The sequence below is a fragment of the Pseudoxanthomonas sp. CF385 genome, from assembly GCF_900104255.1.
Classification (GTDB): domain Bacteria; phylum Pseudomonadota; class Gammaproteobacteria; order Xanthomonadales; family Xanthomonadaceae; genus Pseudoxanthomonas_A.
The window spans coordinates 1218408-1328105 of sequence record NZ_FNKZ01000001.1; the positions used below are offsets into that span (position 1 = coordinate 1218408).

At 67.4% G+C, this 109698-nt stretch carries 122 protein-coding genes, 5 tRNA genes and 2 pseudogenes (2 of these 129 running past the window's edge); 85 read left to right on the top strand and 44 right to left on the bottom strand.

Going from position 1 to position 109698, the window contains the following annotated elements; genetic code table 11:
• The 3 genes in view from lgt to BLT45_RS05365 are tightly spaced (at most 6 nt apart) and all read left to right on the top strand, a layout consistent with a single transcriptional unit that may run on beyond the window.
• Window positions 1-812, top strand: partial view of a prolipoprotein diacylglyceryl transferase gene (gene lgt / locus BLT45_RS05355; protein WP_093296111.1) — the 3' portion only. 73 nt of this gene lie to the left of the window's left edge; only the last 812 of its 885 coding nucleotides appear in the window; its start codon lies beyond the left edge, outside the window; the stop codon is at window positions 810-812.
• Window positions 809-1603 (top strand): thymidylate synthase, encoded by a 795-nt coding sequence (locus BLT45_RS05360; protein WP_093296114.1) that lies wholly within the window; start codon window positions 809-811, stop codon window positions 1601-1603. The genes lgt and BLT45_RS05360 overlap by 4 nt, the downstream gene beginning before the upstream one ends.
• Window positions 1604-1609: 6 nt before the next feature.
• Window positions 1610-2107, top strand: a complete 498-nt coding sequence (locus BLT45_RS05365; protein ID WP_175455732.1) for a dihydrofolate reductase — start codon at window positions 1610-1612, stop codon at window positions 2105-2107.
• Here BLT45_RS05365 and BLT45_RS05370 read toward each other — a convergent pair.
• The 10 genes and pseudogenes from BLT45_RS05370 to BLT45_RS05415 all read right to left on the bottom strand — a co-directional run bounded on the left by BLT45_RS05370 (window position 2104) and on the right by BLT45_RS05415 (window position 11908).
• Window positions 2104-2760, bottom strand: a complete 657-nt coding sequence (locus tag BLT45_RS05370; RefSeq protein WP_093296117.1) for a DUF1287 domain-containing protein — start codon at window positions 2758-2760, stop codon at window positions 2104-2106. The genes BLT45_RS05365 and BLT45_RS05370 overlap by 4 nt on opposite strands.
• Before the next feature lie 2 nt (window positions 2761-2762).
• Window positions 2763-3617, bottom strand: a complete 855-nt coding sequence (locus BLT45_RS05375; protein ID WP_093296120.1) for a symmetrical bis(5'-nucleosyl)-tetraphosphatase — start codon at window positions 3615-3617, stop codon at window positions 2763-2765.
• Between the two features lie 12 nt (window positions 3618-3629).
• Entirely contained in the window at window positions 3630-4010 is a 381-nt protein-coding gene (gene apaG, locus BLT45_RS05380; protein WP_093296122.1) for a Co2+/Mg2+ efflux protein ApaG, read from the bottom strand.
• 56 nt (window positions 4011-4066) lie between these two features.
• Window positions 4067-4855 (bottom strand): 16S rRNA (adenine(1518)-N(6)/adenine(1519)-N(6))-dimethyltransferase RsmA, encoded by a 789-nt coding sequence (gene rsmA / locus BLT45_RS05385; RefSeq protein WP_093296125.1) that lies wholly within the window; start codon window positions 4853-4855, stop codon window positions 4067-4069.
• Window positions 4856-4899: 44 nt separating this feature from the next.
• A complete protein-coding gene (gene pdxA, locus BLT45_RS05390; RefSeq protein ID WP_093296128.1) occupies window positions 4900-5877 on the bottom strand; it encodes a 4-hydroxythreonine-4-phosphate dehydrogenase PdxA in 978 nt (325 codons plus the stop codon).
• Between the two features lie 19 nt (window positions 5878-5896).
• Window positions 5897-7207 (bottom strand): annotated as a pseudogene (locus BLT45_RS05395) (peptidylprolyl isomerase); the annotation flags it as partial.
• Window positions 7204-9672: an LPS assembly protein LptD gene (gene lptD, locus BLT45_RS05400; protein ID WP_093298577.1), complete on the bottom strand. Its 2469-nt coding sequence runs from the start codon at window positions 9670-9672 to the stop codon at window positions 7204-7206. The pseudogene BLT45_RS05395 and the gene lptD, both read right to left, overlap by 4 nt.
• 139 nt (window positions 9673-9811) lie before the next feature.
• A complete protein-coding gene (locus BLT45_RS05405; RefSeq protein WP_093296133.1) occupies window positions 9812-10720 on the bottom strand; it encodes a histone deacetylase family protein in 909 nt (302 codons plus the stop codon).
• Between the two features lie 4 nt (window positions 10721-10724).
• Window positions 10725-11288 carry a cob(I)yrinic acid a,c-diamide adenosyltransferase gene (locus BLT45_RS05410; protein WP_093296136.1) on the bottom strand — a complete coding sequence of 188 codons (564 nt, stop codon included), beginning with the start codon at window positions 11286-11288 and terminating at the stop codon, window positions 10725-10727.
• A gap of 17 nt (window positions 11289-11305) precedes the next feature.
• Window positions 11306-11908: a hypothetical protein gene (locus BLT45_RS05415; RefSeq protein WP_093296139.1), complete on the bottom strand. Its 603-nt coding sequence runs from the start codon at window positions 11906-11908 to the stop codon at window positions 11306-11308.
• Between the two features lie 98 nt (window positions 11909-12006).
• Between BLT45_RS05415 and ubiH the strand changes: the two genes are divergently transcribed.
• Genes ubiH through BLT45_RS05430 form a run of 3 tightly spaced genes read left to right on the top strand, consistent with a single transcriptional unit; the run spans window position 12007 to window position 15578 of the window.
• Entirely contained in the window at window positions 12007-13215 is a 1209-nt protein-coding gene (ubiH, locus tag BLT45_RS05420) for a 2-octaprenyl-6-methoxyphenyl hydroxylase (RefSeq protein WP_093296142.1), read from the top strand.
• A complete protein-coding gene (locus BLT45_RS05425; RefSeq protein WP_093296144.1) occupies window positions 13212-14399 on the top strand; it encodes a UbiH/UbiF family hydroxylase in 1188 nt (395 codons plus the stop codon). Before ubiH ends, BLT45_RS05425 begins: the two co-directional genes overlap by 4 nt.
• 54 nt (window positions 14400-14453) lie before the next feature.
• Window positions 14454-15578 (top strand): Gfo/Idh/MocA family protein, encoded by a 1125-nt coding sequence (locus BLT45_RS05430; protein WP_093296147.1) that lies wholly within the window; start codon window positions 14454-14456, stop codon window positions 15576-15578.
• Between the two features lie 6 nt (window positions 15579-15584).
• Here BLT45_RS05430 and BLT45_RS05435 read toward each other — a convergent pair whose 3' ends face one another.
• From BLT45_RS05435 to BLT45_RS05460, 6 genes are all read right to left on the bottom strand, one after another.
• Complete coding sequence (locus BLT45_RS05435; RefSeq protein WP_093296149.1) at window positions 15585-16307, bottom strand: hypothetical protein; 723 nt, start codon at window positions 16305-16307, stop codon at window positions 15585-15587.
• Between the two features lie 71 nt (window positions 16308-16378).
• On the bottom strand, window positions 16379-17308 hold the full coding sequence (locus tag BLT45_RS05440) for an SMP-30/gluconolactonase/LRE family protein (RefSeq protein WP_093296152.1): 930 nt from the start codon (window positions 17306-17308) through the stop codon (window positions 16379-16381).
• A gap of 41 nt (window positions 17309-17349) precedes the next feature.
• Window positions 17350-18402 carry a 23S rRNA (cytidine(2498)-2'-O)-methyltransferase RlmM gene (rlmM, locus tag BLT45_RS05445; RefSeq protein WP_093296155.1) on the bottom strand — a complete coding sequence of 351 codons (1053 nt, stop codon included), beginning with the start codon at window positions 18400-18402 and terminating at the stop codon, window positions 17350-17352.
• Between the two features lie 55 nt (window positions 18403-18457).
• On the bottom strand, window positions 18458-19018 hold the full coding sequence (locus BLT45_RS05450) for a nucleoside deaminase (RefSeq protein ID WP_093296158.1): 561 nt from the start codon (window positions 19016-19018) through the stop codon (window positions 18458-18460).
• Window positions 19018-19440 (bottom strand): hypothetical protein, encoded by a 423-nt coding sequence (locus tag BLT45_RS05455; protein WP_093296161.1) that lies wholly within the window; start codon window positions 19438-19440, stop codon window positions 19018-19020. Before BLT45_RS05455 ends, BLT45_RS05450 begins: the two co-directional genes overlap by 1 nt.
• Window positions 19441-19530: 90 nt before the next feature.
• Window positions 19531-21288: a glutamine--tRNA ligase/YqeY domain fusion protein gene (locus BLT45_RS05460; RefSeq protein ID WP_093296163.1), complete on the bottom strand. Its 1758-nt coding sequence runs from the start codon at window positions 21286-21288 to the stop codon at window positions 19531-19533.
• A gap of 92 nt (window positions 21289-21380) precedes the next feature.
• On the opposite strand from BLT45_RS05460, the gene BLT45_RS05465 reads away from it, so the two are divergent.
• From BLT45_RS05465 to msrA, 3 genes are read left to right on the top strand one after another with little or no spacing between them, the layout of a single operon-like run.
• Window positions 21381-22055 (top strand): glutathione S-transferase family protein, encoded by a 675-nt coding sequence (locus BLT45_RS05465; protein ID WP_093296167.1) that lies wholly within the window; start codon window positions 21381-21383, stop codon window positions 22053-22055.
• Window positions 22056-22087: 32 nt separating this feature from the next.
• The gene (locus tag BLT45_RS05470) at window positions 22088-22357 is read left to right on the top strand and encodes a putative signal transducing protein (RefSeq protein WP_093298580.1); all 270 of its coding nucleotides are present in this window, start codon (window positions 22088-22090) and stop codon (window positions 22355-22357) included.
• Between the two features lie 30 nt (window positions 22358-22387).
• Window positions 22388-23038 carry a peptide-methionine (S)-S-oxide reductase MsrA gene (gene msrA, locus BLT45_RS05475; protein WP_093296170.1) on the top strand — a complete coding sequence of 217 codons (651 nt, stop codon included), beginning with the start codon at window positions 22388-22390 and terminating at the stop codon, window positions 23036-23038.
• Between the two features lie 9 nt (window positions 23039-23047).
• Here the strand turns inward: msrA and BLT45_RS05480 are convergent, their stop codons facing one another.
• From BLT45_RS05480 to ahpC, 6 genes are all read right to left on the bottom strand, one after another.
• A complete protein-coding gene (locus BLT45_RS05480) occupies window positions 23048-23689 on the bottom strand; it encodes a hypothetical protein (protein ID WP_093296172.1) in 642 nt (213 codons plus the stop codon).
• Window positions 23686-24651 (bottom strand): transaldolase, encoded by a 966-nt coding sequence (locus tag BLT45_RS05485; protein ID WP_093296174.1) that lies wholly within the window; start codon window positions 24649-24651, stop codon window positions 23686-23688. Before BLT45_RS05485 ends, BLT45_RS05480 begins: the two co-directional genes overlap by 4 nt.
• Window positions 24652-24763: 112 nt before the next feature.
• Window positions 24764-25204 carry a nucleoside diphosphate kinase regulator gene (gene rnk / locus BLT45_RS05490; RefSeq protein WP_093296176.1) on the bottom strand — a complete coding sequence of 147 codons (441 nt, stop codon included), beginning with the start codon at window positions 25202-25204 and terminating at the stop codon, window positions 24764-24766.
• Window positions 25205-25315: 111 nt separating this feature from the next.
• Window positions 25316-26275: a DNA-binding transcriptional regulator OxyR gene (gene oxyR / locus BLT45_RS05495; protein WP_093296178.1), complete on the bottom strand. Its 960-nt coding sequence runs from the start codon at window positions 26273-26275 to the stop codon at window positions 25316-25318.
• A 56-nt stretch (window positions 26276-26331) separates the two neighbouring features.
• Complete coding sequence (ahpF, locus tag BLT45_RS05500; protein ID WP_093296181.1) at window positions 26332-27918, bottom strand: alkyl hydroperoxide reductase subunit F; 1587 nt, start codon at window positions 27916-27918, stop codon at window positions 26332-26334.
• Between the two features lie 228 nt (window positions 27919-28146).
• Window positions 28147-28710 carry an alkyl hydroperoxide reductase subunit C gene (gene ahpC / locus BLT45_RS05505; RefSeq protein ID WP_093296183.1) on the bottom strand — a complete coding sequence of 188 codons (564 nt, stop codon included), beginning with the start codon at window positions 28708-28710 and terminating at the stop codon, window positions 28147-28149.
• Window positions 28711-29085: 375 nt separating this feature from the next.
• On the opposite strand from ahpC, the gene prmC reads away from it, so the two are divergent.
• The 4 genes from prmC (at window position 29086) to BLT45_RS05525 (ending at window position 32340) form a co-directional block, all read left to right on the top strand.
• Complete coding sequence (prmC, locus tag BLT45_RS05510) at window positions 29086-29955, top strand: peptide chain release factor N(5)-glutamine methyltransferase (RefSeq protein ID WP_093296185.1); 870 nt, start codon at window positions 29086-29088, stop codon at window positions 29953-29955.
• A gap of 30 nt (window positions 29956-29985) precedes the next feature.
• Window positions 29986-30927, top strand: coding sequence for a prolyl aminopeptidase (pip, locus tag BLT45_RS05515; protein ID WP_093296187.1), 942 nt, complete (start codon window positions 29986-29988; stop codon window positions 30925-30927).
• Between the two features lie 29 nt (window positions 30928-30956).
• Window positions 30957-31850 (top strand): dienelactone hydrolase family protein, encoded by an 894-nt coding sequence (locus tag BLT45_RS05520; protein WP_093296190.1) that lies wholly within the window; start codon window positions 30957-30959, stop codon window positions 31848-31850.
• Between the two features lie 64 nt (window positions 31851-31914).
• Window positions 31915-32340, top strand: coding sequence for a DUF4019 domain-containing protein (locus tag BLT45_RS05525; protein ID WP_175455733.1), 426 nt, complete (start codon window positions 31915-31917; stop codon window positions 32338-32340).
• 7 nt (window positions 32341-32347) lie between these two features.
• On the opposite strand, the gene BLT45_RS05530 is transcribed toward BLT45_RS05525, so the two are convergent.
• The 3 genes from BLT45_RS05530 to BLT45_RS05540 are packed head-to-tail and all read right to left on the bottom strand — an operon-like array spanning window position 32348 to window position 34436.
• Window positions 32348-32908, bottom strand: a complete 561-nt coding sequence (locus BLT45_RS05530; protein WP_093296196.1) for an NUDIX hydrolase — start codon at window positions 32906-32908, stop codon at window positions 32348-32350.
• A 30-nt stretch (window positions 32909-32938) separates the two neighbouring features.
• Window positions 32939-33850 carry a 5'-3' exonuclease gene (locus tag BLT45_RS05535; RefSeq protein ID WP_093296202.1) on the bottom strand — a complete coding sequence of 304 codons (912 nt, stop codon included), beginning with the start codon at window positions 33848-33850 and terminating at the stop codon, window positions 32939-32941.
• Between the two features lie 10 nt (window positions 33851-33860).
• Window positions 33861-34436: a nitroreductase family protein gene (locus tag BLT45_RS05540; RefSeq protein WP_093296205.1), complete on the bottom strand. Its 576-nt coding sequence runs from the start codon at window positions 34434-34436 to the stop codon at window positions 33861-33863.
• Between the two features lie 153 nt (window positions 34437-34589).
• Between BLT45_RS05540 and BLT45_RS05545 the strand changes: the two genes are divergently transcribed.
• The gene (locus BLT45_RS05545) at window positions 34590-36905 is read left to right on the top strand and encodes a DUF1631 domain-containing protein (protein ID WP_093296208.1); all 2316 of its coding nucleotides are present in this window, start codon (window positions 34590-34592) and stop codon (window positions 36903-36905) included.
• Between the two features lie 64 nt (window positions 36906-36969).
• On the top strand, window positions 36970-38076 hold the full coding sequence (locus BLT45_RS05550) for an NAD(P) transhydrogenase subunit alpha (protein ID WP_093296210.1): 1107 nt from the start codon (window positions 36970-36972) through the stop codon (window positions 38074-38076).
• 18 nt (window positions 38077-38094) lie between these two features.
• On the opposite strand, the gene BLT45_RS05555 is transcribed toward BLT45_RS05550, so the two are convergent.
• The 3 genes from BLT45_RS05555 to BLT45_RS05565 are packed head-to-tail and all read right to left on the bottom strand — an operon-like array spanning window position 38095 to window position 39495.
• Window positions 38095-38538 carry a DUF3106 domain-containing protein gene (locus tag BLT45_RS05555; RefSeq protein ID WP_093296212.1) on the bottom strand — a complete coding sequence of 148 codons (444 nt, stop codon included), beginning with the start codon at window positions 38536-38538 and terminating at the stop codon, window positions 38095-38097.
• 4 nt (window positions 38539-38542) lie between these two features.
• Window positions 38543-38929 carry a hypothetical protein gene (locus BLT45_RS05560; RefSeq protein WP_093296214.1) on the bottom strand — a complete coding sequence of 129 codons (387 nt, stop codon included), beginning with the start codon at window positions 38927-38929 and terminating at the stop codon, window positions 38543-38545.
• Window positions 38926-39495 (bottom strand): RNA polymerase sigma factor, encoded by a 570-nt coding sequence (locus BLT45_RS05565; RefSeq protein WP_093296217.1) that lies wholly within the window; start codon window positions 39493-39495, stop codon window positions 38926-38928. The genes BLT45_RS05560 and BLT45_RS05565 overlap by 4 nt, the downstream gene beginning before the upstream one ends.
• 244 nt (window positions 39496-39739) lie before the next feature.
• Here BLT45_RS05565 and BLT45_RS05570 point away from each other — a divergent pair, with 244 nt between their 5' ends.
• From BLT45_RS05570 to BLT45_RS05580, 3 genes are read left to right on the top strand one after another with little or no spacing between them, the layout of a single operon-like run.
• A complete protein-coding gene (locus BLT45_RS05570) occupies window positions 39740-40036 on the top strand; it encodes an NAD(P) transhydrogenase subunit alpha part 2 (protein WP_093296220.1) in 297 nt (98 codons plus the stop codon).
• Between the two features lie 17 nt (window positions 40037-40053).
• Window positions 40054-40542, top strand: coding sequence for a hypothetical protein (locus BLT45_RS05575; RefSeq protein WP_093296224.1), 489 nt, complete (start codon window positions 40054-40056; stop codon window positions 40540-40542).
• The gene (locus BLT45_RS05580) at window positions 40539-41927 is read left to right on the top strand and encodes an NAD(P)(+) transhydrogenase (Re/Si-specific) subunit beta (RefSeq protein ID WP_093296227.1); all 1389 of its coding nucleotides are present in this window, start codon (window positions 40539-40541) and stop codon (window positions 41925-41927) included. Before BLT45_RS05575 ends, BLT45_RS05580 begins: the two co-directional genes overlap by 4 nt.
• 78 nt (window positions 41928-42005) lie before the next feature.
• On the opposite strand, the gene BLT45_RS05585 is transcribed toward BLT45_RS05580, so the two are convergent.
• Window positions 42006-44381, bottom strand: a complete 2376-nt coding sequence (locus BLT45_RS05585; RefSeq protein WP_175455734.1) for a TonB-dependent receptor — start codon at window positions 44379-44381, stop codon at window positions 42006-42008.
• A gap of 166 nt (window positions 44382-44547) precedes the next feature.
• On the opposite strand from BLT45_RS05585, the gene BLT45_RS05595 reads away from it, so the two are divergent.
• On the top strand, window positions 44548-46731 hold the full coding sequence (locus tag BLT45_RS05595; RefSeq protein ID WP_175455735.1) for an alkaline phosphatase D family protein: 2184 nt from the start codon (window positions 44548-44550) through the stop codon (window positions 46729-46731).
• Between the two features lie 7 nt (window positions 46732-46738).
• Here the strand turns inward: BLT45_RS05595 and BLT45_RS05600 are convergent, their stop codons facing one another.
• Window positions 46739-47152, bottom strand: a complete 414-nt coding sequence (locus BLT45_RS05600) for a hypothetical protein (RefSeq protein WP_139187930.1) — start codon at window positions 47150-47152, stop codon at window positions 46739-46741.
• A 114-nt stretch (window positions 47153-47266) separates the two neighbouring features.
• On the opposite strand from BLT45_RS05600, the gene sufT reads away from it, so the two are divergent.
• The 7 genes from sufT (at window position 47267) to BLT45_RS05635 (ending at window position 54658) form a co-directional block, all read left to right on the top strand.
• Window positions 47267-47818 carry a putative Fe-S cluster assembly protein SufT gene (gene sufT / locus BLT45_RS05605; RefSeq protein WP_093296239.1) on the top strand — a complete coding sequence of 184 codons (552 nt, stop codon included), beginning with the start codon at window positions 47267-47269 and terminating at the stop codon, window positions 47816-47818.
• 51 nt (window positions 47819-47869) lie between these two features.
• Window positions 47870-48967: a branched-chain amino acid aminotransferase gene (locus BLT45_RS05610; protein WP_093298587.1), complete on the top strand. Its 1098-nt coding sequence runs from the start codon at window positions 47870-47872 to the stop codon at window positions 48965-48967.
• A 382-nt stretch (window positions 48968-49349) separates the two neighbouring features.
• A complete protein-coding gene (locus tag BLT45_RS05615) occupies window positions 49350-51140 on the top strand; it encodes a S8 family peptidase (RefSeq protein WP_175455736.1) in 1791 nt (596 codons plus the stop codon).
• Window positions 51141-51654: 514 nt separating this feature from the next.
• Window positions 51655-52008 (top strand): nuclear transport factor 2 family protein, encoded by a 354-nt coding sequence (locus BLT45_RS05620; protein WP_093296242.1) that lies wholly within the window; start codon window positions 51655-51657, stop codon window positions 52006-52008.
• Between the two features lie 205 nt (window positions 52009-52213).
• Complete coding sequence (locus BLT45_RS05625; protein ID WP_093296245.1) at window positions 52214-53830, top strand: DUF4118 domain-containing protein; 1617 nt, start codon at window positions 52214-52216, stop codon at window positions 53828-53830.
• A 58-nt stretch (window positions 53831-53888) separates the two neighbouring features.
• Window positions 53889-54272, top strand: a complete 384-nt coding sequence (locus BLT45_RS05630; RefSeq protein WP_093296248.1) for a nuclear transport factor 2 family protein — start codon at window positions 53889-53891, stop codon at window positions 54270-54272.
• Window positions 54273-54439: 167 nt separating this feature from the next.
• Window positions 54440-54658: a DUF4287 domain-containing protein gene (locus BLT45_RS05635; RefSeq protein ID WP_093296251.1), complete on the top strand. Its 219-nt coding sequence runs from the start codon at window positions 54440-54442 to the stop codon at window positions 54656-54658.
• A 661-nt stretch (window positions 54659-55319) separates the two neighbouring features.
• Here BLT45_RS05635 and BLT45_RS05645 read toward each other — a convergent pair.
• Entirely contained in the window at window positions 55320-55772 is a 453-nt protein-coding gene (locus BLT45_RS05645; RefSeq protein ID WP_093296254.1) for a fasciclin domain-containing protein, read from the bottom strand.
• A 307-nt stretch (window positions 55773-56079) separates the two neighbouring features.
• On the opposite strand from BLT45_RS05645, the gene BLT45_RS18080 reads away from it, so the two are divergent.
• Window positions 56080-56367 (top strand): hypothetical protein, encoded by a 288-nt coding sequence (locus tag BLT45_RS18080; protein ID WP_139187932.1) that lies wholly within the window; start codon window positions 56080-56082, stop codon window positions 56365-56367.
• Window positions 56368-56539: 172 nt separating this feature from the next.
• On the opposite strand, the pseudogene BLT45_RS18085 reads toward BLT45_RS18080, so the two are convergent.
• A pseudogene (locus BLT45_RS18085) lies at window positions 56540-56803 on the bottom strand (asparaginase domain-containing protein); the annotation flags it as partial.
• Window positions 56804-56928: 125 nt separating this feature from the next.
• Between BLT45_RS18085 and BLT45_RS05650 the strand changes: the two are divergent.
• Window positions 56929-57294 carry a GNAT family N-acetyltransferase gene (locus tag BLT45_RS05650; protein ID WP_175455737.1) on the top strand — a complete coding sequence of 122 codons (366 nt, stop codon included), beginning with the start codon at window positions 56929-56931 and terminating at the stop codon, window positions 57292-57294.
• A gap of 139 nt (window positions 57295-57433) precedes the next feature.
• On the opposite strand, the gene BLT45_RS05655 is transcribed toward BLT45_RS05650, so the two are convergent.
• The 4 genes from BLT45_RS05655 to wrbA are packed head-to-tail and all read right to left on the bottom strand — an operon-like array spanning window position 57434 to window position 59572.
• The gene (locus tag BLT45_RS05655) at window positions 57434-57919 is read right to left on the bottom strand and encodes an asparaginase domain-containing protein (RefSeq protein ID WP_093296260.1); all 486 of its coding nucleotides are present in this window, start codon (window positions 57917-57919) and stop codon (window positions 57434-57436) included.
• Window positions 57920-57939: 20 nt separating this feature from the next.
• The gene (locus BLT45_RS05660; RefSeq protein ID WP_093296263.1) at window positions 57940-58644 is read right to left on the bottom strand and encodes a hypothetical protein; all 705 of its coding nucleotides are present in this window, start codon (window positions 58642-58644) and stop codon (window positions 57940-57942) included.
• The gene (locus BLT45_RS05665; RefSeq protein WP_093296266.1) at window positions 58644-58976 is read right to left on the bottom strand and encodes a DUF2069 domain-containing protein; all 333 of its coding nucleotides are present in this window, start codon (window positions 58974-58976) and stop codon (window positions 58644-58646) included. The genes BLT45_RS05660 and BLT45_RS05665 overlap by 1 nt, the downstream gene beginning before the upstream one ends.
• Complete coding sequence (gene wrbA, locus BLT45_RS05670; protein WP_093296269.1) at window positions 58976-59572, bottom strand: NAD(P)H:quinone oxidoreductase; 597 nt, start codon at window positions 59570-59572, stop codon at window positions 58976-58978. The genes BLT45_RS05665 and wrbA overlap by 1 nt, the downstream gene beginning before the upstream one ends.
• 75 nt (window positions 59573-59647) lie before the next feature.
• On the opposite strand from wrbA, the gene BLT45_RS05675 reads away from it, so the two are divergent.
• From BLT45_RS05675 to BLT45_RS05685, 3 genes are read left to right on the top strand one after another with little or no spacing between them, the layout of a single operon-like run.
• The gene (locus BLT45_RS05675) at window positions 59648-60925 is read left to right on the top strand and encodes a YihY family inner membrane protein (RefSeq protein WP_093296272.1); all 1278 of its coding nucleotides are present in this window, start codon (window positions 59648-59650) and stop codon (window positions 60923-60925) included.
• Window positions 60922-61494 carry a TlpA family protein disulfide reductase gene (locus tag BLT45_RS05680; protein ID WP_093296275.1) on the top strand — a complete coding sequence of 191 codons (573 nt, stop codon included), beginning with the start codon at window positions 60922-60924 and terminating at the stop codon, window positions 61492-61494. Before BLT45_RS05675 ends, BLT45_RS05680 begins: the two co-directional genes overlap by 4 nt.
• Window positions 61494-61760: an acylphosphatase gene (locus BLT45_RS05685; RefSeq protein ID WP_093296278.1), complete on the top strand. Its 267-nt coding sequence runs from the start codon at window positions 61494-61496 to the stop codon at window positions 61758-61760. Before BLT45_RS05680 ends, BLT45_RS05685 begins: the two co-directional genes overlap by 1 nt.
• Window positions 61761-61767: 7 nt before the next feature.
• Here BLT45_RS05685 and BLT45_RS05690 read toward each other — a convergent pair whose 3' ends face one another.
• Genes BLT45_RS05690 through hemA form a run of 7 tightly spaced genes read right to left on the bottom strand, consistent with a single transcriptional unit; the run spans window position 61768 to window position 66683 of the window.
• A complete protein-coding gene (locus BLT45_RS05690) occupies window positions 61768-62184 on the bottom strand; it encodes a hypothetical protein (protein ID WP_093296280.1) in 417 nt (138 codons plus the stop codon).
• Window positions 62185-62186: 2 nt separating this feature from the next.
• A complete protein-coding gene (gene ppk2 / locus BLT45_RS05695) occupies window positions 62187-62966 on the bottom strand; it encodes a polyphosphate kinase 2 (RefSeq protein ID WP_093296282.1) in 780 nt (259 codons plus the stop codon).
• Window positions 62967-62994: 28 nt separating this feature from the next.
• Window positions 62995-63333, bottom strand: a complete 339-nt coding sequence (locus BLT45_RS05700) for a helix-turn-helix domain-containing protein (protein WP_093296284.1) — start codon at window positions 63331-63333, stop codon at window positions 62995-62997.
• 15 nt (window positions 63334-63348) lie between these two features.
• Window positions 63349-63867, bottom strand: a complete 519-nt coding sequence (moaB, locus tag BLT45_RS05705; RefSeq protein ID WP_093296286.1) for a molybdenum cofactor biosynthesis protein B — start codon at window positions 63865-63867, stop codon at window positions 63349-63351.
• Between the two features lie 26 nt (window positions 63868-63893).
• A complete protein-coding gene (locus BLT45_RS05710; protein ID WP_093296288.1) occupies window positions 63894-64343 on the bottom strand; it encodes a GNAT family N-acetyltransferase in 450 nt (149 codons plus the stop codon).
• Complete coding sequence (prfA, locus tag BLT45_RS05715) at window positions 64340-65425, bottom strand: peptide chain release factor 1 (protein ID WP_093296291.1); 1086 nt, start codon at window positions 65423-65425, stop codon at window positions 64340-64342. The genes BLT45_RS05710 and prfA overlap by 4 nt, the downstream gene beginning before the upstream one ends.
• Window positions 65403-66683, bottom strand: a complete 1281-nt coding sequence (gene hemA / locus BLT45_RS05720; RefSeq protein WP_093296294.1) for a glutamyl-tRNA reductase — start codon at window positions 66681-66683, stop codon at window positions 65403-65405. Before hemA ends, prfA begins: the two co-directional genes overlap by 23 nt.
• A 66-nt stretch (window positions 66684-66749) precedes the next feature.
• Between hemA and BLT45_RS05725 the strand changes: the two genes are divergently transcribed.
• From BLT45_RS05725 to BLT45_RS05990, 54 genes are all read left to right on the top strand, one after another.
• On the top strand, window positions 66750-68441 hold the full coding sequence (locus tag BLT45_RS05725) for a UDP-N-acetylglucosamine--peptide N-acetylglucosaminyltransferase SPINDLY family protein (RefSeq protein WP_093298589.1): 1692 nt from the start codon (window positions 66750-66752) through the stop codon (window positions 68439-68441).
• Entirely contained in the window at window positions 68438-69085 is a 648-nt protein-coding gene (lolB, locus tag BLT45_RS05730) for a lipoprotein insertase outer membrane protein LolB (RefSeq protein WP_093296298.1), read from the top strand. The genes BLT45_RS05725 and lolB overlap by 4 nt, the downstream gene beginning before the upstream one ends.
• Entirely contained in the window at window positions 69082-69972 is an 891-nt protein-coding gene (ispE, locus tag BLT45_RS05735; protein WP_093296302.1) for a 4-(cytidine 5'-diphospho)-2-C-methyl-D-erythritol kinase, read from the top strand. The genes lolB and ispE overlap by 4 nt, the downstream gene beginning before the upstream one ends.
• Window positions 69971-70046, top strand: a tRNA-Gln gene (locus BLT45_RS05740). Before ispE ends, BLT45_RS05740 begins: the two co-directional genes overlap by 2 nt.
• Window positions 70047-70081: 35 nt before the next feature.
• On the top strand, window positions 70082-71041 hold the full coding sequence (locus BLT45_RS05745) for a ribose-phosphate diphosphokinase (protein ID WP_055940747.1): 960 nt from the start codon (window positions 70082-70084) through the stop codon (window positions 71039-71041).
• A gap of 112 nt (window positions 71042-71153) precedes the next feature.
• Window positions 71154-71807 carry a 50S ribosomal protein L25/general stress protein Ctc gene (locus tag BLT45_RS05750; RefSeq protein ID WP_093296306.1) on the top strand — a complete coding sequence of 218 codons (654 nt, stop codon included), beginning with the start codon at window positions 71154-71156 and terminating at the stop codon, window positions 71805-71807.
• 51 nt (window positions 71808-71858) lie between these two features.
• Entirely contained in the window at window positions 71859-72440 is a 582-nt protein-coding gene (pth, locus tag BLT45_RS05755; RefSeq protein ID WP_093296309.1) for an aminoacyl-tRNA hydrolase, read from the top strand.
• A 75-nt stretch (window positions 72441-72515) separates the two neighbouring features.
• Complete coding sequence (gene ychF, locus BLT45_RS05760) at window positions 72516-73607, top strand: redox-regulated ATPase YchF (RefSeq protein WP_093296312.1); 1092 nt, start codon at window positions 72516-72518, stop codon at window positions 73605-73607.
• A gap of 108 nt (window positions 73608-73715) precedes the next feature.
• Window positions 73716-73801, top strand: a tRNA-Tyr gene (locus tag BLT45_RS05765).
• A 38-nt stretch (window positions 73802-73839) separates the two neighbouring features.
• A tRNA-Gly gene (locus BLT45_RS05770) sits at window positions 73840-73913 on the top strand.
• 54 nt (window positions 73914-73967) lie between these two features.
• A tRNA-Thr gene (locus tag BLT45_RS05775) sits at window positions 73968-74043 on the top strand.
• A gap of 35 nt (window positions 74044-74078) precedes the next feature.
• Window positions 74079-75269 (top strand): elongation factor Tu, encoded by a 1191-nt coding sequence (gene tuf, locus BLT45_RS05780; RefSeq protein ID WP_093296316.1) that lies wholly within the window; start codon window positions 74079-74081, stop codon window positions 75267-75269.
• Between the two features lie 101 nt (window positions 75270-75370).
• Window positions 75371-75446, top strand: a tRNA-Trp gene (locus BLT45_RS05785).
• Between the two features lie 60 nt (window positions 75447-75506).
• On the top strand, window positions 75507-75899 hold the full coding sequence (secE, locus tag BLT45_RS05790) for a preprotein translocase subunit SecE (RefSeq protein WP_093296320.1): 393 nt from the start codon (window positions 75507-75509) through the stop codon (window positions 75897-75899).
• A 13-nt stretch (window positions 75900-75912) separates the two neighbouring features.
• Window positions 75913-76470 (top strand): transcription termination/antitermination protein NusG, encoded by a 558-nt coding sequence (gene nusG, locus BLT45_RS05795; RefSeq protein WP_056879080.1) that lies wholly within the window; start codon window positions 75913-75915, stop codon window positions 76468-76470.
• Window positions 76471-76667: 197 nt separating this feature from the next.
• Window positions 76668-77096 (top strand): 50S ribosomal protein L11, encoded by a 429-nt coding sequence (gene rplK / locus BLT45_RS05800; protein WP_055945202.1) that lies wholly within the window; start codon window positions 76668-76670, stop codon window positions 77094-77096.
• A gap of 3 nt (window positions 77097-77099) precedes the next feature.
• Entirely contained in the window at window positions 77100-77798 is a 699-nt protein-coding gene (rplA, locus tag BLT45_RS05805) for a 50S ribosomal protein L1 (protein WP_093296322.1), read from the top strand.
• 372 nt (window positions 77799-78170) lie between these two features.
• Window positions 78171-78707 (top strand): 50S ribosomal protein L10, encoded by a 537-nt coding sequence (rplJ, locus tag BLT45_RS05810; protein WP_093296325.1) that lies wholly within the window; start codon window positions 78171-78173, stop codon window positions 78705-78707.
• Window positions 78708-78767: 60 nt separating this feature from the next.
• Window positions 78768-79139 carry a 50S ribosomal protein L7/L12 gene (rplL, locus tag BLT45_RS05815; RefSeq protein ID WP_093296329.1) on the top strand — a complete coding sequence of 124 codons (372 nt, stop codon included), beginning with the start codon at window positions 78768-78770 and terminating at the stop codon, window positions 79137-79139.
• 237 nt (window positions 79140-79376) lie between these two features.
• A complete protein-coding gene (gene rpoB / locus BLT45_RS05820) occupies window positions 79377-83528 on the top strand; it encodes a DNA-directed RNA polymerase subunit beta (RefSeq protein ID WP_093296332.1) in 4152 nt (1383 codons plus the stop codon).
• A 92-nt stretch (window positions 83529-83620) separates the two neighbouring features.
• The gene (rpoC, locus tag BLT45_RS05825; RefSeq protein ID WP_093296335.1) at window positions 83621-87853 is read left to right on the top strand and encodes a DNA-directed RNA polymerase subunit beta'; all 4233 of its coding nucleotides are present in this window, start codon (window positions 83621-83623) and stop codon (window positions 87851-87853) included.
• 234 nt (window positions 87854-88087) lie between these two features.
• On the top strand, window positions 88088-88462 hold the full coding sequence (gene rpsL, locus BLT45_RS05830) for a 30S ribosomal protein S12 (protein WP_055945224.1): 375 nt from the start codon (window positions 88088-88090) through the stop codon (window positions 88460-88462).
• A 13-nt stretch (window positions 88463-88475) separates the two neighbouring features.
• Window positions 88476-88943, top strand: a complete 468-nt coding sequence (gene rpsG, locus BLT45_RS05835; RefSeq protein ID WP_056879074.1) for a 30S ribosomal protein S7 — start codon at window positions 88476-88478, stop codon at window positions 88941-88943.
• Between the two features lie 176 nt (window positions 88944-89119).
• On the top strand, window positions 89120-91210 hold the full coding sequence (fusA, locus tag BLT45_RS05840; RefSeq protein ID WP_093296339.1) for an elongation factor G: 2091 nt from the start codon (window positions 89120-89122) through the stop codon (window positions 91208-91210).
• 65 nt (window positions 91211-91275) lie between these two features.
• Window positions 91276-92466: an elongation factor Tu gene (tuf, locus tag BLT45_RS05845; protein WP_093296316.1), complete on the top strand. Its 1191-nt coding sequence runs from the start codon at window positions 91276-91278 to the stop codon at window positions 92464-92466.
• A gap of 502 nt (window positions 92467-92968) precedes the next feature.
• Window positions 92969-93280, top strand: a complete 312-nt coding sequence (gene rpsJ / locus BLT45_RS05850; RefSeq protein ID WP_027070119.1) for a 30S ribosomal protein S10 — start codon at window positions 92969-92971, stop codon at window positions 93278-93280.
• Window positions 93281-93291: 11 nt separating this feature from the next.
• The gene (rplC, locus tag BLT45_RS05855; protein ID WP_093296342.1) at window positions 93292-93945 is read left to right on the top strand and encodes a 50S ribosomal protein L3; all 654 of its coding nucleotides are present in this window, start codon (window positions 93292-93294) and stop codon (window positions 93943-93945) included.
• A gap of 11 nt (window positions 93946-93956) precedes the next feature.
• Window positions 93957-94562: a 50S ribosomal protein L4 gene (gene rplD, locus BLT45_RS05860; RefSeq protein ID WP_093296344.1), complete on the top strand. Its 606-nt coding sequence runs from the start codon at window positions 93957-93959 to the stop codon at window positions 94560-94562.
• Window positions 94559-94858 (top strand): 50S ribosomal protein L23, encoded by a 300-nt coding sequence (rplW, locus tag BLT45_RS05865; protein WP_055941273.1) that lies wholly within the window; start codon window positions 94559-94561, stop codon window positions 94856-94858. Before rplD ends, rplW begins: the two co-directional genes overlap by 4 nt.
• 11 nt (window positions 94859-94869) lie before the next feature.
• On the top strand, window positions 94870-95697 hold the full coding sequence (rplB, locus tag BLT45_RS05870; RefSeq protein ID WP_093296347.1) for a 50S ribosomal protein L2: 828 nt from the start codon (window positions 94870-94872) through the stop codon (window positions 95695-95697).
• Between the two features lie 6 nt (window positions 95698-95703).
• On the top strand, window positions 95704-95979 hold the full coding sequence (rpsS, locus tag BLT45_RS05875) for a 30S ribosomal protein S19 (protein ID WP_093296350.1): 276 nt from the start codon (window positions 95704-95706) through the stop codon (window positions 95977-95979).
• A gap of 12 nt (window positions 95980-95991) precedes the next feature.
• Entirely contained in the window at window positions 95992-96327 is a 336-nt protein-coding gene (rplV, locus tag BLT45_RS05880) for a 50S ribosomal protein L22 (RefSeq protein WP_056878871.1), read from the top strand.
• Between the two features lie 2 nt (window positions 96328-96329).
• The gene (gene rpsC / locus BLT45_RS05885) at window positions 96330-97049 is read left to right on the top strand and encodes a 30S ribosomal protein S3 (RefSeq protein ID WP_056878821.1); all 720 of its coding nucleotides are present in this window, start codon (window positions 96330-96332) and stop codon (window positions 97047-97049) included.
• A 6-nt stretch (window positions 97050-97055) separates the two neighbouring features.
• On the top strand, window positions 97056-97469 hold the full coding sequence (rplP, locus tag BLT45_RS05890; RefSeq protein WP_055941282.1) for a 50S ribosomal protein L16: 414 nt from the start codon (window positions 97056-97058) through the stop codon (window positions 97467-97469).
• On the top strand, window positions 97469-97654 hold the full coding sequence (gene rpmC, locus BLT45_RS05895) for a 50S ribosomal protein L29 (RefSeq protein WP_055941284.1): 186 nt from the start codon (window positions 97469-97471) through the stop codon (window positions 97652-97654). Before rplP ends, rpmC begins: the two co-directional genes overlap by 1 nt.
• Window positions 97655-97666: 12 nt before the next feature.
• Complete coding sequence (rpsQ, locus tag BLT45_RS05900) at window positions 97667-97933, top strand: 30S ribosomal protein S17 (protein WP_093296353.1); 267 nt, start codon at window positions 97667-97669, stop codon at window positions 97931-97933.
• A 15-nt stretch (window positions 97934-97948) separates the two neighbouring features.
• Complete coding sequence (gene rplN / locus BLT45_RS05905) at window positions 97949-98317, top strand: 50S ribosomal protein L14 (RefSeq protein WP_013535986.1); 369 nt, start codon at window positions 97949-97951, stop codon at window positions 98315-98317.
• 15 nt (window positions 98318-98332) lie between these two features.
• Window positions 98333-98650, top strand: a complete 318-nt coding sequence (gene rplX, locus BLT45_RS05910) for a 50S ribosomal protein L24 (RefSeq protein ID WP_056878824.1) — start codon at window positions 98333-98335, stop codon at window positions 98648-98650.
• A gap of 11 nt (window positions 98651-98661) precedes the next feature.
• On the top strand, window positions 98662-99204 hold the full coding sequence (rplE, locus tag BLT45_RS05915; protein WP_055941290.1) for a 50S ribosomal protein L5: 543 nt from the start codon (window positions 98662-98664) through the stop codon (window positions 99202-99204).
• Between the two features lie 20 nt (window positions 99205-99224).
• Complete coding sequence (gene rpsN, locus BLT45_RS05920; protein ID WP_056878825.1) at window positions 99225-99530, top strand: 30S ribosomal protein S14; 306 nt, start codon at window positions 99225-99227, stop codon at window positions 99528-99530.
• Window positions 99531-99733: 203 nt separating this feature from the next.
• On the top strand, window positions 99734-100132 hold the full coding sequence (rpsH, locus tag BLT45_RS05925) for a 30S ribosomal protein S8 (RefSeq protein ID WP_093296356.1): 399 nt from the start codon (window positions 99734-99736) through the stop codon (window positions 100130-100132).
• A gap of 16 nt (window positions 100133-100148) precedes the next feature.
• Complete coding sequence (gene rplF / locus BLT45_RS05930) at window positions 100149-100676, top strand: 50S ribosomal protein L6 (RefSeq protein WP_093296359.1); 528 nt, start codon at window positions 100149-100151, stop codon at window positions 100674-100676.
• Window positions 100677-100705: 29 nt separating this feature from the next.
• Window positions 100706-101062 (top strand): 50S ribosomal protein L18, encoded by a 357-nt coding sequence (rplR, locus tag BLT45_RS05935; protein WP_093296362.1) that lies wholly within the window; start codon window positions 100706-100708, stop codon window positions 101060-101062.
• Window positions 101063-101218: 156 nt separating this feature from the next.
• Entirely contained in the window at window positions 101219-101761 is a 543-nt protein-coding gene (gene rpsE / locus BLT45_RS05940; RefSeq protein WP_055941300.1) for a 30S ribosomal protein S5, read from the top strand.
• Window positions 101754-101945, top strand: coding sequence for a 50S ribosomal protein L30 (rpmD, locus tag BLT45_RS05945; RefSeq protein WP_055941302.1), 192 nt, complete (start codon window positions 101754-101756; stop codon window positions 101943-101945). The genes rpsE and rpmD overlap by 8 nt, the downstream gene beginning before the upstream one ends.
• On the top strand, window positions 101945-102388 hold the full coding sequence (gene rplO / locus BLT45_RS05950) for a 50S ribosomal protein L15 (protein ID WP_175455805.1): 444 nt from the start codon (window positions 101945-101947) through the stop codon (window positions 102386-102388). The genes rpmD and rplO overlap by 1 nt, the downstream gene beginning before the upstream one ends.
• A 7-nt stretch (window positions 102389-102395) precedes the next feature.
• Window positions 102396-103757 (top strand): preprotein translocase subunit SecY, encoded by a 1362-nt coding sequence (secY, locus tag BLT45_RS05955; protein ID WP_093296368.1) that lies wholly within the window; start codon window positions 102396-102398, stop codon window positions 103755-103757.
• Window positions 103758-104102: 345 nt separating this feature from the next.
• Complete coding sequence (gene rpsM / locus BLT45_RS05960) at window positions 104103-104459, top strand: 30S ribosomal protein S13 (protein ID WP_062352394.1); 357 nt, start codon at window positions 104103-104105, stop codon at window positions 104457-104459.
• 12 nt (window positions 104460-104471) lie between these two features.
• Window positions 104472-104864, top strand: a complete 393-nt coding sequence (gene rpsK, locus BLT45_RS05965) for a 30S ribosomal protein S11 (protein ID WP_055941307.1) — start codon at window positions 104472-104474, stop codon at window positions 104862-104864.
• 14 nt (window positions 104865-104878) lie between these two features.
• Window positions 104879-105508 carry a 30S ribosomal protein S4 gene (gene rpsD, locus BLT45_RS05970; protein ID WP_056878831.1) on the top strand — a complete coding sequence of 210 codons (630 nt, stop codon included), beginning with the start codon at window positions 104879-104881 and terminating at the stop codon, window positions 105506-105508.
• A gap of 50 nt (window positions 105509-105558) precedes the next feature.
• Entirely contained in the window at window positions 105559-106557 is a 999-nt protein-coding gene (gene rpoA / locus BLT45_RS05975) for a DNA-directed RNA polymerase subunit alpha (protein WP_093296370.1), read from the top strand.
• A 185-nt stretch (window positions 106558-106742) separates the two neighbouring features.
• Complete coding sequence (rplQ, locus tag BLT45_RS05980) at window positions 106743-107117, top strand: 50S ribosomal protein L17 (protein ID WP_093296373.1); 375 nt, start codon at window positions 106743-106745, stop codon at window positions 107115-107117.
• A 155-nt stretch (window positions 107118-107272) separates the two neighbouring features.
• Window positions 107273-107788 carry a disulfide bond formation protein B gene (locus BLT45_RS05985; protein WP_093298592.1) on the top strand — a complete coding sequence of 172 codons (516 nt, stop codon included), beginning with the start codon at window positions 107273-107275 and terminating at the stop codon, window positions 107786-107788.
• Between the two features lie 51 nt (window positions 107789-107839).
• Window positions 107840-109234, top strand: coding sequence for a class II 3-deoxy-7-phosphoheptulonate synthase (locus tag BLT45_RS05990; RefSeq protein WP_093298595.1), 1395 nt, complete (start codon window positions 107840-107842; stop codon window positions 109232-109234).
• Window positions 109235-109243: 9 nt separating this feature from the next.
• Here BLT45_RS05990 and BLT45_RS05995 read toward each other — a convergent pair whose 3' ends face one another.
• Window positions 109244-109698, bottom strand: the 3' end of a protein-coding gene (locus tag BLT45_RS05995; protein ID WP_093296376.1) for a bifunctional diguanylate cyclase/phosphodiesterase. The gene runs 3064 nt beyond the window's last position; 455 of the gene's 3519 nt are visible here — the last part of the coding sequence; the start codon falls outside the window, past its right edge; its stop codon occupies window positions 109244-109246.

Consider the following 109698-nt stretch of genomic DNA (forward strand, 5'->3'; position numbering starts at 1 on the left):
TGTACCTGCTGGCCTTTGTCGTGGCCTGGTGGCTGGGACGCATGCGCGCCGCGCAGGGTCGCCTGCCTGGCGTCAATGCCGACGCGTTCTCCGACCTGATGTTCTACGCCATGCTCGGCGTCGTGCTGGGCGGACGCATGGGTTACGTGCTGTTCTACGGATTCGGCACCTTCCTCGAGAATCCGCTGTCGATCTTCAAGGTGTGGGAAGGCGGCATGAGCTTCCACGGCGGCCTGCTCGGCGTCATGGCGGCGGCGTTGTGGTGGTCGCGCAAGCACCGGCTGCATTTCTTCGACACCATGGATTTCGTCGCGCCGCTCGCCGCGCCCGGACTGGGATTCGGGCGTCTCGGCAACTTCATCGGCGCCGAGCTGTGGGGCAAGCAGACGCATGCCGACTGGGGGGTGATCTTTCCGACCGACCCCGCATTGCGCCACCTGGATGCGTTGCAGCTGAAAGCGCAGTACGCCGCGGGCGCGTTGAATCAGTTCGCCCGCCACCCCTCGCAGCTGTACCAGGCGTTCCTCGAAGGCCTGGTGATGTTCGTCGTGCTGTGGACGGTCTCGCGCAAGCCGCGTCCGCGCTATCTAATCTCGGGCCTGTTCGCACTGATGTACGGCGTGTTCCGTTTCCTGATGGAATTCGTCCGCGTTCCGGACGAAGGCCATTACGTCGCCTGGGACTGGCTGACGAAGGGTCAGGTCCTCAGCGTGCCGTTGGTGCTGCTGGGCCTGTATCTGCTGTGGCTGTCGCGCCGTGCGCCGACGCTGCACCCCGTTGTTCCCCCGCCGGTTGCCGGAGACAAGAAATGAAGCAGTACCTGGACCTGCTGCGCCACGTGCTGGAGCAGGGCGCCGAGAAGTCCGACCGTACCGGCACCGGTACGCGCAGCGTGTTCGGCTGGCAGATGCGCTTCGACCTCAACGAAGGTTTCCCGCTGGTCACTACCAAGAAGCTCCACCTGCGCTCGATCATCCACGAGCTGCTGTGGTTCCTGAAGGGCGAGACCAACATCGCCTACCTCAAGGACAACAAGGTCAGCATCTGGGACGAGTGGGCCGACGCGCAGGGCGAACTGGGGCCGGTCTACGGCAAGCAGTGGCGCAGCTGGGAAGGCGCGGACGGCAAGACCGTCGACCAGATGCAGTGGTTGGTAGACGAGATCAAGCGCAATCCGGATTCGCGCCGCCTGGTTATCAGCGCCTGGAACGTGGCCGAACTGCCGAAGATGGCGCTGATGCCGTGCCATTCGCTGTTCCAGTTCTATGTGGTCGACGGCAAGCTCAGCTGCCAGCTGTACCAGCGCAGCGGCGACATCTTCCTCGGTGTGCCGTTCAATATCGCCAGCTACGCCCTGTTGACCCACATGGTGGCGCAGGCGACGGGTCTCGGCGTCGGCGACTTCGTGCATACGTTGGGCGATGCCCACCTGTATTCGAACCACTACGATCAGGCCCGCGAGCAGCTCGCACGCGCGCCGCGCGCGTTGCCGACGCTGCATCTCAACCCCGACGTCACGGATCTGTTCGGCTTCACCTTCGACGACATCGAGATCCTCGGCTACGACCCGCATCCGGCGATCAAGGCGCCGGTGGCGGTCTAGGCACGGATGCGCATCTCCCTGATCGCTGCCCTCGACCGCCGTCGTGCCATCGGTCGCGACAACGACCTGCCGTGGCGGCTACCGGACGACCTGAAGTGCTTCAAGGCGCTGACGCTGGGCAAACCGGTGCTGATGGGGCGCAAGACCGCGGAGTCCTTGGGGCGCGCGCTGCCTGGCCGCTTGAACCTGGTGCTGACACGCCGGGGTGGCGTGCCTTTTGCTGGCATGCAGGCCGTCGCGTCCGTGGACGAAGCCATGGCGATCGCCGAGGCGCAGGGCGCTGACGAGCTGTGCGTGATCGGCGGCGGTGAAGTCTATGCGCTGACGCTGGACCGCGCCGACGTGCTGCACCTGACCGAGATCGACACCGTGGTGGCAGATGCGCACGCCTTCTTTCCGGCTTTCGATCCTGCGGACTGGCGTGAAGTCGCACGCGAACCGCATCCGGCGGATGCGAAGCACGCGATGGCGTTCGACTTCGTCGAGTACCACCGCGCGCGCTAACCGCGGGACAGTGCTGCCGGCGGACGGTAGTGGCCGATGATGGCGTGCTGGAACAGCAGGTCGTCTTCCTGCGTGCCGGCGTTGATGTTGTGCAGGATCAGCGGCGTGCCGTCGTGGCCACGCCGGTCTGACACGATGCCGATGTGCAGCAGGCCGCTGCCGGTGAGCCGCCACGCGACGATGTCGCCCGGCGAGAAGTCGTCAACCGAATCGCCGATGGCCTGCATCCATCCCTGCCGTTCGAACCAGCGCATCTGGTTGGGGACGCGTCGATGGTCGATGTTGCGGTCGGGGCGACTCAGGCCCCATTGCCGCGGATACAGGTCGAAGTGCGCGCGCATGTCTTCGTGGATGACCCGCTGCAGGTCCAATCCCTGCGTACGCAGCGCACGGATCACCACGTCGGTGCATACGCCGCGGTCGGCCGGTACGTCACCGCCGGGATACGGCAAGCTGAAGTAGGCCGGGTCGTAGACGCGCACCACCCCGATCTGCGCTCGCGCGGCAGCGACCAAGGGAGGCGAGGCAGGCACCGGCGCAGCGTCCGCCTGGGTCGCGTCAGGGTCTTGTGCGGATACCGAAGGTTCGTCCACGCGGCATGCGGACAACGTGGCAATCAACAGGCACAGCACCGATCGCTGCGCACGCCGCATGCTCAATCCTTCGGCAATTCGCCCTTGGGCGGCGGCGGCACGTCGCGTCCCGCGACCTGGACGAGTCGGACATCGTCGGTGTCCAGCTGCAGTGCGGTGAGCTTGCCGCCCCATACCGCGCCGGTGTCGATCGCATGCACGCCATGGCCGATCATCAGGCCGAGCGTGGACCAGTGGCCGCAGACGATCTTGAGGTCGCGCTCGGCGCGGCCGGGGACTTCGTACCAGGGATACAGGCCCTGGGCCTGTCGGCCCGGCGCCCCTTTCTCTTCGATCGCCATGCGCCCGCGCGGCGTGCAGTAGCGCATGCGCGTGAGCACGTTGATGATGGCGCGCGAACGGTCGTGGCCGGACAGGTGCGGGGCCCAGTTCGGCTTGTCGCCGTACATGTTGCGGAACAGCTTGCGGTAGCCGCTGCCATGAAGCTGGACTTCGACTTCGCGCGCGTGCTTTTCGGCCAGCGTGGTCGTCCACTTGGGTGCCAACCCGGCGTGCACCATCATCCAGCCCAGGTCGCGGTCCACGTGCAGCAGTTTCTGCAGGCGCAGCCAGTCCAGCAGCATGCGCGCATCGTCGGCCAGCACCACGCGCTGCAGGTCGGGGTTCACCTTGCGCTGTTCGTCCGGCGAGCGTTCGCCGATCGCGAGCAGGGACAGGTCATGGTTGCCGAGCACGACGACGCTGTGCTCGCGCAGCGAATGCACCAGGCGCAGCGTTTCCAGCGATTGGCCGCCACGATTCACCAAGTCCCCGCAGAACCACAGGCGGTCCTGCGCCGGATCGAAGCGGATCTTCTCCAGCAGCCGCTGCGTCGCGTCGTAGCAGCCCTGGAGGTCGCCGATGGCCCAGACACTCATCGCGCCGGGGCCTCAGTGCAGCGTCCGCGGAACGGACAGGGTGAAAGAGGCGATGGGCGCGTCGAAGCGGGTGCCGTCGTCGGCGAGCATGTCATAGCGTCCCTGCATGGTGCCCAGGGCCGTCTCGAGGACGGCGCCGGAGGTGTAACGGAAGTCCTCCCCCGGCCTCAGCCAGGGCTGTTCGCCGACCACGCCTTCGCCGTGCACTTCCTGCACCTTGCCGTTGGCATCGGTGATGACCCAGTGGCGGCGCAGCAACTGCGCCGGCACGCGCCCGCGGTTGTGGATGCGGATGGTGTACGCGAACACGAAGCGCCCGTCCTCGGGCGCGGACTGGTCGTCCAGGAAACGCGTGGCGACGTCGACGTCGATGGCGTAGTCGGGGGAATCCATGCGTTCAGTGTATGCAATGGCACGTCAAAGCGGAAACAACGCCGGTGCCCGCGCGATCAGGGTGCGTCGGGCTGGTTCGCCAGGCGGATGAAATCGGGAACCGGGACCTGTTCGGCGCGCAGGTCGGGGCGCAGCCCGGCCGCTTCGATCTGTTCGGTGCTGCAGGTGCCGGACAAGGCATTCCGCAATGTCTTGCGGCGCTGACCGAAGGCGGCACGCACCACGTCCGCGAAACGACGGTGGTCATCGATGCCCACCTGGTCCGCGGCGCGCGGCACCAGCCGCGCCACGGCCGAATCCACCTTCGGCGGCGGACGGAACGCGCCGGGCGGCACGACGAACAGGCTGTCCACGCGGCAGTAGGCCTGCAGCATCACGCTGAGCCGCCCGTACACCTTGCTGCCGGGTTCCGCGGCCATGCGGTCCACGACTTCCTTCTGCAGCATGAAGACCATGTCGCGGATCGATGCGGCGTGCTCGATGGCGTGGAACAGGATCGGCGAGGACAGGTTGTAGGGCAGGTTGCCGACCAGGCGCAGCGCCTCATCGCCGGCGAGCTTGCCGAAATCCACGTCCAGCACGTCCTTGTGGATGATGGTCAGGCGGCCCACGCCCTCCGACGCCTCCATCAGCGGCGTGATGAGGTCGCGGTCGAATTCGATGGCGGTCAGTTCGCCGTGCTTGCGCAGCAACGGGAAGGTGATGGCGCCCTGGCCGGGGCCGATCTCCACGAGACGGTCGCCCGGCTGCGGATTCACCGCCATGACGATCTTCTCGATGTAGGTGCGATCGGTCAGGAAGTGCTGGCCGAGGGACTTCTTGGGGGGAGCCTTGAAATGCGACATGCGCGGATTATGCGGGAACGCCGCCCGCGCGGCATCGGCGTGGCTCAGTGCGCGCGTCGTATCGCGGCGATGCGTGCGCAGGTGGCGACGGCAGCGAACAGGCTGGACGGGTCGGCAAGCCCTTTGCCGGCAAGCTCCAGCGCCGTGCCGTGGTCGACGGCCACGCGTGGGTAAGGCAGGCCCAGCGTCAGGTTCACGGCCTGCTCGAACCCGCTGTACTTGAGTACCGGCAGGCCCTGGTCGTGGTACATCGCCACCACCGCGTCGAAGCCGCGCAACTTCTGCGGCAGGAAAGCGGTGTCTGCGGGCAACGGTCCGACCAGGTCCAGGCCCTCCGCCCTCAAGGCATGCAGGAGCGGCTCGATGACCTCGATCTCTTCGCGCCCCAGGTGGCCGGCTTCACCCGCATGCGGGTTGAGCCCGAGGACGGCGAGGGTGGGACGGTCGATGCCGAAGTCGTTGCGCAGCGCGCGGTCGGTGATGCGCAGCACCTCCTCCAGCGCGACGGCCGTGATGGCATCCGGCACGTCGCGCAACGCCAGGTGCGTGGTGGCCAGCGCCACGCGGACGATCTCGTTGGCGAGCATCATCACCACGGGCCGGCCAGCTTGTTCGGCCAGCAGTTCGGTCGTGCCGCTGTAGGCGATGCCGCCGGCGTTGATCGCGGCCTTGTGCACCGGGCCGGTGACCACCCCGTCGAGCTCGCCCGCCAGGCAGGCGCCGGCCGCGCCCGTCAGGGCATCGATGACCGCCCGCGCATTGCGAGGGTCGGTGTGGCCGAACACGTTCGGTGCTGCATTGGGGACCGGACGCAGTCGCAGGTCGCCGGGGCGTGTGGCGATGGCGTCTTCATCGATCAGTTGCAGCGGCAATCCCAGGGCCTCGGCGGCCGACGTCAGCGTGGCCGCGTCGGCGAAGGCGAGCAACGTGCAGTCGGTGCGCGGCTGCTGGGCCAGCCGGACGCAGAGCTCCGGACCGATGCCCGCCGGCTCGCCCGGCACCAAGGCGAGCCGGGGCAGCATGTCAGCCGCCCGGCGCGGTCTCGGCGCGGTCGCCGCTGCGGACGCTGACGTAGGCTTCGCCGCGCAGTTCCTGCAGGTAGCGGTTGTACTCGTCCTCGGCCTTGCGACGGCCGATGGTCTCGCGCACCTGGGCGCGGCGATTCTGGTCGGTCACGTCGGTCTGGCGGCTTTCGACGCGCTGCACGATGTGCCAGCCCGCGTCGGTACGGAACGGCGCGCTGACCTGGCCGTCCTGGAGGCCGGTGACTTCCTGTCCGAACGCGGGACCGAAGGCGTCGGCGGGGAACCAGCCCAGGTCGCCGCCCTCATCGCGGCTGTTGGCGTCCTCGGTGGATTCCTTCGCCACCTCGGCGAAGTCCGCGCCGCCGGCGATGCGCGCGCGCAAGGTGTCGATCTTCGCCTTCGCGGCCGCAGCGTCCTGGGTGGGCGTGATGCGCACGAGGATGTGGCGGCCGTGGTACTCGGTCACGTTGCGCTTCTCGGCCTGCGCCGCGTCGCGCACTTCCACCAGCTTGAGCAACTGGAACCCACTGGGGCCGCGCAGCGGGCCGACCACCTGGCCCGCGCTCATGCCCTTGAGCAGATCGGCGAAGGCCGTCGGGATCTCGTCGACGCTGCGCCAGCCGAGGTCACCGCCTTCGAGGGCGTTGGGGCTGTCGGAATAGCGGACGGCAGCGGCGGCGAAGTCGAGTTCGCCCTTGTCGATCAGGGCCTTGATGCCATCGACCTTGCCCTTGCCCGTCGTGATCTGCTCGGCATTGGCGCCGTCGGGCAGCGCCACCAGGATATGCGCCAGGTGGTACTGAGCGCCTGCGGCCGCCTGGGCGGCGATCGCGGCGTCGACTTCGCCCTCGCTCACCTGCACGCGGCTCTGCGCATAGCTCTGTCGCAGGCGCTGTACGGTGATTTCGTCGCGGAGCGAGCTGCGGAACTCGGCGAAGGACATGCCGTCGGCCTCGATGCGCTGGCGCAGGCCTTCGGGCGTGGTGCGGTTCTGCTGGGCGACCGCGTTGACGGCGTTGTTGATCTCGGCGTCGCCGATGCGGATGCCGCTTTCGGCCGCACGCGCCACCTGCAGCTTCACCAGCACCAGGCGCTCCAGCACCTGCCGTTCCAGCACCGCGCGGGGCGGCAGCTGGCCGGGCTGGTTGGCGTACTGGCTGATGACGTTCTGCACGGCGCGATCGAGTTCGCTCTGCAGCACCACGTCTTCGTTGACGACCGCCGCGATGCGATCCAGCGGCTGGAGCGACTGGGCCAGGAGCGGCGTGGCGACCGTGGAGAAGGCCAGCAGGCTGGCGGCCAGGAGGCTGAAAAACGGCTTGTTCATGGAATCGGATCCGGATCGTAGGAGGTATCGTCCGGTCGCTGCGCGATATTGCTCGGCGGGACGAGATAGAGGTCGTCTCGGTAATAGCCGAGGATAGCACGGCGCAGGGTACGCTCCGTGTCCTGGCCGGCCGAGCCCAGGCCCTTCAGGACGAACTCGACCTGGAAGCCCGTGTTCATTTCACCCTCGCGGTTGCGCACGTAGCGACGCACGAGGGCGCGAACCGCGAGACAGCAGCTGTCCCATTGCACGCCCGCCACGCCTTCCAGCAGGCCGGGTTCCTGGTCGGTCGCGGCATCGCGATAGAACGAATGGTAGTAGCGGCCTACCACGCTCCAGGACGGGGTGACCGGGTACAGGAAGGAGAAATCCGCCTGTTCCAGCAGATCGCGACGGCGCCTGTAGGTGATGTTGACCACGCCGTCGTCCGGCAGCAGGTAGCGGGCACGGACGCTGGCCAGGTCCTCGCGGCGGAACTTCGGATCCCACTGATACGAGGCGCCGATGGTCCAGCGATCGGTGGGGGCGTAGTTCGCGTCCACCACCCAGGCCGACTTGCCTTTCTCCAGAGGCACTTCGCCCGGCAGGACGACGCGGCTGTCGTCGAAGTAACGGATCTGGCCGATGCTGGCCGACAGACGCTCGAAGCCGTCCTTCTGCCGCAGCAGGCGTGTGGACAGGGCCAGGGTCAACTGGTTCGCATCGGTCTGGCGGTCGGGGCCGGTGTAGCGGTTGTCGCGGAACAGCTGGCCGTAGCTGAAGTTGAACGGGCGGGTATCGAAGATCGGCAGGCCATCCTGTTCGCGATAAGGCGCCTTCAGGTAGAACAGCCGCGGCTCCAGCGTCTGCAGGAAGCGGTCGCCCTTGATCTCGGTTTCGCGATCGAAATACACGCCTGCGTCCAGCGAGCCGATCGGGAGGCTGCGGCTGGGTGAGCGATCGTAGAACTCGGCGATCTGCGCCGCGCTCACGGGCTGATCGGCTGGAATGCCGTATGCCGCGCGCGCGCGGTCCGTCGCCGTGGTCTGCGCCAGCTCGGGATCAAGGCGGTACTCGGTATGGCGGTACGCCAACGTGGGCGTGATGTACCAGGACGCGCCCTGCAGCGGGAAAGAGATGGTGGGCTTGACGTCGAGCCGGCTTCCGCCGGGATGCACATCATGCTGGAACTTCACGGCTTCGGCGTGCCCGCCCACGCTTATCCAGTGGCTCAGCGGCTGGTTCCAGTTGAGGTAGGCGCGTGGCAGACGATTATGCGGCAACGACGCTTCGCTGCTCAGGTAGTCTGAGAGCTGCCAGTGGTCCGCCATCAGGCCGGCGTTCCAGTACTCGCCAGCACCGTAGACGCCTGCGGTGCTCGTCACCGACGAATAGGCCTGGCCGTACAGCGAATTGCCGAAATCTTCCTGGTATCGCGCATCGCTCAGCCAGATCAGGTTGGCGCGCGCCTGCCAGTTCCGGCTGAAACGATGTTCGCCCTCGAAGGCGAGGAAGCCGCGGCCGTCGTCGGGATCCGGATTATTCGGATTCAGGGGTCTGTAATCCGCATCGTTCATGCGATCACGGACCAGATCGTCCTTGTTCATCCAGGTGCCCTGGATCTCGCCGCGGCCCTTCTCGTAGAGGTAACGGAACTCGGCGCCCATCTGGAACCCGCGCTCGCTCATGTAGCGCGGCTCCAGCGTCGCGTCGTAGTTCGGCGCCAGATTGAGGTAGATCGGCTGCTTCCAGTCGAAGCCGTTGCGGCCCGACAGGCCGACGGCCGGGTACAGCAGGCCGGTATGGCGCTGGTCGTCGATCGGGAACTTCAGGTAGGGCACATACAGCACCGGTACCTTGCCGAGCCGGATCGTCGCGCCACGCGCCACGCCCCAGCCGTCCTCGGTATTGATGTCGATGCGCCGCGAACGCAGCTCCCAGCGACGGTCCTGGGGATCGCACGTGGAATAGGTGGAGTGCTGCAGGCTGCCTTCCGGCCCCTTCATGTCGATGCGGTCGGCGCCGCCGTTGCCGCGCCGGGACACGAGCTGGTAACGGACGTTGTCGATCTGGTGCGAATCGGCGCCCTGGTCGCCGCGCGCGCTGTCGGCGATCAGGCGGATGCCGGCGTCCTGATAGCGGATGTGGCCATCGGCGACGTAGGTATCCTTTTCCTGGTCGTACTTGAGGTTGTCGGCGCCGAGGAACTGTTCGCCCCGGACGAGCGCGACGTTGCCTTGGTACTCCAGGTTGGTTTCCGTACCGCCCAGGCTGTCGCCTTCGATCGACGTCGGTTGGGTGGCGCGTAGGTCCCGGGCGGCCTGGGTGTTGCCGGCGGCGGACGGCTGTGGCGCCCCTCCGAACGCGGGGATCACGTCCTGGACCGGGCACAGGGCCCAGCTTTCGGGCTTCTCATCGTCGGCCAGCGCGGGCAGGCACAAGGCGATGCTGAAGGGCAACGGGAGCAGGCGGAGGACAGGACGCACGCGGTGCTGGGCTCGCTGGCGGGTCAAAAACGGTCGTTAGCTTGCCCCATCCCCCGCATGCGGGCAATGAAGGCCCGCAGGACGGTGTCGGCCGGGGTTCAGCGAGGCGGAAGGGTGCGCCGACCGGGTGCCCGTGGACTCAGCGGAGCTCGTCGACGTGCGCGGCCACCGAGTCGCGGAGGGCGTCCAGGTCGTAGCCGCCCTCCAGCATGGAGACCACGCGCCCGCCGGCATGGCGTTGCGCCAGCGTGCGCAGCTGCCGCGTCAGCCAGCCGAAGTCTTCGGTCTCCAGCATCAGGTCGGCCAGCGGGTCCCGCATGTGCGCGTCGAAGCCGGCGGATATCAGCAGCAGCTGCGGCTTGAAGTCGTCCAGCGCCGGCAGGAGTTCGTCCGCCCAGGTGTTCTGGAAACGGAACCCGCCGCTGCCCGGCGGCAGCAGCGCATTGAACACATTGCCCGCGCCGCGCTCGTACGGGGCGCCGCTGTGCGGGTAGATGCCCGACTCGTGGCTGCTGAAGTAGGCCACGCGCGGGTCGTCGTAGAAGATCGCCTGGGTGCCGTTGCCGTGGTGGACGTCGAAATCCACGACCGCCACGCGTTCCAGCCCGTGGCGGTCGCACGCATAGGCGGCCGCCACGGCGATGTTGTTGAACAGGCAAAAGCCCATGGCCGTGCCGCTGGTGGCGTGGTGGCCGGGCGGACGCACCGCGCAGAACGCTGTGGCCGTTTCGCCGTTCATCACCGCATCGACGGCGGCGACGCCGGCGCCTGCGGCGCGCAGCGCGGCGGCGGGCGAGGCCGCGCACATCACGGTGTCGGGGTCGAGCATCCGGTATCCGGCCACATCGGCGTCCAGCACGTCGTTGACCAGGGTTTCATCGTGCACCCGGCGCAGGTCGCCGAGCTTGACGATCGGCGCCTCGCGCCATTCGACGTCGCCGTGTTCGCGCCGCAGGACCTCCAGTACCACCTCGAGCCGGGCCGGGCGCTCCGGATGTTCGGGTCCGGGGTCATGGGCCAGGCAGGCGGGGTGGGTGAAGATGATCACGAGGTCAGCGTGGGGCGTGCCGCCGCTCGTGCTTCCAGAGCACCTCGCCGTGGCCGTCGGCGCGGGCCAGCACACGGGCCAGCACGAACAGCAGGTCGGACAGCCGGTTGAGGTAGCGGATCGCCTCCGGCCGCACGGCATCGTGGCGGGCGAGGGTGACGGTCTCGCGCTCGGCGCGGCGCACGATGGTGCGCGCCAGGTGGCAGCGCGACGCCGCCTCGCCGCCCGCCGGGAGGATGAAATCTTTCAGCGGCGGCAGGTCGTCGTTGTAGTGGTCCAGCTGGCGCTCGAGCGCGTCGACATCGTCGCCGGTGATCGCGGCATGGCCGGGGATGCACAGCTCGCCGCCCAGGTCGAAGAGCTGGTGCTGCACCGTGGTCAGCAGCGCCCGTATGTCCTCGGCCACGCTGGGCACCGCCAGCAGCACGCCGATCGCGGAGTTCGCCTCATCTACCGTGCCGTAGGCGGTGACACGCGCGGAGTCCTTGCCCACGCGCGTGCCGTCGCCCAACCCGGTACTGCCGTCGTCGCCGGTGCGGGTGTAGATCTTCGAGAGGCGGTTGCCCATCGTTCGCGTGGAGCCGGTCAGTCCGCCGTGCGGCCGTGCGGTTTGGCCAGGCGCACCACCTGCTCGACCATCACGTGCACGATGACCGCCAGGCCGACGTAGATCGCGGCCACGCGCAGGTAGGGCAGGTACCAGTCGGTGAAGTTCTTCCACCAGCCGGCGAAGGTCGGTTCGCTGACGACCGGGCTCAGCCAGTAGAAGCTGCCCTGGCTCAGCAGGTGGCACGCAGTGACCGAGACCAGCAGGCTGCCCACGAGCAGCGCCAGCGTGCGGCCGTGCCGCGGGGTCTGGAAGCGACGCACCAGGACGCCGCCCATCCACATCGCCAGATAGGCCGGCACGAGGAACCAGTAGGCCGCCGACACGCAGTAGTGCGTCCAGAAGTTGATGCCCTGGCCGCTGATGACCACATAGTCGACCGCGACCGCGGCCGCCATGAACACGGGGAATGCCCAGCGCGACCAGCTGCGCAGGTAATAGCCGCCGATGAAGAACGCCGCCCAGCTCGCATCCGGCAGCGGCCCGATATGGCCGAACGTGGTGGGCAGGTGGAGGCGGGTGAGGACCAGCAGGGCGGCGACCAGCGCCAGGACGATGGCGCGTTGCGAAGTGGTGTTCATCAGGCACGGTTCCGGAGACTCAGCCCCGCATTCTACCGGAGCCGGCGCGCGCCGGGCCGCCGGGCCGGGCGCGCGGGGCAGGGCGCTATCATGACGGGATGACAGATCGGCATGACGTAGTGATCGTGGGCGGAGGACTGGTGGGAGCCAGCCTGGCGATCGCCCTGGACCGCCAGGGGCTGGACGTGGGGCTGGTCGAAGCCGCACCGGCAGGGCAGATGCCGGCCGTGTTCGACCAGCGCAACCTCAGCTTCGCCGCCGCCACCGTGAATGCGTTGACCGCGCTGGGCATCATGGCCCGCCTGCGCGCGCCGACGGGCCCGATCCGCCGCATCCACATCAGCCGCCAGGGCGACTTCGGCCGCGTGCGCCTCGATGCGGCCGACTACGGACGCGAGACGTTCGGCCAGGTGGTGGTGGCGCGCGATTTCGGCGAGGCATTGGAAGCCGGCCTGCAGGACCTGCGCAGGCTGACCCGCTACCGGCCGGCGCGCTTCACCGGCCTGGGCGAAAGCGCCGATGGCCATCGCATCGTCCGCATCGCCATCGGCGACCAGGCCCGCGAACTCCGTGCCCGCCTCGTGGTCGCCGCCGACGGCACCCACAGCAGCGTGCGCGAGGCCCTGGGCATCGCGGCCGACACGCACGACTACGGACAGACGCTGTTCGTCGCCCGCCTGCGTGCCGAACGCGCGCCGGACGGCACGGCGTACGAGCGTTTCCGCGACGACGGCCCCACGGCGCTGCTGCCACGAGGGGATCGCCACTGGGGCGTGGTGCATGGCGTGCAGCGCGCAGACGCCGAAGCGGTGGCCGCGCTCGACGAAGCGGCATGGTTGCGGCGCCTGCAGCAGCACGTGGGCTGGCGCATCGGCCGACTGCTGGAGAGCGGCGAGCGCAGCGCCTATCCGATGACGCGCGTGGTCGCGCAGCGCCTGGTCGGTGAGCGCGCGGTCCTGCTGGGCAACGCCGCGCAGACCATCCACCCGATCGGCGCGCAGGGCTTCAACCTCGGGCTGCGCGATGCGTTGACCCTGGCGGAGGAAATCGCGCGCACCGACGATCCCGGCAACGCCGTGTGCCTCGCCGCGCACGCCGAACGCCGGCAGGAAGACCGCGAACGCACGCTGGCCTTCTCCGACGGACTGGCGCGACTGACAGCCAATCCTTCCCCACTGCTGAGGCCGCTGCGCAGCCTTGGCCTGGCCGCGGTGGATGCCAACGCCTCGTTGCAGGCGTTCCTCGTCGGCGGCGCGATGGGGTTCCGCGGCGACGTGCCGGCACTCTGCCGGGGAGAAGCGGCATGAAGCGGCGTGGACAGATCGATGTCGCGGTGGTGGGCGGCGGCGTGGTCGGCGCCGCCTGCGCGCTGGTGCTGGCCCGCGAGGGGTTGAAGGTCACTCTGATCGAAGGCCGCAAACCGCCGCGCTGGTCGCGCGAACACCCCGACCTGCGCGTGTACGCGTTCGCGCCCGACAACGCGGCGCTGCTCGACGAAGCCGGGGCATGGGCTGGCGTGCGCGATGCACGCGCACACGCGTATCGCCGCATGCGGGTCTGGGACGCGGCAGGCGGCGACGAACTCCGCTTCGATGCCGATGCGCTCGGCCGCACCCAACTGGGCTGGATCATCGAGAACGCGCTGCTGGTCGACCGCCTGTGGGCGGCGCTGCCGGCGGCGGGGGTCGACGTCCGCTGCCCGGCGCGCGTGGAGGCGATGGAGCAGGACGCCGAGGGCGTGGTCCTGCGCCTCGACGACGGCACGCGGCTGGATGCGCGCCTGGCGGTGGCCGCCGATGGCGCGGATTCCACCTTGCGCCGGCTCGCAGGCCTGGAGGTCAGCGGACGCGATTACGCGCAGCGGGGCGTGGTCGCGTTCGTCCGCACCGAGCGGCCGCATGAAGACACCGCATGGCAGCGGTTCCTGCCGACTGGGCCGTTGGCCTTCCTGCCGTTCGCGGACGGCCTGAGCTCCATCGTATGGACGTTGCCCGATGACGAAGCCGCCCGCCTGCTGGCGGTCGACGATGCGCGCTTCGGCCTCGAACTGACCCAGGCGATGGGTGGACACCTCGGCGAGGTGACGCCGGCATCGCCGCGCGCCGCGTTCCCGTTGAAACGGCAACTGGCGAAGGCCTATGTCGCCGGCCGCGTGATCGTGGCCGGCGATGCCGCGCATGTGGTGCATCCGCTGGCGGGCCAAGGCGTCAACCTCGGTCTGCGCGACGTGGCGGCGCTGCGCGACGGCATCCGGGCCGCCGTCGCCAAACGCGCGGACTGGGATGCGCCGCACCGGCTGGAACGTTGGGCGCGCCAGCGGCGCAGCGAGAATGCGACGGCCGCGCATGCCTTCGATGGCATCAATCGGCTGTTCTCCAACGATGAGATGCACCTGACGCTGTTGCGGGGACCGTTGCTAGGCCTCGCCGGAAGGCTGCCGCCCCTGGTGGATTTCTTCTGGCGCCACGCCGCCGGCCAGCGCGCCCGTTGACGACGTCCGCCCTGCCCATGCGGTAGCCTCGGCTTCCCCACCGAGGTCGGCCCGATGAACGACGCAACCGCTGTCCACGATCCCGCGCGCCGACGGCTGCTGGGTGCGCTTGGCGCAGCCGGCCTCGCGGGCGTGCTGCCGCGTGTGCAGGCCAAGGGCGCGCGTAGGCTCGGCGTCGCCCTGGTCGGCCTGGGCTACTACAGCCGCGACCTGCTCGCGCCCGCCCTGCAGGCGACGCAGCACTGCCGCCTGGCCGGCATCGTCACCGGCACGCCGGCGAAGGCCGACGAGTGGCAACGGCGATACCGCATCCCGGACCGCAACGTCTACGACTACGACGGCTTCGACCGCATCGCCGACAACCCCGACATCGACGTGGTCTATGTCGTGCTGCCGAACCACCTGCACAAGCCGTTCACCCTGCGCGCGGCCGCCGCCGGCAAGCACGTGTGGTGCGAGAAGCCGATGGCCATGGACGCGGAGGAGGCGCAGGCGATGATCGATGCCTGCCGTCGCCATCGCGTGCAGCTCACGATCGGCTACCGCATGCAGCACGAACCCAATACGCAGGCGGTGATGGCGCTGGCGAAGACCCGGCCGTTCGGACGCCTGCAGCGTATTCGTGCCGAAGCCGGCTTCCGCGGGTTCGACGGGGCGAGCGGCGACAACTGGCGACTGGATGCGGCGCGGGGCGGCGGCGCGATGTACGACATGGGCGTGTATGCGTTGAATGCGGCGCGCTACACCACCGGCGTCGAACCGATCGCTGTCACGGCTACGCAGGAAATCCACCGGCCGGACATCTTCCGCGGTATCGACGAGACGATGCGCTTCCGGCTCGAATTCCCCGACGGTGTGGTGGCGGAGTGCGCCACCAGCTTCGGCCGCAACATGAACGTGCTGCGCGCCGAATGCGCGCAGGGCTGGTATGAACTGTCGCCGTTCCAGGCCTACGAGGGCGTTCGCGGCGAAGCCAGCGATGGCCGCCGCTTCGATGCGGTCATCGGTACCACGCCCGCCCAGCAGGCACGGCAGATGGATGCCGATGCGCGGGCCATCCTCGAACGCCGCGCACCGCGCGTGCCCGGCGAGGAAGGCCTGCGCGACATGCGCGCTCTGGATGCGATCTTCGCGTCCGCGCGCGCGGGTGGGGCGCGGGTCGACATCGCCGGGGCGTGAACGGGCTCAGCCCGGGAGGAAGGGGAACACGATCTTCAGCAGGCCCTTCAACCCGCCCTCGGCGGTGCTGGCGACGGCTTTCGCGCCCAGGCTGTTGAGCGCATTGCGCGCGTCCTGCCAACGCAGCTTGCTGACGTCCTTCTTGAGCAGGTCGGCCACTTCCTCGGCGGTGGGGGTCAGCTTCTTCAGCTCCGCCACGACGGCCGCGGGATCCGGCTGCAGGTAGCCCCAGCGCTCGGCGATGGCGAGCAGCGTGTCGAAGCGGACCGCGACGACGTCCCGGTTGCGCTCGTATACCGGCAGTGCGCCGACATCGAGGATGGCCTGCTCGAACTGCTGGTGGTCGTCCGGATGCTCGATGCGGATGGCGAGGAAGCCGTCCTTGCGGCTGCGCTCGCTGACATGCTTCGCACCGGCCTTCAGGTTGGTTTCGGTCAGCACGGTGGCGGCGATGCGTTGCAGGGCGGCGTCGCGCTCTTCCGGCACCAGCGCGCGCCAGCGGGCGTAGCCGTCGCGACGCAGTGCCTTGACCTTGGCCGGCGTGACCCGCAGCTTGCCGGCGACCGTGAAGTTGGATTCGTCGCGGCCGAGTGCGCCATCGCGCTCCAGCAGCACGAAGATCAGCAGTTCCAGGTCGCGCTTGGTCAGCGACTGGAACCCCTGCAGGAGCGTCAGTCGCAGGAACTCGTTGCCGAAGCCGGCAGGGTCCTTGAGTTCGATCGGCAGCATCGCGGTCTCCTTGTCAGGGAGGCATCTTGCCACGCCGGGGTGTCAGCGCCTGAGACCCGCAGTGCCGCCGGTCACAGGCCGGCTTCGCGGCCCGGATGTTCGGTGCGGAAGGCCTCGATGGCGCCGCGGTCCTGCAGGGTGACGTAGACCGTGCGGCCGTCCGGTCCGCCGAAAGCCACGTTGGTGGGTTTGCGACCTTTCAGCGCCACCTCGCGCAGCACGATGCCGTCGGGCGAGACGATCGCGACCACGCCGGCGCCGTAACGCGCGATATAGAGGTTGCCCTTCACATCCGTGCGCATGCCGTCCAGTCCGTGGTCGGCGAAAGCGATCAGCCGCCGCTTGTTGTCGATGCCACCGTCGTCGCGGACGTCGTAGACCCACACCCTGCGCTGCACGCTCTCGTTGACGTAGAGGCGCTTGCCGTCCGGGCTCACCTCCACGCCGTTGGTGGTGCCCATACCGGATTCGAGCAGATGCGGCGCGCCGCTCCGGTCGATGCGCCACAGCTGGCCGGTGCTGTCGGCCCAGTTCGGATCGCTGGCGTAGAGCGTGCCGTCCGGCGCCAGCGCGAGGTCGTTGGGCTGGTTCGCCTGCGGCATGCGCGCGAACACCTCCGCCGCGCGCGCACCCGGCGCGATGCGCAGCACGTGGTGGCCGCTGTAGTCGGCGATGAGCATGCCGCCATCGGCCGCGAAGCGGATGCCGTTGCCCGTGCTGCCGGCGGGCAGCGTGGCGAACAGCGATGCGCTGCCGTTGCCGTCGGCGTCGAACGTCACCCGCCCGATGGTGCCGTCGCGGCCGAAGCTGACGGCGTACAGCGCGCCGTCGGGTCCCCAGGCCGGTCCCTCGATGCCTGCGCTGAAGACGCCGTCGCCGACGACGTCGCGCGCGACGTACGGCACGTCGTCGGGTGCGGTTGGATGGGCCGCGACATGCGCGCAGCCCGCGAGCAGGACGAAGGCGCCTGCGATCCCGTATCCGATGCCTCGTGACGTCATCCGTTTCCCCTCGGCTGGCGTGCTGCGCGTGGACCGCGGCCTCAGCCGGGCGTGGCGAACACGGTGATCTCTTCGCGGTCGTGGTACAGCTGCCGTGCCCGGATCTCCAGCGGCCGCCCGGCTTGCTCGGCGAACAGGTCCAGGCACAGCGTCGTTTCGTCCCAGCGCTTCTTCATCGGCAGCTTGAGATTGAACACCGCGTGCCGGCACCAGCCTTCGCGGAACCACTGCGCCATGCGCTCGGCCACGCGGCGCGGTTGTTCCACCATGTCGCAGACCATCCAGTCCAGCGCCTGCGGCGGCTTCCAATGGAACCCGTCGGCGCGCAGGTGCTCCACCAGTCCGGTAGCCAATACGTGTTCGCGCAACGGACCGTTGTCCACGCTGGTCACGCGCAGGTGGTGGCGGGTGAGCACCCAGGTCCACCCACCGGGCGCCGCGCCCAGGTCGGCCGCCGTCATGCCGGGTTTCAGCAGCGCTTCGCGCTGGCGGTCGTCGAGCAGCGAGAGGAAGGCTTCCTCGAGCTTCAGCGCCGAGCGCGATGGCGCATCGGGCAGCAGCTTGAGGCGCGGGATGCCGAGCGGCCAGGGCGCGCTGTCGCGCGTGTCGGCGACGCACAGGAACAGATGGTCGCCCTGGACGAACACCACGTGCAGCCGTGGCAGCCGGGTGTCCTCCTTCTCGCTCAGGAAGCCCTGCTTGCGCAGCACCGGCCGCAGCGCATTGCCGAAGCTGCGCGCGAGCCCGGCCAGCGGCTTGGCGGTATCCGAGTCGGGATGCTCCACCCACAGGTCGCCGTAGCGGCCGCTTCCGGCTAGGGCGGCGAGGAGGGGCGTGATGCGGTCCTTCGGGTCGATGCCGCGGAGTTCCGCCAGCACACGCAGCTTCTGCCGCGCGAAGACCAGGTCGCGCCACGGCAGCGCCCGGTCCAGCGCGACGGCGTCCTCGCACGCGAATAGCACGTACCCGTCGTTGCGCTGCGCGCGCGCGTATCCGGCGACACCCGCATGCGCCGCGCGGGCGCTCAGCTCGGCGGCGAGTTCGGGTTCGAATCCCTGGCGGCAGTAGGCCAGCAGGCCGGTCGTCGATGACATGGGGACAGTGTAGCCGCGCGGGCGCCGCGACACGAAGCGCGGCGTCGCCGTCCGCTCAGTAGCGGTCGCCGCCCATCTCGCCGTAGTGCTTGAGCACGGCGCGCGCATCGTCGCGGCACAGGTCGCGGACGACCTCGATGCCGCGCTTGTTCAGCTCGCCCACCCAGTCCGCCGGCAGCGGGCCTTCGTCGAATTCCGTCAGTTCCATCACGTCTTCCGCGCGCGCACCGATCAGCAGGCGATCGATGCCGGCCCACACCGTGGCGCCGTAGCACTGGCAACAGGGCTGCGAGGACGTGGCGAGGGTCACCGGTGCCATGCGGTCGTTGAGCCGCGGCGTCTGCAGGCGTTGCTGCGCCAGCATGTAGGCCATGTTCTCCGCGTGCGCCAGCGAGCACGTATGCGGCATCACGCGGTTCACGCCGATGGCGATCACGCGGTGGTCGGGCCCGAACACCACCGCGCCGAACGGGCCGCCCGTGGCCGCATCCACGTTGCGGCGCGAGAGGTCGATGGCGAGCGCGACCTTGGCTTCGTCGCGGGTGTAGGAAGCGGCCAGGTCGACGAGGTCGTGGGTCCAGGCGGGCAGGGTCAGGTGGATCTGCTGGTAGAGCATCAACGGGCGACAGGTTGCGGAGAAGAAGGGGCTTCGGCTTCGCAGCGGCCGCTCACGCATTGGCAGGCGGTCACTTCGGCGAAGCCGCAGATGCCGGCCATGCCGCTGGCGGCGCACTGCGCGCGCACGCCCTGCGGATCGGTCGGGCTGTTCTTGTTGACGCAGGCCGGCATGCTGCCGCAGCAGTTGCCGACGTCCTTCACCGCGCAATCGGCGTTGCTGCCGCACGCGTAGTCGACCGTGATCGCGCCGGCCTGGCGCGGCGGCAGCGTGCCGCCCGTCGGCCTGGGCGCCGGCGTGGATGCCGCGGGCGGCTCGGCACCACCACCGGACGATGCGGCGGCCGCGCAGCCCGCGAGCGCGAAGAGGGCGATCAGCATCAGCGACAGGGCGAACGGCAGGCGCAGGGTGGTGCGGGGCATGGCGAACTCCTTTCCGGGATGGACATGAAACGCCAGCCTGCCGCCGGCCGCCTCAAGGACCGGTGAAGCCGCCGACGCGGGCCGGCCGGTTCAGGCCTTCGTCGCCCAGGTGTCGCGCAGGGTGACGCTGCGGTTGAACACCGGACGCGCGGCCGCATGGTCGTAGCGGTCGGTGACGAAGTAACCGATCCGCTCGAACTGGAACGACTGTTCCGGTGCGGCGTCGGCCGCGGCCGGCTCCACGTAGCCGGTGGTCGTACGGCGCGAATCGGGGTTCAGATAATCGCGGTAGGTCTTGCCTTCGGCGTCGTCATCCGGGTTCGGGACGGTGAAGAGGCGGTCGTACAGGCGTACCTCCGCTTCGACTGCATGCTGCGCGCTGACCCAGTGGATGGTGCCCTTGATCTTGCGTTCGGCGCCGGCCATGCCCGGGCGGGATTCCGGGTCCAGCCAGCCGCGCAGCTCGACGATCTCGCCGGCGTCGTTCTTGATCACTTCATCGCAGCGCACGATGCCGGCGCCGCGCAGGCGCACTTCGCCGCCCGTGGTCAGGCGCTTGAAGCCCTTCGGCGGCACCTCCTCGAAGTCCTCGCGCTCGATCCACAGCTCGCGCGAGAACGGCACGCGGCGCTGGCCGAAGGATTCGTCCTTCGGGTGGTTGGAGAACGTCAACGTCTCCTCGTGGCCTTCCGGCAGGTTCGCCAGCACCAGCTTCACCGGGTCGATGACGGCCATGCGGCGCGGGGCGGCGGCATCCAGGTCTTCGCGCAGTGCGCCTTCCAGGATGGAGATGTCCAGCAGCGAGTTCTGCTTGCTGATGCCCACGCGGTCCACCATCAGGCGCAGCGCGGACGGCGTGTAGCCGCGACGGCGGATGCCCTGCAGCGTCGGCATGCGCGGGTCGTCCCAGCCGTCGACGAGCTTGTCTTCCACCATCGCGAGCAGCTTGCGCTTGCTCATCACCAGGTAGTTGAAGTTCAGGCGCGAGAACTCGATCTGGCGCGGCTTGCTCGCTTCCTTCGGCAGGCCCTTGGCCAGCAGCGGCGCGATCAGGTCCGGCGAGCCGGCCAGGTCCACCTTGTCGACGCACCAGTCGTACAGCGGGCGGTGGTCTTCGAACTCCAGCGTGCACAGCGAATGGGTGATGCCTTCCACCGCGTCGCTCAGCGAGTGCGCGTAGTCGTACATCGGGTAGATCGGCCAGTCGTTGCCAGTGTTCTGGTGCTCGACGTGCTTGATGCGGTACAGCGCCGGGTCGCGCAGGTTGATGTTGCCGCTGGCCATGTCGATCTTCGCGCGCAGCGTGCGCGCGCCGTCGGGGAACTCGCCCGCGCGCATGCGGCGGAACAGGTCCAGGTTCTCCTCGACGCTGCGGTCGCGGTACGGCGAATTGCGGCCGGGCTCGGTCAGCGTGCCGCGGTACTCGCGCACCTGCTCGGCAGTGAGGTCGCAGACGAACGCATCGCCCTGGCGGATCAGCTTCTCGCCCGCCAGGTACAGCACCTCGAAATAGTCCGAGGCATGGCGCAGGTCGTGCCAGTCGAAGCCCAGCCAGCGCACGTCGTCCTGGATGGCGCGCACGTACTCCGGGTCTTCCTTGGCCGGATTGGTGTCGTCCAGGCGTAGGTTGCAGACGCCGCCGAACTCGCCGGCGATGCCGAAGTCCAGGCAGATCGCCTTGGCGTGGCCGATATGCAGGTAGCCGTTGGGCTCCGGCGGGAAGCGCGTCTTCACCGCGGTGTGGCGGCCGCTGGCCAGGTCCTCGCGCACGATCTGGCGGATGAAGTCCCGCTTTCCCGGGGCGGCATCGTCAGAGGGAGGGACGGAGGAGGTGGCAGCGTCGGACATCGGGGTGGAGAGGCGTGGAAAAACGCCAGTTTAGCCGGTCTGGCGCCCCGGCTGGTCTATCCTGAACGGCCCTCGCGTACCCGGTCCCCCGCATGAGCCTTCCGACGCTCGTCATCGGCAACAAGAACTACTCGTCCTGGTCGTTGCGTCCGTGGCTGCTGCTCCGGCATTTCGGCGTCGAGATCGAGGAGATCCGCCTGCCGCTGGACACGCCGCAGTTCGCCGACGAGGTCCGGCGCCATTCCCCGACCGGCAAGGTGCCCGCCCTGCACGATGGCAATGTCCACGTGTGGGATTCGCTCGCCATCTGCGAATACGCCAACGAGCGCTGGCTGGATGGGCGCGGCTGGCCCGCGGACCGGGCGATGCGCGCGCTGGCCCGCGCCGCGGCGGCGGAGATGCATTCGGGCTTCGTCGCGCTGCGCACGCAGCTGCCGATGAACAGCCGGCGCACGCCGGACGCTTACCGCTGGGACGCCGCCGCCCAGCGCGACATCGACCGCATCCAGGCGCTGTGGCGCGAACTGCGTGCTGCGCATGGCGGCGACGGCGACTTCCTGTTCGGCGACTTCGGCATCGTCGATGCGATGTATGCGCCGGTCGCGGTGCGCTTCGACGGCTACGGCGTGGACGTGGACGACACCGCGCGCCGCTACATGCAGGCGCTGTTCGCGCTGCCCGCGCTGCGCGCCTGGCGCGAAGCGGCGGCGGTCGAGCCTGAATCGGTACCGGCCACCGAGGCCCTGCGCAGGCCGTTCCCCGGCTGAGCGGGTGTAGGCTGGCCGTGGAGGACGTATCCATGCGCGTGGTCTACCTGGCCGACAACCTGTTCGACGCCCATCTGGTGAAGCACGCACTGGAGGAGGCGGAGATCCCCGCATTCGTGTTCGGCGAGTCGCTGCTGGGCGGCATGGGCGAACTGCCGCTGTTCGGCGTGCTGCGGGTCTGCGTACCCGATACGGCGTTCGCCGACGCGCAGGGCGTGGTACAGGCGCTGGGACTGGATTCCGGCGGGGATGGCCCCATCTTGGAAGGCGACGACGAAGGCCTGGGCATCCTGCCGGCCTGATCCGCTTTCCACCGACACACGAGGTTCGCCATGCTGGGTATCGGAGCCTACAAGCAGCGCATGCCGCGCGCGGAAGACATGTTGCCGGGCCGCACCGCGCCGCTGCCGTTGCACAACACCCATTTCGTCAACGGACACCCGCTGCGCGACGCGTTCGAGGGCCTGCAGCAGGTCGAGTTCGGCCTGGGCTGCTTCTGGGGCGCGGAACGCAAGTTCTGGACGTTGCCGGGCGTGTTCACCACGGCCGTGGGCTACGCGGGCGGCGGCACGCCGAATGCGACCTACGAAGAGGTGTGCTCGGGGCAGACCGGCCACAACGAAGTGGTGAAGGTGGTCTACGACCCGGCGCAGGTCTCGTTCGAACGCCTGTTGCAGGTGTTCTGGGAGAGCCACGACCCCACCCAGGGCATGCGCCAGGGCAACGACGTGGGCACCCAGTACCGTTCGGGCATCCATTGCCACACGCCCGAGCAGCAGGCGGCTGCCGAGGCCAGCCTGCAGGCCTACCGGCAGACGCTGCGCGCCGCCGGCTACGGCGACATCACCACCGAAGTGGTGTATCCGGCGCCGGCGTTCTACTACGCCGAGGACTACCACCAGCAGTACCTGGCGAAGAATCCTAACGGCTACTGCGGCCTGGGCGGTACCGGCGTGAGCTGCCCGATCGGGCTCGATGCCTGACGGCCGGTCTTACTGCCGGGTGACGCCGCAGACGTAGACGACCTCGCAGGCACCGCCGCCGGTATCGGTACGGCTGGTCGAACTGCGCCAGCGCCAGCCGTCCCGCGCGTTCGCTTCCACCAGCCAGCCATCGATGCGCACGCGCTCGCCCTTGCGCACGTCGGCCAGCGCCTGCGCGACGGCATCGTTGCCGGGGATCATGTGCATGTTGGCGCTGCTGCCGGCGATCTCGTTCGGCGGCAGCGGTGGCTGGTCGCTCCAGCGGTAGTGGTACCAGCGCGAGGACTGGCTGATGTCCAGCGCATCGATCACCGCGTCTTCCGTCATGCGCGCCCAGCCGAGCGCCAGGTCGGTCGGCGACAGGTCCGACTCGCGGCCGCTGCGATAGTTCTCCCGCGACAGCACGCGCGCTTCCACGCTGAAGCCGGCGAGCGGCGTCAGCGTGGCGGCGTCGAGGGCGAAGGGCGCCAGGCCGCCGGGCACGTCCGTCTGCAGCGGCGGCTCGCCTGACGCCACGCGGGGCGGCAGCGGGCAGGCGAGCGTCAGGTCACCGGCCGACGCGGGGGCTTTCGGTCCCACGCGTTTTTCGGAGAACCACCAACCCGCCAGGCATACCAGGATGCCGATGACCAGCAGGGTCCGCAGGCTCACGCGGTGAGCTTCTCGCGGATGGTCGCGCGCAGGGCGGCCAGGTCCTTGGCGAACGCATCGATGCCGGCGGCGAGCTTTTCCTTCGCCATCGGGTCGGCCTCGATCGCGGCGGCGAAGTGCTCGGCCGTCACCGGTGCGGCGGTCACCGGCTCGGCGGCACCGGGCGACAATGTGCGTGGCAGGTCGCCCGTTTCCTGGTCCAGTTTCTCCAGCAGGTCCGGCGAGATGGTCAGGCGGTCGCAACCGGCCAGCGCCTCGATCTGCGCGGTCGAACGGAACGAAGCGCCCATCACCACGGTGGGCGAGCCGCGGCGCTTGAACTCGGCGTACACGCCACGCACGAACACCACGCCCGGATCCTCATCTATGTTCGCCGGTGCCTGACCATTAGCCACATACCAGTCGAGGATGCGGCCCACGAACGGGGAAATCAGGAACGCGCCGGCTTCGGCGCAGGCGATCGCCTGGGTCGGATTGAAGATCAGGGTGAGGTTGCAGTCGATGCCTTCGGCCTGCAACACGCGCGCGGCTTCCACGCCTTCCCAGGTGGAGGCGACCTTGATCAGGATGCGGTCGCGACCGATGCCCTGGTCGGCGTACATCTGCACGAACTTGCGGGCCTTGGCCACGGTGGCGGCGGTGTCGTAGGCCTGGTCGGCGTCGACCTCGGTGGAGACGCGGCCGGGGATCAGGCCGGCCAGCTTCGCGCCGACGCCCACGGTCAGGCGGTCGACGACCTCGTCCACCCGCGCCTCGCCGCCGCCCTGCGCACGCGCCCAGGCGAGCTGCTCTTCGATCAGGTCGGCATATACCGGCAGATCCAGCGCCTTCTTCACCAGGGTGGGATTGGTGGTGCAATCCACCGGCTTGAGGCGCTTGATGGCGTCGTAATCGCCGGTATCGGCGACGACGACGGAGAGTTCGCGGAGTTGCTGCAGCTTGGTGGGGGAGGTGTCGGACATGGGCGTCGAAAAGGCGGGGAAACGGGCGACAAGTATGCCCTGTCCCGCGGGGGCAGGCCCGGCCGCGGGAGCGTACTTTTCGTGGATTGACGCGATAGCGGGCGTTGCCCGCTCAGCGGTGCAGGTCGCCGCGGGCTTCGGGCTGGTAGTCGATCGCGGTCACGCGCAGGCGCAGCGGCCGGTTGCCGGGTGCGTGCCAGTCGATGGTCTGGCCGATGGCCAGGCCGAGCAGGGCGCTGCCGACCGGCGCCAGTACCGAGACGCGTCCGGTTTCGACGTTCGCCTCGTGGGGATACACCAGGGTCAGGCGATGGTGTTCGCCGGTGAGTTCGTCCTCGCATTCCACGCGCGAGTGCATCGTCACCACGTTGTCCGGCATCCGGTCCGGCGCGCGCACGTCGGCGCGGTTCAGTTCGTCGATCAGGGCGAGTGCGGCCGGATGCCGGCGCAGCACGGGCGTATCGAGCAGGGCCTCCAGGCGCGAGAGGTCGCGGCTGGAGACGACGAGCGGGGGAAGCGAGGGCGGCAGGCCGCTGGTGCGGGTGTGGTTCATCGGTGGTCTCGGTTGTTTTGGGATCGCGCAAAAGGAAACGGGCGACGCGTCGCCGCGCCGCCCATCGGTATCCTGTTTGCCGCCTTACCGTAGCCCGGAAGGCGGCGGGGTTCAAGCCGCGCGGGCGCGCGGCGTGGGGCGCCCGGCCGGGGGCTGCGCGCCACCGGTGTCCGGTTCCAGCAGGCCGGCCGGCAGTTCGCGGAACACGTGCGCCAACTGCAGCAGGAAATCGCTCATCGCCGAACTCTTGCGCCACACCATCGCGATCTGCCGGCTCGGGTGCGAATCGCTGAAACCGAGCAGGTGGATGTTCTCCGAACGCGCCACGGGCGGCTTCACCGCCAGGGTCGGCAGCAGGGTGATGCCGACGTCGGCGGCGACCATCTGGCGCAGGGTTTCCAGGCTGGTCGCGCGGAACTCGGACTTCTCGTTCGCTCCGGACAGCCGGCAGACGTCGAGTGCCTGCTCGCGCAGGCAATGGCCATCCTCCAACAGCAGTAGGCGCTGGTCGGCGAGTTCGGCCAGGGCCAGCGAGTCGCGCCGCGCGAGCGCATGCGATTCCGGCACGGCGAGGACGAAAGGTTCCTCGAACAGGAATTCGGTGTGCAGCTGGTCGTCGGCCACCGGCAAGGCCAGCAGGCCGGCGTCGAGCTTGCCTTCGCGCAACCGCGAGAGCAGCACGTCGCTCTTCTCCTCGACCAGCAGCAGTTCCAGATCGGGGAAGCGGGTGCGGATACGCGGCACCACGTGCGGCAGCAGGTAGGGGCCCAGCGTGGGGAAGATGCCCAGTCGCACCGTGCCCGCCTCGGGATCCTGGCTGCGGCGGGCGGCTTCCTTCATCTGCTCGACTTCCGCGACGATGCGGCGCGCGCGGTCGGCGGCATCGCGCCCGGCCGGCGTCAGCATGACCTTGCGCGGCGCGCGCTCGACCAGCGGCACGCCCAGTTCGTCCTCCAGCTTCTTGATCTGGGTGGAGAGCGTGGGCTGGCTGACGTAGCACGCCGCCGCGGCCCGGCCGAAATGCTTGTGGTCCGCCAGGGCCACCAGGTACTTCAGGTCGCGCAGATTCATCGGAACCCTCCCTCAAGGAACCGCGGGGCGGGCGGCAACGCCGCCCGCACGGCACATCATGCCGCGACTGCGTCCGCCGCTTCCACCGGTGCCGACGTGCGGATCAGGTGGTCGAAGGCGCTGAGTGCGGCCTTCGAGCCTTCGCCCATGGCGATGACGATCTGCTTGTACGGCACGGTGGTGGCGTCGCCGGCCGCGAACACGCCCGGCACGCTGGTCTGGCCGCGGTCGTCGACGATGATCTCGCCGCGCGGGCTCAGCGCGACGACGCCCTTCAGCCACTCGGTGTTCGGCAGCAGGCCGATCTGCACGAAGATGCCTTCGAGCTCGACGCGGTGCGTATCGCCGCCGGTACGGTCCTTGTAGACCAGACCGTTGACCTTGCTGCCGTCGCCCAGCACTTCCGTCGTCTGCGCGCTGGTGACGATGCGCACGTTCGGCAGGCTGCGCAGCTTGCGCTGCAGGACGTCGTCCGCACGCAACTGGCCGTCGAACTCGATCAGGGTGACGTGGGCCACGATGCCGGCGAGGTCGATCGCCGCTTCCACGCCGGAGTTGCCGCCGCCGATCACCGCCACGCGCTTGCCCTTGAACAGCGGGCCGTCGCAGTGCGGGCAGTAGGCCACGCCCTTGTTGCGGTAGTCGTTCTCGCCGGGCACGTTCATCTGCCGCCAGCGCGCACCCGTGGACAGGATCACCGTCTTCGACTTCAGCGAGGCGCCGTTGGCGAGCTGCACTTCCACCAGGCCGTCCTGGCCGGCGGGAACAAGCTTCTCCGCGCGCTGCAGGTTCATCACGTCGACCTGGTAGTCCTTGACGTGCTGCTCCAGGGCCGCGGCGAGCTTCGGACCTTCGGTGTACGGCACGGAGATGAAGTTCTCGATGGCCATGGTGTCCAGCACCTGGCCGCCGAAGCGTTCGGCCGCCACGCCGGTGCGGATGCCCTTGCGCGCGGCGTAGATCGCGGCCGCAGCGCCGGCGGGGCCGCCACCGACGACGAGCACGTCGTACGGGACCTTGGCCTTGATCTTCTCGGCCTCGCGCTTGCCCGCATTGGTGTCCAGCTTGGCGACGATCTCTTCCACGCCCATGCGGCCCGCGCCGAACACTTCGCCGTTGAGGAAGATCGTCGGCACCGACATGACTTCGCGCTGCTCGACTTCCTGCTGGAACAGCGCACCGTCGATGGCGACGTGCTGGATCTTCGGGTTCAGCACCGCCATCAGGTTCAGCGCCTGCACCACGTCCGGGCAGTTCTGGCACGACAGCGAGAAATAGGTTTCGAAGCGGTACTCGCCGTCCAGCGTGCGGATCTGTTCGATCACGTCCTGCGCCAGCTTCGACGGATGGCCGCCGACCTGCAGCAGCGCCAGCACGAGCGAGGTGAATTCGTGGCCCATCGGCAGGCCGGCGAAGGCCAGGTGGATGTCGTGGCCCGGCGAGGTCAGCGCGAACGACGGCGTGCGTTCGCCACCACGCTGCTCGGTGACAGTGATCTTGTCGGAGACGTCCTGCAGATCCTTCAACAACGCCTGCAGCTCGGCGGAACCGGCGCTGTCGTCGAGATGGGCGGTGATGTGGATGGGGCGCACGGCCTTTTCCATGTAGGCGGTGAGCTGCGTCTTCAGATTGGCGTCCAGCATGGCGAACGTCTCCGTGGAGGAAATCGGGGAAAGGGGGGCAGGCGTTTGCAGGAGCGGCATGCGCCGGGGGAGAGAGGAAGCCGGTCAGGGAGGGGAACCGGCGAGCGGCGCATGCCGCTGCTGCAAACGTCCGTTGAGTGACCGACCTCCGGGCCATGACCCGGAGGTGGTGTGATGCGCTGAAGCTGGCGCGTTCCAGCGGGGAACGCGCCGGTACTGCGGAAACGCTTAGATCTTGCCGACCAGGTCCAGCGACGGAGCGATCGTCTGCGCGCCTTCCTTCCACTTGGCCGGGCAGACCTGGCCGGGGTTGGCGGCGGTGAACTGGGCGGCCTTCAGCTTGCGCAGGGTCTCCGACACGTCACGGGCGATCTCGTTGCTGTGGACCTCGGCGGTCTTGATGACGCCTTCCGGGTTGATGACGAAGGTGCCGCGCAGGGCCAGGCCTTCTTCTTCGATGTGCACGCCGAAGGCGCGGGTCAGCTGGTGGGTCGGGTCGCCGACTAGCGGGAACTGGGCCTTGCCCACCGCCGGGGAGGTTTCGTGCCACACCTTGTGCGAGAAATGCGTGTCGGTAGTGACGATGTAGACCTCGGCGCCGGCCTTCTGGAACTCGGCGTAGTTCGTCGCGGCGTCTTCCACTTCGGTCGGGCAATTGAAGGTGAAGGCGGCCGGCATGAAGATCAGGACCGACCACTTGCCCTTCAGGGTGCCGTCGGTGACTTCGACGAATTCGCCGTTGTGGAAGGCGGTGGTCTTGAACGGCTGGACCGCGGTGTTGATCAGGGACATGGAAGATCCTCGTGAGTGGAGTGGGTGTGGTGAAGTAATGAGGCGATGGTAGGCAACGGCTATTGATTCCTCAAATCGATTGATGGAATTGAATAGATAGTTTTTGACTATCAAGAGGTGGGGGCGAAGGCTCTCCCAGGCAAGTACGTGCCGAAGTTTCGATATCAAATCTTTGTTTTTCAATGATTTAAGGGTGATCCGCCGGACGGCTACGCCCAGCAGCGCGCCCGCTTCTATCGCGCCATCAGGCACGCGTACCGACTGCCAGGACGCGGTCGACGCCGTCTTCCGCTCCATACGCCATTGAGCACCATGATGGTGCGTCGCGGCGATACGTGGGCGTCCGGAGAGCGGTGGCCCGTTACCATGCGCGCCATGTCCCACGACGCTCCTCTCCGGCTGGACCACGCCCTACGCGCCGCCGCCGCCCGCCTGGCCGGTCCCGATGCGCGCCACGAGGCCGAGCACCTGCTGCTGCACGTGCTCGGCCGCGATCGCGCCTGGTTGTTCGCGCATGGGGATGCGCCGCTGGCAGCCACGGAGGCGATCGCTTTCGAGGGGCTGCTGCAGCGTCGGCTCGCCGGCGAGCCGGTGGCCTACCTGGTGGGCCGTCGAGGGTTCTGGACCCTGGACCTGCAGGTTTCGCCAGCCACCCTGATCCCGCGCCCGGAAACCGAGCGCCTGGTCGAACTCGCCCTGGCGCGCCTGCCGGACGACACGTCGCTGCGCATCGCCGATCTCGGGACCGGGACCGGTGCGATCGCGCTGGCGCTGGCCAGCGAGCGGCCGCAGGCTCGCGTGATCGCCACCGACCTCAGTGACGACGCTCTGACCATCGCTCGGGCGAACGGCAGCGCCAACGACCTGAAGAATGTCGAATTCCGCGCCGGCAGCTGGTGGACACCGGTGGCGGGCGAACGCTTCCACCTGATCGCCAGCAATCCTCCGTACATCGCCGAGGGCGATGCGCACCTGGCGCAGGGCGACCTGCGTTTCGAACCGCCGGCGGCGCTGTCATCCGGCGCCGACGGCCTCGACGCGATCCGCATGATCGTGGCGGGCGCGCCCGTGCACCTGCTGCCCGGCGGCTGGCTGCTGCTGGAGCACGGCTGGGACCAGGGCGCCGCCATCCGCGCGCTGATGACGGCGGCGGGTTTCGTCGATGTCGCCACGGAGACCGACCTGGAGCAGCGCGACCGCGTGACCCTTGGGCGCGTCACGGAAGGGCAAGACGCGAGCCGCTAGACTGTCGCTTTCACTCAGGACTCGCCGCCCATGCGCACGCTGTACCCCGATATCGAGCCCTTCAACACCGGCACCCTGAAGGTCGACGACCGCCACACGCTGTACTACGAGCAGTGCGGCAATCCGCAGGGCAAGCCGGTAGTGCTGCTGCATGGCGGGCCGGGCGCGGGCTGCAGTCCGAAGATGCGCCGTTTCCACGACCCGGCCAAGTACCGCATCGTGCTGTTCGACCAGCGCGGCTCCGGTCGCTCCACGCCGCACGCGGACCTGGTGGACAACACCACCTGGGATCTCGTCGCCGATATCGAGAAGCTGCGCGAGAAACTCGGCATCGACCGTTGGCAGGTGTTCGGCGGCAGTTGGGGTTCGACGCTGGCGCTGGCGTACGCCGAAACGCACCCCGAGCGCGTGACCGAACTCGTGCTGCGCGGCATCTTCATGCTGCGCCGCTGGGAGCTGGAGTGGTTCTATCAGGAAGGCGCGAGCCGCCTGTTCCCGGATGCGTGGGAGCACTACATCACCGCGATCCCGTCGGTCGAGCGCCATGACCTGATCTCCGCCTTCCACCGGCGCCTGACGTCCGACGACAAGGCCACGCGCCTGGCGGCGGCGAAGGCCTGGAGCGTGTGGGAAGGCGCGACCAGCTTCCTGCACGTGGATGCCGATTTCGTCAGCGGGCACGAAGAGCCCGAGTTCGCGCTGGCGTTCGCGCGCATCGAGAACCACTACTTCGTCAACGGCGGTTTCTTCGAGGTCGAGGACCAGCTGCTGCGCGACGCGTCGCGCATCGCCGATATCCCCGGTGTGATCGTGCACGGCCGCTACGACGTGGTCTGCCCGATCGCCAATGCGTGGGAGCTGCACAAGGCCTGGCCGAAGGCGAAGCTCGAGATCACGCCGGCCTCGGGCCATTCGGCGTTCGAAGCCGAGAACGTGGACGCGCTCGTCCGCGCGACGGACGCCTTCGCCTGACCACACCGCATCGCAACCGGAAGAACGCCATGGATCCGTCGCGCGCCACCGCCTCCACGTTCGACCAGCGCGTGCTGGACCTGTACGACGACTACGTCCATGGCCGCGTCGATCGCCGCGGGTTCCTGTCCGGCGCAGCGCAGTTCGCCGTCGCCGGCACGACCGCCGCGGGCCTGCTGGCGGCATTGACGCCGCAGTACGCGTTCGCGGCGCAGGTGGCGGCGGACGATCCGCGCATCAGCACCATGTACCGCACGTTCCCGGCACCGCAAGGCCATGGCGAAGGACGCGGTCTGTTGGCGATGCCCCGCGCGCCAGGACGCCATCCGGTGGTGCTGGTCGTGCACGAGAACCGCGGATTGAATCCGTACATCGAGGATGTCGCCCGGCGCCTGGCGGTGGCCGGCTTCATCGCATTCGCGCCGGATGCGCTGTATCCGCTCGGCGGCTATCCCGGCAACGACGACACCGGTCGCGAGATGCAGGCGAAGCTGGATCGGGACAAGGTGTTGGCCGACCTGGAAGCCGCCGCGCGCTTCGCCCATGCGTTGCCACGCGGGAACGGCAAGCTCGGCGTGGTCGGTTTCTGCTTCGGCGGACTGGTGACCAACCTGCTGGCCGCGCGCCTGCCGGACATCGTTGCGGCCGGCGTGCCGTACTACGGCGGCCAGCCGTCCACGGAGGACGCGGCGCGCATCAAAGCGCCGTTGTTGCTCCACTTCGCGGCGCTCGACACGCGCGTGAACGCCGGTTGGCCCGCCTACGAGCAGCAGCTGAAGGCGGCCGGCGTCGACTACACCGCGCATGTCTATCCCGACGCGAACCACGGGTTCCACAACGACACCACGCCCCGCTATGACGCGGCCGCTGCCGCGCTGTCGTGGGAGCGCACCCTGGCGTTCTTCCGCAAGCACCTGGACTGAAGCGTCCGGTTGCGGCACGGGACGCCGATCAGGTCACCACGGCAGGCGACATGCGGGGTGCGGGATGGGGACGAGGGTGCCGGCGGGCACGCCGGGTGCGGCGATGCCGCGCCTCGGGCTCGAGGACGTGGATATCCAGCGACTCGGCATGGCGGCGCTGCGCCTGGTGCGCGTCATCGAACAGGGCGACATCGGTGCGCTGTGGGACGCAGCCTCGGCGCTGGTGCGCGCCTCGCTGTCGCGCGATGACTTCGTCGCGTCGCTGACCGCACAGCGCCGCGCCTTGGGATGGGGCACCGAGCGCCGCTGGGTGGCGATCCGGATCGATCATGCACGGGAGCGCGGTTCGTTGCCGGCCGGGACCTACGCGATGCTGGAGTTCTCCAGTCGCCTGGGCGAGGGTCGGTCGCTGTATCGCGAGCGGGTGACGCTTCGGTACGAAGATGGGGGTGTCTGGCGCCTGGCCGGTTATCGCGCGGACCCCGAATGAGCGACGCTCAGCCGCGCGGCGTGCCGTCCAGGTTGTGGTCGATCATCCACAGGCCGGCCCAGAGCTTCGCATCGAGTTCGTAGCCTTCGGCCATCTTCTGCGCCAGCCACGCGGCGGCACGCGCACGCGGAATGGCGTGCACGGTGATGTCCTCGTCGCCATCGCCGCCGCCGTCGCCCACCTTGCGCAGGCCGGTAGCGCGGACGAAGGCGATCTTCTCGCTGCTGCTGCCCGACGACGTGGGACCGATCATCAGCACATCGGCCTGTGCGGCGGTCCAGCCGGTCTCTTCCTCCAGTTCCCGGATCGCCGACACCTCGATGGATTCGTCGGCGTGGATGTCGCCGACCAGTCCGGCCGGCATCTCGATGGTCAGCGCCTGCAGCGGCACGCGGAACTGCTCGACGAACACCACCTCGTCGTCCGGCGTGACCGCAATGATGATCGCCGCCAGCCCGCCGGCATGCGCGCGCTCCACGTACTCCCAGGTGCCGCGGACCATCATCCGCTGGTACTTGCCTGACCAGACCACCTGCGGCGGCGCCTTGCGCTTGTCGTGTTCGTCCATGACCCGATGCTAGCCGCTGGCGATGACGATTTACAGGCGGGGCGGGCCGCCGTCTTCGAGTCCGGCGGCCACGCGCAGGCGTCGCCGCGTCATCGGGCCGAAGCGCAGGGCATCGGACAGGCCCGCGAGCATGTCGCCGTCGGCCTGACCGCGCGCGTGGCCGTGGGCGATGTCGCCGAGGGGCGCGTCCAGCGCGATGGTGGTGAGTTGACGCCAGAGCAGGGCGTGCTCGCGCTGTTCGCGCAGGCGCGTGGCCATGGTCGCGGCGCCGCGCAGCCGGAGGAAGGCCACTTCGTCGATGCGGGCGAGCAGGGTGTCGAGATCGCCGAAGTGGGCGAGCAGGATGGCGGCGGACTTCGCGCCGATGCCGCTGACGCCCGGGATGTTGTCCACGGCGTCGCCGGTCAGGGCGAGGTAGTCGGCGATCTGCCGCGCCTCCACGCCATGGCGCGCCTTGACGCCCGCCATGCCCCAGCGCTGGCCGCGCGCGAAATCCCATTGCTCGTCGTGTTCGCCCAGCAACTGCGACAGGTCCTTGTCGGCCGACACGATGACGCCGCGGAACGCCTGCGGCCGCGCCGCATGCAGGGCGCTGCCGATGAGGTCGTCGGCTTCGTATTCGCCGTGCGACAGCACGCTCAGGCCGAGTGCGGCGCAGAGCGCCTTGCAGTGGGTGAACTGCCGGCGCAGCGCCTCCGGCGCGGGGTCGCGGTTGGCCTTGTAGGCCGGGTACAGGCGGTTGCGGAAGCAACTATCCAACGCTTCGTCGAAGGCGATCGCGATGTGCGCGGGGCGCTCCTTCTCCAGCAGTTCCAGCAGGAAGCGCGCGAAGCCGTGCACCGCATTGGTGGGCCAACCGTCGGCATCCTGGAACTCATCCGGGATCGAATGCCAGGCGCGGAAGACGTACAGGCTGGCATCGACCAGATAGAGGGCGTGCACGCTGGCGACCTCAGGGCGTCCAGTCGGTCAGCAGCGCGGACGGATCCGGGCGGTCGCGTTCGGGCGCGTCCACCTGCGGCGTGCCGATGTGGATGAAGCCGGCGACGCGTTCGTTGGGCGCGAGCCCGAGCGTCGCGGCGATGGCTTCGTCGTAGGCCATCCACCCGGTCAGCCACTGCGCGCCGAAGCCCATCGCCTGCGCGGCCTGCAGCAGCGCGAAACACACGCTCCCGGCGGTCAGCAACTGCTCCTGTTCCGGCACCTTGTGGCCGGCGGTCAGCCGGGCGACGACGGTAACGATGGTGGGCGCGTGGGAAAAACGCGCGCGATCCTTCTCGACCACGGCGTCGGCGGCATCGGGGTCGAGATGCAAGGTGCGTGCCGCAAGGCGTTCGCCGAGCGCATGGCGGGCTTCGCCCTGGATGCGGATGAAGCGGAACGGCACCAGTTTGCCGTGGTCGGGCACGCGGACCGCCGAGGCGAGCATGCGGTGCAGGGTGGCGTCGTCGGGGCCGGGGTTGCCGAGCTGCTTGGAGGGCACCGAACGACGGGCGTCGAGGAACTGCAGGGGGGAGGGGAGCGACATGCGTCAAGTTTAGCGTGTCACATCTTGTTGCATGGCACTAAAATGCCGAGGCCATCACGGTTGCCTGCACCACGGATTTCCTACGATGGCAGTGCGGATTCCGGTCCGCCTCCCCCGAACTCCTTTCGCCTGCCAAGGCGGGGAACCTTGTGCATGTCGAACGTCCTCAATATCGCCGATCGTCCCGGCCGGGAAACGCGCATGCTTGATCAGGCGCGTGAAGCCGCCATTCCGCCGTTGGTGGACGCCTTCGCGGTGGCGCTCGGCCGTTTCGACGATGCGCTGTTCGACCGAGCCGAGCGCGCCGGCCCCTCGCAGATGGCGTTCCTCGACGCCATGCGCGAGCTGCGCCGCCGGCGCGAAGACATCATCGTGCGTTTCCGTACCCACCTGCAGCTGGCGTGGAAAGCGCTGCAGGACGGCCAGCCGCTCTCCATGGAGGACGCGTTCGCGCAGTCGGGGGAGAACGCACTCACCCTGATGACCGATCAGGAGCTGGAATCCCGCCTGGCGGTGCGCAACCTGGCCAGCGTGATCCTGCGCGACTGCAAGCCGGTGCTGATCCGCCTCGACCGTCGCCTCGGTTACCTGGCCGGGCAGTCCACGCTGGAGCCGGAATTCAATCCCGTCGGCCCCGAACACATCGGCGTCGCCGTGCACCAGGGCTTCGCGGCCTGCGATCTCACCGCCGAGGTCCGGCTGGTGGTGATCAAGCTGTGCGAGCGCGACCTGGTGCCCGCGATCGCGCGCGTCTACACCGCGCTGGACCAGCGCCTGGCGCAGATGGGCGTGATGGCCGATCTGCCGGAGCCTCCGGCCCGGCGCGCGCCGAAGCCCGACGTGGCGCAGGAACTCGAAGACCTGATGGGGAGCGAAGAGCCCGGTGCGCCCGCCTGGGCGGCCCGCTTCCTCAACCGCATGGCCGGCGTGAACCGCGGTCTGCAGGCGACGCACGCGGCGCCCGCGCCCGCCGCCGGCTTCGGCGATGTGCCGCCCGGCTATTCCACGGCACCGGGGACGCAAGGCGTCCTGCTGGAGGCCCTGCATCATCTGCTGCAGGAGTCGCGCCGTGGCCGTGACGTTTCGCAGGAGCCGTCGCGTCCCTCGCATCCGCAGCGCGATCTCTCGCAGCGCGAGATGCTCTCCGTGCTGTCCCTGTTGCAGGCCACGCCCAGTGCAACCCTGCGCGCCGCCATCGGCGATACCGGCGAATCGCTCTCGCAGCGCCTGAAGAACGAAGTGCTCAGCAGCGCCATGCAGCTGGGCGTGGATCCGTCGACGGCGCGCCTGGCACCGGTCGACGAGGACGCCATCGACCTGGTCGGCATGCTGTTCGACGTCATGCTGGACGAACGCGACCTGGACGGCCGTCCGCGCGAACTGATCGGGCGCCTCGTGGTCCCGTTCGTGAAGGTCGCCCTGCTGGACCGCCGGATGTTCGTGCAGAAGACGCACCCTGCGCGCCGCCTGCTCAACGTGCTGGCCGAGGCCTGCGAAGGCAACAACGGCGAGAGCGCGGCCGAGCGCACGCTGCTGACCAAGGTCGAGGAAGTGGTCGACCGGCTGGTGGCCGAGTTCAACGAGAACCTCGCGATCTTCCTGACCCTGGAAGAGGAGTTCCGCTCCTTCCTGGAGCAGCACCGCCGCCGCATCGAGATCGCCGAGCGCCGTGCCGCCGAGATCCAGCGCGGCCAGGAGCGTCTGGAAGCCGCGCGTGCGCGGATGAACGGCGAACTGGACGAGCGTCTGGCCGACCGCACCGTGCCGCAGGCGATCGAGGACTTCCTACGCCAGCCCTGGGCGCATCACGTCACCATGACGGTGCTGCGCGAGGGCGAGGAAGGCGAGGGCCTGCGCGAATCGCTGGCGCTCGCCGACGGCGTGCTCGAGGAGCTCACCGAAGCGCAGCGCCATGTCATCGGCAAGCCGTGGCTGCAGGCATGGCGCCCGGGGTTGCTGAAGGTCTTTTCCAGCGTCGGCATGAACCTGGACGCTGCCGGCAGTGCGGTCGATGCGCTGCACGACACGTTGCAGGCGGTCGCCGCCGCCCGGCCGGATCTCGAGAAACCCCTGCCGGAACTGCCGCAGGTGGTGCTGCCCAAGCCGGCCGTCGACGAGGAGACCACGCCGATCCAGCTGGTCGCCGGCGCCGACACGCTCGACTTCGACCACAGCGATGCCGACCACTTCCGGGGGCTGGCCATCGGCACCTGGCTGGACTTCATCGACAAGGACAACAAGGTGCAGCCGGGCAAACTGTCGTGGGTCAGCCCGATCTCCTCGCGCCTGCTGTTCGTCAACCGCCGCGGCGTGCGCTTCTGCGTCGCCTCGCCGGAGGAACTGGCCGCGATGGTCCGCCTGGGCCGCCTGCGCACGCACCAGAGCGAGGACGCGTTCGACAGCGCCATGCAGGGCGTGATCGAACGCCTGGAACCGGTCCCGCCTGTCACACCAACCCCGCTGACCTGAGCCTGCGCGGCTCCGCCGCGCTCTGCTAGCATCGTCGTACGGTTGGCTCAACGACGAGGGGCGCATGGCGGTCGAAGTGCGGGTACTGAAGGAGTCCGCGGCCGGCGAACGCCGCGTGGCCGCCACGCCGGAAACGGTGAAGAAGCTGATTGCGGCCGGTGCGCATGTCGTCGTCGAACGCGGCGCGGGCACCGGTGCCGGCTTCGTCGACCAGGCGTATGCCGATGCCGGCGCCAGCCTGGATGGCGGCGAAGGCCGCGCGCAGGCCGAGGTGGTGCTCTGCGTGCAGGCACCGCCCGCCGAGGCGATCGCCGACCTCAAGCCGGGTGCCAGCCTGGTCGGCGTGCTTCAGCCCACCGCCGATCCCATCCGCGCCGATGCGCTGCAGGCGCGCGGCCTGCAGAATTTCCCGCTCGAGCGCCTGCCGCGCACCACGCGCGCCCAGGCGATGGACGTGCTGAGTTCCCAGGCCGGCATGGCCGGTTACAAGGCCGTGCTGATCGCCGCGCAGCTGGCGCCGCGATTCTTCCCGATGCTGACGACCGCCGCCGGCACGATCCGCCCGTCGAAGGTGTTGATCGTCGGCGCGGGCGTGGCTGGCCTGCAGGCCATCGCCACGGCCAAGCGGCTCGGCGCGCAGGTGGAAGGGTTCGATGTGCGACCCGAGACGCGTGAGCAGATCGAATCGCTGGGCGGTCGCTTCCTCGACCTGGGCGTCAGCGCCGCGGGCGAGGGCGGCTATGCGCGCCAGCTCACCGACGAGGAGCGCGCGCTGCAGCAGCAGCGCCTGGCCGATCATCTCAAGGGCATCGACGTCGTCGTCTGCACGGCGGCGGTGCCGGGGCGCCCGGCGCCGAAGATCATCAGTGCGGCAATGGTCGCCGGCATGAAGCCGGGCAGCGTCATCGTGGACCTGGCGGCGGAGACCGGCGGTAACTGTGAACTCACGCGACCGGGCGAGACCTACGACCAGCAGGGCGTCGCGATCGCGGGCCCCTTGAACCTGGCCAGCCTGGGCGCGGTGCACGCCAGCGAGATGTACGCGCGCAACGTGTTCAACTTCGTGTCCTTGTTCATCAAGGACGGTGCGCTGCAGTTCGACTGGAACGACGAGCTGCTGGCCAAGACGGTGTGGCCGGAACGGCCCGACGCGCCCGCGCAGGCGGCCTGAGGCGGGCGCAAGCCGCGGTCAGCGCTCTTCCCGCGACGGGCGGCGGCGCGGCGCGTTCTGTTCCATCCACGCGTCGCGCTGCTCGGGCGACATCTTCTTCCATTGGTCGCGCAGTGCGTCGCGCTGCGCGGGCGCGAGTTCCTTCATCCGGCCGTAGAGCGCGCGGGCCTGCCGGCGCTGTTCGGGATTCATGCCCTCGAAACGCTTCATCCCGTGGCGCGCCTGCGCGCGCTGTTCGGGCGACATCGACTGCCAGCGCTGCGCGCGCTCCAGCATGCGGGGGCGTTCGTCCGGTTCCCGGTTCCAGCGGTCGCGCAACGGCGCGATCAGGGCTTCGCGCTGCTGCGGCGTCAGCTGCTCCCAGGCGGGCAGGGGCGCGGGAGGTGGCGCCGACTGCGCGAACGCCTGGACGGAGGCGAGCAGCAGGCCGAGGGCGAACAGGCGGGCGGTACGGGATGTCATCGGGTCACTCCATCGCAAGAGGCTGCGCGTCCGCGGAGGCAAGCCACAGGTACAGGTCGGGATCTTCCTCCAGCGCGCCGGCGGAGGCTTCGTCCAGCGCCGTCTCGCCGTCGGTCACGGCCACGGGCGTCGCCGCGCCAGGCGCCGGGGCGGTCGAGGTGCGGGGCAGGAACTGCAGGCCGATGCCCACCGCGAGCACCGCGCTGAAGGCGGTCGCGGTCAGCCAGCGCCACGAGCGCGCGCCTTCGGCGGGCGCGGCGCGCTGGGCCTCGTGGCGCGCCGTGCGCAAGCGCATCAGGGTTTGCGGGGACACTTGCGCGAGCGAGGCGCGGTGGAGCCCGCGGGCCTGCGCATCGAAGCCGGTGTCGTCGTGGGGATGGGCGGGGTTCATCGGAATTCCTCCAGTTGCTTCTGCAGGGCTTCGCGCGCGCGGGACAGGTGGGTCTTCACCGATCCCTCCGAGCAGCCCATGACGCGGGCGGTGTCCGCCACGTCCAGTTCTTCCAGCACGCGCAGCGTGAACGCTTCGCGCTGGCGTGCCGGCAATGCGCGCATCGCCTGCACCAGGCGCGCGTAGGCCTCGCGCTGGTCGTGCGCCTGCGACGGTCCGGCGCCCAGGTCCGGCGCCCAGTCCACCGGGCTTTCCTCGCCACGATCGCCGGTGGGCAGCAGCCAGCGCAGGCGGAAACCGGCGCGGCGCTGCAGGTCGACGATCCGGCGGCGCAGGATGCTCCAGAACAACGGCGTCCATTCGGCCGCGGGCCGATCCCGGTACACGAGCATCTTCATCATCGCGTCCTGGACCACGTCGAGTGCGTCGTCGCGGTGGCGTAATCCGGCTTCCGCGAAGCGAAAGGCGCGCGGCCCGATGTCGGCCAGGAACAGCTCCAGCGTCGCCGCCGGAGCGGGCGAGGCGGGCGTGTCCATCAGCGGGTTCGGGGTCGCACTCACCAACATAGCTTAGCGACCGGTACTGTGAATCGACCGCGATGCGCCGGTCGGGCGGCGGGGCGGGCCGTCGGCGGGGACTGTCGGGCACGGCATGGTCGGTTCTCCGTGGGGGTCGCGGAAGGGAACGCGCCACGCGGCGCGCGGTTGACATGGCGTGGCCGCGGTTCCCGCGGGTTAAGGTGCGGTTATGATGCGGAGACGCCCCGCCCTGCGCGGCGGCGCCCACAATGCGGACAGGATGGGGGAGCGGATGAGCGACGGGTTCGTAGCGCTGTACATCTTCATGCTGGCGGCCATCGCCGGGCACGTGATCATTTCGCGGGTGCCGGTGATCCTGCACACGCCGCTGATGTCCGGTTCCAACTTCATCCACGGCATCGTCCTGATCGGCGCGATGGTCGTGCTGGGCCACGCCGACACCACGCTGGAGAAAGCCATCGGCTTCATCGCGGTGCTGCTCGGCGCGGGCAACGCGGCCGGCGGCTACGTGGTCACCGAGCGCATGCTGGAGATGTTCAAGAGCAGCAAGCCCGCGGGTGGCAAGTGACGAGCGGCGCACCTGTCATGTCGGCGAGCACCCGCACGAACGCACGCGATGTCTTCCAGTGGCTGAGCTACCTGCAGTACCCGGCGCTGCTGGTGGCGCTGGGCTATGCGGCCAAAGCGGGCTGGTCGCTCTCGATGGCCGGCGCCGACAGCGGGGCGACGGTCTTCGACGACTTCAACTACGTGCTGCTCTACGCCGGCATCGGCATCGGCCTGTCCTCGCTGCAGGACCCGACCCGAACTCAGAACGACGTGTCGCGACGCGTCTGGCAGGACCCGCGCAAGGGACGCTGGATGCTGATCCTGCTGTCCTTCTACACGCTGGCCTCGATGGTGGCCGGGCTGGTCGGCGCATACCTGGCCGACACGACGGTGGTGAACCAGTTGTCGCTGGGCCTGGTCGCGTTCGGCCTGGGCATGGTGGGCCTGTTGAAGACCGCCATCGAAATGCGTGAATACCATCGGTTGGACAAGCCATCCACGTCATCGGAAGGGAGCCGGGCATGAGTGCGTTGACGCTGGTGAAGCTGAGTTACTTCGTGGCCGCCACGCTGTTCCTGCTGGGCCTGCAGCGCATGGCCAGCCCCAAGACCGCGCGCAGCGGCATCCAGTGGGCCGGCGTGGGCATGCTGATCGCCACCGTCGCGACGTTCTTCCTGCCGGGCCTGCACAACATCGGCCTGATGATCGCGGCCATCGTGATCGGCGTGGGCCTGAACTGGGTCTGGGGCAAGAAGGTGGCGATCACCGACATGCCGCAGATGGTCGCGTTGTTCAACGGCATGGGCGGCGGTTCCGCCGCGGCGATCGGCGCGGTGGAACTGGTGCGCTATTCGTCCGGCGAACCCGCACCGTCGACCTTCACGCTGTCGCTGGCCGTCATCGGCGCGCTGATCGGCGCGGTGTCGCTGACCGGCTCGGTGATCGCCTGGGCCAAGCTCGACGGGCGCATGGACAAGCGCTACACCTTCCCGGGCCAGCAGTGGTTCAACGCCCTGGTCGCGCTCGCCGCGGTCGCATGCGGCGTGATGGCGCTCACCACGCTGGCGATGCCGTGGATCGTCGCTTTCTTCGCGCTGTCGCTGGCGCTGGGCGTGCTGATGACGCTGCCGATCGGCGGCGCCGACATGCCGGTGGTGATCTCGCTGTACAACGCGTTCACCGGCCTGGCGGTCGCGTTCGAAGGCTACGTGCTGGGCAACGAGGCGCTGATCATCGCCGGCACCATGGTCGGTGCGGCCGGCATGCTGCTGACGCGGCTGATGGCCAAGGCGATGAACCGCAAGATCAGCAACGTGCTGTTCTCCAATTTCGGCGGCAGCAGCGCGGCGATGCAGGAGATCGGCGGCTCGATGAAGCCCATCGAGGCCGCCGACGTGGCCGCGATGATGGCCTTCGCCGAGCGCGTGGTGATCGTGCCCGGCTACGGCCTGGCCGTGGCGCAGGCGCAGCACAAGATCTGGGAACTCAGCCAGAAGCTGATCGATCGCGGGGTGAAGGTGAAGTTCGCCATCCACCCGGTCGCCGGCCGCATGCCCGGCCACATGAACGTGCTGCTCGCCGAAGCCGGCGTGCCCTACGACCTGATCGCGGACATGGACGATATCAATCCCGAGTTCGCCAACACCGACGTGTCGCTGGTGATCGGCGCGAACGACGTGGTGAACCCGGTGGCGAAGACGGATCCGGCCAGCCCGATCTACGGCATGCCGATCCTCGACGTGGTGAACTCGAAGAACACCATCGTCATCAAGCGCGGCAAGGGCACCGGCTTCGCCGGCATCGAGAACGCCCTGTTCTACGCCGACAACACCCGCATGCTGTATGGCGACGGCAGCGAGATGGCGAACGCACTGGTCAGCGAGCTGAAGGCGCTCGACGACGGGCACTGACGCGTCCCATCGCCGCCGTGCAGGGCAAAGAAAAAGCCGGGCGATGCCCGGCTTTTTCGTGTCGCGTGTTGTCCGGCGTCAGAAGCTGACCTTGGCGGTGATGCCGTACGCGCGCGGCTGGCCGGCCACGAACGTGGGCGTACCGAACTGGCGCCCGGTGTTGCCCGCATCGATCAGGTATTCCTCGTCGGTCAGGTTGCTGCCCCACACGCCGATGTCCCAGCGGCCGTCGGCCAGCGTCACGCCCATCCGCAGGTTGAACAGGCCGTAGGCATCCTGCTCCAGGCCGGGGGTGTTCTCGTCCTCGAAGTACACCTTCGATTTCCAGCTGTAGGACGGGCGCAGGTAGAAGCTGGCCGCGCCCATCGGCACGCGCCAGTCCATGCCGATCGCCGCGGCGTGGTCGGGGGTCAGGCGGAAACGGTGGCCGGCGTACAGCTGCGCGTTGCCGTCGTCGTCGCGATCGTCGAAGCGTGCGTGCGTCCACGCGTAGTTGGCGAACATCACCAGGCCGTCGGCCACTTCGCCGGTGATCGAGGCTTCCACGCCCTTGGCGGTGGCATTGCCGCCATTGGTCGGGATCAGGAACGGCGTGCCGCCGCTGGGGTTGGGGATCTGCGTCTGGAAGTCGCTGTAGTCATACCAGTATGCGGAAACGTCGTAAGCCAGGCGGCCGCCCTCGGTACCGCCCTTGATGCCCACCTCGTAGCTGTTGACGATCTCCGCCGGCAGCACCTGGCTGCCCTGCGGCGTGATGTCGATGACATTCGGACGGCGGCCGCGCGAGACCGTCGCATAGCCGCTCAGCGTCGGCGAGAACGCGTAGCGGGCGGCCAAGCGACCGACCACAGAATCGAAGTCCTCGCTGCGCTCCAGTTTGCCGGCGGTGGCGCTGTTGAGGATGTTGTTGCCGGCCAGCGGCGCGGGTGCACCGGCGCCCAGTCCGTTGAACAGGCTCGGCGCGTTGCCGGCGAACCCCTGGTAACCCGCTGTCTGCTTTTCCCACGTCGCGCGCAGGCCGGCGCTCAGTTCCAGCGACGGCGTGACGCGCCAGGTGCCGTCGACGAACACGTCCCAGGCCTTGGTCGTGCCGTAGTTGGCGAAGGCTTCGCGATGGTCGGGGTTCAACAACGTGTGCAGGCCGCCGGGCAGGGTGTAGCCGGTGAGCGGATTGCCGTCCGGCCCGAACAGCGGGATGGCGGGGAACGGAATGCCGCCCAGCAGCGCGCCGATCTGCTGACGGAACGCGGCATTCTGCGAGAGCAGGGCGAGCAGGCTGCGTTCGTCGGTCGCGAACGGCACGTACTGCGATCCGTCCTCGACGAAGTAGCTGGCGCCGAAGAAGCCGGCGAAGGTCTCGCCGTTGTCGAAGTTGAAGCGGACTTCCTGGCTGAACTGGTCGCCTTCGGCGATCTCGGCGAACTCCATCGCCTTCAGGCGCGAGCCGTCGGCATCGAATTCCTCGTGCGAATCGAAGCTGCGCCAGCCGCCGACGGTGTCCAGCGTCCACGTGTCGCTGAGCGAGAAAGAACCCAGCGCGGTGAGGCTGCGCACGGTGCGGTCCAGGCCGAGCTGGTCGCCACGGTTGAGTTCGGCATCCGCGTACGGGCTGGTGCTGCCCTGGCGATTCGGGATGGTGCCGCTGATGAAGGCGGTGCCCGGCGGCGTGTCCTTCTGGTAGTTGGCGATCAGGTCGATCCGGCTGGCCTCGCCGATCATCGCGCCGAGGCTGGCACGGACCGCGGTGGTGTCCTTGCCGTTGAGCGTGCCGCCGGCCGCGTTCTCGATGCTGCCGTCGCGTTCTTCGTGGAAGACCGCCACGCGCGCCGCGAGCGCTTCCGGGGCGATCTGGGCATTGAAGTAGCCGCTGGCCAGGCGCTGGCTGTCGCTGCCGACGCCCAGTTCGAACGCACCGCCGGTGTCGTCCCTGGCCTTGTTCTGGATGTAGTGCACGGCGCCGACCTGCGCGGCGCGGCCGAACAGGGTGCCCTGCGGCCCACGCAGTACTTCCACGCGCTCCATGTCGAACAGCGCGGCGGAGGCGCCGCGCGAGCGGCTGATCGACACGCCGTCCTGGAACACCGAGATGCGCGGCTGCACGTTCGCCTCGCCGCTGTCGGAGGTGATGCCGCGGATCACGTAGCCGGGATTGTTCGGGCTCTGTTCCTGCACCTGCAGGCCGGGCACGAAGCCCGCCAGGTCGCCCAGCGTGGTCATGCCCTGGCGATCGAGGAAGTCGCCGGAATAGGCGGTGATCGCGATCGGCACTTCCGACACCTGCTGCTCGCGCTTCTGCGCGGTCACCACGATGGTGTCCAGCTGGGTGGCGTTGCCGGCGTCCGGCGCATCGGCTGCTTGCGCGAAGGCGGCGGCAGGGCTGGCCAGCGCCACGCAGAGCGCGACGGTGAGGGAACGATGGGCGGGGTGGCGCGCGGTGCGGGAACGGAGGGTCATGGCAGGCCGTGGTGGGAGGAAGGAAGGCGATGCCTCGCACGCGACATACGGCGAGGCGACGGCACAGGCTGACCGCTCGATGTTGCTGCGCCATGACGGGCGCCCTTGCCACATCGCCGCAACGTCGGCCGGCGAAGCTGCACGGCTTCGCGATGTGGAGCCCCGCTTGAACGCCTCTGATCCTGCCGTGCCGCGCGCGTCGCGCCGCGCTTTCCTCAAGCTCACGCTGGCCACGGCCACGCTGCCGTTCGCCAGCCGCTGGTTCCCGGCGCATGCCACGCCGATAGTCTCGCGCCAGGGCTTCCCGCAGTCCGTCGCGTCGGGCGATCCGCGGCCGGATCGCGTGCTGCTGTGGACGCGCGTGCCGGGCACGGCGGGCAGCGACGATGTCGCCGTGCGCCTGCAGGTGGCCGATGACGCGGCGTTCTCGCAGTTGCGCATCGAACGCGAGCTCAGCGCACGCGCCGACCACGACCACTGCCTGCGCGTGCGCGTGGAAGGCCTGCTGCCAGGCCGTCGCTACCACTACCGCTTCCTGCGGCGCGACGGCGCGGACTGGGTGTCGTCGCCGGTGGGGTTGACCCGCACGGCACCAGCCGCCGACACGCCGACGCCGGCGCTGCGGTTCGCCTTCATGAGCTGCCAGGACTATGGCGGCCGCTGGTACAACACGCTGGTGCCGCTGCTGCAGGAAGACCTCGACTTCATCCTGCACCTGGGCGACTTCATCTACGAGTCGATCGGCGACAGCAGCTTCCAGCGGGCGGACGGCGGTCGCGGCATCGCCTTCGACGATGCGGCGGGCGCGTTGCGGGTCGGCACCGGCGATGGCGCCTATCTCGCCGCCGCCAGCCTGGACAACTACCGCCAGCTGCACCGCGAGTACCGCACCGATCCGGTCCTGCAGGCCCTGCTGGAACGCGCACCACTGGTGGCGATCTGGGACGACCACGAGTTCAGCGACGACTGCTGGCAGGACAACGCCACCTACGAAGACGGTCGCCGGCCCGAGCGCGATGCGCGTCGCCGCCTCAACGCCGAGCGCGCCTACTTCGAGTACATGCCGGTGGATGTGGACGTGGGCGAGGTCGATGCCGGGGGCACGCAACGCGTGGACGAAGCGCGCCTGCACCCGCATGGCGCCCTGTGGCGACGGCTCGACTTCGGTCGCGATGTGCGCCTGCTGCTGCTCGACTACCGCAGCCATCGTCCCGACCATCCGATCCCGGAGGATGCCTTCCCCGGCGCGCTGGCCTACGACGAACCCGCGCTCCGCCGCCTGGCGCCCCGGATCGGCATGGAGTGGCCGGCGCTGTCCGCCGCCCTGATGCCGTACGTGGACCTGGCCGACGACGCATGGGCGCCACTGCGCAAGCCGCTGCGCCGCGCCCTGACCCGCGCCTATGCCGATGCCGGCGCGGACAGGAAGGACGCCGCCGCGTGGGCGACCGCGCTGTCGGCGCAGCCGATGGCGGTCTACGTGCTGCGCGACGTGCTGCGCCGCTACAACGAGGCGGTGCCGGGCTTCATGGGCGTCGCGCTGCCGCCCGAAGCGGACGAGGCGTACCTGCGCGGCCTGCCGTGGCTGGCGTTGGGCAAGAGCGGATTGTTCAGCCACCTGGGCAGCCGCTACATGGTGGTGAAGGACAGCTACGACCTGCTGCTCGCATTGCGTCAGGCCGACGGCGCGCTGCCGCCCGCGCTCGGTGCCGCGCAGCAGGCGTGGCTGGCGGAGCAACTCGCGGAGAGCGCAGGGCGTTCGCTGTTCGTCGCCAGTTCGGTGTCGATGACGCCGATGGTGCTGGACCTGTCCGATCCCGCGCTCGACGCGCCGCCGCTGCTGCGCCGCAGGTTCTATCTCAACGTCGACCAGTGGGATGGCTTCGGCCTGCAGCGCGACGCGTTGGTCGCCGCGTTGGACCGCGCCGGCGGCGCGGTGGTGCTGTCGGGCGACATCCATGCCAGCTTCGCCACCCAGCATTCGGCCAAGACCGTGGAGTTCACGGCGCCGGCGATTTCATCGTCCACGCTGTCGGCCATCATGGCCGACGCGGCGAAGGCGGACCCGGCCACCGCCGAAGCCGGCCTGCGGCTGGTGGCCGCGCTGGACGTGTTGCTGGGCCGCGGCGATGCGCGCGTGCGCCATGTGCAGACCTCGCAGCACGGCGTGGGTCTCCTGCAGCGCGACGCGGCGGGCGATTGCCGCGTCGAGTTCCGGCTGTTGCCGTCCGGGCTCTGCGCGGAGAGGCTCTACGACGACGCGGCGCGCATCGGCGCGGAAACGACGCGGCTCGCCTTCGCCATCACGCCCGGGACCGCGGGCGGGCGGGGACTGCAGGCACGCGGATGACGCGACGCTAGCGCGACCACCAGGCCGCCAACGCAGGCGCGGCCGCCAGGGCGATCCAGTCCAGCGGCGTGGTCGCCAGCGCCAGCAGCGTCCCCGCGTGGTGGAGGCCGAGCTTCAGCGCCGAATCCCACGGCGTAAGGCCCATCGCGAAGCCCAGCTGGGTCGCGACGATGCTCCACAGGGACACCGCGCAGATCGCCACGGTGGCCAGCAGCGCCAGGGCGGCGCGTCCCTTGCCGGCCGGCATGCCGGCCAGCCGCAGCACCACGATCACGTCCAGGGCCGCCAGCAGGGCCATCCAGCCCGCCTGCCGCTGCAGGTAGAGGGCGACGGTCACCCAGATCAGGACCAGGCTGGCGCCGCCGAGCAGCAGCATCACGGGAACCAGCCAGCGAAAGGAGCGACGTGCGGCGGGGGGCATGGGGACTCCATCAGGGTCGCCAAGGATACGGCCTCGGCCCGGCCCCGTCCCCGGGGGTGGGGGCTACAATAGGTCGCCTTGCAGCGCCCCACGCGCGCCCCCATCTGATCCGGCATGTATTCCCGCAGCAGCGAACCCGTCCAATTCTCCCGCGACTGTGCGGCCGTCCTCGTCCCCCAGGGCGAGCTCGTCACCCTGCCGGCCGGCAGCTACGGCTACATCACCCAGGCGCTGGGGGGCAGCTACACGGTCTTCGTGGAAGGCAACCTGTTCCGCATCGCCGGCAAGGACGGCGACGCCATCGGCAAGGAGGCCACCGAACCGCTGTCGCTGCCCGACAATGCCAGCGACGAGGAAGTCGAGGCGCTGGTGTGGAACCAGCTGCGCACCTGCTTCGATCCGGAAATCCCCTTCAACATCGTCGACCTCGGCCTGGTCTACGAAGCCAACCTCAGCACCCGCGACGACGGCCAGCGCGGCGTCGAGGTGAAGATGACGCTGACCGCGCCCGGTTGCGGCATGGGCGAGATCCTCGTCGACGACGTGCGCAGCAAGCTGGAGATGATCCCCACCGTCGCCGAGGCGGACGTCGAGCTGGTATTCGACCCGCCGTGGGGCCGCCACATGATGTCCGAAGCCGCCAAGCTGGAAACCGGCATGCTCTGAGCCGCCGGCTCACCCGATGCAGAACCCGTCAGGAAGGAAGAGATGAACGTGATGAACGCCGCCCCGTTGACCTACCGCGTGAACCGCTCCGACAAGGCCCGCACGACGGCCGAGCGCGACGCCATCCTCGCCAGCCCCGGATTCGGCCTTCACTTCACCGACCACATGGTCGCCATTACCTGGGACAAGGCGCAGGGCTGGCACGACGCCGAAGTCCGCGCCTACGGTCCGCTGGCGCTGGACCCGGCCGCCTCGGTGCTGCACTACGGCCAGGAGATCTTCGAAGGCATCAAGGCCTACCGCCACGCCGACGGCTCCATCTGGACCTTCCGCCCCGACGCCAACGGCGCGCGCCTGCAGCGTTCGGCCGCACGCCTCGCGCTGCCGCAGTTGCCGGTCAACGAATTCGTCGAATCGCTGCGCCAGCTGGTCGCCATCGACGGCGACTGGGTGCCGTCGGCGCCGGAGACCAGCCTGTACTTCCGTCCCTTCATGATCGCCACCGAGGCCTTCCTCGGCGTGCGCGCCGCGCAGCAGGCCGGCTACTATGTCATCGCCAGCCCGGCGGGCGCGTACTTCGCCAAGGGCGTGGCGCCGGTGTCGATCTGGCTGTCCGAAGACTATGCCCGCGCCGCGAAGGGCGGCACCGGCGCCGCCAAGTGCGGCGGCAACTACGCCGCCTCGCTGCTGCCGCAGCAGGAAGCGCAGGCGCAGGGCTGCTCGCAGGTGCTGTTCCTCGATCCGGTGGACGGCAAGTACCTGGAAGAACTGGGCGGCATGAACGTGTTCCTGGTCTACCAGGACGGCCGCATCGTCACCCCGGAACTCTCGGGCAGCATCCTGGAAGGCATCACCCGCGACAGCATCATCCAGATCGCGCGCGACCGCGGCCACACGGTCGAAGAGCGCAAGGTGTCCATCGACGAGTGGAAGCAGGGCGTGACCTCGGGCGACATCGTCGAAGTGTTCGCCTGCGGTACCGCCGCGGTGATCACGCCGATCGGCCAGCTCAAGGGCAAGGGCTTCGCCGTGGGCGATCTCAACGCGCCGGCGGGCGAGGTGACGATGGGCATCCGCAAGGAACTCACCGACATCCAGTACGGCCGCGTGCCGGACCGCCACGGCTGGCTGGTGAAGTTGCGCGACTGACCGTCGTCGCATCGATGCACGACGAGAGCCCGCCGCATGGCGGGCTTTCTTTTTTGCGTAGCGTGCGTGCTTTCGCGCGAATAAAAAATTCGCACTCATCACGCGCGCACCACGTAAATGAATCTACGCAGCGTTGTCTACCGGTGACTACGCCTTCATGCGTGTACTCCGATGATTACGTTTGAAACATGATGCAGTGAACTGTGTCTTTCATCGCTGATTCACGTTCGCGCACTCCGCTAGTTTCGATCTGCGCCGTGCATTGCACGGTGCGTCACCCGGTCGAACGCATCCGCCCGTCCACCCCCTCCCGTGCCAGCTCCTGCGCCCTCGACCGGGCTCTTGCCGCGTTTGCGGCTTTCAACCTTTGAGGGAGAGTCTGATGTCTGGATTTGCAAAGCGTGGTTCGCGTGTCCGCCTGCTGTGCCTGTCGTCGGCCGTGCTGGCGTCGTTGTACGCATTGCCCGCCATGGCGGGTCGCGTGGACATGAGTGGCCTGCAGGTGGAAGAACCCGGTGGCTACGACCGCTTCATCGTCAAGTACCGCGACGGCAGTACCGAAAGCAGCAACGCGACGCAGCTGCAGCGCTCGCTGACCACCGCGGCGAGCACGGGCGTCGCCAAGCGCGGCGGCCGCGCGCTGGGCCTGCAGAAGCTGCGCCGGCTGGCCGCCGGTGGCGCCGACGTCGTCCGCGCCGACCGCAAGCTGGACCGCGTCGAAGCCGAATCGCTGATGCGCCAGCTGGCCGCCGACCCGAACGTGGAATACGTCGAAGTCGACCAGCGCATGTACGCCGTGCTGACCCCCAACGACACGCGCCTGTCCGAGCAATGGGGCTTCGGCACCACGACGTCGGGCATCAACGTGCGTTCGGCCTGGGACAAGTCCACCGGCGCGGGCGTGGTGGTCGCGGTAATCGACACCGGCATCACCAACCATGCCGACCTCAACGCGAACATCCTGCCGGGCTACGACTTCATCAGCGACACGTTCGTGTCGCGCGACGGCAACGGCCGCGATTCCAACCCGAACGACGAAGGCGACTGGAACCCGGTGGCGGGCGAGTGCTATGCCGGTTCGCCGGTGAGCAACTCCAGCTGGCACGGCACCCACGTGGCCGGTACGGTCGCGGCGGTCACCAACAACGCCACCGGCGTGGCCGGTACCGCGTTCGGCGCGAAGGTCGTGCCGGTGCGCGTGCTGGGCCGCTGCGGCGGCCTGACCTCCGACATCGCCGACGCGATCACCTGGGCCTCCGGCGGCACCGTCAGCGGCGTGCCGGCGAACGCCAACCCGGCCGAAGTGATCAACATGTCGCTCGGCGGCGGCGGCACCTGCTCGGCCACGTACCAGAATGCGATCAACGGCGCCGTCGGCCGCGGCACCACGGTGGTGGTCGCCGCCGGCAACAGCAACACCAACGTGTCCAGCGCCGTCCCGGCGAACTGCCCGAACGTCGTCGCCGTCGCGGCCACGACCTCGGCAGGCTCGCGTGCCAGCTTCTCCAACTACGGCACGGGCATCGACATCTCCGCGCCGGGCCAGAGCATCCTGTCCACGCTGAACTCCGGCACCACCACCGCCGGCAGCGCCAGCTACGCGTCCTACAACGGCACGTCGATGGCGGCGCCGCACGTGGCCGGCGTGGTCGCGCTGATGCAGGCCGCCGCGCCTTCGCCGCTCACCCCGGCGCAGGTGGAAAGCATCCTGAAGAGCACCGCACGCCCGTTGCCGGGCACGTGTTCGGGCGGGTGCGGCGCGGGCATCGCCAACGCGGACGGTGCGGTCGTGGCGGCGCAGGGCGGCACGCCGCCGGGCGGCGGCACGACGACCTACAGCAACGCGACGGACTTCTCGATCCCGGACAACAACACCACGGGCATCAGCAGCACCATCGCGGTGTCGGGCCGTACGGGCAACGCGCCGAGCAATGCGCAGGTGGCGGTCAACATCGTGCACACCTACATCGGTGACCTGATCGTCGACCTGATCGCGCCGGACGGTTCGGTGTACGTGCTGCACAACCGCACGGGCGGCAGCGCGGACAACATCAACCAGACCTACACGGTCAACCTGTCGAGCGAAGCGCTCAACGGCAGCTGGCGCCTGCGCGCCCGCGACCGCGCCAGCGTGGACACCGGCTACATCAACAGCTGGAGCATCACCTTCTGAGGACCTCCCCGCTGGGGCGCACAGGGAGGTGCACGAAGAACCCCGGTCTCGGCCGGGGTTCTTTTTTGCGGGTGGAGGCGTTGAAGCGATCGTCGCCCATGGCCATTTCTTCTCTCATTTAGGTCCGGCGCCGACCCTCTTTCGGTGTTTCTTCTCTCACTAAGGTCCGACGCCGACTCTTCTTCGGTGTTTCTTCTCTCACTAAGGTCCAGCGTTGACCCTTTTTCGGTGTTTCTTCTCTCATTAAGGTCCAACGCCGACTCTTTTTCGGCGTTTCTTCTCTCACTAAGGTCCGGCATTGACTCTTTTTCGGTCTCTCTTCTCTCACTAAGGTCCAACGCTGGATGTTTTCGGGTGTTTCTTCTCACACCAAGGGTCAACATCGCCCCTTTGGGCTCCGGCGCTGAACGTCTCAGAAGGGTTGCCGGAGGGCTCGGCGAGGCCGGCGCCTCTCTTCACTGCGCACTCGCCGCCTCCGGTGGACAATCCAGCGCCCCCTTCCTGACTGTCTGCCATGAAAAGCGCCGCCCAGGAGATCCTCGAGTCTGCGAACGCCGAAATGGCGGCGGGCAATCCGGAGGGATTCCTCGCGTACTGCACTGACGACATCCGCTGGGAGATGGTGGGCGACACCCTGCTTGTCGGAAAGGCCGCGGTGTTGGCCTGGGCCAAGCGCACGTACGCGGTCGCGCCACCGCAGTTCACCGCGGATCTGTGGATCGTCGAGCACGACTGGCTGGCGGTGCATGGCGAGATCACGGTGCAGGATCCCGAGCGTGGCCCCGTCCACTCGAAATACTGCGATCTCTGGCGTATCCGGGACGGCAAGCTGGCGGAACTGCGCGCCTTTGCGATTGAAGTGGCGTGAGGCCGGGCTGAGGACCGTTCGGTCCGAGGCGTCGAGCTCGGCGAGACGCTCGGGGTCTATCCGACGGAGGCGTCGTGCCGGCTTGCATGCCATGCATCTCGCCTTTCGCGACGGCGTGCGCATGACAGAGCCTGCCATCTCGCTGTGACATCCCGTTAACCAGTGCCGCTTAAATTAGCCCGTCACTGGCGGGGCGTTCATCCTCATGTCGCTTCTCTCCGTAGTCCTGAAGGTCAGGCGCAGGAAGGCGCTCGGATATGCCGTTGCAATCCTCACGAGTGCCTTGGCGCTCTGGGTGCGGATGCAACTGGGCCCGAATTTCGAAGGGTTCCCCTACCTTACTTTCTTCCCTGCCGTTCTCTTCACGGCCCTTGTTGGCGGCCTGGGGCCGGGCCTGATTGCGGCGATCCTGTCCGGACTGCTGGCGCAGTATTTCCTCATTCCGCCGGTCCACAGTCTGGAAATACGCGGCATCTCGGAGTGGATCGCGATGGGCCTCTATGGCGCTATCGCCGCTTCGATGGTCGGGCTCGTTCACGGCATCACCCTCGCATACGAGGCTCACAGGAGCGCCGAGCAGCGACTGGCGGAAGTCAATGCCGCCCTTGAGCAGCGTGTGGTGGAGCGGACGGCGGAGTTGCGCGCGGAAGTGGAGGAACGGTTGGCCGCGGAGAGCCAGGTGCGCCAGCTGCAGAAGATGGATGCGGTGGGCCAGCTGACAGGGGGGGTCGCCCACGATTTCAACAACATGTTGGCGATCGTCATCGGCTCGCTCGAGCTGGCGAAAGTGCGTGCGGAAGTGCAGCCGGACGAGCGCATCACGCGGTACATCAATGCGGCCCAGGAAGGCGCGCAAAGGGCAGCCTTGCTGACGGCGCGCTTGATGGCGTTTGCGAGGCAGCAACCCTTGGCCCCGCAAGCCGTGGACGTGAACAAGCTCGTGCAAGGCATGTCCGAGCTTCTTCGGCGCACGCTCGGTGAACCCATCAGGATCGAAGCGCACCTGGCGACGAGAATCTGGCATTGCTTCGCGGACGTCTCCCAGTTGGAGAACGCGCTGGTCAATCTCTGCATCAACGCGCGTGACGCGATGCCCGGCGGCGGGCGACTCACGATCGAAACCGCCAACGTGGAACTGGGAGCCGAGGGCCGGCAGAGGACCGGTCTGCCCGCGGGACAGTATGTGCAGATCGTGGTGGCGGACAGCGGTACCGGCATGAGTCCGGGCACCGTCGAGAAAGCGTTCGACCCGTTCTACACGACCAAGGGCGTGGGGAAGGGCACGGGATTGGGCCTCAGCCAGGTCTACGGGTACCTGAGGCAGTCAGGCGGCACCGCATTGATCCGGAGCGAGGTAGGCGTGGGGACCGCCATTGAGCTCTATCTGCCGCGCTTCGTCGGGCAAAGCGATCACGAAGGGCCTGGGCCAAGCCCCGACCGCCCGGCGCGCGCCACCGAGGGGCACGTGGTCCTGGTCGTGGAGGACGAGCCGCAGGTCCGGCAGATGGCCGTGGATGCGCTGGCGGAGCTTGGCTATGACGCACTGCCTGCCGCCAGCGCGGACGAAGCACTGGCGCATCTTCAACAGCGTGCGCGCATCGACCTCCTGCTGACCGACGTCATGATGCCCGGCGTTTCCGGCCCTGCACTGGCCGCGCAGGCCTCGACCCTGAGGCCCGGGATGAAGGTCTTGTACATGTCGGGCTTCGCCCCGGAGCTCCTCGCGGGCACCCACCTGTCGGCCGGCGTGAAACTGCTGCCCAAGCCCTTCACGATTTCGCAACTGGCAGCGAAGGTATCGGAAGCCATCACGCGCCCGTGACGAGGCCGGAACACCCTCGCACGGACGATGTCGGAACCCTCAAACAGCAGGTTCCGACATGACGACGCAGAAGGACATCATGGAACTGGAGCGCCGGTTCTGGCAGGCCATGGTCGACATGGACGTCGATACGGCAATCTCCTTGCTCGACCGCGATTCCGTTTCGGTATCGGGTGGCGGCATCCACGCTTTCACTCCCGACGAGTACAAGGCGATGGCGCTTGCCGGTGACGGGCGGATCACCGCTTTCGAGTTCTCGGATGAACGCGTCATTTTCCCCACGCCCGACGTGGCGGTCGCGTCCTACAGGGCCGATCAATCTTTCACCGTGGGCGGCGAGCGTCACGACATGGTCGTATACGACACGACGACGTGGGTGAGGAAGAACGGCGCGTGGGTCGCATCGGCGCACACCGAAACGCCTCGCCAGCCGGCGTCCTGAGCGCCGTCGGGTGTTGGACCACACGGGGGCTCAGGGACCGTTCCCTTGGCCCCGGGTGCGACGCGCGGGACATGTCGATTCGGTGCATGCTCCTTCGTCGGAACGAGGAGGGCGGTACAGGGCAGCCAATGCGGCGCCCGCCGCCACGCCACGACAAGGAGCGATGCATGACGACGACGAACGACAAGGTGAAAGGCCCGGCCTCCTACTTCCCTTCGATAGAGAAGCAGTACGGCAAGCCGGTGGAGCACTGGTTCAAGGTCCTGGATGCCGTCAGCGACCGTAAGCACATGGAGCAGGTGGCCCTGCTGAAGACGGAGCACAAGATGGGCCACGGCCACGCCAATGCGTTGGTGGCGTATCACAAGGCGAAGCAAGGGGGGTGAGGGGCTTGGCGACAGGCCCCGCCCTGTCGCTGGCTAAGCGCTAGCAGTTCTCTCAAGCCCAGCTTGCTTCGCCGCGGCTCTGGGAGTCTCCGTGACCCTCTTGACCGTATCGCGGCATATTCGCCGAACCAACCGGGCTCGCCATGCATTCAGGCCGGACCCGTTTCGCGATTCGAGCCGATCCGCGCATCGTGAGGAACCGGCCTGCCGAGAAAGCGCCCGGCATTCCATCACGACTCTTTTTCACGTTGCCCAGTCAGACCCGAAGGATTGGCCTGCAATGCATAACGCAACACGGTCTTCTCGTCCTGGATGGCTTGCATGGTCGATTCAAGCCACCGTGCCGCGATCCCTTGATCTCCGATCTGTCCGCCAAGTTCGTCCGTCAGGCAGCGTGCGCAAGGTTGCCCGCCTGGGCTGGGCCTGCAACATCGAGTACACGGAGAGAGTGTGCCCGTATCAGGAGGCCTCAGCTGATGAGTAATCCTCGCCATGAGGACGCTGGCCGCGCTGAGACTGTTCATGGTGACGCATCCTTATTAGAAGGCTGACTTGGCTGGCCGATCCGTGGTCACGACTGTTCGCATGGATCTGACCAATCGACTGCAAACAAGAACGGCAGGGATGGACCCCTGCCGCCTGCATACCGTTGCAGCCACCCTCAGTGCGGCCTGGCTTCCGGGATGTTCACCTTGTCGATGACGTGAATCACGCCGTTCTTGGCCATGATGTCGGATTGCGTAATCTGTGCGCCGCCGATACTCAGCGTCCCTTCGGTTGCTTCAACCGGCGCGTTCTGTCCTTGCAAGGTGCGCGCCGACTTCCACTTGCCAACATCCGTTGTGGTCTTGCGGCCGGTAACGACGTGGTAGTTGATCAGGGAGGCGAGTTCGTCCTTGTGGGCAGGCTCGAGCAGTCGTTCGAGCGTGCCGGCCGGAAGTGCCGAGAACGCTTCATCGGTCGGAGCGAACAGCGTGTACTGCTCCGTGCCGGTCAGCGAGGCGGCGAGGCCCGCTTTGTCGATCGCATTGAGGAGCGTGCGAAACGTACTGTTGCTCCTCAGCGTGCCCAGCAGGTTTCGCTGTGCGAGCTCTTCTTTCCGTTGCATTTCCATGGGTAGTTCCTGTGAGGGACCCTCGATGGGGTCGAATGAACGGCCAAGGCCGTGACCTGGCGCATGCCAGGCGTAGCTCAATGCGGAGGATCGAAGGGGTGTGTTGCGCGGCTGAGCAGCCGATACGGTATTGCACCGTAACTGATGGACGGTGCGCCTTGCGTTGTTAGTCTGGCGTGACGTCCGTGATTCGGATTTCGATTTTTCGTAGCGGCCTACGTGATAGCGTTATGAGACGTGGAATTCCGAGGCTGGCTAACGTCCACGCCCGCAGTGTGCCGGCTCGCACAATCACCGGAGCCGCCTCATGAACATCAAGCGACATCGCGTCGTCTCCAACCAATCTCCCTTCCAAGGCAGCGCCAATCGGCTGAGGGATCACGCGGTGCAGTGCGCCGAGAACGAAGGCTGGCCCATCCCCTGCGATCCGCCCGAGCCGCTGCTGGCGGTGGCGCATGCGGGCTTTGCGCAGCGTGTCTCTTCACTGTGGGGCGAGCATGTCCGGGATGATGTCCATTCTTGGCCGCTGCACTTCGACTTGCGCAAGCGCGTGGTACGGATCAGAGATGGAGTCGTGCACGCTGCGAGAACGTGATCCATGTCTTTGGCGCACCCGAACGAGCATCCGACAGAGTGGGTTCCTTCCAGGCTGCGGGCAGTGCGGCGGCTTGTCGGTGTCTGAGCGGAACGGCTGGTGTTCGATTTCCCCACATGAGAAGGGCCGCTGTTGCGGGCCTTTTCTCTGAGGTTGGAACTGCGGAGCACCGTCAGACGGCTTCGAACCGACTTGCCGCTACGTTCTTCCTGACCTTTGCCGGATCCAAGAGGCGAGCGTTCATGGCGATGTGGACGCCGGTGGGCAGCGACTGCAAGGCGCCGATGGCGGAGCTGCTGTCGAACGCCGCATCCGAGCCGCGGAAGCGGGTCGGGCTGAGGGCGCCGGTCATCACGAGGGTCTTGTCCGGGATCGACGCCAGCCCGTGGCCGGTCTGCGCCCTGCGGTTGGAGCCGTGCATGTCCTGCACGTGCCGGTGGGCTGCGCGGCGATTCAGCTCGGGAACGGTATCCTGCTCCCCCTTCCGGCCTGTCTCTTCGCCCAGGCCGCGACCGGCCCGGCTCGACTCGGCGTTCGGCCATCGCAGCCAAGCAGACCTCATTGAAAGCAAACTCTCTCCAATGGAAAACAGACTGGCGCTTCGAGGAGAGCCAGCAGCGGCGGCACTATGTCATCGAGCCGTGGCTTGATGGCCGCCGGGTAGGGCGTGCCCATGGCTGGTTCGAGTCCGGGGAGAGCTTCGTGCTGGAGAAGATCGAGATCGATTCGAGAATGCGCTCACGTGGCTATGGAAGCACGGTGATCGAGCAGCTGCGACAGAAGGCGCGTACCGAGGGGTGTCGCGAGCTTGTGATCAACAACGTGCGTTCCAACAACCACAGGGCCATCTCGCTCTATGAAGCCCTGGGCGCGAAGGCCGTCCAGCTGTCGTCGAGCCTCTGCACCTTCGCCATTTCACCGCCGTAGGTGTGGCCCTCGGAAAGATGAAGCTGGATCGGCGTGCGTTTGCCGATCGCGTCGTAAGGGCCGGAAAACACTTCCTTCCACAAAGCACAAGGCCCGCATCAGCGGGCCTTGTCGTTACTGCTGCACCCGTCCGCCGCGATCACACCGCTTCGAACCGATTCGCCGCCACATTCTTGCGGACCTTCGCCGGATCCCAGATGCGGCCGTTCATGGCGATGTGGACGCCGCTGGGCAGCGACTGCACGGCGCCGATGGCGCAACCGATGTTGAACTCCGCGTCCGAGCCGCGGAAGCGGGCCGGGCTGAGCGCGCCGGTCATCACGATGGTCTTGTCCGGAATCGAGGCCAGCACGTGGCCGGTCTGCACCATGCTGTCGGTGCCGTGCGTGACCAGCACGTGCCGGGTGGGCTGCGCGGCGATGGTCGCGCGGATCAGCTCGCGGTCCTCGTCGGTGATGTGCAGCGAATCCTTGCGCAGGATCGGGATGACCGTGAAACGGAACGTCACCCCCAGCTCGCGCAGGATCATGCCGATCTGCGGGTCGCCGATCTGGTAGTCCGACTTGTCGTCGAAGTAGATCTTGTCGATCGTGCCACCGGTGGTGACGATCAGCAGCTCTTCCATCTCGTGGCTCCTGCCGGCGCTTAGGGCGCGCCTGGCGTTGTGTCCGGGGGTGTCAGGTCATAGGGCTCGCCGTAGTGCTCGCAGATCGTTTCCAGCGCGCGCGAGGGCGGGGCCACCACCTGCGGATTATCGCCGCTTTGGCGGGTGAACGTGCACACCACCCCGGTCACGCGGCCGTCGTCGTCGCCGCTGGCGCCGACCACCGCGATCAGGTCGAGGTTGTCGTACTGCAGCGGCAGCGTGCGCGGCGCATCGAGCTTCCACAGGTGGAATTCCCAACTGCAGCAGCTCGAACGCCCGGCTTCCACCAGCCAGCCGTCCATCACCTGCAGTTCGTAATAGCCGCCGGTGAAGAAGTGCACCAAGGTGCGCGTCGCCGGATCGATCCGGTAGAGATCGCCGTCGCAATTGGGGCCGGCACCGCACATGCCGCGGACTTCGACTTCATGCAGACCGTCCTGGTCGATGTCCACCAGGTCCGCGTGGCCCATCGGCGTCTCGGTGACGTCCTGCTCGATCTCCCGCCGGTCGCAGACGCGGCCCGCTTCGCAGCTGAGCACGGCGACATAGCGACGCGTTTCCGGCGACGGACACTCGGTCTGCAGCGACAGCGTGCTGCCGTCGCGATTCTCCACGCGGACCGGATCAGCCGGTTCGCACACCGCGTCCTGCGCCCAGGCGCCGGGTGCCCACAGGCAGAACAGCAGCGCGGCGGCGAAACGCATCACGCCTTCTTGCCGAACCGCTTGGCGAAGGCCGGCCAGCTGGTGGCCAGCACGATGCCGACGGTCAGCACGATGCCCACCCACGCGAACGGCGCCTTCACCGGATCGGCCCACGCCACCATCACCGCATGCGAGAACCAGAACAGCGCCGCGACGCTGGCCCAGAACGCCGCGGTGCGTCGCCGCGCCATCACGCCGATCATCAGCAGCAGCGGGGGCAGCGAGAACACCAGCAGCGCCAGCGTGTACTGGCGGTCGCCGTAGAACCACGCCGCATAGAGGATGGCCAGCAGTTGCAGCAGGCCGGCGAGGATCAGGCGCGAGCGGTCCATCAGCGCGGCTCCAGGCGGCGGGCGATGTCGGCCACGCGACGGCCGAGCGCGCGCGCGAGCGCGGCTTCCTCGTCGCTGGGGTGCGGATCGTCCTCGCCACCGGCGACGTGGCTGGCGCCGTAGGGCGTGCCGCCGGTGCGCGTGGTGCTGAGCTGCGGCTCGGTGAAGGGAATGCCGACGATCACGCAGCCGTGGTGCAGCAACGGCACCTGCATGGAGAGCAGGGTGGATTCCTGGCCGCCGTGTTGGGTGGCGGTGGAGGTGAACACCGCTGCCGGCTTGCCGACCAGCGTGCCGCTGGCCCATTCGGCACCGAGGCCGTCGATGAAATGCTTGACCGGGGCCGCCATGTTGCCGAAGCGGGTGGGGCTGCCCAGTACCAGGCCCGCGCACTCGGCCAGGTCCTGGTGGTCCACGTAGGGCGCGCCGTCTTCGGGCACGGGCGGTGCGGCCTGCTGGGTCACCGCGGCCACCGGCGGCACGCTGCGCAGGCGGGCCGTCATGCCGTCCACTTCGCCCACGCCCCGCGCGATCTGCCGCGCCAGCTTCGCCACGGAACCGCCGCGGCTGTAGTAGAGCACCAGGATCTCGGGCATGGGCCGTCTTCGTCGTTCGGGGAGCGCCTAGTATCGGCGATGTCGTGCCCTTGGCCTATCGGTTACCCTTCCGCCATGGAGCCATTGGACTCGTTGAACCGCTGGACCGAACGCGTGCGCGACCGCGCGCGCATGGGCACGTTCTTCCGTTTCCTGGCCAAGCGCTTCCTCGACGACCGCCTGTTCCAGGCCGCCGGTTCGCTGGCCTACACCACGCTGTTCGCGCTGGTGCCGCTGGCCATGGTGGTGTTCGGCGTGCTGTCCGCCTTCCCGGTGTTCCAGGAATGGAGCGCGCAGCTGCGCGACTACATCTTCGCCAACTTCCTGCCGGGCGCGGCGGTCAGCCTGAAGGAGAAGCTCGACGGCTTCCTCGCCAATACCGGCAAGCTGACCGCCGTGGGCGTGATCGCACTGGTCGCGTCGCTGCTGATCACCCTCAACAGCATCGAGGCCACCTTCAACCGCATCTGGCGCGTGCGCAGCGCACGGCCGAAGCTCTCGCGCTTCCTGGTCTACTGGACCGTGCTGACGCTGGGCGCGCTGATGGCCGCCGCGTCGCTGGCGCTGTCGGCACGCTTCTACGCGCTGCCGGTGTTCGCCACCAGCGGCGGCAAGTGGCTGCAGACGCTGTCGCTGAGCCTGGCGCCGGTGCTGATCGAACTCGCGGCCATCGTGGTGATCTACCGCGTGGTGCCGCACCGGACCATCAAGTGGCGCTACGCGGTGGCGGGCGCGCTGCTGGCCACCGTGCTGCTGGAACTGGCCAAGTGGGGCCTGGGCCTCTACCTGGGCAGCTTCAACGCCTATCAGAAGATCTACGGCGCGGTCGCGGCAGCGCCGATCCTGCTGCTGTGGATCTTCCTGTGCTGGGTGGCGGTGCTGCTGGGCGCATCGCTCGCCTCCGGCATGGCCGCGTTCCGCTACCAGCCGGTCGCGCTGCGCCTGCCGTTGGGCTACGAGCTATACGGCCTGCTGCGCATGCTGGGCCGGTTCGCCCAGGCGCGCGAGAAGGGCAGGGGCCTGCACAGCGACCAGATCCTCGCGATGGAGCCGATGCTGACCGACTCGCTGATCCAGCAGATGCTGGGCCAACTGGCGGAGATCAACCTGCTGCGTCGCGACGAGGAAGGCGAATGGTTGCTGGCCCGCGACCTGGAAGACCTGACCCTGTGCGACCTGTACGAAGCCTGCCAGCTGCGCGTGCCGGTGGCCGAGGCGCACCTGCCCTTCCACGATGACGCGCTCGGCCGCGCCGCACGCACCGCGCTGGACGACCTGCGCGTGCCGTTGCGCGAACTGCTGAAGAGACGCGTCAGCGATCTGTACGTCGAATCCCCCCAGGAGCCTGCATGAAGTCGTTCTTGTCCCTTCCGCTGGCGGCCGCGCTGTCGCTGGCGGCCTGCAATGCCGGCTCGGCGCCGACCGAAGCGGCGACGCCCGCCATCGAAGCGCACGTGCAGGCGGTCGACCCCGCCACCGCGCGCGCGGCGGATCGCACGGCCGAGATTCCGACACTGCAGGTGAAGACCCTGGACGGCGCCGACTACGCGCTGGCCGCACACCGCGGCAAGTGGGTGGTGGTGAATTTCTGGGCCACGTGGTGCGCGCCCTGCCTGAAGGAAATGCCGGACCTGTCCGCACTCGACAAGGACAACGACCACATCGAGGTGATCGGCCTGGCCTACGAGGAGATCGAGGCGGACGAACTGAAGGCCTTCCTGGCCGAGCGCCCGGTGGTGTATCCGATCGCGATCCTCGACGTGTACAACCCGCCTGCGGATTTCGCCACGCCACGCGGCCTGCCGCTGACCTACCTGATTTCGCCGGACGGCAAGGTGGCCAAGCAGTTCCTCGGCCCGGTGACGGGCAAGGAGATCGAAGCGGCGATCACCGCGGCGGGCGGGCCGAAGGCCAAGGCCTGATGCCGGCCGCGCGCTTCCTCGTCAGCGGCAAGGTGCAGGGCGTGTTCTTCCGCGCGTCAACACGGGAACGCGCATTGGACCTGGGCTTGGGCGGGCGTGCGACCAACCTGCCGGATGGGCGCGTCGAGGTCGTGGCGGAAGGCCCGGCCGAGGCGCTCGATGCGCTCGAAGCGTGGTTGCATGAAGGGCCATCCGCGGCGCGCGTCGAAGTGGTGGTACGCACGCCGTGGGACCACGCGGTGAACGAAGGCTTCGTCACCGGCTGACGCCGTCTCAGGGCTCGGCCGCTTCCTGCAAGCGCAACGCACGTGCGGCCTGTTCCTCGCTCAACGGCGGTGGCCGGGCGACGGCCGCCTGCACGGGTTCCTTCCAACCGGGAATCTTGCGTGCGCCTTTCTGTATTTGCTGCGCCGCCATGCCGGCGAGTACGGGCACGATGCCGCCGTTCTTGCCGAGCTGTTCCAGGCTGGGAGGCTCACGCCAGCGTTCGTCGAGTGCGCCGGAATCGACCTCGATGGGATTGCGGAAGCGGTAGAGATCCACCACTTCCTCCGGCTCTGGCCGGACGATCATCGTTTCCAACGTCGTTGCCGAGGCGTCGTCCTTGGGCGGCTCGTCCGCGCCGGCCGCGTCCTGCGCCATCGCACGCGAGGCCGCCAGCCACAGCGCGGCCATGAAGGGCAGCCGCACGATCAGCCGCCGCGCTGCGGCTTGATCGGCTTGAGCACGCCGTAGCGTTCCTTGTGCAGCTTGCCCCGCAGTGGCGGCAGGCCCAGGGGTTCGACCGGCACCTGGGTGTCGGGCAGGCGGTCGAGCAGGTCGCGCAGCAGGGTCAGCCGGCCGACGCGCTGGTCGTTGAAGTCCACCAGGGTCCACGGGGCATGCGCGGTGTGGGTGGCCTTGAGCATGGCTTCGCGCGCGGCGGTGTAGTCGGCGTACTTCTCACGCGCCTTGAGGTCGATCGGCGACAGCTTCCAGCTCTTCAAGGGCTCTTCCGCGCGCTCGGCGAAACGCTCCTCCTGCTGGTCCTGGTCGACGCACAGCCAGTACTTGAACAGCAGGATGCCGTCGTCGGTGATGCCGCGCTCGAACACCGGCGCCTGTTGCAGGAAGCGTTCGTACTGGTCGTCCGTGCAGTAGCCCATCACCTTCTCGACCCCGGCGCGGTTGTACCAGCTGCGGTCGAACAGCACGATCTCGCCCGCCGCCGGCAGGTGCGAGATATAGCGCTGGAAATACCACTGGGTCGCTTCGCGTTCGCTCGGCTTGGGCAACGCCACCACGCGGCACTGGCGCGGATTGAGGTGTTCGGTGATCGCGCCGATCGCGCCGCCCTTGCCGGCGGTGTCGCGGCCTTCCATCACCACCACGATGCGCGCGCCGCAGTGGGAGGCCCATCGCGCCATCGCGGCCAGTTCCAGTTGCAGCGGTTTCAGGCGGGCTTCGTAGTCCTTGCGCTTGAGCGGCTTCATCGCGTCGTCCTGTGCGGCGGGGGAGGGATCAGCGTTTGCGGCGTGCGGGGTGTCCGGCCATGCTCCGCGCGACTTCCAGCAGGGCACCCTGCTGGCGGGTGTTGAGCGTGCGGTAGGCGGCGAGCAGGTCGTGTTCGCCCTGCGTGCGTGCGGGGTCGAAGGTGGACGCGAGTTCGGACAGCAGCGCGCCGGCCGGCACGCCGAGCGCACGCGCCAGCGCATTGAGCTGGTCGCGGCCGGGCAGCTTGTCGCCGGCCATCCAGGATTTCACCGTCGCCACGCCGGCGCGCGGGATGGCGGCGGCGAGATCCGCGGCGGTCAGGCCGCTGGCCTTGGCGAGCAGGCGCAGGGTGGTATCAAGCGACATCGCGGTTCTCCTGGCTCATTCCTTCAGGCGGGGACGCAGCGTGGCGAGGTTGCAGGGCTTGGTGCGCGCGTCGAGCTGCGCGCGGATGATCCCGTCCCACGCCGTGCGGCAGGCGGAGGTCGAACCCGGCAGGCAGAACAGGAAGGTCTGGTTCGCCAGTCCGGCGAAGGCACGCGACTGCAACGACGACGTGCCGATCTCCTCGAAGCTGATCTGCCGGAACAGTTCGCCGAATCCCGGCATTTCTTTGTCCAGCAGCGGCAGCAGCGCTTCAGGCGTGGAATCGCGACCGGTGAAGCCGGTGCCGCCGGTGACGAGGATGCCGTCCACGGCGGGATCGGCGATCCATTGCGAAACCTGTGCGCGCAGGCGGTAACGGTCGTCGGGCAGCAGGGCGCGCGCATGCAGGCGATGGCCTGCGCCCGTGAGGGCCTCGACCAGATAATCGCCGGAGCGGTCTTCCGCGAGGGTGCGGCTGTCCGAAACGGTCAGCACGCAGAGGTGCAACGGGATCAGGTCGTCGGCATGGCTCATGCCGCGAAAGATAGCGCACTCGCGCGTCAGCGGAGCGGCAGGCGGTAACGCAGTGTGCCGTCGTACAGCGTCCAGCCCATCGCCTGGTACAGGGCCTGCGCCGTGTGGTTGTCGTGGTCGGTTTCCAGTTCGAGCCGCAATGCGCCGTCCGCGCGCGCGAAGTCGGCGGCGGCCGCCAGCAGCGCACGCGCCACGCCGCCGCGGCGCGCGTCGGGCAGCACCAGCAGGTCGTTGAGGATCCAGACGTGGGTGGCGCTGACGGACGAGAAGGCCGGGTACAACTGGGTGAAGCCCACGGCCTTGCCCTCCTGCAGGGCGAGCAGGATCACCGACTCGCCGCGGGTCAGGCGCGCATCGATGAAGTCGCGGGCCAGCGCGGGATCGGACGGCTTGCCGTAGAACACGCGGTAGGTGTCGAACAGCGGGGCGACGACATCCACGTCGCCCGGCGTCGCACGCCGGATGTCGATGCTCATGATGCCTCCGTCAATCGGGCCAGTTCGTCGGCCAGGTGTTCGCGGCCGAGGCGGTCGATCAGGTCATCCAGGTCGCCCTGGATGATGTTGGGCAGGTCGTACAGGGTCAGGCCTTCGACGCGGTGGTCGGTGATCCGGCCCTGCGGGAAGTTGTAGGTGCGGATGCGCTGGCTGCGGTCGCCGCTGCCGACCTGCAGCCGGCGCGTCTCGGCCTGCGCGGCCTGCTGCTTGCTGCGTTCGGCGTCCAGCAGCTGCGCCTTCAGGCGCTTCATCGCCTTGTCGCGGTTGGCGTGCTGGCTGCGCTCGGTCTGGCATTCCACCACCACGCCGGAGGGCACGTGGGTGATGCGGATCGCCGATTCGGTCTTGTTGACGTGCTGGCCGCCCGCGCCGGAGGAGCGGTAGGTGTCGACCTTCAGGTCGGCCGGGTTGATCGTGATGTCGTCGACTTCGTCCACGTCCGGGATGATCGCCACGGTAGCAGCCGAGGTGTGGATGCGGCCCTGCGATTCGGTCTCGGGCACGCGCTGCACACGGTGCGTGCCGGATTCGAACTTCAACTTCGAATATGCGCCGCGGCCGACCACACGGGCGACGATTTCCTTGTAGCCGCCGTGCTCGCCGGGGTTGTCCGACTCGACCTCGACCTTCCAGCCCTGGCGCTCGGCGTAGCGGGCGTACATGCGGAACAGGTCGCCGGCGAAGATCGCCGCTTCGTCGCCGCCGGTGCCGGCGCGCACTTCCAGGAACAGGTTGCCGTCGTCGCGCCCGTCCTTCGGCAGCAGCAACAGCATCAAGGCGTCGTCGAGCTCGGCCAGGCGCTGCTGCGCGGCCTCGATCTCCTCGTCGGCGAGTTCGGCCAGTTCCGGGTCATCGCGCATCGCGCGCGCGGCGGCGAGGTCGGCCTGCGCGCGCTTCTCGTCGGACATCGCGGTGGCGACCGGTTCCAGTTGGGCGAACTCGCGCGAGAAGGCGCGGAAGCGATCGCTGTCGCCGATCACGCCGGGATCGGCGAGCAGGCGTTCGAGTTCTTCGCGGCGTTCGGCCAACGCTTCGAGCTTACGGCGCAGCGTCGGCGTCATCGTCTTTCTTCAGGTGCGAGTACGGCGGGTGCGCCGGGAACAGGCGGTCGGCCGCACGCGCCAGGTCGGGATCCCCGCTGAGCGCGGCTTCGCGCAGCGCCGCGGTGGGCGGGTGCAGCAGTCGGTTGGTCAGCGTGTGGGCGAGGAACTCCAGCACCTGCTCCGGCTCGCGACCGTTGGCGAGCTGCTGGCGCGCCTTGGCCAGCACGTCTTCGCGGGTCGACTCGCCCAGGGCGCGCAGGCGCTTGAGCGGTTCGGTGCGCGAACCGGCGTGCAGGCTCTCCATGAAGCGGCCGACCTGTACGTCGATGATCGCCTCGGCCGCGTCGGCGGCTTCGCGCCGGCCGCGTCGGTTGTCTTCGACCGCGCGCTCCAGGTCGTCGACGGTGTAGAGGTAGGCATCGCGCAGCTCCGCCACCGAGGACTCGATGTCGCGCGGCACGGCCAGGTCGAACAGCAGCATCGGCTTGTGCTTGCGCTTGGCCAGCGCCGCGGCGACCTGCGCCTGCCGCACCACCGGCTCGCGTGCGGCCGTGGCGGAGAACACCACGTCGGCTTCGGCCAGGTGGCGGTCCAGTTCGGTCAGCGGCAGGGCGTATCCGCCGTGGCGGGTGGCCAGTTCCTGCGCATGGGCCAGGGTGCGGTTGGCGACCAGCAGGCGGCGCACGCGACCTTCGCTGAGGTGCTTGGCGGCCAGTTCGATGGTTTCGCCGGCGCCGACCAGCAGCACGGTGGATTCGCTGAGCCGGGAGAACGAGTTCTGCGCCAGGCGCACCGCGGTGGAGGCGACGGACACGGGGTTGGCGCCCACGCGGGTGTCGGTGCGCGCGCGCTTGGCCACAGCGAAGGTCTGCTGGAACAGGCGGTCCAGGCGGTTGCCCAGCGCGCCGTGTTCGCGCGCGGTGGCCCAGGCGTCCTTCACCTGGCCCAGGATCTGCGGTTCGCCCAGCACCATCGAATCCAGGCCCGTCGCCACCCGGAACAGGTGGCGCACGGCGTCCGCGTCACGGTGGCGATACAGATAGCCGTCCAGCCCCTCGGCATGCGTGGCCAGCCAGCTGGCCAGCACGTCGCCGTCCTCGGCCACGGCGTAGAGTTCGGTGCGGTTGCAGGTGGACAACAGGGCCGCTTCCGCCACTGCCGGCAACGCGCGCAGCGACGACAACGCATGCGGCACCGTGCCGGCGTCGAAGGCCACCCGTTCGCGCAGGTCGACGGGCGCGGTCTGGTGGTTCAATCCGAGGACCCACAACGTCATCGTTCAGGTGCTTGCAGTAAGCTGCTGGCTCATCAGGGCCGCCATTTTACGGCCGACATGACCTTCATGCCCGAAATGATTCGTACCACGCTCGCCGCGCTGGTCCTGGGGGCCCTGGCGCCGCTGGCGATGGCGGCACCGTCCACCACGCGCGCAGAGCGCAAGGACGATGCGCTGACCACGGTGATGGCGGGCGAATTCGCCCTGCAGGCCGGCCAGTTGCCGGATGCCGCCCGCTGGTATCTGGAGGCGGCCCGCGACGACGACGACGCCGGCCTGGCCGAGCGGGCCACCCGCATCGCGTTGCTGGCCAAGGACGACGCCCGCGCGGCCGAGGCCCTCAAGCTGTGGCGTGCCCGGTCCCCCCGTACCCTGGCGCTGCGTGGCGCGGAAGCCACGCTCGCCCTGCGGCAGGGCCAGGCGCGGGCCGCACGGCGTGAGCTGGCCTCGCTGATGAGGGAGCCCGAAGAACTGGGCTGGCGCCATGCGCTGACGGCGCTGGCCAGCGGCGGCAAGGATCCGCAACTGGCGGCACGACTGCTGCGCGAGCTGGTCGACGACGGCGCCATTCCCGGCACCCTGCAGGCATGGCTGGCCTTCACCGGCCTGGCCCAGCAACTCGATCAGCCGGCGCTGGCCGAGCGCATGGTGGCCGACGTGGTGAAGCGCTTCTCCGGCGAGCCCCAGGTCGCGCTGCTGCAGGCCAGCCAGTTCATCCAGGCGGACCGCAAGGACGAAGCCCGCAAGGTGCTGGACGGCCTGCTGCCCAAGGCGGCCGATGACAGCGGGCTGCGCCTGAAACTAGCCGAGGAATACGACCGCCTGGGCGATTCGGCGGCGGCCTCGCGCGCGCTGGGGCAGGGTCCGCAGGACACGCTGACCTACGGCCTGCGCGCGCGCCTGCTGGCCAAGGCAGAGGATTCGGAGGCGCTGACCGCGCTCTACGACGAAGTGAAGAAGACTGCGAACGGCACCGACCAGCCCACCGAGTTCAGTCCGGATCGGCGCTTGCTGCTGGGGCAGATGGCCGAGTTCCTGAAGCGCCACGACGAAGCCTTGGCCTGGTACCGCAGCGTGCCGGCCGGCGAGCAGCGCTCCGAAGCGAGGTTGCGGGCGATCTCGGCGCTGTTCGATCTGGATCGCAAGAACGAGGCGTTCGCCGAGGCGCGCGCGCTGCAGGCCGACGCCAGCGTCGAGGACGGCGCACGCCGCGACGCCTACCTGATGGAAGCCGAGCTGCGCCAGAAGGACGGTCAGGCCGAGGGTGAGCTCGACGTGTTCGCGCGCGGCCTGGCGGCCTATCCGGACGACCTGGCGCTGCTCTATTCGCGCGGCCTGGCGTGGGAGCGCCGCGACAGCATCGAGCATGCCGAGGCCGATTTCCGCCGCATCCTGGTGATCGAGCCGGACAACGTCGCGGCCTTGAACGCGTTGGGCTACACCCTGGCCGACCGCACCGCGCGCTACCAGGAGGCCCTGGAGCTCATCGATCGCGCGCGCACTGCCGCCCCCGACGATGCCGCGATCATCGACAGTTACGGCTGGGTGCTCTATCGCCTGGGCCGGAATGCGGAGGCGCTGGTGGAACTGCGCCGCGCGTTCACGATGCAGAAGGATGCCGAGATCGCCGCGCACGTCGCCGAGGTGCTGTGGGTGATGGGGCAGAAGGACGAGGCGCGCCGGTTCTTCGAAGAGGCGCGCAAGATCGATCCCGAGAACCGCTCGCTGTTGCGGGCGCTGGAGAAGACGGGCGCATGACCATGCATCGTTTCCTTGCGGCAGGGCTGCTCGCCCTGTCGATGGCGGGCTGCGCCACGCGCGGCCCAGCCTCCGATGCGCCCGTGCTGACCGATCCGGCGGCCGTGGCGTCGGCACGCACCGCGCAGGCCGGCCGGCAGACATGGCTGGACGCGCGCACGGACTGGACGTTCGCCGGGCGCGTGGCGGTGAACGCCAACGGCAAAGGCGGCAGCGGTCGCATCGACTGGAAGCAGACGGAAACCGCTTACGAAGTCGCCCTCAGTGCGCCGGTGACCCGGCAGAGCTGGCGACTGAGCGGCGACCTGGGTTCCGGAGCGGGACGGCTGGAAGGGCTCGAAGGCGGCACGCGCGAAGGCGCTGATGCGGAACGCCTGCTGGGCGAAGCCACCGGATGGAGTATCCCGGTCGCTTCGCTGGCACGGTGGGCACGCGGTCTGGAGGATCCGGTCGCGGCGACCGAGCTCGCCGAATACGGCCTCGACGGGCACCTGCGTACCCTGCGCCAGCGGGGATGGCGGGTGGACTACCTGGAGTGGATACCTGCCGAAGGTGCCCAGCCGGCCATGCCGCGCCGGATCGAAGCGCGGCGTGAGGGCGCCACGGTCAAGCTCGCCATCGACCAGTGGCAGTTGGAGCCGTGACTGGATTTCCCGCGGACGAGGGCTGGTCGGCCTGGCCGGCCCCCGCGAAGCTGAACCTGTTCCTCCAGATCACCGGCCGCCGGGCCGACGGCTATCACCTGCTGCAGACCGTGTTCCGGATCCTGGCGTGGGGCGACACCGTGTACCTGCGGCTGCGCGACGATGGCCAGGTGCGTCGCGTCGGCGACTCGGTGCCGGGCGTGGCCGAAGCGGATGACCTGTTGGTCAGGGCGGCGAAATTCCTTCAATCTGAATCTAATGTCGCCCAAGGTGTCGATATCGGCGTCGAAAAACGGATTCCGACCGGCGGAGGCTTCGGCGGCGGTTCCTCCGACGCCGCTACGGCGCTGGTCGTGCTGGACAGGCTCTGGGGCGCGAATCTTGGGGTGGACCGGCTCGCGGCACTGGGCCTGGGCCTGGGCGCGGACGTCCCCGTCTTTGTCCGTGGTGAGAATGCCTGGGCCGAGGGCGTGGGCGAGGTTCTTGCCCCGCTGGACCTCCCGCCGGCCTGGTATCTGCTGGTCGATCCCGGCGTCCACGTGCCCACCGCGGGCCTGTTCCAGTCCCCGGATTTGACGCGTGATGCTGCACCCGCGAAAATATCGGACTTCGTTTCGGGATCATTGCTCGGCAATGCGTTCGAGCCGGTCGTGCGTCGCCGTGAACCTGCCATCGAGGCCGTGTTCTCGGCACTTTCGCACGTCGGCCGGCCGCGTCTGACCGGCTCGGGTGGCGGCTGCTTCGTGGAGTTCGCCGACCGGGCCGCCGCCGAGGCTGCGCTGGCGTCCCTGCCTGCCGGGCTTCGTGCCTGGGTGGTGGAGGGCGCGGCGCGCTCGCCGCTGCTGGATGCGCTGGCGCAGGTTCGCGGGACGGAGAAAAACGCCTAGGGGCGTCGCCAAGTGGTTAAGGCACCGGGTTTTGATCCCGGCATTCGTAGGTTCGAATCCTTCCGCCCCTGCCAATCCATCAGTCCAGCCGCATCCGCCGAGACGACCCATGCAAGACGAACGCAACCTGCTCGTGTTCTCCGGCAACGCCAACAAGCCGTTGGCGAACAGCATCTGCCGCGAGTTGGGCGTGCGTCCCGGCAAGGCGCTGGTGTCCCGGTTCTCCGACGGCGAAGTGCAGGTCGAGATCCAGGAAAACGTGCGCCGGCAGGAAGTGTTCGTCGTGCAGCCGACCTGCGCGCCGAGCGCCGAGAACCTGGTGGAACTGCTGGTCCTGATCGACGCGCTGAAGCGCGCATCGGCCAGCAGCGTCACCGCGGTGGTGCCGTACTTCGGCTATGCCCGCCAGGATCGCCGCATGCGTTCCTCGCGCGTGCCGATCACGGCGAAGGTGGCGGCGAAGATGTTCGGCGCGGTGAGCGCGGATCGTGTGCTGACGGTGGATCTGCACGCGGACCAGATCCAGGGATTCTTCGACATCCCGGTCGACAACGTGTACGCGTCCCCGCTGCTGCTGGCCGACATCTGGCGCGCCTACGGCACGGAGAACCTGCTGGTCGTGTCGCCCGACGTCGGTGGCGTGGTGCGCGCCCGTGCGGTGGCCAAGCGCCTCGATGACGCCGATCTGGCGATCATCGACAAGCGCCGTCCGCGCGCCAACGTCGCCACGGTGATGAACATCATCGGCGACGTGGAAGGCAAGGACTGCGTGCTGGTGGACGACATCGTCGATACCGCCGGCACCCTCTGCGCCGCCGCGGCTGCGCTGAAGCAGCACGGCGCCAACAAGGTGGCGGCGTACTGCACCCATCCCGTGCTCTCGGGCCCGGCGGTGGACAATCTGAACAACTCGGTGCTCGACGAACTCGTCGTCACCGATACCATCCCGCTCTCGCCGCAGGCGCAGGGCTGCAGCAAGATCCGCCAGCTGTCGGTGGCGGAACTGCTGGCGGAAACGATCCGCCGCATCGCCTTCGGCGAGTCGGTCAGTTCGCTGTACGTGGATTGAGTCTTCGCTGCGCGCCGGTCCAACGGGGCGTGGCTTTCCGGGTTCATCTGGTCGCGGATGAGCCTTCATCAGATCGCCGAAAGGCGGTCCAACAACCTAGGTAGTGAAGCAAATGGCTAAGACACATGAAATCAAGGTCGAGCGCCGCGCAGACGAGGGTAAGGGTGCGAGCCGCCGCCTCCGTCACGCGGGCACCGTGCCTGCCATCGTCTACGGTGGCGAACTCAAGCCGGTCAGCATCCAGCTGAACCACAACGAAGTCTGGCTGGCCTCCCAGCACGACTGGTTCTACGCGTCGATCCTGGACCTGAGCCTCAACGGCGACATCCAGAAGGTCCTGCTGCGCGACATGCAGCGCCACCCGTTCAAGCAGCAGATCATGCACCTGGACTTCCAGCGCGTGAACGAGAACGAGACGCTGCGCACCGCGGTGCCGCTGCACTTCCTCAACGAGGACAAGTCGCCCGCCGGCAAGTCGGCCGAGGTCGTCGTGACGCATGAGCTGAACGAAGTCGTCGTCGAGTGCCTGCCGAAGGACCTGCCGGAATTCATCGAGATCGACCTGGCCGACCTGGCCATCGGCGCGGTGGTCCACCTGTCCGACGTCAAGCTGCCGGCCGGCGTGTCGATCCCCGAGCTGAAGCTGGGCAAGGAACACGACGTCGCCGTCGTGATCGCCAAGCACGGCAAGGAAGAGACCGAAGAAGCCCCGGCGGAATCGGCCGAAGTGCCGGCCTCGAAGGTCGCCAAGAAGGACGACAAGTAATCGCGTGAACCTGCGCCCGCTCGCGCGGGCGCAGGTGCGCGGTGCGTCCCCATGGCAGGCTTGCGCCTCATCGTCGGACTGGGCAATCCCGGTGCCGAACATGCCCGAACCCGGCACAACGCCGGGTTCCATTTTGTCGACGCCCTGGCGGAACGGCAGGGTGAGCGGTTCGGCCTGGAGAGCAAGCTGTTCGGCGAGACCGCCAAGGTCATCGTGGCGGGGCAGCCGGTCTGGCTGTTGAAGCCGGCCACCTACATGAACCTGAGCGGCAAGTCGGTCGCCGCGGCGCTGCGGTTCTGGAAGATCGCGCCCGAGGAAGCCCTGCTGGCGCACGACGAGCTGGATCTGGCGCCGGGCACGGCGCGGCTGAAGTTCGACGGCGGCCACGGTGGCCAGAATGGGTTGCGCGACACCATCCAGCACCTGGGTCACGGCAAGTTCCATCGCCTGCGGATCGGCATCGGCCATCCCGGGCACAAGGACCGGGTGACCGGCTGGGTGCTGGGCAAGCCCGGCAAGGACGACGAGATCCTGATCGCGCGGGCCATCGACGACGCGCTGGATGCGTTGCCGCTGGCGGTGCAGGGCGATGTCAGCGAAGCGATGAAGCGGTTGCACACCTCCAAGGCCTGAAGGCCGATTGGGGATTCGGGATTCCGGCCGGTGCCGTGAGTCCCGAATCCCGAATCATCCAGATGGATTCACGACATGGGCATCAAATGCGGCATCGTCGGCCTGCCGAACGTCGGCAAGTCGACCCTGTTCAACGCGCTGACCAAGGCGGGCATCGCCGCGGCCAACTTCCCGTTCTGCACCATCGAGCCGAACGTCGGCGTGGTGCCGGTGCCGGACCTGCGCCTCAATCAGCTCGCCGACATCGTGAAGCCGCAGAAGGTCATCCCGACCGCGGTGGAGTTCGTCGACATCGCCGGCCTGGTGGCGGGCGCGGCCAGTGGCGAAGGCCTGGGCAACAAGTTCCTGGCCCACATCCGTGAGGTCGATGCGATCACCCACGTGGTCCGCTGCTTCGAGAACGACGACGTCATTCACGTCAACAACCGGATCGACCCGATCTCGGATATCGAGACCATCGATACCGAACTGGCGCTGGCCGACCTGGAGAGCGTGGAAAAGGCGCTGAACCGGGCCGAGCGCTCGGCCAAGGCGGGGGAGAAGGACGCCATCGCCCGCAAGCCCGTGCTGCAGAAGCTGCAGGCCGGCCTCAACGACGGCAAGCCGGGCCGCGCGCTGGGTCTGGACGAGGAAGAGAAGGCGCTGGTCCGCGACCTGTTCCTGCTGACCCTGAAGCCGGTGATGTACGTGGCCAACGTGCTGGAGGACGGCTTCGAGAACAACCCGCACTTGGAGGCCGTGCGCGCCCGCGCCGTGACCGAAGGTGCCCAGGTGGTGCCGGTGTCGGCCGCCATCGAGGAAGAGCTGTCCCAGCTGGACGACGCTGACCGGGACGCCTTCCTGACCGACCTCGGCCTGGACGAGCCCGGTCTGAACCGGGTCATCCGGGCTGCGTACACACTGCTGGGCCTGCAGACCTACTTCACCGCGGGCGTGAAGGAAGTGCGGGCCTGGACGGTGAAGGCCGGTTCGACCGCGCCCCAGGCGGCGGCGGTCATCCATACGGATTTCGAGAAGGGCTTCATCCGCGCCGAGACCATCGCGTTCGACGACTTCCTCAAGTACCGGGGCGAAGCCGGGGCGCGCGACGCCGGCCGCCTGCGGCTGGAAGGCAAGGAGTACCGCGTGCAGGAGGGCGATGTCCTCCATTTCCGGTTCAACGTCTGAGAAAAAAGTGCGTCGGGCGCGTTGACAGACGGTCCCGTACACGCCAAAATCTCGGGCTGTTTCACCCTGGTTTGATTTGGCCGCCCGGCCGGTCAGTCCGGTGATCCCGGAGGGATACCCAAGCGGCCAACGGGGGCAGACTGTAAATCTGCTGGCTTACGCCTTCGGTGGTTCGAATCCACCTCCCTCCACCAGTTTTTCGTTGTTGTTTTGAGTTGTGTGGTCTCCCGGTGCGGGAGTAGTTCAATGGTAGAACTGTAGCCTTCCAAGCTACTAGTGCGGGTTCGATTCCCGTCTCCCGCTCCACTGAACGCCAGTACAGGGTCTGCAGCAAGTCCAGGCAACACCAAACGGTTTCACGCTCACGTAGCTCAGTCGGTAGAGCACCTCCTTGGTAAGGAGGAGGTCGAAGGTTCGATTCCTTTCGTGAGCACCACTTCCCATTGACGATCCACTCGAGAACTAGCAGCCATGGCAAAGGGTAAATTCGAACGCACCAAGCCGCACGTGAACGTGGGCACGATTGGCCACGTTGACCACGGCAAGACGACGCTGACGGCGGCGCTGACGAAGATTGGCGCGGAGCGTTTCGGTGGCGAGTTCAAGGCGTACGACGCGATCGACGCGGCGCCGGAAGAGAAGGCGCGCGGCATCACGATTTCGACGGCGCACGTGGAATATGAATCTGCTGCGCGCCACTACGCGCACGTGGATTGCCCGGGCCACGCCGACTACGTGAAGAACATGATCACCGGTGCTGCCCAGATGGACGGCGCGATTCTGGTGTGCTCGGCCGCTGACGGCCCGATGCCGCAGACGCGCGAGCACATCCTGCTGTCGCGCCAGGTGGGCGTGCCGTACATCGTCGTGTTCCTGAACAAGGCCGACATGGTGGACGACGCCGAGCTGCTGGAGCTGGTGGAGATGGAAGTCCGTGAACTGCTGAGCAAGTACGAGTTCCCGGGCGACGACACCCCGATCATCTCGGGCTCGGCCCGTCTGGCGCTGGAAGGCGACCAGAGCGAGATCGGCGTGCCGGCGATCCTGAAGCTGGTGGACGCGCTGGACACCTGGATCCCGACCCCGGAACGCGACATCGACAAGCCGTTCCTGATGCCGGTGGAAGACGTGTTCTCGATCTCGGGCCGCGGCACCGTGGTGACCGGCCGTATCGAGCGCGGCATCATCAAGGTGGGCGACGAAATCGAAATCGTCGGTATCCGTCCGACCCAGAAGACCACGGTCACGGGCGTGGAAATGTTCCGCAAGCTGCTGGACCAGGGCCAGGCGGGCGACAACGCCGGTCTGCTGCTGCGCGGCACCAAGCGTGACGACGTGGAGCGTGGCCAGGTGCTGGCCAAGCCCGGTTCGATCACCCCGCACACCGAGTTCGAGTCCGAAGTCTACGTGCTGAGCAAGGACGAGGGCGGCCGCCACACGCCGTTCTTCAAGGGCTACCGTCCGCAGTTCTACTTCCGCACGACCGACATCACCGGTGCGGTGCAGCTGCCGGAAGGCGTCGAGATGGTGATGCCGGGCGACAACGTGAAGATGGTGGTCACCCTGATCAACCCGGTGGCGATGGACGAAGGCCTGCGTTTCGCGATCCGCGAAGGCGGCCGTACCGTCGGCGCCGGCGTGGTCGCCAAGATCATCAAGTAAGCCCCTGCGGTCCCGGCGACGGGTTCGCCGGATAGCGCGAAGGGCGGGCCGGAACCTCGGTCCGCCTTCGCCGTCTAAGGGAAGGTTGTAGCCGTACCGATACGCCAGTAGCTCAATTGGCAGAGCAGCGGTCTCCAAAACCGCAGGTTGGGGGTTCGAGTCCCTCCTGGCGTGCCACTTCCTTCCCCGGAGTGCGGGATTCCCGTCACTCCCTTCAGAGCAAAGAGCGACACTGACTTGAACAGCAAGGTCGAACAATCCAAGGCGGCCGCCACCTCCGCGGGCGATATCGCCAAGTACGTGCTGGCGCTTGCGCTGGTCGTCGCGGGCCTGGTGGCCTGGTGGTTCTTCAACGGCCAATGGGCCACGCCGCTGCGTTCGCTGGCGGTGGTCGCGGGCCTCGTGCTGGGCGCGCTGGTGTTCCTGGGTACCGCCAAGGGCCGCGACACGCGCGAGTTCCTGGCAGAGTCCCGTTTCGAGCTGCGCAAAGTGGTGTGGCCGACCCGCGAGGAGGCGACCCGCACGACGTGGGTGGTCATCGTCGTGGTCATCCTGCTCAGCCTGATCCTGGCCGGCTTCGATTTCGCCATCCAGAAGGCGATCGAGCTGTTCCTGAATTTTGGCCGTTAAGGAGAGCGTCGCAGTGAAGCGTTGGTATGTCGTCCATGCTTATTCGGGCTTCGAGAAGTCGGTAGCCCAGGCCCTGCGCGATCGCATCGTCCGCGACAGCATGCAGGAGAAGTTCGGCGACGTGCTGGTCCCGACCGAAGAGGTCGTGGAGATGCGCTCCGGCCAGAAGCGCCGTTCCGAGCGCAAGTTCTTCCCCGGCTACGTGCTGGTGCAGATCGAGACCCATGACGAAGGCGGCATCCCGCGCATGGACAGCGAGAGCTGGCACCTGGTGAAGGACACCTCGAAGGTGCTGGGTTTCATCGGCGGCACCGCCGACCGTCCGCTGCCCATCCGCGACGAAGAGGCTGCGGCCATCCTGGACCGCGTCCAGGAAGGCGTCGAGAAGCCCAAGCCCAAGGTGCTGTTCGAGCCGGGCGAGATGGTCCGCGTCACCGACGGTCCGTTCAACGACTTCAACGGCGTGGTCGAGGAAGTCAATTACGAGAAGAGCCGCCTGCGCGTCGCGGTGCTGATCTTCGGTCGCTCCACCCCGGTGGAGCTGGAGTTCGGCCAGGTCGAGAAGGCCTGAGCCGGCGGTCGTACCCGCCCGGGCGGGTACGCCAAAACCTGTTATACTGCGCGGCTCCCTGAACGGCTGAGCCGCTCAGGAGCCATGGCCGCCTCAGGGCGGCCATTGGCGCGTTCGAGATACGCGATGCCGGGACGCGTGATTTTCCCGGTCCGATGGGGAGCCTTCACAGGCGCTAGCACCCGGAGAGTACTCACATGGCAAAGAAAGTTGTCGGTTACATCAAGCTGCAGGTGAAGGCCGGTCAGGCCAACCCCTCGCCGCCGGTCGGTCCTGCGCTGGGTCAGCGCGGCCTGAACATCATGGAATTCTGCAAGGCGTTCAACGCCGCCACGCAGAAGCTGGAGCCGGGTCTGCCGATTCCGGTGGTCATCACGGCCTATTCCGACCGTACCTTCACCTTCATCACGAAGACGCCGCCGGCGTCGATCCTGCTGAAGAAGGCCGTCGGCATCACGTCCGGCTCCAAGCGCCCGAACACCGAGAAGGTGGGCAAGGTCACCCGCAAGCAGCTCGAGGACATCGCCAAGGCGAAGGAACCCGACCTGACCGCGGCCGACCTGGACGCAGCGGTGCGCACGATCGCGGGTTCGGCCCGCTCCATGGGCCTGACGGTAGAGGGTTAAGAGATGGCACAGAACAAGCGACAGAAGGCCATCCTGGCCGCCGTGACCCCCGGCAAGGCGTACGCCATTGACGAGGCCCTGAAGATCATCAAGACCGCGGTGAAGTCGAAGTTCGTCGAGTCCGTCGACGTCGCCGTGCGCCTGGGTGTGGACGCCAAGAAGTCGGACCAGCAGGTCCGTGGCTCCACCGTGCTGCCCGCCGGCACCGGCAAGTCGGTCCGCGTGGCGGTGTTCGCCCCGGCCGGCGCCAAGGCTGACGAAGCCGCCGCCGCTGGCGCCGAAGCCGTCGGCATGGACGACCTAGCCGAGAAGATGCTGGCCGGCGACATCAACTACGACGTGGTCATCGCCACGCCGGACGCGATGCGCGTGGTCGGCAAGCTGGGTACGGTCCTGGGCCCGCGCGGCCTGATGCCGAACCCGAAGGTCGGCACCGTGTCCCCGAACCCGGCCGAGGCGGTGAAGAACGCCAAGTCGGGCCAGGTGCGTTACCGCACCGACAAGGCGGGCATCATCCATTGCACGATCGGCAAGGCCAGCTTCGACGACGAAGCGCTGAAGTCGAACCTGCAGGCGCTGCTGATCGATCTGGTGAAGGCCAAGCCGGCCACCTCCAAGGGTCAGTACCTGCAGAAGATCTCGGTCAGCTCGACCATGGGCCCCGGCGTGACCGTGGACCAGTCCTCGCTGTCCCTGAAGTAATCGCTTCATCCCTGTCCCGCGACGCGGGGCAGGGCGCAACGAATTTTGAGGGCAGTCGCCCAGGCCGGAACCCCGGTGCAAGCGACAGCCGTCAAAGACCGCAGGTGCGGTCAGCGCGCAACGACGACGGGCAGGGAAGCTCGTGCTGGCAGGGAATCGCCGTCGTGGCTAGCGGGATCGCTTAATCCGTTCCTCCGGGAATGCGCCTGCGTAGATGGTGCCGCCTTCTGGAAGTTTTCTGGAGCACGACCGCAAGGTCGCCAGTCAGACAGGCCACCGCCGGGACCTCTGCGTCCCCGGTACCCACGGAGGGGTGCCGTCCAGGACCGCGAGCGGCAGGAGCCGCGAGCGGAGTCAATAAGTGAGGAGTGTATGGCTCTCAATCTGTCCCAGAAGCAAGAAGTAGTCGCCGAACTGGCAGACGTCGCCGCCAAGGCGCACTCCCTGGTCGCCGCCGAATACGCAGGCACCTCGGTCACCCAAATGACCGCGATGCGCAAGAAGGCCCGCGAGACCGGCGTGTACTTGAAGGTTGTCAAGAACACGCTGGCCGTGCGTGCCGTGGCCGGTACCGAGTTCGAGGTTGTCCAGGACAAGCTCGTCGGTCCGCTGCTGTATGCGTTTTCGACCGAGGAGCCCGGCGCCGCCGGTCGCCTGATCAAGGAATTCGCCAAGGGTAACGACAAGCTGCAGCCGAAGGTCGTCTCCGTGGGTGGCCAGCTGTATCCGGCCAGCCATGTGGAAGTCCTGGCGTCGCTGCCGACCCGCGATCAGGCCCTGGCCATGCTGGCACGCGTCCTGGCCGAACCCGCCTCGATGTTCGCCCGCGCCGTCAAGGCCGTGGCCGACAAGCAGGGTGGTGGCGAAGCACCGGCGGAAGCCGTTGCCGAAGCCCCGGCTGAAGCCTGATTCGACGTCTTCTACGGTTCTACGAACCCTAATCCCAGATAATTTCCAAAGGTAAACACAATGTCCCTTTCCAACGAACAGATCGTCGACGCCATTGCCGGCAAGACCCTGATGGAAGTGATGGAGCTGGTCAAGGCCATCGAAGAGAAGTTCGGCGTCTCCGCCGCCGCCCCGGTCGTCGCCGCTGCCGGTCCGGCCGCCGCCGCCGCCCCGGTCGAAGAGCAGACCGAATTCACCGTCATCCTGAAGGATGCCGGCGCCAAGAAGGTCGACGTGATCAAGGCCGTTCGCGCCATCACCGGCCTGGGCCTGAAGGAAGCCAAGGACCTCACCGAGGCCGGCGGCGTCCTGAAGGAAGCCGTGTCGAAGGAAGACGCCGACAAGTTCAAGAAGGATCTCGAAGCCGCTGGTGCGAGCGTCGAAGTCAAGTAAGCCGTATCTGTCGCCGGATTGCTCAGGCGACAACCCGAGGCCGGGGGCGAAAGCCCCTGGCCTTCGGTCGTTTCAAGACGTAGCGATGTAAACGCGAGTTTGTAGTTGGAAGTAGCGGCAGAAGGCGTGCTGGTGCCGGCAATACCAGCGACTTCCAACTGAAAATTCACCCGTTCGAAAGAATGTCCCCCCGTGCGGTCGCGGACGCGCGCCCCACGCTGCCAAAGGCACAGTCACATGACGACATATTCGTTCACCGAAAAGAAGCGCATCCGCAAGGATTTCGGCAAGCAGCGGTCGATCCTCGAGGTCCCGTTCCTGCTGGCCATCCAGGTCGATTCCTACCGCGAGTTCCTGCAGGAGCATGCCGATCCCGCCAAGCGCGACGACAAGGGCCTGCACGCGGCGCTGAAGTCGGTCTTCCCGATCGTCAGCTACAGCGGCAACGCCGCGCTGGAATACGTCGGCTACAAGCTGGGCGAGCCCGTGTTCGACGAGCGCGAGTGCCGCAACCGTGGCCTGAGCTACGGCGCCCCGCTGCGCGTCACCGTGCGCCTGGTGATCTACGACCGCGAGTCGTCCACCAAGGCCATCAAGTACGTGAAGGAGCAGGAGGTCTACCTGGGCGAGATCCCGCTCATGACCGACAACGGCACCTTCATCGTGAACGGCACCGAGCGCGTCATCGTGTCGCAGCTGCACCGTTCGCCGGGCGTGTTCTTCGACCACGACCGTGGCAAGACCCACAGCTCGGGCAAGCTGCTGTACAGCGCCCGCATCATCCCTTACCGCGGCTCCTGGCTGGACTTCGAGTTCGACCCGAAGGACGCGCTGTTCACGCGTATCGACCGCCGCCGCAAGCTGCCGGTCTCGATCCTGCTGCGCGCGCTGGGCTACTCCAACGAGGAGATGCTCAACGAATTCTTCGACGTCAACACGTTCCACATCCTGCCCGAAGGCGTGCAACTGGAACTGGTCGCCGAGCGCCTGCGCGGCGAGACGCTGAACTTCGACCTGGCGGACGGTGACAAGGTCATCGTGGAAGCCGGCAAGCGCATCACCGCGCGCCACGTGAAGCAGCTGGAACAGTCGGGCATCGCCGCCCTGGCCGTGCCGGACGAATACCTCGTGGGCCGCATCCTGTCGCACGACGTGATCGACGCCAACACGGGCGAGCTGCTGGCCGCCGCCAACGACGAAGTCACCGACGACCAGCTGGCCAAGTTCCGCAAGGCCGGCGTGGACGCCGTGGGCACGCTGTGGGTCAACGACCTGGACCGTGGCCCGTACCTGTCCAACACCCTGCGCATCGACCCGACCAAGACCCAGCTGGAAGCGCTGGTCGAGATCTATCGCATGATGCGCCCGGGCGAGCCGCCGACCAAGGATGCCGCGCAGAACCTGTTCCACAACCTGTTCTTCACGTTCGAGCGCTACGACCTGTCGAACGTCGGCCGCATGAAGTTCAACCGTCGCGTGGGCCGCAAGGAAACCACCGGCGAAGCCGTGCTGTACGACAAGAAGTACTTCGGCGCGCGCAACGACGAAGAGGCCAAGCGCCTGGTCGCCGAGCTGGGCGAAACCTCCGACATCCTGGACGTCATCAAGGTCCTGACCGAGATCCGCAACGGCCGCGGCACCGTGGACGACATCGACCACCTGGGCAACCGCCGCGTGCGTTCGGTCGGCGAAATGGCCGAGAACGTCTTCCGCGTGGGCCTGGTCCGCGTCGAGCGCGCCGTGAAGGAGCGCCTGTCGATGGCCGAGTCCGAGGGCCTGACCCCGCAGGAACTGATCAACGCCAAGCCGGTGGCGGCCGCGATCAAGGAGTTCTTCGGCTCCTCGCAGCTGTCGCAGTTCATGGACCAGAACAACCCGCTGTCGGAAGTCACGCACAAGCGTCGCGTCTCGGCCCTCGGCCCGGGCGGTCTGACCCGCGAGCGCGCCGGCTTCGAAGTGCGCGACGTGCACCCGACCCACTACGGCCGCGTCTGCACCATCGAGACGCCGGAAGGCCCGAACATCGGCCTGATCAACTCGCTGGCCGTGTACGCGCGCACCAACGGCTACGGCTTCCTCGAGACGCCGTACCGCAAGGTCGTGGACGGCACGATCACCGACGAGATCGAATACCTGTCGGCGATCGAGGAGAACGAGTACGTCATCGCGCAGGCCAACGCGCTGCATGACGCCAAGAGCCGCCTGACCGAGCAGTTCGTGCCTTGCCGCTACCAGGGCGAGTCCCTGCTGAAGCCGCCGAGCGAAGTGGACTACATGGACGTCTCGCCGATGCAGACCGTGTCGGTCGCAGCGGCGCTGGTCCCGTTTCTGGAGCACGACGACGCCAACCGCGCACTGATGGGCGCCAACATGCAGCGCCAGGCCGTGCCGACGCTGCGTGCGCAGAAGCCGCTGGTCGGTACCGGCATCGAGCGCGCCGTGGCGCGCGACTCGGGCGTGACCGTGAACGCCCGCCGTGGCGGCGTGGTCGAGCAGATCGACGCCGGCCGCATCGTGGTGAAGGTCAACGAAATCGAGATCTCCGGCGAAACCGATGCCGGCGTCGACATCTATTCGCTGATCAAGTACACGCGCTCCAACCAGAACACCTGCATCAACCAGCGTCCGCTGGTGAACGTGGGTGACGTGGTCGCGCGCGGCGACGTGCTGGCCGACGGTCCCTCGACCGACATCGGCGAGCTGGCGCTGGGCCAGAACATGCTGATCGCGTTCATGCCGTGGAACGGCTACAACTTCGAAGACTCCATCCTGCTCTCCGAGCGCGTGGTGGAAGAGGATCGCTACACCACGATCCACATCGAAGAGCTGACCTGCGTCGCGCGCGACACCAAGCTGGGCCCGGAGGAAATCTCCGCCGACATCCCGAACGTCTCCGAGCAGGCGCTGAACCGCCTCGACGAGAGCGGCGTGGTGTACATCGGCGCCGAAGTGCGCGCCGGCGACATCATGGTGGGCAAGGTGACGCCGAAGGGCGAGAGCCAGCTGACCCCGGAAGAGAAGCTGCTGCGCGCGATCTTCGGCGAGAAGGCCTCGGACGTGAAGGACAGCTCGCTGCGCGTGCCCCCGGGCATGGACGGCACCGTCATCGACGTGCAGGTCTTCACCCGCGACGGCATCGAGAAGGACAAGCGCGCGCGCCAGATCGAGGAAAACGAGATCAAGCGCGTCAAGAAGGACTTCGACGACCAGTTCCGCATCCTGGAAGGCGCCATCTACGCCCGCCTGCGCTCGCAGCTGCTCGGCAAGGTCGCCAACGGCGGCCCGGCCGGCCTGAAGAAGGGCGACGCGATCACCGACGCCTACCTGGACGGGCTGAAGAAGGCCGAGTGGTTCACCCTGCGCATGAAGGACGATGACGCGTCCGACGCCATCGAGCGCGCCCAGATGCAGATCCAGGCGCACGAGAAGGAGTTCGAGCGCCGCTTCGCCGACAAGCGCGGCAAGATCACCGCCGGCGACGACCTCGCCCCGGGCGTGCTGAAGATGGTCAAGGTCTACCTGGCCGTGAAGCGCCGCATCCAGCCGGGCGACAAGATGGCCGGCCGCCACGGCAACAAGGGTGTCGTGTCGACCATCGTGCCCGTCGAGGACATGCCGTACATGGCCACCGGCGAGACCGTGGACATCGTGCTGAACCCGCTGGGCGTGCCGTCGCGTATGAACATCGGCCAGGTGCTGGAAGTGCACCTCGGCTGGGCCGCGAAGGGGCTGGGCAAGAAGATCCAGGACATGCTGGAAGCTCAGGCCAAGGTTGCCGACCTGCGCAAGTTCCTGACCCAGATCTACAACCACGACCAGAAGCTGGGCGAGGACCGCGTGGACCTGGACCAGTTCAGCGACGCCGAACTGATCGCGCTGGCCAAGAACCTGACCGACGGCGTGCCGATGGCCACCCCGGTGTTCGACGGCGCGGCGGAAACCGAGATCAAGCACATGCTCGAACTCGCGGACCTGCCGATCAGCGGCCAGACCCAGCTGTTCGACGGCCGCACCGGTGAGGCGTTCGATCGCCACACCACGGTCGGCTACATGCACATGCTGAAGCTGAACCACCTGGTGGACGACAAGATGCACGCGCGTTCCACCGGTCCGTACTCGCTCGTCACCCAGCAGCCGCTGGGCGGCAAGGCGCAGTTCGGTGGCCAGCGCTTCGGTGAAATGGAAGTCTGGGCGCTGGAAGCCTATGGCGCAGCGCACACCCTGCAGGAAATGCTGACGGTCAAGTCGGACGACGTGCAGGGCCGCAACCAGATGTACAAGAACATCGTCGATGGTGCCCACGAGATGGTCGCGGGCATGCCGGAATCCTTCAACGTGCTGGTGAAGGAAATCCGCTCGCTCGCCATCAACATGGAACTGGAAGACTGATCGCGACGGCGCGGACGCACTCCGTTGCCTCCGCGCCTTGCGAACACGGTCAACCCGCCCCCGACAAAGATTCCTCCTGACGGAGAAACAAAATGAAAGACCTGCTCAACCTCTTCAACCAGCAGCGCCAGACGCTGGACTTCGACGCGATCAAGATCGCGCTGGCCTCGCCGGACCTGATCCGCTCGTGGTCCTTCGGCGAAGTGAAGAAGCCGGAAACCATCAACTACCGCACGTTCAAGCCCGAGCGCGACGGCCTGTTCTGCTCGGCCATCTTCGGCCCGATCAAGGACTACGAGTGCCTGTGCGGCAAGTACAAGCGCATGAAGCACCGCGGCGTGGTCTGCGAAAAGTGCGGCACGGAAGTGACCCTGGCCAAGGTGCGCCGCGAGCGCATGGGCCACATCGACCTGGCCAGCCCGGTCGCGCACATCTGGTTCCTGAAGTCGCTGCCGTCGCGCATCGGCCTGATGCTGGACATGACCCTGCGCGACATCGAGCGCGTGCTGTACTTCGAAGCGTATGTCGTCACCGAGCCGGGTCTGACCTCGCTCGAGCGCCGCCAGCTGCTCACCGAAGAGCAGTTCATGCAGGCGCGCCAGGAGCATGGCGACGATTTCGACGCCGCCATGGGCGCAGAAGCGGTCTACGACCTGCTGCGCACGATCGACCTGCAGGCCGAGATGGTGAACCTGCGCGAAGAGATCGCCAGCACCAACTCCGAGACCAAGCTCAAGCGCCTCACCAAGCGCATCAAGCTGATGGAAGCCTTCCTGGAGTCGGGCAACCGTCCGGAATGGATGGTCATGACCGTGCTGCCGGTGCTGCCGCCGGACCTGCGTCCGCTGGTGCCGCTGGACGGCGGCCGCTTCGCGACCTCCGACCTGAACGACCTGTACCGCCGCGTCATCAACCGCAACAACCGCCTGCGCCGCCTGCTGGAGCTCAACGCGCCCGACATCATCGTGCGCAACGAGAAGCGCATGCTGCAGGAGTCGGTTGACGCCCTGATGGACAACGGTCGTCGCGGCCGTGCCATCACCGGCACCAACAAGCGCCCGCTCAAGTCGCTGGCCGACATGATCAAGGGCAAGCAGGGTCGCTTCCGCCAGAACCTGCTGGGCAAGCGCGTCGACTACTCGGGCCGTTCGGTCATCGTGGTCGGCCCGACCCTGCGCCTGCACGAGTGCGGCCTGCCGAAGAAGATGGCGCTCGAGCTGTTCAAGCCGTTCGTGTTCGCCAAGCTGCAGCGTCGTGGCCTGGCCACCACCATCAAGGCCGCCAAGAAGCTGGTCGAGCGCGAAGAAGCCGAAGTCTGGGACATCCTGGAAGAGGTCATCCGCGAGCATCCGGTCCTGCTGAACCGCGCGCCGACGCTGCACCGCCTGGGCATCCAGGCGTTCGAGCCGGTGCTGATCGAAGGCAAGGCCATCCAGCTGCACCCCCTGGTCTGCACCGCGTTCAACGCCGACTTCGACGGTGACCAGATGGCCGTCCACGTGCCGCTCTCGCTGGAAGCCCAGCTGGAAGCGCGCGCGCTGATGATGTCCTCCAACAACATCCTGTCGCCGGCCAACGGCGAGCCGATCATCGTGCCGTCGCAGGACGTGGTGCTGGGCCTGTACTACATGACCCGCGCCCTGGAGAACAAGAAGGGCGAGGGCATGGCGTTCGCCAACATCGCCGAGGTCAAGCGCGCCTACGACAACCGCGCCGTCGAACTGCATGCGAAGGTCAAGGTCCGCATCAGCGGCACCGTGATCGACGAGGACGGCAACCGCAGCAAGCAGACCAGCATCGTGGACACCACGATCGGTCGCGCGCTGCTGGCCGAGATCCTGCCGGAAGGCCTGCCGTTCGCGCTGGCCAACACCGAGTTGAACAAGAAGGCCATCAGCCGCCTGATCAACTCCAGCTACCGCATGCTGGGCCTGAAGGACACGGTCGTGTTCGCCGACAAGCTGATGTACACCGGCTTCGCGTACGCCACGCGCGCCGGCGTCTCGATCGGCATCGACGACATGCTGATCCCGGCCGAGAAAAAGGGCATCCTGGGCGAAGCCGAGCAGGAAGTGCTGGAGATCCAGGAGCAGTACCAGAGCGGTCTGGTCACCGCCGGCGAGCGCTACAACAAGGTGGTCGACATCTGGTCGCGCACCAACGAGCGCATCGCCAAGGCGATGATGGACACCATCGGTACCGACAAGGTGAAGAACGCCAAGGGCGAGACCATCAACGAGAAGTCGATGAACTCGCTGTACATCATGGCCGACTCCGGCGCCCGTGGTAGCCAGGCGCAGATCCGTCAGCTGGCCGGCATGCGCGGCCTGATGGCCCGTCCCGACGGTTCGATCATCGAGACGCCCATCAAGGCGAACTTCCGCGAAGGCCTGAACGTGCAGGAGTACTTCAACTCCACCCACGGTGCCCGTAAGGGTCTGGCCGATACCGCGCTGAAGACGGCGAACTCGGGTTACCTGACCCGTCGCCTGGTCGACGTGGCGCAGGACGTGGTGATCACCGAAGTCGATTGCGGTGGCGCCGAAGGCCTCACCATGACCCCGATCGTGGAAGGCGGCGACGTGGTCGAGCCGCTGCGCGACCGCGTGCTGGGCCGCATCGTGGCCGAGGACGTGTTCCTGCCGGGCAACGACGAGGATCCGATCGTCACCCGCAACACGCTGCTGGACGAAGCCTGGGTGCAGAAGCTGGAAGATGCCGGCGTGCAGTCCCTGAAGGTGCGTTCCACCATCACCTGCGAATCCGAGTTCGGCGTCTGCGCGCACTGCTACGGTCGCGACCTGGCCCGTGGCCACATCGTCAACATCGGCGAAGCGGTCGGCGTCATCGCCGCGCAGTCGATCGGCGAGCCCGGCACCCAGCTGACCATGCGTACGTTCCACATCGGTGGCGCGGCCTCGCGTGCGGCGGCGGTGGACAACATCACCGTCAAGACGACCGGCTCGATCAAGTTCAACAACCTGAAGTTCGTCGAGCATGCCAATGGCAGCCTGGTCGCGGTCTCGCGTTCGGGCGAACTGTCGGTGCTCGATGGCCACGGCCGCGAGCGCGAGCGCTACAAGCTGCCGTACGGCGCCACCATCACCGTCAAGGACGGCGACCAGATCACCGCCGGCCAGGCCGTGGCGAACTGGGATCCGCATAACCACCCGATCGTGTCGGAAGTGGCCGGTTTCGTGCGCTTCGTGGACTTCGTCGACGGCGTCACCGTCATCGAGAAGACCGACGAACTGACCGGCCTGGCCTCGCGCGAGATCACCGATCCGAAGCGTCGTGGCTCGCAGGGCAAGGACCTGCGTCCGATCGTCCGCATCGTGGACAAGGACGGCAAGGACCTGAGCATCCCGGGTACCGACCTGCCGGCGCAGTACCTGCTGCCGCCGCGCTCCGTCGTCAACCTGCAGGACGGCGCGCCCGTCGGCGTGGGCGACGTGGTCACCAAGGTGCCGCAGGAAGCCTCCAAGACCCGCGACATCACCGGCGGTCTGCCGCGCGTCGCCGACCTGTTCGAAGCACGCAAGCCGAAGGATCCGGCGATCCTGGCCGAGCGTTCCGGCATCATCAGCTTCGGCAAGGACACCAAGGGCAAGCAGCGCCTGATCATCAAGGACACCGATGGTTCGGAGCACGAGGAGCTGATTCCGAAGTTCCGCCAGATCATCGTGTTCGAAGGCGAGCATGTGGCCAAGGGCGAAACCATCGTGGACGGCGAGCCGAGCCCGCAGGACATCCTGCGCCTGCTGGGCGTCGAGCCGCTGGCGGCCTACCTGGTGAAGGAAATCCAGGACGTCTACCGCCTGCAGGGCGTGAAGATCAACGACAAGCACATCGAGGTCATTACCCGTCAGATGCTGCGCAAGGTGGAAATCACCGACGCCGGCAACAGCAAGTACTTGTCGGGTGAGCAGGTCGAGAAGCAGCGTTTCATCGAAGAGAACGCCAAGCTGCTGGCCCGCAACGAGATCCCGGCGAAGTACGACCCGGTGCTGCTGGGCATCACCAAGGCATCGCTGGCGACCGAGTCGTTCATCTCCGCGGCCTCCTTCCAGGAGACCACCCGCGTCCTGACCGAGGCGGCCGTTCGCGGCACCCGTGACAGCCTGCGCGGCCTGAAGGAGAACGTCATCGTCGGCCGTCTGATCCCGGCCGGTACCGGCCTGGCGTACCACAACCAGCGCCGCCGCAACGCCTCCGGTCTGACCGAGGCCGAGGTGGACGCTCTGTCGGGCGGAAGCAGCGAGTCGACGGCCCCGGCCGCGGCAGTGGCCGCCGACGAAGCGGGCGAGGAGTCCAGCGCCAGCTAAAACGCACCATCCGGCGGCCTTCGGGCCGCCCCAGACCACGAAAAGAGGCGCAGGATGCGCCTCGTTTTCGGCCCAGGAAGGGCGGGATCGCAGTCAGTTGGCAGGCACCCACCTCCGTCGCGTTGACGGTCGGGCGGGTTGCCGGCTATACTTTTCCGTCTAGGTGGGCCGTATTGCGGCCTGCCTTCGTTTTCATGTCAAACAAGGCTTCGGCCTTCACACGAAGAATCCACTATGGCAACCGTCAATCAGCTGGTCCGCAAGCCGCGGCAGGCCCCCACGTACAAGAGCCAGTCGCCCGCGCTGGACAACTGCCCGCAGCGTCGCGGCGTGTGCACCCGCGTCTACACGACGACCCCGAAGAAGCCGAACTCGGCTCTGCGCAAGGTCGCCAAGGTGCGCCTGACCAATCAGGAAGAAATCATCAGCTACATCGGCGGTGAAGGCCACAACCTGCAGGAGCACTCCGTCGTGCTCGTGCGCGGCGGCCGCGTGAAGGACCTGCCGGGCGTGCGTTACCACACCGTGCGTGGCTCGCTGGACGCCTCGGGCGTCGCCAAGCGTCGCCAGGGCCGTTCCAAGTACGGCGCCAAGCGTCCCAAGGCTTAAGGAATAAACGAACATGTCGCGCAAAGGCTCTGCCCCCCAACGTGAAATCCTGCCGGACCCCAAGCACGGCAGCCAGACGATTGCCCGCTTCATCAACATGGTGATGCTGAGCGGCAAGAAGTCCGTCGCCGAGAAGATCGTCTACGGTGCCATGGACGTCATCGGCGAGAAGAACCCCAACGCTCTCGAGCTGGTCGAGAAGGCGCTGGACAACGTCTCCCCTGCCGTCGAGGTGAAGTCTCGCCGTGTCGGCGGCGCCACCTACCAGGTGCCGGTCGAAGTGCGTTCCTCTCGCCGCATGGCGCTGGCGATGCGCTGGCTGATCGAGTCCGCCCGCAAGCGCGGCGAGAACTCCATGCCGCGCAAGCTGGCCGCCGAACTGCTGGACGCCTCCGAGAACCGTGGCGGCGCCATCAAGAAGCGTGAAGAGACCCACCGCATGGCGGAAGCGAACAAGGCGTTCGCGCACTACCGCTGGTAACGGCCTGCGGGCCCTTGCGAGCAAGGGCCTTCGGCACCATCTAGGTGCCCCTGGGACGCACGTCCGCGTCCCGACCCCGAAGGCCGCCGAAAGGCGGCATTCGGCCATCTGAAGATCCGCCCTCCACGGAAGGCCCTGGCATCCCGCCGGCCCTCCATCAGAAAAGAGAGACTGTCGTGGCTCGCACCACTCCCATCGAGCGTTACCGCAACTTCGGCATCATGGCGCACATCGACGCCGGCAAGACCACCACGTCCGAGCGCATCCTGTTCTACACCGGCGTCAGCCACAAGATCGGTGAAGTGCACGACGGCGCCGCGACCATGGACTGGATGGAGCAGGAGCAGGAGCGCGGCATCACCATCACGTCCGCCGCCACCACGGCGTTCTGGACGGGCATGGACAAGTCCCTGCCGCAGCACCGCTTCAACATCATCGATACCCCCGGCCACGTCGACTTCACCATCGAAGTCGAGCGTTCGCTGCGCGTGCTCGATGGCGCGGTGTTCGTGCTGTGCGCCGTCGGTGGCGTGCAGCCGCAGTCCGAGACCGTGTGGCGCCAGGCCAACAAGTACGCCGTGCCCCGTCTTGCGTTCGTCAACAAGATGGACCGCACCGGCGCCAACTTCGACAAGGTCGTCGAGCAGCTGAAGTCGCGCCTGGGTGCCTACCCGGTGCCGATGCAGGTGCCGGTCGGCGCCGAAGACGGCTTCGAGGGCGTCATCGACCTGCTGAAGATGAAGTACATCCATTGGGATGTCGCGTCGCAGGGCACCAAGTTCGAGTACCGCGATATCCCCGCCGACCTGGCCGACAAGGCCGCGACGGACCGTGCGTTCATGGTGGAAGCCGCCGCTGAAGCCAGCGAAGAGCTGATGGACAAGTACCTCAACGAGGGCGACCTGTCCGAGGCCGAGATCATCGCGGGCCTGCGCGAGCGCACCCTGAAGGTGGAAGTGATCCCGGTCTACTGCGGCTCCGCGTTCAAGAACAAGGGCGTGCAGGCCATGCTGGACGGCGTGATCCAGTTGCTGCCGTCGCCGACCGATCGTCCGCCGGTGCAGGGCATCGACGAGAACGAGAAGGAAGACAGCCGCAAGGCGGGCGACAACGAGCCGTTCTCGGCGCTGGCGTTCAAGATCATGACGGACCCGTTCGTGGGTTCGCTGACGTTCTTCCGCGTCTACTCGGGCGTGCTCAACTCCGGCGACGCGGTGTACAACCCCGTCAAGTCGAAGAAGGAGCGCGTGGGCCGCATCCTGCAGATGCACTCCAACCAGCGTGACGAGATCAAGGAAGTGCGCGCGGGCGACATCGCCGCGGCCGTCGGCCTGAAGGACGTCACCACGGGCGACACGCTGTGCTCGCTGGACCACATCATCACTCTGGAGCGCATGGTGTTCCCGGAGCCCGTCATCTCGATGGCGGTGGAGCCGAAGACCAAGTCCGACCAGGAGAAGATGGGCCTGGCCCTCGGCCGCCTGGCGCAGGAAGATCCTTCGTTCCGCGTCAAGACGGACGAAGAGTCTGGCCAGACGATCATCTCCGGCATGGGCGAACTGCACCTGGAAATCCTGGTTGACCGCATGAAGCGCGAGTTCAACGTGGAAGCCAACGTCGGCAAGCCGCAGGTGGCCTATCGCGAGACCATCCGCAAGGCCGTCAAGCAGGAAGGCAAGTTCGTGCGCCAGTCGGGCGGTCGCGGCCAGTACGGCCACATCGTCATCGAGATGTCGCCGGTCGAACGCGGTGTGGGCTTCTCGTACGAGAGCGCCATCGTCGGCGGCGTCGTGCCGAAGGAATACGTTGCTGCCGCAGGCAAGGGCATCGAGGACGCGCTGAAGAGCGGCCCGCTGGCCGGCTTCCCGGTGGTCGACATCGCGATCAAGGCCGTGGACGGTTCGTTCCACGACGTCGACTCCAACGAAATGGCGTTCAAGGTCGCCGGCTCGATGGCGTTCAAGGAAGCCTTCAGCAAGGCCCAGCCGGTCCTGCTGGAGCCGATGATGAAGGTCGAGATCGTGACGCCGGAAGACTATCTGGGCGACGTGATGGGCGACGTGAGCCGTCGTCGCGGCATCCTGCAGGGTCAGGACGACAGCCCGTCGGGCAAGGTCATCGCCGCGATGGTGCCGCTGGGCGAAATGTTCGGCTACGCCACCACGCTGCGCTCGATGTCGCAGGGTCGCGCGACGTTCTCGATGGAGTTCGACCACTACGCGGAAGCGCCGGCCAACATCGCCGACGCGGTCGTCAAGAAGAACTGAGTGGGACCGGGAGGCGAGGCCTCCCGGCATCCCGTCACGAATCACGGATAAAAAGGTAGAAGACAATGGCAAAGGGTAAATTCGAACGCACCAAGCCGCACGTGAACGTGGGCACGATTGGCCACGTTGACCACGGCAAGACGACGCTGACGGCGGCGCTGACGAAGATTGGCGCGGAGCGTTTCGGTGGCGAGTTCAAGGCGTACGACGCGATCGACGCGGCGCCGGAAGAGAAGGCGCGCGGCATCACGATTTCGACGGCGCACGTGGAATATGAATCTGCTGCGCGCCACTACGCGCACGTGGATTGCCCGGGCCACGCCGACTACGTGAAGAACATGATCACCGGTGCTGCCCAGATGGACGGCGCGATTCTGGTGTGCTCGGCCGCTGACGGCCCGATGCCGCAGACGCGCGAGCACATCCTGCTGTCGCGCCAGGTGGGCGTGCCGTACATCGTCGTGTTCCTGAACAAGGCCGACATGGTGGACGACGCCGAGCTGCTGGAGCTGGTGGAGATGGAAGTCCGTGAACTGCTGAGCAAGTACGAGTTCCCGGGCGACGACACCCCGATCATCTCGGGCTCGGCCCGTCTGGCGCTGGAAGGCGACCAGAGCGAGATCGGCGTGCCGGCGATCCTGAAGCTGGTGGACGCGCTGGACACCTGGATCCCGACCCCGGAACGCGACATCGACAAGCCGTTCCTGATGCCGGTGGAAGACGTGTTCTCGATCTCGGGCCGCGGCACCGTGGTGACCGGCCGTATCGAGCGCGGCATCATCAAGGTGGGCGACGAAATCGAAATCGTCGGTATCCGTCCGACCCAGAAGACCACGGTCACGGGCGTGGAAATGTTCCGCAAGCTGCTGGACCAGGGCCAGGCGGGCGACAACGCCGGTCTGCTGCTGCGCGGCACCAAGCGTGACGACGTGGAGCGTGGCCAGGTGCTGGCCAAGCCCGGTTCGATCACCCCGCACACCGAGTTCGAGTCCGAAGTCTACGTGCTGAGCAAGGACGAGGGCGGCCGCCACACGCCGTTCTTCAAGGGCTACCGTCCGCAGTTCTACTTCCGCACGACCGACATCACCGGTGCGGTGCAGCTGCCGGAAGGCGTCGAGATGGTGATGCCGGGCGACAACGTGAAGATGGTGGTCACCCTGATCAACCCGGTGGCGATGGACGAAGGCCTGCGTTTCGCGATCCGCGAAGGCGGCCGTACCGTCGGCGCCGGCGTCGTGGCCAAGATCATCAAGTAAGTAGGTCGGCGCGTCTCGTCTCCGGGCGAGACGCGCAACCGGTCAGGCCGGTACGTCCGGCCTTGTCGCGGCAATACGGGGCCCAGAACGCTTGCGGCCTTGGCTTGGGCCGGCTACAATGCCGGCCCCCGAATGGCGACCCGCTATTCAGGATCGCAATACCCGCCGGCGCCCCCTGGGAGGAGGCCGGCCTACCGCGAAAAGAGGTGCAGGAAGCGCCTCGTGTTCGCCAGACACGGAGTGTCGCGTGCCATCCTGCAGGCCTCGGGCCGGGCAGGGCGTCCCGGTGGTTGACGGGATATGTCACGCGTCCTATACTTTCATGTCTGGGCGGGCCGGTTTACCGGCCTGCCTTGTTTTTCAGGAAGAATCCCCAGCCGATTCAGGCGCTGCCCACCCGTGGAATCCTCGCGGGCGGTGGGGAATGGATCAGCTTGGACTAACCGGGGCAAGGCATCCCAGAGGCCGCGCCCGTCGCTCTTTAACGAAGGAAATTTCCGTCATGGCGGACCAAAAGATCCGAATCCGGCTCAAGGCGTACGATCATCGTCTGATCGACCGCTCGGCCAGCGAGATCGTCGAGACGGCCAAGCGGACCGGCGCGCAAGTGCGCGGCCCGATCCCGCTGCCGACCAAGATCGAGCGCTACACCATCCTGGTTTCCCCGCACGTCGACAAGGACGCGCGTGACCAGTACGAGACCCGCACGCACAAGCGCGTGCTCGACATCGTCGACCCCAACGACAAGACCGTGGACGCGCTGATGAAGCTCGAGCTCGCGGCTGGCGTCGACGTGCAGATCAAGCTGACCTGAGGCCCACGACCATGACCGCGAAGAAATATTCGTTGGGTCTCGTCGGCCGCAAGGCTGGCATGACCCGCGTGTTCACCGAAGATGGCAAGTCCATTCCGGTGACGCTGATCGAAGCAACCCCTAACCGCATCACCCAGATCAAGACCCCGGAAGCCGACGGCTACAGCGCCGTGCAGGTTGCCGTGGGTACCCGTCGCGCCTCGCTCGTCACCAAGCCGGTCGCCGGCCACCTGGCCAAGGCCAAGGTCGAAGCTGGTCGTGGCCTGTGGGAGCTGCGCGTCGAAGCCGACAAGCTGGGCGACTTCACCGTCGGCGGCGAGATCAAGGCTGACATCTTCGAAGTCGGCCAGATCGTCGACGTCCAGGGCGTCACCAAGGGCAAGGGATTCCAGGGCACCATCAAGCGCTGGAACTTCCGCATGGGCGATGCCACCCACGGTAACTCGCTGTCGCATCGCGCGCCGGGTTCGCTGGGCCAGCGTCAGACGCCGGGGCGCGTGTTCCCGGGCAAGAAGATGTCGGGCCACATGGGTGCCGTGCAGCAGAGCACGCAGAACCTGGAAGTCGTCCGCGTGGACGCCGAGCGCGGCCTGATCGCCGTTCGCGGCGCCGTGCCGGGTGCGCCGGGTGGCGACGTGATCGTGCGTCCGGCGAGCAAGGGTTGAGGAGAACGACCATGGAACTAGCCATTACAGGTAGCGCCAACAAGCTGTCGGTCTCCGACGACGTGTTCGGCCGCGAATTCAGCGAAGATCTGGTCCACCAGGTCGTCGTTGCCTACCGCAACGCCGGTCGTGCTGGCACCAAGGCGCAGAAGACGCGCGCCGAAGTCAACGGCACCACCAAGAAGTCCAAGAAGCAGAAGGGTGGCGGTGCTCGTCACGGTGCCCTGACCGCGCCGATCTTCGTCGGCGGTGGCGTGACCTTCGCGGCCAAGCCGCGCAGCTTCGCGCAGAAGGTCAACCGCAAGATGTACCGTGCGGCCATCAGCTCGATCCTGTCGGAGCTGAACCGCCAGAACCGCCTGAAGGTCGTGGAAGCGTTCGACGTGGACGCCACCAAGACCAGCGCCCTGATCGAGAAGCTGAAGGGCCTGGACCTGGGGCAGCGTCCGCTGATCGTCACCGAGGATGCCTCCGAGCACCTGTACCTGTCCGCCCGCAACCTCCCCTATGTGGAAGTGCGCGACGTGCAGGGCCTGGATCCGGCGGCGCTGGTCGGTGCCGACTCCGTGCTGATCACGGCCGACGCCGTCAAGAAGATCGAGGAGTGGCTGGCATGATCAGCAACGAAAAGATTTTTGCCGTGCTGCGTGCTCCGCGTGTCTCCGAAAAGACCGTGCGCCTGCAGGAACTCTCCAACCAATACGTCTTCGAAGTCTCGAACGATGCCACCAAGGCCGATGTCAAGGCCGCGGTTGAGCAGCTGTTCGACGTCAAGGTCGAGACGGTCAACGTGGTGAACGTGAAGGGCAAGAACAAGTCCTTCCGCAACCGCGCCGGCCGTCGCGGCGACTGGCGCAAGGCGTACGTGCGTCTGGCCGATGGTCAGGCCATCGACGTGTCGGCCAAGGCCTGAGGTAGACCCACATGCCATTGATGAAATTCAAGCCCACCTCCCCCGGTCGCCGTTCGGCGGTCCGCGTGGTGACGCCGGACCTGCACAAGGGTGCTCCGCATGCTGCGCTGCTCGAGAAGCAGAGCAAGACCGGCGGTCGCAACCATCACGGTCGCATCACCACCCGCCATATCGGCGGTGGCCACAAGCAGCACTACCGCCTCATCGACTTCAAGCGCGACAAGGAAGGCATTCCGGCGCGCGTGGAGCGGATCGAATACGATCCCAACCGCACCGCGCACATCGCGCTGCTGTGCTATGTCGATGGTGAGCGTCGTTACATCATCGCCCCCAAGGGCCTGAAGGCCGGCGACCAGGTCATCGCGGGTAGCGATGCCCCGATCAAGGCCGGCAACACGCTGCCGCTGCGCAACATCCCGGTCGGTACGACGATCCACGGCATCGAGCTGAAGCCGGGCAAGGGCGCGCAGATCGCCCGCGCCGCAGGCGCCGCCGTGCAGCTGGTCGCCCGCGAGCAGGGTTTCGCCACGCTGCGCCTCCGCTCCGGCGAGATGCGCAAGGTGCAGGTCGAGTGCCGGGCCACCGTCGGCGAAGTCGGCAACGACGAGCACAGCCTCGAGAAGCTGGGCAAGGCCGGTGCCAAGCGCTGGCGCGGCGTCAAGCCGACCGTCCGCGGCGCGGCCATGAACCCCGTCGACCACCCGCACGGTGGTGGTGAGGCCAAGGCCGGCCAGGGCAACCCGCACCCGGTCACCCCGTGGGGTGTCCCGACCAAGGGTTACAAGACGCGCAAGAACAAGCGCACGCAGCAATTCATCGTCCGCGATCGTAGGGGCTAATCGACCATGGCACGTTCACTCAAGAAGGGCCCGTTCGTCGATCACCACCTCGTCAAGAAGGTGGAGGCCGCGGGCGGCAGCAAGAAGCCGATCAAGACCTGGTCGCGCCGCTCCATGATCCTGCCGGAAATGGTGGGTTTCACCATCGCCGTGCACAACGGCAAGAACCACGTTCCGGTGCTGGTCAACGAGAACATGGTCGGCCACAAGCTCGGCGAGTTTGCCGTCACCCGGACCTTCAAGGGTCACGGTGGCGACAAGAAAGCCGGCGGCAAGAAGTAAGGAGAGATGACCATGGAAGCGAAAGCCATCCTGCGCACCGCGCGCATCTCCCCGCAGAAGGCCCGCCTGGTCGCCGACCAGGTGCGTGGCCTGCCGGCCGAACGCGCCGTCAACCTGCTGAAGTTCTCGGACAAGAAGGCTGCCCACCTGATCAAGAAGGTCGTGGAGTCCGCCATCGCCAACGCCGAGAACAACCAGGGTGCCGACGTCGACGAGCTGAAGGTCAAGACCATCATGGTCGACGAAGGTCCGGTGCTGAAGCGTTTCATGGCCCGTGCCAAGGGCCGTGGTACCCGCATTCTTAAGCGCACCAGCCACATCACCGTGGTCGTGGGCGAGGGCAAATAAGTATGGGTCACAAAGTTCATCCGACCGGCATCCGCCTGGGCATCGCCAAGGACTGGAATTCCAAGTGGTTCGCCAACAAGCGCGACTACGCCGACTACCTGGCCGCGGACCTCAAGGTGCGCGAGATGCTTCGCAAGAAGCTGGCCCAGGCCGGTATCTCCAAGATCCTGATCGAGCGTCCGGCCAAGACGGCGCGCGTGACCATCCACACCGCCCGTCCGGGCGTGGTGATCGGCAAGCGCGGTGAGGACATCGAGAAGCTGCGCAAGGAAGTGAGCGACTTGATGGGCGTCCCGGCGCACATCAACGTCACCGAAGTGCGCAAGCCCGAGCTGGACGCCCAGCTGGTGGCCGAGTCGATCGCGCAGCAGCTGGAGCGCCGCATCATGTTCCGTCGCGCGATGAAGCGCGCCGTGGGCAATGCGATGCGCCTCGGTGCCCTGGGCATCAAGGTCAACGTGGCTGGCCGCCTCAACGGTGCGGAAATCGCCCGTTCGGAGTGGTACCGCGAAGGCCGCGTGCCGCTGCACACGCTGCGTGCCGACATCGATTACGGTTTTGCCGAGGCGAAGACCACCTACGGCATCATCGGCATCAAGGTGTGGGTCTACAAGGGCGAAATCTTCGATTTCAGCCAGGTGGGTCAGGAGAAGCAGGACGACGCGCGCCCCGAGCGCAGCGAACGTCCGTCGCGCCCGGCTCGTGACCGCGACGCGAGGTAATCAGTCATGTTGCAACCCAAGCGAACCAAATACCGCAAGATGCACAAGGGCCGGAACGAAGGCCTGAGCTGGAGCGGCAACCTCGTCAGTTTCGGCGAGTACGGCCTGAAGGCCACGGCGCACGGTCAGCTGACCGCGCGCCAGATCGAAGCGGCCCGCCGTTCGATCAGCCGCTACGTGAAGCGCGGCGGCAAGATGTGGATCCGTGTGTTCCCCGACAAGCCGATCACCAAGAAGCCCATCGAAGTCCGAATGGGTTCGGGTAAGGGCAACGTCGAATACTGGGTCGCCCAGATCCAGCCGGGCCGCATGATCTATGAAATCGAAGGCGTCAGCGAGGACATCGCGCGCGAGGCGTTCCGCCTGGCCGCGGCCAAGCTGTCGGTCACCACCACTTTCGTGACCCGGACGGTGCGCTAATGGAACTCAAGCAACTCCGCGAGAAATCGGCTGACGAGCTGAAGGCCCACCTGACCGAGCTGCGCAAGGAACAGTTTTCCCTGCGCATGCAGAAGGTGACCGGCCAGCTGCCGAAGACGCATGAAACCCGCCGGGTCCGTCGCGAGATCGCTCGCGTCAAGACCCTGCTGGGCAGCCAGAAGTAAGGAGCGACCAAGATGAGCGATAACAAAGACAAAGCGCAACGCACCATCGAAGGCCGCGTCGTCAGCAACAAGATGGACAAGACGGTCACCGTCCTGGTGGAGCGTCAGGTCAAGCACGCCCTGTACGGCAAGTACATCAAGCGTTCCACGAAGCTGCACGCGCACGACGCGGACAACAGCTGCAAGGAAGGCGACGTCGTGCGCGTGACCGAGATCGCCCCGCTGTCCAAGACCAAGAACTGGCGCGTGGTGGAAATCATCACCCGTGCGGCTGAATAAGAGGAGATCTGAATCATGATCCAGATGCAGAGCTACCTTGACGCGGCCGACAACTCCGGCGCCAAGGAACTGATGTGCATCAAGGTGCTGGGCGGCTCCAAGCGCCGTTACGCCGGCATCGGTGACATCATCAAGGTGACCGTGAAGGACGCCATTCCGCGCGGCAAGGTCAAGAAGGGCGAAGTCTACGATGCCGTGGTCGTGCGCACCCGCAAGGGCGTTCGCCGCCCCGACGGTTCGCTGATCCGCTTCGACGGCAACGCCGCCGTGCTGCTAAACAACAAGCAGGAGCCGATCGGCACCCGCATCTTCGGGCCCGTGACCCGCGAGCTGCGTTCCGAGAAGTTCATGAAGATCGTTTCGCTCGCGCCTGAAGTGCTCTGAGCGGAGGACATAGAAATGGCAAACCGTATCAAGAAGGGCGACCAGGTCGTCGTCATCACCGGCAAGGACAAGGGCAAGAAGGGCGACGTGGTTCGCGTGGACGGTGACCGTGTGGTCGTCTCCAACGTGAATGTCGTCAAGCGCCACACCAAGCCGAACCCGCAGGCCGGTGTCGCGGGTGGCGTGGTTGAGAGCGAGCGCTCGATCCACATCTCCAATGTCGCGCTGTTCAACCCGGCGACGGGCAAGGGCGAGCGTATCGGTTTCAAGGTGCTGGAGGATGGACGCAAACTGCGTGTGTTCCGCTCCAGCGGTGAGGCGCTCGACGCCTGAGGAATGAGGACATGACCACCCGTCTCGAAAAAATCTACAAGGAAGAAGTGGCGCCGGCTCTGATGAAGAAGTTCGGCTACACCAATCCGATGGAAGTACCGAAGATCACCAAGATCACCATCAACATGGGTGTGGGTGAAGCGGCGACCAACAAGAAGATCCTGGAAAACGCCGTGGCCGACCTGGCCAAGATCACCGGCCAGAAGCCGATCACGACCAAGTCCCGCGTGTCGGTGGCTTCGTTCAAGATCCGCGATGGCTGGCCGATCGGCTGCAAGGTCACCCTGCGTCGCGCCAAGATGTACGAATTCCTGGATCGCCTGATCAGCATCTCGCTGCCGCGCGTCCGCGACTTCCGTGGCGTGTCCGGCCGTTCGTTCGACGGTCGCGGCAACTACAACATGGGCGTGAAGGAACAGATCATCTTCCCGGAAATCGACTTCGACGCCGTCGACGCGATCCGCGGCATGGATATCGCCATCACGACGACCGCCAAGAACGACGCCGAAGCGAAGGCGCTGCTCGAAGCGTTCAAGTTCCCGTTCCGCAACTGATTCGCTAGGAAAAAGACATCATGGCAAAGACCTCGATGGTCAACCGCGACATCAAGCGGGAAAAGCTGGCCAAGCAGTACGCCGCCAAGCGTGACGCGCTGAAGAAGATCATCTCCAGCCAAGACGCGTCGTACGAAGACAAGATCGACGCGGTGACCAAGCTGCAGAAGCTGCCGCGCGACTCTTCGCCGAGCCGCCAGCGCAACCGCTGCGAGCTGTCTGGTCGTTCGCGTGGCGTGTACCGCAAGTTCGGCCTTGGCCGCAACATGCTGCGCAAGGCGACGATGAACGGCGACGTGCCGGGCCTGCGCAAGGCCAGCTGGTAATAGCCTCCCGCGCCGTCCGAAAGGGCGGTCGCATAGGCTGAAGAGACAAGTCCGGCACACGCCGGACTTGTTGTTGTACAATGTTCGGCTCCCGCGACCTGGGTCGGGGAGGGCGGTCCGTCCGCCACCCACCTGGGGGTGTCCAGGCACAACCTAGATTTTCGCGAAAGCGGATATCGGTGCTACTCATAAGGCAGACTCTAATGAGCATGACTGATCCCATCGCCGACATGCTGGTGCGCATTCGCAATGCCGCCGCTGTTGGCAAGCCGACGGTGAAGATGCCGTCCTCCAAGATCAAGACCTCGATCGCCAACGTCCTCAAGGCGGAAGGCTATGTCGGCGACGTCCGCGTGACGAAGACCGAGAACAACAAGGCCGAGCTCGAGATCGTCCTGAAGTATTTCGAAGGCAAGCCGGTCATCGAGAAGCTGAGCCGCGTGTCCCGTTCGGGCCTGCGCCAGTACCGTGGCAAGGCCGAACTGCCGAAGGTCCTCGGTGGCCTGGGCGTCGCCATCATCTCCACCTCGAAGGGCATCATGACCGATGCGCAGGCCCGTGCGGCCGGCGTGGGTGGTGAAGTCCTGTGCTTCGTGGCCTAAGCGAAGGAGCCCACACATGTCCCGCGTAGCCAAGAAGCCGATCAATCTCCCGAAGGGCGTCGAACTGAACGTCCAGGGCGAGACCCTCAACGTCAAGGGCCCGAAGGGCACCCTGTCCATCGCCAAGCCGGCCGGCGTCGACGTCAATGTCGACAACGGCGTTGCGAACCTGTCGCCGGCGACGCCGGCCGACGACGCCCTCACCGGCACCATCCGCGCGATCCTGGCCAACATGGTCAAGGGCGTGTCGGAAGGCTTCGAGCGCAAGCTCGAGCTGGTGGGCGTGGGTTACCGCGCCGCGATGCAGGGCAAGGACCTGAACCTGTCGCTGGGTTTCTCGCATCCGATCCTGTTCAAGACGCCGGAAGGCATCACCATCGCCACCCCGACCCAGACCGAAATCCTGGTCCAGGGTGCCGACAAGCAGCGCGTTGGCGAAGTCGCCGCCAAGATCCGCGGTTTCCGTCCGCCGGAGCCCTATAAGGGCAAGGGCGTGAAGTACTCCGACGAAACCATCATCCGCAAGGAAGCGAAGAAGGCCTAACCGGGTCTTCGGCTTCGAGGAATCAGATCATGAGCATCAAGAACACCGCCCGCCTGCGCCGCGCCAAGTCGACCCGCGCGCACATCCGAGAGCTCGGCGTGCCGCGCCTGTCGGTGCTGCGTACCGGCCAGCACATCTATGCCCAGCTGTTCACCGCGGACGGCGCCAAGGTCATCGCTTCGGCGAACACCCTGCAGGCCGACGTGAAGGATGGCCTGAAGAACGGCAAGAACAGCGACGCCGCCGCACGCGTCGGCACGCTCATCGCCGAGCGCGCCAAGGCCGCGGGCATCGAGAAGGTCGCTTTCGACCGCTCGGGCTACCGCTACCACGGCCGCATCAAGGCGCTGGCCGACGCCGCCCGCGAGGGTGGCCTGCAGTTCTAAGCTTGAAGGGCATGGGGGCGACCCCATGCCTTGTCCTGCCGGCGCGGGCTGCGCCGGGCGCGGTCGCCCTTCTGCGGCGGTCGTAGCCTCACCGTTCCACACCACAACCATAAGCGGCCAAGCCGTACATACCTCATCAACCAAGGAATTCAAGCAATGGCAGAAGAACGTCAGCCGCGGGGTCGCGATCGCGACCGCAACCGCGAAGAGAAAGTCGACGACGGCATGATCGAGAAGCTGGTCGCGGTCAACCGCGTCAGCAAGACCGTCAAGGGTGGTCGCCAGTTCACCTTCACCGCACTGACGGTGGTGGGCGACGGCAACGGCAAGATCGGTTTCGGTTACGGCAAGGCGCGCGAAGTGCCGGTCGCCATCCAGAAGTCGATGGAGTACGCCCGCAAGGGCATGCTGAACGTCGACCTGAACAACGGCACCCTGTGGCACCCGGTCAAGGCCGGCCACGGCGCGGCGCGCGTGTTCATGCAGCCCGCCTCGGAAGGTACGGGCGTCATCGCCGGCGGTGCCATGCGCGCCGTGCTGGAAGCGGTGGGCGTGAAGAACGTGCTGGCCAAGGCCGTCGGTTCGCGCAACCCGATCAACCTGGTCCGCGCCACGCTGAAGGGCCTGAGCGACATGCAGTCGCCGACCCGCATCGCAGCCAAGCGCGGCAAGAAGGTGGAGGAACTCCTCAATGGCTAACGAGTCCAACAAGACCGTCAAGGTGCGCCTGGTGCGCGGCCTGCGTGGTTCCCAGTCGCGTCACCGCCTGTCGGTGAAGGCGCTGGGCCTGAACAAGCTCAACGATGTGCGTGAACTGAAGGACAGCCCGCAGGTGCGCGGTCTGATCGCCAAGGTCCACTACCTCGTCAAGGTCGAGGAGTAATCAACATGCGTCTCAACACACTGAAGCCCGCCGAGGGCGCCCGCACCGAACGCACCCGCGTCGGCCGCGGCATCGGTTCCGGCCTGGGCAAGACCGCCGGTCGTGGCCACAAGGGTTCGTTCGCGCGCGCCGGCAAGGGCAAGATCAAGGCGAAGTTCGAAGGCGGCCAGATGCCGCTGATCAAGCGTCTGCCGAAGGTCGGCTTCCGCTCCAAGCTGAAGCTGGATTGCGCCGAAGTGCTGTCGTACCAGCTGGAGAAGCTGGAAGCCGGCGAGATCGACTTCGCCGCGCTGCGTGCCGCCAAGCTGGTGCCGAGCACCGCCAAGCGCGCCAAGATCGTCAAGAAGGGCGAACTCACCAAGAAGTTCGTGCTGAAGGGCGTGGCCGCCACGGCCGGTGCCAAGGCTGCCATCGAGGCTGCCGGCGGCAGCGTGCAGGAGTAACGGACGCATGGCGCAGGGTAATGCCGCCAGTGCGCTGGCAGGCGCAGGCAAGTTCACCGAACTCCGCCAGCGCCTGCTGTTCGTGCTGGGCGCGCTGATCGTCTACCGGATCGGCTGTTTCGTGCCGGTGCCGGGCGTCAATCCCGATGCCATGCTTGCGATGATGCAGGCGCAGGGCGGCGGCATCGTGGACATGTTCAACATGTTCTCGGGCGGCGCCCTGCACCGTTTCAGCATCTTCGCGCTCAACGTCATGCCCTACATCTCGGCTTCGATCGTGATGCAGTTGGGCGTGCACATCTTCCCCAGCCTGAAAGCGCTGCAGAAGGAAGGCGAATCCGGTCGTCGCAAGATCACCCAGTACTCGCGCATCGGCGCCGTGATGCTGGCGGTCGTGCAGGGCGGCAGCATCGCCACCGCGCTGCAGAACCAGGTCGCCCCGGGTGGCATGCCGGTGGTGTACGCGCCGGGCATGGGCTTCGTGCTGACCGCGGTCGTCGCGCTGACCGCAGGCACCATCTTCCTGATGTGGCTGGGCGAGCAGGTGACGGAGCGCGGCATCGGCAACGGCGTCTCGCTGATCATCTTCGCCGGTATCGTGGCGGGCCTGCCGGGTGCGGTCATCCAGACCGTCGGCGCATTCCGCGACGGCACGCTGAGCTTCATCTCGCTGCTGGTGATCGCGCTGGTGGTACTTGGCTTCACGTTCCTGGTCGTGTTCGTCGAACGCGGACAGCGTCGTATCACGGTGAACTACGCACGCCGCCAGGGTGGCCGCAACGCGTATATGAACCAGACGTCGTTCCTGCCGCTGAAGCTCAACATGGCCGGCGTGATCCCGCCGATCTTCGCCTCCAGCATCCTGGCCTTCCCGGCCACGCTGGCGATGTGGTCCGGCCAGGGCAGTGGCGCCAGCACGTGGCTGCAGCGCATCTCCAATGCGCTGGCTCCGGGCGAGCCGCTGCACATGATCGTGTTCGCCGCGATGATCATCGGTTTCGCGTTCTTCTACACCGCCCTGGTATTCAACTCCCAGGAAACGGCGGAGAACCTGAAGAAGTCCGGCGCGCTGATCCCTGGCATCCGTCCCGGCAAGGCCACGGCCGACTATGTGGACGGCGTGCTGACCCGCCTGACGGCGATCGGTTCGCTGTACCTGGTGGCGGTCTGCCTGTTGCCGGAAGTGATGCGCACGCAGCTGGGCACCTCGTTCTACTTCGGCGGCACGTCGCTGTTGATCGTGGTGGTGGTGGTGATGGACTTCATCGCGCAGATCCAGGCGCACCTGATGTCCCACCAGTACGAGAGCCTGCTGAAGAAGGCCAATCTGAAAGGTGGTTCGCGGGGCGGTCTTGCCCCCCGTGGCTGAGGTATAATCGCGGGCTTCCCGCACCAGTCCGGCCCCTCGTGGCCGGCTGACTTAGATGGGCGGCCTCCGCGGCGATCCGGCGCGGGGGTGAGAACCAGCCAGTCCCTGCGCCAGAGTAGCGCGGGCGGGGCAGGGCGAGGGGCAACCCCCGTCCCGCACCAGGCCGGTTCCGGCGCCGGAGCATGGGCACACTCCCCATGCCGGGTTCGCAGTCGGCTCTGTCCGGCACGGACTTCCAAGGAACCCCGGATCTTGCTACACTTTCCAGTTCACTCCGCCTGTCTGCGCGAATCCCGCCCGGGATGACCGTACACGGGCCAATACTCACAGTTGGAGAACCGCGTCATGGCGCGTATTGCAGGTGTCAACCTGCCTGCCCAGAAGCATGTCTGGGTCGGTTTGCAAAGCATTTTCGGCATTGGCCGTACCCGTTCCAAGAAGGTCTGCGAAGCCGCTGGCGTCGCCTCGACCACCAAGATCCGCGACCTGTCGGAGCCGGAAGTCGAGCGCCTGCGCGCCGAAGTCGGCAAGTACGTGGTCGAAGGCGACCTGCGTCGTGAAGTCGGCATCGCCATCAAGCGACTGATGGACCTGGGCTGCTACCGCGGCCTGCGCCACCGTCGCGGCCTGCCGCTGCGTGGCCAGCGCACCCGTACCAACGCCCGTACCCGCAAGGGTCCGCGCAAAGCCATCAAGAAGTAAGGGGCGACCATCATGGCCAAGCCAGCTGCTGCCAAAGTCAAGAAGAAGATCAAGCGCGTCATCACCGACGGCGTCGCCCACGTCCACGCTTCTTTCAACAACACCATCGTCACCATCACCGACCGCCAGGGCAATGCGCTTTCCTGGGCGACCTCGGGCGGTGCCGGTTTCCGCGGTTCCCGCAAGTCCACGCCGTTCGCGGCCCAGGTCGCCGCCGAGAAGGCCGGTCGTGCCGCTCTGGACTACGGCGTGAAGTCGCTGGAAGTCCGCATCAAGGGCCCGGGTCCGGGCCGTGAGTCGGCCGTGCGTTCGTTGAACAACGTGGGCTACAAGATCACCAACATCATCGACGTGACGCCGATCCCGCACAACGGGTGCCGTCCGCCGAAAAAGCGTCGCGTCTAAGGGGGCGATAAGAAATGGCTCGTTATATCGGTCCTACCTGTAAGCTCGCGCGCCGCGAAGGCGCCGACCTGTCGCTCAAGAGCCCGGCCCGTGCGCTGGACTCCAAGTGCAAGCTGGAGCAGAAGCCCGGCCAGCACGGCGCCACCGCCCGCAAGGGCAAGCTGTCCGACTACGCCACCCAGCTGCGCGAGAAGCAGAAGGTCAAGCGTATCTACGGCCTGCTGGAGCGCCAGTTCCGCAACTACTACAAGAAGGCCTCGACCAAGAAGGGCAACACCGGCGAGAACCTGCTGCAGCTGCTGGAAACCCGCCTGGACAATGTCATCTACCGCATGGGCTTCGCCGTGACCCGTCCGGCCGCCCGCCAGCTGGTCTCGCACCGTGGCGTGCTGGTCAACGGCAAGCCGGTCAACCTGCCTTCGTACCAGATCAAGGCCGGTGACGCGATCGCGCTGTCGGAGAAGGCCCAGAAGCAGCTCCGCGTGCAGGAGTCGCTGACGGTCGCCGAGCAGCTCGACCTGAACCCGTCGTGGGTCGAAGTCGATGCGAAGAAGTTCAGCGGCGTGTTCAAGGCGGTTCCGGCGCGTTCGGACCTGCCCGCCGACATCAACGAAGCGCTGATCGTCGAGTTGTACTCGAAGTAATTCATTCACGCACCCCCGGGCGACCGGGGGACCGCAGGAGACAAAGCAACATGACGGGTATTACTCAGCAAGTGCTGCGCCCCCGCGGCCCGCAGATCGAGCGCCTGGCCGGCAACCGTGCGAAGGTGGTCATCGAACCGCTGGAGCGTGGTTACGGTCATACGCTCGGCAATGCGCTGCGCCGCGTGCTGCTGTCGTCGATCCCCGGCTTCGCGATCACCGAAGTCGAGATCGATGGCGTGCTGCACGAATACAGCACCATCGAAGGCATGCAGGAAGACGTGCTGGAAGTGCTGTTGAACCTGAAGGATGTGGCCATCCGCATCCACTCCGGCGATTCGTCCACCCTGAGCCTGGCCAAGCAGGGTCCGGGCGTGGTGACCGCCGGCGACATCAAGACCGACCACAACGTCGAGATCCTGAATCCGGAACTGGTCATCTGCAACCTGACCAAGGACACGGCGCTGAACATGCGCCTGAAGATCGAGCGTGGTTTCGGCTACCAGCCGGCCGCCGCCCGTCGTCGTCCGGATGAAGAGACCCGTGCGATCGGCCGCCTGGTGCTGGACGCCTCGTTCTCGCCGGTCCGTCGCGTCGCGTACGCGGTGGAGGCCGCGCGCGTAGAGCAGCGCACCGACCTGGACAAGCTGGTCCTGGACATCGAGACTAACGGCACGATCGACGCCGAGGAAGCCGTGCGCACCGCCGCCGACATCCTCAGCGACCAGCTGTCGGTGTTCGGTGACTTCACGCACCGCGACCGCGGCGCGCCGAAGCAGGCTGCCAGCGGCGTGGATCCGGTGCTGCTGCGCCCGATCGACGACCTGGAGCTGACGGTGCGTTCGGCCAACTGCCTGAAGGCCGAGAGCATCTACTACATCGGCGACCTGATCCAGAAGACGGAAGTCGAACTGCTCAAGACCCCGAACCTCGGCAAGAAGTCGCTGACCGAGATCAAGGAAGTCCTGGCGCAGCGCGGCCTGTCCCTGGGCATGAAGCTGGAGAACTGGCCGCCGGCCGGTGTCGCCCAGCACGGCATGCTCGGCTGATGATGTAACCCGAAGCTCCCGCGCCCGCGCGGGAGCTTCGTTGCAACACTTTCGTCGACGGACCTGAAGGCCCGCGACGCTCCGGTCAAGGATGGCCGGTCCGGACCACCCGCAGTCCACTGTTCCAACGCCTGGATGGCGACAGCGAAGTCCAACGTCCCACTCTTCTTTTAGGAATCCGACCCATGCGCCACCAGAAAGCCGGCCGCAAGTTCAGCCGCACCAGCGCCCATCGCGAAGCGATGTTCCGCAACATGGCCGCCTCGCTCATCAAGCACGGCCTGATCAAGACCACCCTGCCGAAGGCCAAGGAACTGCGCCGCGTCGCGGAACCGCTGATCACCCTCGGCAAGATCGATGGCGTCGCCAATCGTCGTCTCGCCTTCTCGCGCCTGCGCGACAAGGAAGCCGTCGGCACCCTGTTCACCACGCTCGGCCCGCGCTACCAGTCGCGCCCGGGTGGCTACCTGCGCATCCTGAAGTGCGGCTTCCGCGCCGGCGACAACGCGCCGATGGCGTACGTCGAGCTGGTCGATCGTCCGGAAGCGGCGACCGAGTAAGGTCCGCGCGAAGGCGTCAAGCGAGAACCCCGGCCAATGCCGGGGTTTTTGCGTTTCTGGGGTGGCTCGCGCCCGCCGGGTGCGGCAGCCGGCCGCAGGTGACGTGGATGCGCCCGCTTGTGGATAATGCGGCAACCCCCATGCGACCGGTGACGATGAATCCTCTCCGCTGGAGTTTCCGCGCACAGTGCTTCCTGGGCTTCGCGATCTGCGCGGGCCTGCTCGGTTATGCCCTGTACGTGCAGTTCGTGCAGCACCTGGAACCGTGTCCTTTCTGCATCTTCCAGCGGCTGGCCTTCGCCGCGACCGGCGTGCTGTTCCTGCTCGGTGCGCTGCATGGGCCGCGCCGCGCGGGTGGCCGCCGCGTCTACGGCGTGCTGACCTTCATCGCCGCCGCCACGGGCATCGGCATCGCCGGGCGGCACGTCTGGGTGCAGGTGTTCCCGCCGCTGATGCCGAGCTGCGGCCCGGGTTGGGACTACATGATCGAGACGAACACCTGGCTCGGTGTCGTGCAGAAGGTGCTGTCCGCCAAGGGCGACTGCAGCACCGTCGACTGGAGTTTCCTCGGCCTGACCATGCCGATGTGGAGCCTGGTGTGGTTCGTGCTGCTCGCCATCTGGGCCTTGTGGATCGGCTTCCGGGCCCGCAAGACCTCGACCTTCCGCTGATTTGACGCGGCGCACCAGTCTGTCACGATGGTGGGCCGCAAGGAGCCCGCCATGAACCCCACCGACCGACCGCTGCGCGCCGTCAACCTGCCGCCGAACTGGGCGCCGGACAGCTGGCGCGCGCGTCCGGCGATGCAGATGCCCACTTACCCGGATGCGGGGGCGCTCGAGGCCGCGTCGGTAGAGCTGCGCCAGTTGCCGCCGCTGGTGACGTCGTGGGAGATCTTCTCGCTGAAGAAGCAGCTGGCCGAAGCGCAGGAAGGCAAACGCTTCCTGCTGCAGGGCGGCGACTGCGCGGAGAACTTCTCCGACTGCGAATCCGGCCTCATCTCCAACCGGCTCAAGGTACTGCTGCAGATGAGCCTGGTGCTGGTGCACGGCCTGCGCCTGCCGGTGGTGCGGGTGGGCCGGTTCGCCGGCCAGTACGCCAAGCCGCGCTCGGCCGACATGGAGACGCGCGACGGCGTCACCCTGCCGAGCTATCGCGGCGACGTGGTCAATGGGCCCGAGTTCACCGCCGAGGCGCGCCTTCCCGATCCGCGGCGCATGATCAAGGCGCATGCGCGCTCGGCGATGACGATGAATTTCGTGCGCGCGTTGATCGACGGCGGCTTCGCCGATCTTCATCACCCGGAATACTGGAATCTCAACTGGGTGGGCTATTCGCCGCTGGCGAACGAGTACCAGCAGATGGTGACCTCGATCGGCGATGCGGTGAAGTTCATGGAGACCCTGTCGGGCTCCGAGGTGCACAACCTCAACCGGATCGACTTCTACACGTCGCACGAAGCCTTGCTGCTGCCGTACGAAGAAGCGCTGACGCGCGAGGTGCCGCGTCAGTGGGGCTGGTTCAACCTCAGCACGCACTATCCGTGGATCGGCATGCGTACGGCGGCGGTGGATGGCGCGCACGTGGAGTACCTGCGCGGCGTGCGCAATCCCATCGCGATCAAGGTGGGTCCGTCGGTCACGCCGGACCAGCTGCTGCGCCTGATCGACGTGTTGAATCCGGAAGACGAGGCCGGCCGGCTGACCTTCATCCACCGGATGGGCGCCGCGCAGATCGCCGAGAAGCTGCCGCCGCTGCTGGACGCGGTCCGCCGCGATGGCCGTCGCGTGTTGTGGGTCTGCGATCCGATGCACGGCAACACCGAAAGCACGAGCAACGGTTTCAAGACGCGGCGTTTCGACAACGTGCGCAGCGAGGTCGAGCAGTCGTTCGACCTGCATGCCGCGGCGGGCACCCGCCTGGGTGGCGTGCATCTGGAGCTGACCGGTGAAGACGTCACCGAGTGCACGGGCGGCGCCCGCGAGCTCACCGATGCGGACCTGGAGCGCGCCTACCGCTCGACGGTCGATCCGCGCCTCAACTATGAGCAGTCGCTGGAGATCGCGATGTGCATCGTGCGCAAGCAGAACCAGGCGGCCGCGCCCGCGACCCGCTGAGCCGTTCCGTCACGCGCCGAGCGTAGGCACGGCGTGCGGCGCCGGGGGGATGGTCCATGTCTTCGCCCGTGCGTACATGCGCGCGAACTCGGCCGCCGGCACCGGCGTACTGAAATAGTTGCCCTGCAACTCGTCGCAGCCGTTGGCGGCCAGCCATGCGGCCTGCGCGGCCGTTTCGACGCCTTCGGCGATGGTCCGGCACTGCAGCTGGTCCGCCAGGCCGATGATGGCGCGGGTGATCGCCGCCTGGTTCGGTTCGGCCACGTCGCGCACGAACGACTGGTCGATCTTCAGCACGTTGAAGCCGTAGTTGCCCAGGTAGCTCAGGCTGGAAAAGCCCGTGCCGAAGTCGTCGATGGCGATGCGCACGCCCAGCGCCTTCAACGCGCGCAGCGTGCGGTCGGTGCGCTGCACGTCGCGCATCAGCGTGGTCTCGGTGACCTCGAGTTCGAGGAATTCCGCCG

Coding starts and splice junctions, on each gene's coding strand:
- BLT45_RS05360 (WP_093296114.1), top strand. CDS start 809: ATGAAGCAGTACCTGGACCTGCTGCGCCACGTGCTGGAGCAGGGCGCC.
- BLT45_RS05365 (WP_175455732.1), top strand. CDS start 1,610: ATGCGCATCTCCCTGATCGCTGCCCTCGACCGCCGTCGTGCCATCGGT.
- BLT45_RS05370 (WP_093296117.1), bottom strand. CDS start 2,760: ATGCGGCGTGCGCAGCGATCGGTGCTGTGCCTGTTGATTGCCACGTTG.
- BLT45_RS05375 (WP_093296120.1), bottom strand. CDS start 3,617: ATGAGTGTCTGGGCCATCGGCGACCTCCAGGGCTGCTACGACGCGACG.
- apaG (WP_093296122.1), bottom strand. CDS start 4,010: ATGGATTCCCCCGACTACGCCATCGACGTCGACGTCGCCACGCGTTTC.
- rsmA (WP_093296125.1), bottom strand. CDS start 4,855: ATGTCGCATTTCAAGGCTCCCCCCAAGAAGTCCCTCGGCCAGCACTTC.
- pdxA (WP_093296128.1), bottom strand. CDS start 5,877: ATGCTGCCCCGGCTCGCCTTGGTGCCGGGCGAGCCGGCGGGCATCGGT.
- BLT45_RS05410 (WP_093296136.1), bottom strand. CDS start 11,288: ATGGGCAACCGCCTCTCGAAGATCTACACCCGCACCGGCGACGACGGC.
- BLT45_RS05415 (WP_093296139.1), bottom strand. CDS start 11,908: ATGAACACCACTTCGCAACGCGCCATCGTCCTGGCGCTGGTCGCCGCC.
- ubiH (WP_093296142.1), top strand. CDS start 12,007: ATGACAGATCGGCATGACGTAGTGATCGTGGGCGGAGGACTGGTGGGA.
- BLT45_RS05425 (WP_093296144.1), top strand. CDS start 13,212: ATGAAGCGGCGTGGACAGATCGATGTCGCGGTGGTGGGCGGCGGCGTG.
- BLT45_RS05430 (WP_093296147.1), top strand. CDS start 14,454: ATGAACGACGCAACCGCTGTCCACGATCCCGCGCGCCGACGGCTGCTG.
- BLT45_RS05435 (WP_093296149.1), bottom strand. CDS start 16,307: ATGCTGCCGATCGAACTCAAGGACCCTGCCGGCTTCGGCAACGAGTTC.
- BLT45_RS05440 (WP_093296152.1), bottom strand. CDS start 17,308: ATGACGTCACGAGGCATCGGATACGGGATCGCAGGCGCCTTCGTCCTG.
- rlmM (WP_093296155.1), bottom strand. CDS start 18,402: ATGTCATCGACGACCGGCCTGCTGGCCTACTGCCGCCAGGGATTCGAA.
- BLT45_RS05450 (WP_093296158.1), bottom strand. CDS start 19,018: ATGCTCTACCAGCAGATCCACCTGACCCTGCCCGCCTGGACCCACGAC.
- BLT45_RS05455 (WP_093296161.1), bottom strand. CDS start 19,440: ATGCCCCGCACCACCCTGCGCCTGCCGTTCGCCCTGTCGCTGATGCTG.
- BLT45_RS05460 (WP_093296163.1), bottom strand. CDS start 21,288: ATGTCCGACGCTGCCACCTCCTCCGTCCCTCCCTCTGACGATGCCGCC.
- BLT45_RS05465 (WP_093296167.1), top strand. CDS start 21,381: ATGAGCCTTCCGACGCTCGTCATCGGCAACAAGAACTACTCGTCCTGG.
- BLT45_RS05470 (WP_093298580.1), top strand. CDS start 22,088: ATGCGCGTGGTCTACCTGGCCGACAACCTGTTCGACGCCCATCTGGTG.
- msrA (WP_093296170.1), top strand. CDS start 22,388: ATGCTGGGTATCGGAGCCTACAAGCAGCGCATGCCGCGCGCGGAAGAC.
- BLT45_RS05485 (WP_093296174.1), bottom strand. CDS start 24,651: ATGTCCGACACCTCCCCCACCAAGCTGCAGCAACTCCGCGAACTCTCC.
- rnk (WP_093296176.1), bottom strand. CDS start 25,204: ATGAACCACACCCGCACCAGCGGCCTGCCGCCCTCGCTTCCCCCGCTC.
- oxyR (WP_093296178.1), bottom strand. CDS start 26,275: ATGAATCTGCGCGACCTGAAGTACCTGGTGGCCCTGGCGGACCACAAG.
- ahpF (WP_093296181.1), bottom strand. CDS start 27,918: ATGCTGGACGCCAATCTGAAGACGCAGCTCACCGCCTACATGGAAAAG.
- ahpC (WP_093296183.1), bottom strand. CDS start 28,710: ATGTCCCTGATCAACACCGCGGTCCAGCCGTTCAAGACCACCGCCTTC.
- prmC (WP_093296185.1), top strand. CDS start 29,086: ATGTCCCACGACGCTCCTCTCCGGCTGGACCACGCCCTACGCGCCGCC.
- pip (WP_093296187.1), top strand. CDS start 29,986: ATGCGCACGCTGTACCCCGATATCGAGCCCTTCAACACCGGCACCCTG.
- BLT45_RS05520 (WP_093296190.1), top strand. CDS start 30,957: ATGGATCCGTCGCGCGCCACCGCCTCCACGTTCGACCAGCGCGTGCTG.
- BLT45_RS05525 (WP_175455733.1), top strand. CDS start 31,915: ATGGGGACGAGGGTGCCGGCGGGCACGCCGGGTGCGGCGATGCCGCGC.
- BLT45_RS05530 (WP_093296196.1), bottom strand. CDS start 32,908: ATGGACGAACACGACAAGCGCAAGGCGCCGCCGCAGGTGGTCTGGTCA.
- BLT45_RS05540 (WP_093296205.1), bottom strand. CDS start 34,436: ATGTCGCTCCCCTCCCCCCTGCAGTTCCTCGACGCCCGTCGTTCGGTG.
- BLT45_RS05545 (WP_093296208.1), top strand. CDS start 34,590: ATGTCGAACGTCCTCAATATCGCCGATCGTCCCGGCCGGGAAACGCGC.
- BLT45_RS05550 (WP_093296210.1), top strand. CDS start 36,970: ATGGCGGTCGAAGTGCGGGTACTGAAGGAGTCCGCGGCCGGCGAACGC.
- BLT45_RS05555 (WP_093296212.1), bottom strand. CDS start 38,538: ATGACATCCCGTACCGCCCGCCTGTTCGCCCTCGGCCTGCTGCTCGCC.
- BLT45_RS05560 (WP_093296214.1), bottom strand. CDS start 38,929: ATGAACCCCGCCCATCCCCACGACGACACCGGCTTCGATGCGCAGGCC.
- BLT45_RS05565 (WP_093296217.1), bottom strand. CDS start 39,495: ATGTTGGTGAGTGCGACCCCGAACCCGCTGATGGACACGCCCGCCTCG.
- BLT45_RS05570 (WP_093296220.1), top strand. CDS start 39,740: ATGAGCGACGGGTTCGTAGCGCTGTACATCTTCATGCTGGCGGCCATC.
- BLT45_RS05575 (WP_093296224.1), top strand. CDS start 40,054: ATGTCGGCGAGCACCCGCACGAACGCACGCGATGTCTTCCAGTGGCTG.
- BLT45_RS05580 (WP_093296227.1), top strand. CDS start 40,539: ATGAGTGCGTTGACGCTGGTGAAGCTGAGTTACTTCGTGGCCGCCACG.
- BLT45_RS05585 (WP_175455734.1), bottom strand. CDS start 44,381: ATGACCCTCCGTTCCCGCACCGCGCGCCACCCCGCCCATCGTTCCCTC.
- BLT45_RS05600 (WP_139187930.1), bottom strand. CDS start 47,152: ATGCCCCCCGCCGCACGTCGCTCCTTTCGCTGGCTGGTTCCCGTGATG.
- sufT (WP_093296239.1), top strand. CDS start 47,267: ATGTATTCCCGCAGCAGCGAACCCGTCCAATTCTCCCGCGACTGTGCG.
- BLT45_RS05610 (WP_093298587.1), top strand. CDS start 47,870: ATGAACGCCGCCCCGTTGACCTACCGCGTGAACCGCTCCGACAAGGCC.
- BLT45_RS05615 (WP_175455736.1), top strand. CDS start 49,350: ATGTCTGGATTTGCAAAGCGTGGTTCGCGTGTCCGCCTGCTGTGCCTG.
- BLT45_RS05620 (WP_093296242.1), top strand. CDS start 51,655: ATGAAAAGCGCCGCCCAGGAGATCCTCGAGTCTGCGAACGCCGAAATG.
- BLT45_RS05625 (WP_093296245.1), top strand. CDS start 52,214: ATGTCGCTTCTCTCCGTAGTCCTGAAGGTCAGGCGCAGGAAGGCGCTC.
- BLT45_RS05630 (WP_093296248.1), top strand. CDS start 53,889: ATGACGACGCAGAAGGACATCATGGAACTGGAGCGCCGGTTCTGGCAG.
- BLT45_RS05635 (WP_093296251.1), top strand. CDS start 54,440: ATGACGACGACGAACGACAAGGTGAAAGGCCCGGCCTCCTACTTCCCT.
- BLT45_RS05645 (WP_093296254.1), bottom strand. CDS start 55,772: ATGGAAATGCAACGGAAAGAAGAGCTCGCACAGCGAAACCTGCTGGGC.
- BLT45_RS18080 (WP_139187932.1), top strand. CDS start 56,080: ATGAACATCAAGCGACATCGCGTCGTCTCCAACCAATCTCCCTTCCAA.
- BLT45_RS05655 (WP_093296260.1), bottom strand. CDS start 57,919: ATGGAAGAGCTGCTGATCGTCACCACCGGTGGCACGATCGACAAGATC.
- BLT45_RS05660 (WP_093296263.1), bottom strand. CDS start 58,644: ATGCGTTTCGCCGCCGCGCTGCTGTTCTGCCTGTGGGCACCCGGCGCC.
- BLT45_RS05665 (WP_093296266.1), bottom strand. CDS start 58,976: ATGGACCGCTCGCGCCTGATCCTCGCCGGCCTGCTGCAACTGCTGGCC.
- wrbA (WP_093296269.1), bottom strand. CDS start 59,572: ATGCCCGAGATCCTGGTGCTCTACTACAGCCGCGGCGGTTCCGTGGCG.
- BLT45_RS05675 (WP_093296272.1), top strand. CDS start 59,648: ATGGAGCCATTGGACTCGTTGAACCGCTGGACCGAACGCGTGCGCGAC.
- BLT45_RS05680 (WP_093296275.1), top strand. CDS start 60,922: ATGAAGTCGTTCTTGTCCCTTCCGCTGGCGGCCGCGCTGTCGCTGGCG.
- BLT45_RS05685 (WP_093296278.1), top strand. CDS start 61,494: ATGCCGGCCGCGCGCTTCCTCGTCAGCGGCAAGGTGCAGGGCGTGTTC.
- ppk2 (WP_093296282.1), bottom strand. CDS start 62,966: ATGAAGCCGCTCAAGCGCAAGGACTACGAAGCCCGCCTGAAACCGCTG.
- BLT45_RS05700 (WP_093296284.1), bottom strand. CDS start 63,333: ATGTCGCTTGATACCACCCTGCGCCTGCTCGCCAAGGCCAGCGGCCTG.
- moaB (WP_093296286.1), bottom strand. CDS start 63,867: ATGAGCCATGCCGACGACCTGATCCCGTTGCACCTCTGCGTGCTGACC.
- BLT45_RS05710 (WP_093296288.1), bottom strand. CDS start 64,343: ATGAGCATCGACATCCGGCGTGCGACGCCGGGCGACGTGGATGTCGTC.
- prfA (WP_093296291.1), bottom strand. CDS start 65,425: ATGACGCCGACGCTGCGCCGTAAGCTCGAAGCGTTGGCCGAACGCCGC.
- hemA (WP_093296294.1), bottom strand. CDS start 66,683: ATGACGTTGTGGGTCCTCGGATTGAACCACCAGACCGCGCCCGTCGAC.
- BLT45_RS05725 (WP_093298589.1), top strand. CDS start 66,750: ATGCCCGAAATGATTCGTACCACGCTCGCCGCGCTGGTCCTGGGGGCC.
- lolB (WP_093296298.1), top strand. CDS start 68,438: ATGACCATGCATCGTTTCCTTGCGGCAGGGCTGCTCGCCCTGTCGATG.
- BLT45_RS05745 (WP_055940747.1), top strand. CDS start 70,082: ATGCAAGACGAACGCAACCTGCTCGTGTTCTCCGGCAACGCCAACAAG.
- BLT45_RS05750 (WP_093296306.1), top strand. CDS start 71,154: ATGGCTAAGACACATGAAATCAAGGTCGAGCGCCGCGCAGACGAGGGT.
- pth (WP_093296309.1), top strand. CDS start 71,859: ATGGCAGGCTTGCGCCTCATCGTCGGACTGGGCAATCCCGGTGCCGAA.
- ychF (WP_093296312.1), top strand. CDS start 72,516: ATGGGCATCAAATGCGGCATCGTCGGCCTGCCGAACGTCGGCAAGTCG.
- tuf (WP_093296316.1), top strand. CDS start 74,079: ATGGCAAAGGGTAAATTCGAACGCACCAAGCCGCACGTGAACGTGGGC.
- rplK (WP_055945202.1), top strand. CDS start 76,668: ATGGCAAAGAAAGTTGTCGGTTACATCAAGCTGCAGGTGAAGGCCGGT.
- rplA (WP_093296322.1), top strand. CDS start 77,100: ATGGCACAGAACAAGCGACAGAAGGCCATCCTGGCCGCCGTGACCCCC.
- rplJ (WP_093296325.1), top strand. CDS start 78,171: ATGGCTCTCAATCTGTCCCAGAAGCAAGAAGTAGTCGCCGAACTGGCA.
- rplL (WP_093296329.1), top strand. CDS start 78,768: ATGTCCCTTTCCAACGAACAGATCGTCGACGCCATTGCCGGCAAGACC.
- rpoB (WP_093296332.1), top strand. CDS start 79,377: ATGACGACATATTCGTTCACCGAAAAGAAGCGCATCCGCAAGGATTTC.
- rpoC (WP_093296335.1), top strand. CDS start 83,621: ATGAAAGACCTGCTCAACCTCTTCAACCAGCAGCGCCAGACGCTGGAC.
- rpsL (WP_055945224.1), top strand. CDS start 88,088: ATGGCAACCGTCAATCAGCTGGTCCGCAAGCCGCGGCAGGCCCCCACG.
- rpsG (WP_056879074.1), top strand. CDS start 88,476: ATGTCGCGCAAAGGCTCTGCCCCCCAACGTGAAATCCTGCCGGACCCC.
- tuf (WP_093296316.1), top strand. CDS start 91,276: ATGGCAAAGGGTAAATTCGAACGCACCAAGCCGCACGTGAACGTGGGC.
- rpsJ (WP_027070119.1), top strand. CDS start 92,969: ATGGCGGACCAAAAGATCCGAATCCGGCTCAAGGCGTACGATCATCGT.
- rplC (WP_093296342.1), top strand. CDS start 93,292: ATGACCGCGAAGAAATATTCGTTGGGTCTCGTCGGCCGCAAGGCTGGC.
- rplD (WP_093296344.1), top strand. CDS start 93,957: ATGGAACTAGCCATTACAGGTAGCGCCAACAAGCTGTCGGTCTCCGAC.
- rplW (WP_055941273.1), top strand. CDS start 94,559: ATGATCAGCAACGAAAAGATTTTTGCCGTGCTGCGTGCTCCGCGTGTC.
- rplB (WP_093296347.1), top strand. CDS start 94,870: ATGCCATTGATGAAATTCAAGCCCACCTCCCCCGGTCGCCGTTCGGCG.
- rpsS (WP_093296350.1), top strand. CDS start 95,704: ATGGCACGTTCACTCAAGAAGGGCCCGTTCGTCGATCACCACCTCGTC.
- rplV (WP_056878871.1), top strand. CDS start 95,992: ATGGAAGCGAAAGCCATCCTGCGCACCGCGCGCATCTCCCCGCAGAAG.
- rpsC (WP_056878821.1), top strand. CDS start 96,330: ATGGGTCACAAAGTTCATCCGACCGGCATCCGCCTGGGCATCGCCAAG.
- rplP (WP_055941282.1), top strand. CDS start 97,056: ATGTTGCAACCCAAGCGAACCAAATACCGCAAGATGCACAAGGGCCGG.
- rpmC (WP_055941284.1), top strand. CDS start 97,469: ATGGAACTCAAGCAACTCCGCGAGAAATCGGCTGACGAGCTGAAGGCC.
- rpsQ (WP_093296353.1), top strand. CDS start 97,667: ATGAGCGATAACAAAGACAAAGCGCAACGCACCATCGAAGGCCGCGTC.
- rplN (WP_013535986.1), top strand. CDS start 97,949: ATGATCCAGATGCAGAGCTACCTTGACGCGGCCGACAACTCCGGCGCC.
- rplX (WP_056878824.1), top strand. CDS start 98,333: ATGGCAAACCGTATCAAGAAGGGCGACCAGGTCGTCGTCATCACCGGC.
- rplE (WP_055941290.1), top strand. CDS start 98,662: ATGACCACCCGTCTCGAAAAAATCTACAAGGAAGAAGTGGCGCCGGCT.
- rpsN (WP_056878825.1), top strand. CDS start 99,225: ATGGCAAAGACCTCGATGGTCAACCGCGACATCAAGCGGGAAAAGCTG.
- rpsH (WP_093296356.1), top strand. CDS start 99,734: ATGAGCATGACTGATCCCATCGCCGACATGCTGGTGCGCATTCGCAAT.
- rplF (WP_093296359.1), top strand. CDS start 100,149: ATGTCCCGCGTAGCCAAGAAGCCGATCAATCTCCCGAAGGGCGTCGAA.
- rplR (WP_093296362.1), top strand. CDS start 100,706: ATGAGCATCAAGAACACCGCCCGCCTGCGCCGCGCCAAGTCGACCCGC.
- rpsE (WP_055941300.1), top strand. CDS start 101,219: ATGGCAGAAGAACGTCAGCCGCGGGGTCGCGATCGCGACCGCAACCGC.
- rpmD (WP_055941302.1), top strand. CDS start 101,754: ATGGCTAACGAGTCCAACAAGACCGTCAAGGTGCGCCTGGTGCGCGGC.
- secY (WP_093296368.1), top strand. CDS start 102,396: ATGGCGCAGGGTAATGCCGCCAGTGCGCTGGCAGGCGCAGGCAAGTTC.
- rpsM (WP_062352394.1), top strand. CDS start 104,103: ATGGCGCGTATTGCAGGTGTCAACCTGCCTGCCCAGAAGCATGTCTGG.
- rpsK (WP_055941307.1), top strand. CDS start 104,472: ATGGCCAAGCCAGCTGCTGCCAAAGTCAAGAAGAAGATCAAGCGCGTC.
- rpsD (WP_056878831.1), top strand. CDS start 104,879: ATGGCTCGTTATATCGGTCCTACCTGTAAGCTCGCGCGCCGCGAAGGC.
- rpoA (WP_093296370.1), top strand. CDS start 105,559: ATGACGGGTATTACTCAGCAAGTGCTGCGCCCCCGCGGCCCGCAGATC.
- rplQ (WP_093296373.1), top strand. CDS start 106,743: ATGCGCCACCAGAAAGCCGGCCGCAAGTTCAGCCGCACCAGCGCCCAT.
- BLT45_RS05985 (WP_093298592.1), top strand. CDS start 107,273: ATGAATCCTCTCCGCTGGAGTTTCCGCGCACAGTGCTTCCTGGGCTTC.
- BLT45_RS05990 (WP_093298595.1), top strand. CDS start 107,840: ATGAACCCCACCGACCGACCGCTGCGCGCCGTCAACCTGCCGCCGAAC.